The organism is Photobacterium rosenbergii, from assembly GCF_033022775.1.
Lineage (GTDB): Bacteria > Pseudomonadota > Gammaproteobacteria > Enterobacterales > Vibrionaceae > Photobacterium > Photobacterium rosenbergii_A.
This window is the reverse complement of the sequence record NZ_JAWJZI010000004.1, coordinates 288,358-403,700: the sequence shown is the minus strand read 5'-3', so window position 1 is coordinate 403,700 and position 115,343 is coordinate 288,358. Positions and strand designations below refer to the sequence as shown.

At 49.8% G+C, this 115,343-nt stretch carries 107 protein-coding genes and 1 riboswitch (2 of these 108 only partly in view); of the genes, 57 read left to right on the top strand and 50 right to left on the bottom strand.

Features of this window, described 5'->3' with window-relative positions:
• Positions 1 to 324 carry the 3' end of an AraC family transcriptional regulator gene (locus tag R2X38_RS12710; protein ID WP_317522616.1) on the top strand. Its footprint begins 675 nt before the window's first position, so only the last 324 of its 999 coding nucleotides appear in the window; the start codon falls outside the window, past its left edge; its stop codon occupies positions 322 to 324.
• Positions 325 to 373: 49 nt separating this feature from the next.
• On the opposite strand, the gene R2X38_RS12705 is transcribed toward R2X38_RS12710, so the two are convergent.
• Together R2X38_RS12705 and R2X38_RS12700 are read right to left on the bottom strand one after the other, a co-directional pair.
• Positions 374 to 1,264 (bottom strand): LysR family transcriptional regulator, encoded by an 891-nt coding sequence (locus R2X38_RS12705; RefSeq protein WP_317522615.1) that lies wholly within the window; start codon positions 1,262 to 1,264, stop codon positions 374 to 376.
• 150 nt (positions 1,265 to 1,414) lie between these two features.
• Positions 1,415 to 2,719, bottom strand: a complete 1,305-nt coding sequence (locus R2X38_RS12700) for a serine hydrolase (RefSeq protein ID WP_317522614.1) — start codon at positions 2,717 to 2,719, stop codon at positions 1,415 to 1,417.
• A gap of 269 nt (positions 2,720 to 2,988) precedes the next feature.
• On the opposite strand from R2X38_RS12700, the gene R2X38_RS12695 reads away from it, so the two are divergent.
• The 4 genes from R2X38_RS12695 (at position 2,989) to R2X38_RS12680 (ending at position 5,000) form a co-directional block, all read left to right on the top strand.
• The gene (locus tag R2X38_RS12695) at positions 2,989 to 3,969 is read left to right on the top strand and encodes a zinc-binding dehydrogenase (RefSeq protein ID WP_317522613.1); all 981 of its coding nucleotides are present in this window, start codon (positions 2,989 to 2,991) and stop codon (positions 3,967 to 3,969) included.
• Between the two features lie 155 nt (positions 3,970 to 4,124).
• Entirely contained in the window at positions 4,125 to 4,370 is a 246-nt protein-coding gene (locus R2X38_RS12690) for a hypothetical protein (protein ID WP_317522612.1), read from the top strand.
• A 17-nt stretch (positions 4,371 to 4,387) separates the two neighbouring features.
• Positions 4,388 to 4,768, top strand: a complete 381-nt coding sequence (locus R2X38_RS12685) for an HPF/RaiA family ribosome-associated protein (RefSeq protein ID WP_317522611.1) — start codon at positions 4,388 to 4,390, stop codon at positions 4,766 to 4,768.
• Positions 4,769 to 4,856: 88 nt separating this feature from the next.
• Positions 4,857 to 5,000, top strand: a complete 144-nt coding sequence (locus R2X38_RS12680; RefSeq protein WP_317522610.1) for a hypothetical protein — start codon at positions 4,857 to 4,859, stop codon at positions 4,998 to 5,000.
• On the opposite strand, the gene R2X38_RS12675 is transcribed toward R2X38_RS12680, so the two are convergent.
• Complete coding sequence (locus R2X38_RS12675; RefSeq protein ID WP_317522609.1) at positions 4,997 to 5,527, bottom strand: dihydrofolate reductase family protein; 531 nt, start codon at positions 5,525 to 5,527, stop codon at positions 4,997 to 4,999. The two genes, R2X38_RS12680 and R2X38_RS12675, sit on opposite strands and share 4 nt — an antisense overlap.
• A gap of 109 nt (positions 5,528 to 5,636) precedes the next feature.
• Between R2X38_RS12675 and R2X38_RS12670 the strand changes: the two genes are divergently transcribed.
• Entirely contained in the window at positions 5,637 to 6,203 is a 567-nt protein-coding gene (locus tag R2X38_RS12670; protein ID WP_317522608.1) for a TetR/AcrR family transcriptional regulator, read from the top strand.
• Between the two features lie 90 nt (positions 6,204 to 6,293).
• Here R2X38_RS12670 and R2X38_RS12665 read toward each other — a convergent pair whose 3' ends face one another.
• Both R2X38_RS12665 and R2X38_RS12660 read right to left on the bottom strand, forming a co-directional pair.
• Complete coding sequence (locus R2X38_RS12665; RefSeq protein ID WP_317522607.1) at positions 6,294 to 7,391, bottom strand: ElyC/SanA/YdcF family protein; 1,098 nt, start codon at positions 7,389 to 7,391, stop codon at positions 6,294 to 6,296.
• Between the two features lie 150 nt (positions 7,392 to 7,541).
• Positions 7,542 to 8,027: a hypothetical protein gene (locus R2X38_RS12660; RefSeq protein WP_317522606.1), complete on the bottom strand. Its 486-nt coding sequence runs from the start codon at positions 8,025 to 8,027 to the stop codon at positions 7,542 to 7,544.
• 400 nt (positions 8,028 to 8,427) lie between these two features.
• On the opposite strand from R2X38_RS12660, the gene R2X38_RS12655 reads away from it, so the two are divergent.
• Positions 8,428 to 9,987 (top strand): cytochrome-c peroxidase, encoded by a 1,560-nt coding sequence (locus R2X38_RS12655; protein ID WP_317522605.1) that lies wholly within the window; start codon positions 8,428 to 8,430, stop codon positions 9,985 to 9,987.
• A gap of 90 nt (positions 9,988 to 10,077) precedes the next feature.
• Here R2X38_RS12655 and def read toward each other — a convergent pair whose 3' ends face one another.
• The 5 genes from def to R2X38_RS12630 all read right to left on the bottom strand — a co-directional run bounded on the left by def (position 10,078) and on the right by R2X38_RS12630 (position 17,327).
• The gene (gene def, locus R2X38_RS12650) at positions 10,078 to 10,602 is read right to left on the bottom strand and encodes a peptide deformylase (protein ID WP_317522604.1); all 525 of its coding nucleotides are present in this window, start codon (positions 10,600 to 10,602) and stop codon (positions 10,078 to 10,080) included.
• 173 nt (positions 10,603 to 10,775) lie between these two features.
• Complete coding sequence (locus R2X38_RS12645; RefSeq protein ID WP_317522603.1) at positions 10,776 to 11,402, bottom strand: fructose PTS transporter subunit IIA; 627 nt, start codon at positions 11,400 to 11,402, stop codon at positions 10,776 to 10,778.
• Positions 11,403 to 11,413: 11 nt separating this feature from the next.
• Positions 11,414 to 13,129: an alpha-amylase family glycosyl hydrolase gene (locus R2X38_RS12640; RefSeq protein WP_317522602.1), complete on the bottom strand. Its 1,716-nt coding sequence runs from the start codon at positions 13,127 to 13,129 to the stop codon at positions 11,414 to 11,416.
• Positions 13,129 to 15,813: a glycoside hydrolase family 38 C-terminal domain-containing protein gene (locus tag R2X38_RS12635; protein ID WP_317522601.1), complete on the bottom strand. Its 2,685-nt coding sequence runs from the start codon at positions 15,811 to 15,813 to the stop codon at positions 13,129 to 13,131. The genes R2X38_RS12640 and R2X38_RS12635 overlap by 1 nt, the downstream gene beginning before the upstream one ends.
• 104 nt (positions 15,814 to 15,917) lie before the next feature.
• Positions 15,918 to 17,327: a PTS fructose transporter subunit IIBC gene (locus tag R2X38_RS12630; protein WP_317522600.1), complete on the bottom strand. Its 1,410-nt coding sequence runs from the start codon at positions 17,325 to 17,327 to the stop codon at positions 15,918 to 15,920.
• Between the two features lie 178 nt (positions 17,328 to 17,505).
• Between R2X38_RS12630 and R2X38_RS12625 the strand changes: the two genes are divergently transcribed.
• Positions 17,506 to 18,150 (top strand): MurR/RpiR family transcriptional regulator, encoded by a 645-nt coding sequence (locus tag R2X38_RS12625; RefSeq protein ID WP_317522599.1) that lies wholly within the window; start codon positions 17,506 to 17,508, stop codon positions 18,148 to 18,150.
• A gap of 173 nt (positions 18,151 to 18,323) precedes the next feature.
• Here the strand turns inward: R2X38_RS12625 and R2X38_RS12620 are convergent, their stop codons facing one another.
• Both R2X38_RS12620 and R2X38_RS12615 read right to left on the bottom strand, forming a co-directional pair.
• Positions 18,324 to 19,895 (bottom strand): DHA2 family efflux MFS transporter permease subunit, encoded by a 1,572-nt coding sequence (locus R2X38_RS12620; RefSeq protein WP_317522598.1) that lies wholly within the window; start codon positions 19,893 to 19,895, stop codon positions 18,324 to 18,326.
• A 3-nt stretch (positions 19,896 to 19,898) separates the two neighbouring features.
• Positions 19,899 to 20,885: an HlyD family secretion protein gene (locus R2X38_RS12615; RefSeq protein WP_317522803.1), complete on the bottom strand. Its 987-nt coding sequence runs from the start codon at positions 20,883 to 20,885 to the stop codon at positions 19,899 to 19,901.
• 251 nt (positions 20,886 to 21,136) lie between these two features.
• On the opposite strand from R2X38_RS12615, the gene R2X38_RS12610 reads away from it, so the two are divergent.
• Positions 21,137 to 22,072 (top strand): LysR family transcriptional regulator, encoded by a 936-nt coding sequence (locus R2X38_RS12610; RefSeq protein WP_317522597.1) that lies wholly within the window; start codon positions 21,137 to 21,139, stop codon positions 22,070 to 22,072.
• A gap of 7 nt (positions 22,073 to 22,079) precedes the next feature.
• Here R2X38_RS12610 and R2X38_RS12605 read toward each other — a convergent pair whose 3' ends face one another.
• From R2X38_RS12605 to R2X38_RS12590, 4 genes are all read right to left on the bottom strand, one after another.
• A complete protein-coding gene (locus tag R2X38_RS12605) occupies positions 22,080 to 22,535 on the bottom strand; it encodes a glycine zipper family protein (protein WP_317522596.1) in 456 nt (151 codons plus the stop codon).
• A 158-nt stretch (positions 22,536 to 22,693) separates the two neighbouring features.
• The gene (locus tag R2X38_RS12600; RefSeq protein ID WP_317522595.1) at positions 22,694 to 23,680 is read right to left on the bottom strand and encodes a DUF3187 family protein; all 987 of its coding nucleotides are present in this window, start codon (positions 23,678 to 23,680) and stop codon (positions 22,694 to 22,696) included.
• 171 nt (positions 23,681 to 23,851) lie between these two features.
• Positions 23,852 to 25,015: a glutathionylspermidine synthase family protein gene (locus tag R2X38_RS12595; RefSeq protein ID WP_317522594.1), complete on the bottom strand. Its 1,164-nt coding sequence runs from the start codon at positions 25,013 to 25,015 to the stop codon at positions 23,852 to 23,854.
• Between the two features lie 553 nt (positions 25,016 to 25,568).
• Complete coding sequence (locus R2X38_RS12590) at positions 25,569 to 27,596, bottom strand: DUF885 domain-containing protein (protein WP_317522593.1); 2,028 nt, start codon at positions 27,594 to 27,596, stop codon at positions 25,569 to 25,571.
• Between the two features lie 786 nt (positions 27,597 to 28,382).
• Between R2X38_RS12590 and R2X38_RS12585 the strand changes: the two genes are divergently transcribed.
• The gene (locus R2X38_RS12585; RefSeq protein ID WP_411185185.1) at positions 28,383 to 29,453 is read left to right on the top strand and encodes an AI-2E family transporter; all 1,071 of its coding nucleotides are present in this window, start codon (positions 28,383 to 28,385) and stop codon (positions 29,451 to 29,453) included.
• An 89-nt stretch (positions 29,454 to 29,542) separates the two neighbouring features.
• Here the strand turns inward: R2X38_RS12585 and R2X38_RS12580 are convergent, their stop codons facing one another.
• Positions 29,543 to 30,283 (bottom strand): helix-turn-helix domain-containing protein, encoded by a 741-nt coding sequence (locus R2X38_RS12580; protein ID WP_317522590.1) that lies wholly within the window; start codon positions 30,281 to 30,283, stop codon positions 29,543 to 29,545.
• Between the two features lie 169 nt (positions 30,284 to 30,452).
• Between R2X38_RS12580 and R2X38_RS12575 the strand changes: the two genes are divergently transcribed.
• The 4 genes from R2X38_RS12575 to R2X38_RS12560 are packed head-to-tail and all read left to right on the top strand — an operon-like array spanning position 30,453 to position 35,908.
• Positions 30,453 to 31,529: an efflux RND transporter periplasmic adaptor subunit gene (locus R2X38_RS12575; RefSeq protein WP_317522589.1), complete on the top strand. Its 1,077-nt coding sequence runs from the start codon at positions 30,453 to 30,455 to the stop codon at positions 31,527 to 31,529.
• Between the two features lie 4 nt (positions 31,530 to 31,533).
• Positions 31,534 to 32,607, top strand: coding sequence for an efflux RND transporter periplasmic adaptor subunit (locus R2X38_RS12570; protein WP_317522802.1), 1,074 nt, complete (start codon positions 31,534 to 31,536; stop codon positions 32,605 to 32,607).
• 8 nt (positions 32,608 to 32,615) lie between these two features.
• Positions 32,616 to 32,852 carry a hypothetical protein gene (locus tag R2X38_RS12565; protein WP_317522588.1) on the top strand — a complete coding sequence of 79 codons (237 nt, stop codon included), beginning with the start codon at positions 32,616 to 32,618 and terminating at the stop codon, positions 32,850 to 32,852.
• The gene (locus R2X38_RS12560) at positions 32,849 to 35,908 is read left to right on the top strand and encodes an efflux RND transporter permease subunit (RefSeq protein WP_317522587.1); all 3,060 of its coding nucleotides are present in this window, start codon (positions 32,849 to 32,851) and stop codon (positions 35,906 to 35,908) included. The genes R2X38_RS12565 and R2X38_RS12560 overlap by 4 nt, the downstream gene beginning before the upstream one ends.
• Positions 35,909 to 35,988: 80 nt before the next feature.
• On the opposite strand, the gene R2X38_RS12555 is transcribed toward R2X38_RS12560, so the two are convergent.
• The 3 genes from R2X38_RS12555 to R2X38_RS12545 are packed head-to-tail and all read right to left on the bottom strand — an operon-like array spanning position 35,989 to position 37,914.
• Positions 35,989 to 36,663 (bottom strand): ChrR family anti-sigma-E factor, encoded by a 675-nt coding sequence (locus R2X38_RS12555; RefSeq protein ID WP_317522586.1) that lies wholly within the window; start codon positions 36,661 to 36,663, stop codon positions 35,989 to 35,991.
• Positions 36,656 to 37,270 carry a sigma-70 family RNA polymerase sigma factor gene (locus R2X38_RS12550; protein WP_317522585.1) on the bottom strand — a complete coding sequence of 205 codons (615 nt, stop codon included), beginning with the start codon at positions 37,268 to 37,270 and terminating at the stop codon, positions 36,656 to 36,658. The genes R2X38_RS12555 and R2X38_RS12550 overlap by 8 nt, the downstream gene beginning before the upstream one ends.
• Positions 37,271 to 37,317: 47 nt before the next feature.
• A complete protein-coding gene (locus tag R2X38_RS12545; RefSeq protein WP_317522584.1) occupies positions 37,318 to 37,914 on the bottom strand; it encodes a hypothetical protein in 597 nt (198 codons plus the stop codon).
• A gap of 180 nt (positions 37,915 to 38,094) precedes the next feature.
• Here R2X38_RS12545 and R2X38_RS12540 point away from each other — a divergent pair, with 180 nt between their 5' ends.
• Positions 38,095 to 39,504, top strand: coding sequence for a DUF4397 domain-containing protein (locus tag R2X38_RS12540; RefSeq protein ID WP_317522583.1), 1,410 nt, complete (start codon positions 38,095 to 38,097; stop codon positions 39,502 to 39,504).
• Between the two features lie 75 nt (positions 39,505 to 39,579).
• On the opposite strand, the gene R2X38_RS12535 is transcribed toward R2X38_RS12540, so the two are convergent.
• Positions 39,580 to 41,046, bottom strand: coding sequence for a sodium:solute symporter family transporter (locus R2X38_RS12535; RefSeq protein ID WP_317522582.1), 1,467 nt, complete (start codon positions 41,044 to 41,046; stop codon positions 39,580 to 39,582).
• 251 nt (positions 41,047 to 41,297) lie between these two features.
• On the opposite strand from R2X38_RS12535, the gene R2X38_RS12530 reads away from it, so the two are divergent.
• Complete coding sequence (locus tag R2X38_RS12530) at positions 41,298 to 42,293, top strand: LacI family DNA-binding transcriptional regulator (RefSeq protein ID WP_317522581.1); 996 nt, start codon at positions 41,298 to 41,300, stop codon at positions 42,291 to 42,293.
• 22 nt (positions 42,294 to 42,315) lie between these two features.
• Here R2X38_RS12530 and R2X38_RS12525 read toward each other — a convergent pair whose 3' ends face one another.
• Entirely contained in the window at positions 42,316 to 42,612 is a 297-nt protein-coding gene (locus tag R2X38_RS12525) for a DUF6482 family protein (protein ID WP_317522580.1), read from the bottom strand.
• A gap of 277 nt (positions 42,613 to 42,889) precedes the next feature.
• Between R2X38_RS12525 and R2X38_RS12520 the strand changes: the two genes are divergently transcribed.
• Positions 42,890 to 43,411 carry a tetratricopeptide repeat protein gene (locus R2X38_RS12520; RefSeq protein WP_317522579.1) on the top strand — a complete coding sequence of 174 codons (522 nt, stop codon included), beginning with the start codon at positions 42,890 to 42,892 and terminating at the stop codon, positions 43,409 to 43,411.
• Between the two features lie 9 nt (positions 43,412 to 43,420).
• Here R2X38_RS12520 and R2X38_RS12515 read toward each other — a convergent pair whose 3' ends face one another.
• Positions 43,421 to 44,029, bottom strand: a complete 609-nt coding sequence (locus R2X38_RS12515; RefSeq protein ID WP_317522578.1) for a TetR/AcrR family transcriptional regulator — start codon at positions 44,027 to 44,029, stop codon at positions 43,421 to 43,423.
• 120 nt (positions 44,030 to 44,149) lie between these two features.
• On the opposite strand from R2X38_RS12515, the gene R2X38_RS12510 reads away from it, so the two are divergent.
• Positions 44,150 to 45,331 carry an MBL fold metallo-hydrolase gene (locus R2X38_RS12510; protein ID WP_317522577.1) on the top strand — a complete coding sequence of 394 codons (1,182 nt, stop codon included), beginning with the start codon at positions 44,150 to 44,152 and terminating at the stop codon, positions 45,329 to 45,331.
• 59 nt (positions 45,332 to 45,390) lie between these two features.
• Here R2X38_RS12510 and R2X38_RS12505 read toward each other — a convergent pair whose 3' ends face one another.
• From R2X38_RS12505 to uxaC, 4 genes are all read right to left on the bottom strand, one after another.
• On the bottom strand, positions 45,391 to 46,797 hold the full coding sequence (locus R2X38_RS12505; RefSeq protein ID WP_317522576.1) for a hemolysin family protein: 1,407 nt from the start codon (positions 46,795 to 46,797) through the stop codon (positions 45,391 to 45,393).
• A gap of 210 nt (positions 46,798 to 47,007) precedes the next feature.
• On the bottom strand, positions 47,008 to 48,501 hold the full coding sequence (locus R2X38_RS12500) for an altronate dehydratase family protein (RefSeq protein ID WP_317522575.1): 1,494 nt from the start codon (positions 48,499 to 48,501) through the stop codon (positions 47,008 to 47,010).
• Entirely contained in the window at positions 48,501 to 49,958 is a 1,458-nt protein-coding gene (locus R2X38_RS12495; protein WP_317522574.1) for a tagaturonate reductase, read from the bottom strand. The genes R2X38_RS12500 and R2X38_RS12495 overlap by 1 nt, the downstream gene beginning before the upstream one ends.
• Positions 49,958 to 51,388: a glucuronate isomerase gene (gene uxaC / locus R2X38_RS12490; RefSeq protein WP_317522572.1), complete on the bottom strand. Its 1,431-nt coding sequence runs from the start codon at positions 51,386 to 51,388 to the stop codon at positions 49,958 to 49,960. Before uxaC ends, R2X38_RS12495 begins: the two co-directional genes overlap by 1 nt.
• A gap of 206 nt (positions 51,389 to 51,594) precedes the next feature.
• Here uxaC and R2X38_RS12485 point away from each other — a divergent pair, with 206 nt between their 5' ends.
• Entirely contained in the window at positions 51,595 to 53,181 is a 1,587-nt protein-coding gene (locus tag R2X38_RS12485; RefSeq protein WP_317522571.1) for a hypothetical protein, read from the top strand.
• A gap of 61 nt (positions 53,182 to 53,242) precedes the next feature.
• On the opposite strand, the gene R2X38_RS12480 is transcribed toward R2X38_RS12485, so the two are convergent.
• A complete protein-coding gene (locus tag R2X38_RS12480; RefSeq protein WP_317522570.1) occupies positions 53,243 to 55,042 on the bottom strand; it encodes a glycoside hydrolase family 2 protein in 1,800 nt (599 codons plus the stop codon).
• A gap of 386 nt (positions 55,043 to 55,428) precedes the next feature.
• Here R2X38_RS12480 and R2X38_RS12475 point away from each other — a divergent pair, with 386 nt between their 5' ends.
• The 12 genes from R2X38_RS12475 (at position 55,429) to R2X38_RS12420 (ending at position 66,266) form a co-directional block, all read left to right on the top strand.
• A complete protein-coding gene (locus R2X38_RS12475) occupies positions 55,429 to 56,559 on the top strand; it encodes a hypothetical protein (protein WP_317522569.1) in 1,131 nt (376 codons plus the stop codon).
• Positions 56,560 to 56,647: 88 nt separating this feature from the next.
• Positions 56,648 to 57,616, top strand: a complete 969-nt coding sequence (locus R2X38_RS12470) for a TRAP transporter substrate-binding protein (protein ID WP_317522568.1) — start codon at positions 56,648 to 56,650, stop codon at positions 57,614 to 57,616.
• 54 nt (positions 57,617 to 57,670) lie between these two features.
• Entirely contained in the window at positions 57,671 to 58,168 is a 498-nt protein-coding gene (locus tag R2X38_RS12465) for a TRAP transporter small permease (protein WP_317522567.1), read from the top strand.
• Positions 58,168 to 59,475 carry a TRAP transporter large permease gene (locus tag R2X38_RS12460; RefSeq protein ID WP_317522801.1) on the top strand — a complete coding sequence of 436 codons (1,308 nt, stop codon included), beginning with the start codon at positions 58,168 to 58,170 and terminating at the stop codon, positions 59,473 to 59,475. The genes R2X38_RS12465 and R2X38_RS12460 overlap by 1 nt, the downstream gene beginning before the upstream one ends.
• 39 nt (positions 59,476 to 59,514) lie before the next feature.
• Entirely contained in the window at positions 59,515 to 60,471 is a 957-nt protein-coding gene (locus R2X38_RS12455) for a sugar kinase (RefSeq protein WP_317522566.1), read from the top strand.
• A gap of 64 nt (positions 60,472 to 60,535) precedes the next feature.
• Positions 60,536 to 61,159, top strand: coding sequence for a bifunctional 4-hydroxy-2-oxoglutarate aldolase/2-dehydro-3-deoxy-phosphogluconate aldolase (locus R2X38_RS12450; protein WP_317522565.1), 624 nt, complete (start codon positions 60,536 to 60,538; stop codon positions 61,157 to 61,159).
• Positions 61,160 to 61,220: 61 nt separating this feature from the next.
• Positions 61,221 to 62,855 (top strand): dihydroxyacetone kinase subunit DhaK, encoded by a 1,635-nt coding sequence (locus R2X38_RS12445; RefSeq protein ID WP_317522564.1) that lies wholly within the window; start codon positions 61,221 to 61,223, stop codon positions 62,853 to 62,855.
• Between the two features lie 30 nt (positions 62,856 to 62,885).
• The gene (locus R2X38_RS12440) at positions 62,886 to 63,971 is read left to right on the top strand and encodes a glycerol dehydrogenase (protein WP_317522563.1); all 1,086 of its coding nucleotides are present in this window, start codon (positions 62,886 to 62,888) and stop codon (positions 63,969 to 63,971) included.
• A gap of 75 nt (positions 63,972 to 64,046) precedes the next feature.
• Complete coding sequence (locus R2X38_RS12435; RefSeq protein ID WP_317522562.1) at positions 64,047 to 64,730, top strand: DeoR family transcriptional regulator; 684 nt, start codon at positions 64,047 to 64,049, stop codon at positions 64,728 to 64,730.
• A 53-nt stretch (positions 64,731 to 64,783) separates the two neighbouring features.
• On the top strand, positions 64,784 to 65,014 hold the full coding sequence (locus R2X38_RS12430; RefSeq protein ID WP_317522561.1) for a hypothetical protein: 231 nt from the start codon (positions 64,784 to 64,786) through the stop codon (positions 65,012 to 65,014).
• 189 nt (positions 65,015 to 65,203) lie between these two features.
• Positions 65,204 to 65,680 carry a GNAT family N-acetyltransferase gene (locus R2X38_RS12425; RefSeq protein WP_317522560.1) on the top strand — a complete coding sequence of 159 codons (477 nt, stop codon included), beginning with the start codon at positions 65,204 to 65,206 and terminating at the stop codon, positions 65,678 to 65,680.
• A 112-nt stretch (positions 65,681 to 65,792) separates the two neighbouring features.
• Positions 65,793 to 66,266: an arsenate reductase ArsC gene (locus tag R2X38_RS12420; RefSeq protein WP_317522559.1), complete on the top strand. Its 474-nt coding sequence runs from the start codon at positions 65,793 to 65,795 to the stop codon at positions 66,264 to 66,266.
• A 19-nt stretch (positions 66,267 to 66,285) separates the two neighbouring features.
• Here the strand turns inward: R2X38_RS12420 and R2X38_RS12415 are convergent, their stop codons facing one another.
• The 3 genes from R2X38_RS12415 to R2X38_RS12405 all read right to left on the bottom strand — a co-directional run bounded on the left by R2X38_RS12415 (position 66,286) and on the right by R2X38_RS12405 (position 67,857).
• Entirely contained in the window at positions 66,286 to 66,936 is a 651-nt protein-coding gene (locus R2X38_RS12415; RefSeq protein WP_317522558.1) for a cupin domain-containing protein, read from the bottom strand.
• 192 nt (positions 66,937 to 67,128) lie between these two features.
• The gene (locus tag R2X38_RS12410) at positions 67,129 to 67,347 is read right to left on the bottom strand and encodes a hypothetical protein (RefSeq protein ID WP_317522557.1); all 219 of its coding nucleotides are present in this window, start codon (positions 67,345 to 67,347) and stop codon (positions 67,129 to 67,131) included.
• 189 nt (positions 67,348 to 67,536) lie between these two features.
• On the bottom strand, positions 67,537 to 67,857 hold the full coding sequence (locus tag R2X38_RS12405) for a hypothetical protein (RefSeq protein WP_317522555.1): 321 nt from the start codon (positions 67,855 to 67,857) through the stop codon (positions 67,537 to 67,539).
• Between the two features lie 419 nt (positions 67,858 to 68,276).
• Between R2X38_RS12405 and R2X38_RS12400 the strand changes: the two genes are divergently transcribed.
• The 3 genes from R2X38_RS12400 to R2X38_RS12390 all read left to right on the top strand — a co-directional run bounded on the left by R2X38_RS12400 (position 68,277) and on the right by R2X38_RS12390 (position 71,830).
• Positions 68,277 to 68,486, top strand: coding sequence for a cold-shock protein (locus R2X38_RS12400; protein WP_107298781.1), 210 nt, complete (start codon positions 68,277 to 68,279; stop codon positions 68,484 to 68,486).
• A gap of 439 nt (positions 68,487 to 68,925) precedes the next feature.
• Positions 68,926 to 69,103, top strand: a riboswitch (Lysine riboswitch).
• 123 nt (positions 69,104 to 69,226) lie between these two features.
• Positions 69,227 to 70,720, top strand: a complete 1,494-nt coding sequence (locus R2X38_RS12395) for a Na+/H+ antiporter NhaC family protein (RefSeq protein WP_317522553.1) — start codon at positions 69,227 to 69,229, stop codon at positions 70,718 to 70,720.
• A gap of 45 nt (positions 70,721 to 70,765) precedes the next feature.
• Complete coding sequence (locus R2X38_RS12390) at positions 70,766 to 71,830, top strand: saccharopine dehydrogenase (protein ID WP_317522552.1); 1,065 nt, start codon at positions 70,766 to 70,768, stop codon at positions 71,828 to 71,830.
• Between the two features lie 546 nt (positions 71,831 to 72,376).
• Here R2X38_RS12390 and R2X38_RS12385 read toward each other — a convergent pair.
• From R2X38_RS12385 to R2X38_RS12365, 5 genes are all read right to left on the bottom strand, one after another.
• The gene (locus R2X38_RS12385; RefSeq protein ID WP_317522550.1) at positions 72,377 to 73,747 is read right to left on the bottom strand and encodes an L-serine ammonia-lyase; all 1,371 of its coding nucleotides are present in this window, start codon (positions 73,745 to 73,747) and stop codon (positions 72,377 to 72,379) included.
• Positions 73,748 to 73,857: 110 nt separating this feature from the next.
• Complete coding sequence (locus tag R2X38_RS12380) at positions 73,858 to 74,871, bottom strand: LacI family DNA-binding transcriptional regulator (RefSeq protein ID WP_317522548.1); 1,014 nt, start codon at positions 74,869 to 74,871, stop codon at positions 73,858 to 73,860.
• Positions 74,872 to 75,023: 152 nt separating this feature from the next.
• Positions 75,024 to 76,136, bottom strand: a complete 1,113-nt coding sequence (locus R2X38_RS12375; protein ID WP_411185183.1) for a porin — start codon at positions 76,134 to 76,136, stop codon at positions 75,024 to 75,026.
• Positions 76,137 to 76,230: 94 nt separating this feature from the next.
• A complete protein-coding gene (locus R2X38_RS12370) occupies positions 76,231 to 77,253 on the bottom strand; it encodes a nuclear transport factor 2 family protein (RefSeq protein WP_317522546.1) in 1,023 nt (340 codons plus the stop codon).
• A 1-nt stretch (position 77,254) separates the two neighbouring features.
• Entirely contained in the window at positions 77,255 to 78,535 is a 1,281-nt protein-coding gene (locus tag R2X38_RS12365; protein WP_317522799.1) for an MFS transporter, read from the bottom strand.
• Positions 78,536 to 78,889: 354 nt separating this feature from the next.
• On the opposite strand from R2X38_RS12365, the gene R2X38_RS12360 reads away from it, so the two are divergent.
• Positions 78,890 to 80,437 (top strand): sodium:solute symporter family transporter, encoded by a 1,548-nt coding sequence (locus R2X38_RS12360; protein WP_317522544.1) that lies wholly within the window; start codon positions 78,890 to 78,892, stop codon positions 80,435 to 80,437.
• A 90-nt stretch (positions 80,438 to 80,527) separates the two neighbouring features.
• Here R2X38_RS12360 and R2X38_RS12355 read toward each other — a convergent pair whose 3' ends face one another.
• The 5 genes from R2X38_RS12355 to R2X38_RS12335 all read right to left on the bottom strand — a co-directional run bounded on the left by R2X38_RS12355 (position 80,528) and on the right by R2X38_RS12335 (position 84,483).
• On the bottom strand, positions 80,528 to 80,884 hold the full coding sequence (locus tag R2X38_RS12355) for a hypothetical protein (RefSeq protein WP_317522543.1): 357 nt from the start codon (positions 80,882 to 80,884) through the stop codon (positions 80,528 to 80,530).
• Positions 80,885 to 81,141: 257 nt separating this feature from the next.
• The gene (locus R2X38_RS12350) at positions 81,142 to 81,759 is read right to left on the bottom strand and encodes an Hsp20/alpha crystallin family protein (RefSeq protein ID WP_317522541.1); all 618 of its coding nucleotides are present in this window, start codon (positions 81,757 to 81,759) and stop codon (positions 81,142 to 81,144) included.
• A gap of 75 nt (positions 81,760 to 81,834) precedes the next feature.
• A complete protein-coding gene (locus R2X38_RS12345) occupies positions 81,835 to 82,314 on the bottom strand; it encodes an Hsp20 family protein (RefSeq protein ID WP_317522540.1) in 480 nt (159 codons plus the stop codon).
• 247 nt (positions 82,315 to 82,561) lie between these two features.
• The gene (groL, locus tag R2X38_RS12340; protein ID WP_317522539.1) at positions 82,562 to 84,160 is read right to left on the bottom strand and encodes a chaperonin GroEL; all 1,599 of its coding nucleotides are present in this window, start codon (positions 84,158 to 84,160) and stop codon (positions 82,562 to 82,564) included.
• Between the two features lie 32 nt (positions 84,161 to 84,192).
• Positions 84,193 to 84,483: a co-chaperone GroES gene (locus tag R2X38_RS12335; RefSeq protein WP_317522538.1), complete on the bottom strand. Its 291-nt coding sequence runs from the start codon at positions 84,481 to 84,483 to the stop codon at positions 84,193 to 84,195.
• Between the two features lie 316 nt (positions 84,484 to 84,799).
• On the opposite strand from R2X38_RS12335, the gene R2X38_RS12330 reads away from it, so the two are divergent.
• A complete protein-coding gene (locus R2X38_RS12330; RefSeq protein WP_317522798.1) occupies positions 84,800 to 85,396 on the top strand; it encodes an HD domain-containing protein in 597 nt (198 codons plus the stop codon).
• Positions 85,397 to 85,494: 98 nt separating this feature from the next.
• Here the strand turns inward: R2X38_RS12330 and R2X38_RS12325 are convergent, their stop codons facing one another.
• Complete coding sequence (locus tag R2X38_RS12325) at positions 85,495 to 86,841, bottom strand: magnesium transporter (RefSeq protein WP_317522537.1); 1,347 nt, start codon at positions 86,839 to 86,841, stop codon at positions 85,495 to 85,497.
• Between the two features lie 209 nt (positions 86,842 to 87,050).
• On the opposite strand from R2X38_RS12325, the gene R2X38_RS12320 reads away from it, so the two are divergent.
• The 3 genes from R2X38_RS12320 to R2X38_RS12310 all read left to right on the top strand — a co-directional run bounded on the left by R2X38_RS12320 (position 87,051) and on the right by R2X38_RS12310 (position 89,754).
• Complete coding sequence (locus R2X38_RS12320; protein ID WP_281028166.1) at positions 87,051 to 87,251, top strand: MbcA/ParS/Xre antitoxin family protein; 201 nt, start codon at positions 87,051 to 87,053, stop codon at positions 87,249 to 87,251.
• A 354-nt stretch (positions 87,252 to 87,605) separates the two neighbouring features.
• The gene (locus R2X38_RS12315) at positions 87,606 to 88,802 is read left to right on the top strand and encodes a hypothetical protein (RefSeq protein WP_317522535.1); all 1,197 of its coding nucleotides are present in this window, start codon (positions 87,606 to 87,608) and stop codon (positions 88,800 to 88,802) included.
• A 121-nt stretch (positions 88,803 to 88,923) separates the two neighbouring features.
• Positions 88,924 to 89,754 carry a hypothetical protein gene (locus tag R2X38_RS12310; protein WP_317522534.1) on the top strand — a complete coding sequence of 277 codons (831 nt, stop codon included), beginning with the start codon at positions 88,924 to 88,926 and terminating at the stop codon, positions 89,752 to 89,754.
• On the opposite strand, the gene R2X38_RS12305 is transcribed toward R2X38_RS12310, so the two are convergent.
• The 3 genes from R2X38_RS12305 to ptsP form a co-directional block, all read right to left on the bottom strand.
• Positions 89,743 to 90,240, bottom strand: a complete 498-nt coding sequence (locus R2X38_RS12305; RefSeq protein WP_317522533.1) for a heme-degrading domain-containing protein — start codon at positions 90,238 to 90,240, stop codon at positions 89,743 to 89,745. The genes R2X38_RS12310 and R2X38_RS12305 overlap by 12 nt on opposite strands.
• A 25-nt stretch (positions 90,241 to 90,265) precedes the next feature.
• Entirely contained in the window at positions 90,266 to 91,297 is a 1,032-nt protein-coding gene (locus R2X38_RS12300) for an oxidoreductase (protein WP_317522532.1), read from the bottom strand.
• Between the two features lie 64 nt (positions 91,298 to 91,361).
• Positions 91,362 to 93,872 (bottom strand): phosphoenolpyruvate--protein phosphotransferase, encoded by a 2,511-nt coding sequence (gene ptsP / locus R2X38_RS12295; protein ID WP_317522531.1) that lies wholly within the window; start codon positions 93,870 to 93,872, stop codon positions 91,362 to 91,364.
• 436 nt (positions 93,873 to 94,308) lie between these two features.
• Between ptsP and R2X38_RS12290 the strand changes: the two genes are divergently transcribed.
• The 7 genes from R2X38_RS12290 to R2X38_RS12260 all read left to right on the top strand — a co-directional run bounded on the left by R2X38_RS12290 (position 94,309) and on the right by R2X38_RS12260 (position 101,143).
• Positions 94,309 to 95,382, top strand: coding sequence for a PTS fructose transporter subunit EIIC (locus R2X38_RS12290; protein ID WP_317522530.1), 1,074 nt, complete (start codon positions 94,309 to 94,311; stop codon positions 95,380 to 95,382).
• An 88-nt stretch (positions 95,383 to 95,470) separates the two neighbouring features.
• Entirely contained in the window at positions 95,471 to 95,794 is a 324-nt protein-coding gene (locus tag R2X38_RS12285) for a PTS fructose-like transporter subunit IIB (protein WP_317522529.1), read from the top strand.
• A 147-nt stretch (positions 95,795 to 95,941) separates the two neighbouring features.
• The gene (locus tag R2X38_RS12280) at positions 95,942 to 98,242 is read left to right on the top strand and encodes a formate C-acetyltransferase (protein ID WP_317522528.1); all 2,301 of its coding nucleotides are present in this window, start codon (positions 95,942 to 95,944) and stop codon (positions 98,240 to 98,242) included.
• Positions 98,232 to 99,092: a [formate-C-acetyltransferase]-activating enzyme gene (locus R2X38_RS12275; protein WP_317522527.1), complete on the top strand. Its 861-nt coding sequence runs from the start codon at positions 98,232 to 98,234 to the stop codon at positions 99,090 to 99,092. The genes R2X38_RS12280 and R2X38_RS12275 overlap by 11 nt, the downstream gene beginning before the upstream one ends.
• Before the next feature lie 2 nt (positions 99,093 to 99,094).
• Positions 99,095 to 99,955, top strand: coding sequence for an SDR family oxidoreductase (locus R2X38_RS12270; protein WP_317522526.1), 861 nt, complete (start codon positions 99,095 to 99,097; stop codon positions 99,953 to 99,955).
• A gap of 55 nt (positions 99,956 to 100,010) precedes the next feature.
• Positions 100,011 to 100,688 carry a transaldolase family protein gene (locus tag R2X38_RS12265; protein ID WP_317522525.1) on the top strand — a complete coding sequence of 226 codons (678 nt, stop codon included), beginning with the start codon at positions 100,011 to 100,013 and terminating at the stop codon, positions 100,686 to 100,688.
• A gap of 119 nt (positions 100,689 to 100,807) precedes the next feature.
• Positions 100,808 to 101,143 (top strand): PTS fructose transporter subunit IIB, encoded by a 336-nt coding sequence (locus tag R2X38_RS12260; RefSeq protein ID WP_317522797.1) that lies wholly within the window; start codon positions 100,808 to 100,810, stop codon positions 101,141 to 101,143.
• Here R2X38_RS12260 and R2X38_RS12255 read toward each other — a convergent pair.
• Positions 101,140 to 102,003: an AraC family transcriptional regulator gene (locus tag R2X38_RS12255; RefSeq protein ID WP_317522524.1), complete on the bottom strand. Its 864-nt coding sequence runs from the start codon at positions 102,001 to 102,003 to the stop codon at positions 101,140 to 101,142. The genes R2X38_RS12260 and R2X38_RS12255 overlap by 4 nt on opposite strands.
• A gap of 284 nt (positions 102,004 to 102,287) precedes the next feature.
• On the opposite strand from R2X38_RS12255, the gene R2X38_RS12250 reads away from it, so the two are divergent.
• Both R2X38_RS12250 and R2X38_RS12245 read left to right on the top strand, forming a co-directional pair.
• Positions 102,288 to 103,376, top strand: a complete 1,089-nt coding sequence (locus R2X38_RS12250; protein WP_317522523.1) for a glycerol dehydrogenase — start codon at positions 102,288 to 102,290, stop codon at positions 103,374 to 103,376.
• Between the two features lie 38 nt (positions 103,377 to 103,414).
• Positions 103,415 to 104,074: an HAD-IA family hydrolase gene (locus R2X38_RS12245; protein ID WP_317522522.1), complete on the top strand. Its 660-nt coding sequence runs from the start codon at positions 103,415 to 103,417 to the stop codon at positions 104,072 to 104,074.
• Positions 104,075 to 104,152: 78 nt separating this feature from the next.
• On the opposite strand, the gene R2X38_RS12240 is transcribed toward R2X38_RS12245, so the two are convergent.
• From R2X38_RS12240 to R2X38_RS12230, 3 genes are all read right to left on the bottom strand, one after another.
• Positions 104,153 to 104,620: a DoxX family protein gene (locus R2X38_RS12240; protein ID WP_317522521.1), complete on the bottom strand. Its 468-nt coding sequence runs from the start codon at positions 104,618 to 104,620 to the stop codon at positions 104,153 to 104,155.
• Between the two features lie 173 nt (positions 104,621 to 104,793).
• Positions 104,794 to 105,360, bottom strand: coding sequence for a porin family protein (locus R2X38_RS12235; protein WP_317522520.1), 567 nt, complete (start codon positions 105,358 to 105,360; stop codon positions 104,794 to 104,796).
• Positions 105,361 to 105,844: 484 nt separating this feature from the next.
• Positions 105,845 to 106,732 (bottom strand): LysR family transcriptional regulator, encoded by an 888-nt coding sequence (locus R2X38_RS12230; RefSeq protein ID WP_317522519.1) that lies wholly within the window; start codon positions 106,730 to 106,732, stop codon positions 105,845 to 105,847.
• A gap of 217 nt (positions 106,733 to 106,949) precedes the next feature.
• Between R2X38_RS12230 and R2X38_RS12225 the strand changes: the two genes are divergently transcribed.
• The 5 genes from R2X38_RS12225 to R2X38_RS12205 all read left to right on the top strand — a co-directional run bounded on the left by R2X38_RS12225 (position 106,950) and on the right by R2X38_RS12205 (position 111,356).
• Complete coding sequence (locus R2X38_RS12225; protein ID WP_317522518.1) at positions 106,950 to 108,047, top strand: alcohol dehydrogenase family protein; 1,098 nt, start codon at positions 106,950 to 106,952, stop codon at positions 108,045 to 108,047.
• A 396-nt stretch (positions 108,048 to 108,443) separates the two neighbouring features.
• Entirely contained in the window at positions 108,444 to 108,857 is a 414-nt protein-coding gene (locus tag R2X38_RS12220; protein WP_317522517.1) for a DUF2799 domain-containing protein, read from the top strand.
• A gap of 240 nt (positions 108,858 to 109,097) precedes the next feature.
• Positions 109,098 to 109,445, top strand: coding sequence for a YidH family protein (locus tag R2X38_RS12215; RefSeq protein ID WP_317522516.1), 348 nt, complete (start codon positions 109,098 to 109,100; stop codon positions 109,443 to 109,445).
• Positions 109,446 to 109,458: 13 nt separating this feature from the next.
• Positions 109,459 to 109,830, top strand: coding sequence for a DUF202 domain-containing protein (locus R2X38_RS12210; RefSeq protein WP_317522515.1), 372 nt, complete (start codon positions 109,459 to 109,461; stop codon positions 109,828 to 109,830).
• Positions 109,831 to 110,186: 356 nt separating this feature from the next.
• Complete coding sequence (locus tag R2X38_RS12205) at positions 110,187 to 111,356, top strand: MerR family transcriptional regulator (RefSeq protein WP_317522514.1); 1,170 nt, start codon at positions 110,187 to 110,189, stop codon at positions 111,354 to 111,356.
• A gap of 479 nt (positions 111,357 to 111,835) precedes the next feature.
• Here R2X38_RS12205 and R2X38_RS12200 read toward each other — a convergent pair whose 3' ends face one another.
• Complete coding sequence (locus tag R2X38_RS12200; protein WP_317522513.1) at positions 111,836 to 112,723, bottom strand: LysR family transcriptional regulator; 888 nt, start codon at positions 112,721 to 112,723, stop codon at positions 111,836 to 111,838.
• 158 nt (positions 112,724 to 112,881) lie between these two features.
• Between R2X38_RS12200 and R2X38_RS12195 the strand changes: the two genes are divergently transcribed.
• The 4 genes in view from R2X38_RS12195 to R2X38_RS12180 are tightly spaced (at most 43 nt apart) and all read left to right on the top strand, a layout consistent with a single transcriptional unit that may run on beyond the window.
• Positions 112,882 to 113,676 (top strand): putative hydro-lyase, encoded by a 795-nt coding sequence (locus R2X38_RS12195; RefSeq protein WP_317522512.1) that lies wholly within the window; start codon positions 112,882 to 112,884, stop codon positions 113,674 to 113,676.
• Positions 113,677 to 113,719: 43 nt separating this feature from the next.
• Complete coding sequence (locus R2X38_RS12190) at positions 113,720 to 114,454, top strand: 5-oxoprolinase subunit PxpA (RefSeq protein WP_317522511.1); 735 nt, start codon at positions 113,720 to 113,722, stop codon at positions 114,452 to 114,454.
• A complete protein-coding gene (gene pxpB, locus R2X38_RS12185; RefSeq protein ID WP_317522510.1) occupies positions 114,451 to 115,167 on the top strand; it encodes a 5-oxoprolinase subunit PxpB in 717 nt (238 codons plus the stop codon). Before R2X38_RS12190 ends, pxpB begins: the two co-directional genes overlap by 4 nt.
• Positions 115,164 to 115,343: the start of a biotin-dependent carboxyltransferase family protein gene (locus tag R2X38_RS12180; RefSeq protein WP_317522509.1), read on the top strand. Its footprint extends 786 nt past the window's final position; only the first 180 of its 966 coding nucleotides appear in the window; the start codon lies at positions 115,164 to 115,166; its stop codon lies off the right edge, out of view. Before pxpB ends, R2X38_RS12180 begins: the two co-directional genes overlap by 4 nt.

Sequence of the window (115,343 nt, the reverse complement as noted above, 5' to 3'; positions counted from 1 at the left end):
GGTGCGAGCACCGCTGAACGGGTGAAAAGCGCGTTGCTGGAGCTTATCCCGAGTGGTTTGGTGTCGGTCGACAACGTGGCAAGCGAATTGGCAATGAGCAAACGCACTTTACAGCGTAAGCTAACGGCCGAAGGGGAAAATTACCAGTCTATCCTGAGCGACACCCGCAGGGAGCTGGCTCAGTTCTACCTCACCAAATCACGCACTAGCTTAGCTGAAATTTCTTACTTACTTGGCTTTCAAGAAACGACTTCATTCTATCGGGCGTTTGCCAGCTGGACCGGGCAGAGCCCCGAAGTGTACCGTGAGAGTAAACGCGAATAGGATTGCTCTTCTCTGAACACATACATTTCTTAGGCGATTTCCTGTTGTGTTAATCCATATATTGCTTGGCATAGCTGCTGAACCATACAATGAACTGGCCTATCGTGGGATCACTTTCTAGCTGGGTTGGGTAATACAGGGTCAGCCCGTGGCGGTGGGCATTGACGATATCGGTCAGTGCCAACTCGACCAGCTCGCCACTTTCTACATACTCCTCGGCAAAGATCCGCGACAGTACCGCCCATCCCTGGTGTTTCAGCAGCGCAATCAGCACATCGTTATTGCTGATGATGTGCTGGTGCGGCGAGATCTTCATCATGTCTATTCCTGCCCGTAAGTGGTTCTCGCTGATGTATTGCTTGTTGAGTTGGAGATCTTTGAGCGAGACATCCGTTTTGGCTGCCAGCGGGTGATCTTTGCCGACATAAATCGACAGCGGCAGCATGCCGAGGTTTCGGTACCATATCTGTTTTTCCGGGATGATCTTGTTGCGGTGGGGCATGATGGCGAGGTGGGCTTCGCCCGATACCAAATCATTAAGGGTTTCATCGCGGTTGCGGTGGAGCCAGTTGAGCTGGAGCTGCGGGAAATGCTGCGCGGCCTGCTGTTCTATCTGGATCACCATGCTCGAGGGTAGCAGTACGTCATGGTAGATGTTGAGCGTGGTCAGGCTGTGATCAAAGGCGGCCAGCGCGGTCAGGGTAAATTCCTGTGCCTGGCGGGCGAGGATCTCAGCCCTTGGGTATAACCGGTGGGCTAAATCTGTCGGCCTGGCGCTGCGGCCGAGAATAGTGAACAGCGGTAGCCCGAGATTATCTTCAAGGCTGAGCACATGCTCCCTGATGGTAGTCCGGTCTTTGTCCAACGCCCTGGCGGCGGCACTGTATGAGCCGTGTTGATAAACAGCAGTGAAGGCAGAGATTTGTTCAAGGGTGAACATGGCGGATTCCGGCAGTGGTTATTGTTATAGAAGCTAAATCTAGAGCAAATGCTTTTCAAGTGGTTAGCTAAGATAATGGGAAATCAAAAAGACCGCCTACCACGGTCGGATGATGGTAGGCGGAAAAATGAGGGCAGGTAGCTAATAGCTTTATAGTTGCTCGGCTAGCTGGTGGGTAATATCTAGTTTCAGCTTATAAGTATCCCTCGCAGCATTGGAGGCGCTTGGTGCGCTGGAAAAGGTTGCGACCACAACGTTTTTATCCTGGTTCACATAAAGGGTTTGGCCGAAGACGCCACGGGCGGTAGCAATGCCTTTCTCCTCGTCATGGATCCACCAGAAGTTTTTGTAACCTGTTAGCTTGTCATCGAAAGTGACGTGTTCGGTATCCTTGTACTGACTATTGCTAACATGCTGGCGTTCTTCCTTACTAAGGGTAAAGGTGTCTTTGACCCATTTTTCCGGGAACAGCTGCTCGCCGTTGTATTGGCCATTGTTCACCATTGCTAGGCCAAGGCGGGCAAAGTCACGCAAAGTGGTATTGAAGCCACCGGTAGCGACAGGCGTATAAGCGATATCGGTCATAAAGAAGGCGTCATGCTCGGTACCTAGCTTGCCCCAGATATTGTCCGCAACGAACTTCTGTAGTGGTTGGCCACTTTGGCGTTCGATGATCCAGCCGATAACATCGACATTCGGTGAGTGGTACTCAAACTTGTGGCGAGGTGACAGATCCGGGTTTTGCCCGATATTTGGCAAGAAGGCTTGTATCCCCCTCGGGGTATCGTCCTTAGCCGGGTCGAGCGCCATCAGATCATAGGCCGGAATAAAGCCAAGACGACGGAAGTATTCGGTGCTGGTTGCACCCGGCTCCATGTTGACGTAATCCTCGCTGTAATCCAGTGCGGTGATCATATTCAGCACGTCGCGAACAGTGCGCTCTGAGAAAGCGCTGTCTTTTAGTTCGGGGATGTAAGAAGGAATTTTCTTAGTGATATCTAGTTTGCCTTGTTCGACCAAGATCCCGGCAGCCATACCGATCAATGACTTGGTACTGGACGCCCACAGGTGGTGGTCGCGTGGCCCAAATTCACCAAAGTAACGCTCGTAGACAATCTGTCCGTCTTTAATCACCACATACCCGTCGGTGTGATCTGCTTCTAGCGCTTCTAGCAGGGTGATCTTTTTACCTTGATATTCAAAACTGGCCTGCTCAAGGGACTGGTCCATTTTGTAAGGGATAGAGACCGTCTCGCCATCTCGCGGCACCATGACCGACGGATGGATGCCGACATTGCGAAATGCCCACTGGTTGAAGGTTGGCAGTGTCCAGTTGCTGGCACTGACTTGGGTTTCGCCCGAAGCAGGGAAACCTTCCATTACGGCGGCGTGGGCGGCACCTAACCCGGCAATCAGGCTGGCTGTCATTAAACTGGTCAGTAGGCGCTTTTTCATCGGGATCACCTTTCACTCTTTCACTATTGGTCCGTTGAACGTGCTGGTTAGCCGTTCATGTTGTGGGAGTGATATTACTGACTGTCATTGATAAGTAATGTCGGTTATGAGGGGGTTATTCCATCAAGTTGGTGTAAGCTGTTGATATATAATTTAGTGAAATAAAAAGATTAAGATTATTTTGTTGAAACTGTTCTGGTACATTGCAAGCAAAAACACTCTGCGCTAAAGCTATTAGCAATGAAAACAGCAGTAGACAAAGGATGATGATGAAAGCACTAACCTACCATGCCGGTGATGATCAATTTGTAATGGCAGAGCTACCCCAGCCACAGGCAACGGGCTTTGACGTTGTGGTGAAAGTTATCGCTGCCGGCTTGAACCCGGTCGACTCAAAAATACACCTTTGGCAATCAGCCGCAACTGGCATGAATGACAATTGGGTACCCGGGCTGGATGTATCCGGAGAAATCGTTGCCGTTGGTGAAGAGGTTACTCAGTGGCAGGCCGGTGATAAAGTGCTGTATCACGGTGATATGTTCCGCCCACATGGCGCCTTTGCTGAGTATGCGGTGCAAGACTCCCGTACTTTGGTTGCCCACCCAGAGGTGTCTGCTGAGGTGGCCGCTGCCAGCCCATGTGCCGGGTGGACAGCGTACCGAGCCTTGGTCGATAAGCTGAATGCTCAGGAGCAAGATGCCATTTTGATTTTGGGCGGAGCGGGTGGTGTCGGTGGCTTTGCCATCCAGCTAGCCAAATCCATGGGGATCGACACGATTATCACTACTGCTTCACAGGCCAAGCACAACTATGTTCATTCACTGGGCGCGACCCATGTTATTGATTACCGCAGCCAAGATATAATCGAGCAGGTAATGGCAATCACTGATGGTGCCGGTGTACCTATCGCCTTGGATTGTGTTGGCGGTGATAACGATATCATTGCTGCAAGCTGTTTGGGCTATGAAGGGGAGATGGTCGAATTGGTCTCGACGGTTCGCCCTGAGGCATACCCGGATGCCTTTATGAAAGGGTTGAGCTTTCACCAGCTGAGCCTGGGTTCTGGCCACCGTAATGGCGAGAAAGCACAGCGTGACCTAGTCCGTGCCGGAGAAGCCTTTTCGGCCTTGCTGGAAGAGGGTGAGGTGTTGGTGCCCCAGCTGAAAACCATCACACTTGATCAAGTCGGGGATGAGCTTAAAGCGATTCGCGAACAGCGCACAATGGGCAAAGTGGTGGTTAAGATGTAACCCCGTGAAAGGCAATTAGAAAATAAATAAGAAAAAGCAGCCATTTAGGCTGCTTTTTCTCTTTTATATTTAACGGCAAAATAAACAAGTTGCTTAATAACGTTATTTTTCTTTGCTTTATGGCTCCATCCTAAATAATAAAGTTCCCACCAAAAATGAAACGTATGATGCCAAACTTAGCTATATACCCGGCAATTCACAGTGATACATTGAAGTTAAGCCAAATAAGCAGAGAGAAAAATATGCCGGGAAATAATAAATTTAGACAAAGAATTAAAACGACAATTTACCTTACTTCTAATCGAAATTATTTTTTTGAAAAAGATATAAAATCACCATATTCAATAACCTCCATGCGATATAAAGGAATGGAAGTTAAAATAACTAACAAAGAAAAATAAGCCTTGGGGAAAAGACTATGCATATTACCAACAACAATATTGCCATTACCGAGTCAATGAAAGCATCAATTGTTTACCAATCAGGTAAGCTGATGAACAAGTTCCAGCTTGCCAATGATCTCAAAGTACATGTGGCCCTGGACCGCAAAACCAAAGAAATTACGGTTGAGGCATCGAGCCCAGACTTCTTCAGTAAACAGAAAGGGGTCAACTTCCAGCTAGCCTGCAATCGTTGTTTCAAGGGGTTAGCACACCAAGCTGAAAAACAGAAAACACAGTTCATAGCCGCTCGCCATCAAGCAGACTTGCCAGCGGATGCTAGGGTTGAATTAAGCCAGGAAGAGCTAGAAAAAGATTTTAACTACGGGATGTTAGCCGCTGAACATGTTGTTTACTAATATTCTATTCAATCAACTAATTAATCAATTAATCAATTAATAAAGCCGACTATTGTGATAGCCGGCTTTATTGAAAAGGTATACAAATATGACTGACAAAGAAATAAACCAACTTGCCGATAAAATAACAAGCTGCGTATATATAAATAACAAGGTGACAATACCCGCTTTAACAGTCGGTGAGCTTAAACATTTACTCCACGCTTTGAAAATTAAAAAGGTAGAGTATTAAGCCCTCATATAATGATTTTTAACAATAGTATCAAGCAGTACCTCACTGTGTTTTAGTACAAAATTCACAGGTGATGCTGTTTCGCCAAATAAAGGTGTTCCACCGCCTAGAATTACCGGGATAGTGGTGATAATCATTTCATCAATCAACCCCTCAGCCATAAAGCTCTGCACTGTTTTTCCGCCATCGATATACAGCTCGTTGAATCCTTTACTCTGGAGCTCGGCAAGGATGCCTGTCAGTTCGCCGCTGACCAAAAATGCTTTGTCCTGATAGCCCTCAGGAATGGAAGCCAGGCTGTTGCTGATAACAAACACCGGCTTGCTGTATGGCCATTCGCAGTCAAAGCCACATACCGTCTCGAAGGTATTGCGTCCCATCACCAACGCATCGACCTGGTTCATAAAATCACCGAAACCCAAATCGTTGCCCTCAGGGTTGGGGATGCTGTGTAGCCAATCCAGGTTGCCGTCCTTATCGGCGATGTAGCCATCGAGGCTGGTAGCGATGTAGACAATATTTGCCATGGTGATCTCCTAGCATGGGTTGCAAATAGATACGGCTTTGTAGGCCGCTAAGGTTTAGGTTATAATATTCTACATTGTAGAATAATGCGAAGTGTAAAGAGATCAGAGAATGACTGTCAAGGCGAAAAAACGCGGAAGGCCGGCTGCGGCGTCGGTGGCGCTGAGCAAAGTGCGGATCATCGAGTGCGCTAACACATTGATGGCAAAAGAGGGAAAGATCCCTAGTATTCGTAAGCTGGCTGCTAGCCTAGACGTTGATCCTATGGCGATTTATTACTATTTCACCAACAAGCAGGCGCTTCTCGAAGCGGTGACGGTTTCGCTGGTGGAGAAGATCTATAGCCCTGATCCCAATGGAGATTGGCAACAAGAGTTGACCAAGCTATGTCAAAGTTACCTTAATCTGCTGGCGCAATATCCGGGGCTGCTGGAAACTTTGCTCGGGATGACCTCACACGGCCCGGCGGCGGTATTCACCGAGCGTTTTGATTTGGCGGTAGCGGGTCTATCGCTGGATGATGAACTGCGCAACAATGCCTTGTCTATGTTGGCGGATTACCTGCATGGGTATGCCTTGGCAATGAGCTGCCAGGCAGGCGAAGAACTTAAGGTCGATATGCTGTCAGGTCCATTGGGTTTTTATATGCAGGCGTTGCAGCAGATGGTTAAACCTTGATCATGTTTCCGCATTTTCTGCTTTATCAATTAACAACAAGGCAGCCAATAGGCTGCCTTGGTTGGATAGTTGCTTTTATTTATGCCTGGCTTAACGCTGCTCAAGCGGGTAAGAGCGGTAGCTCCACATACCGTAGGTACGAAGTGCGTCGCGGTAGATACCCAGCAGTTCACCCTCAGAAGGAACTTTTAGCTCTTCCAGTGGCTTGTCAGCCGCCGAAACGGTGTCGAAAGTAATGTCTGTCGGACCAGTTTGCCAGGAGGCGATCTCGAACAATGATTGACCGCGGCGAACGTGGCTTGCCGAGCTGATAATCGTCGCGTGGTCGATATCGTGGCGGGCAAGGGCGTAGCTACTGTATAGTGCGTTTTCTACCGTACTGCGGGCATAGTTGTCTTCGATGATGCGGTTGCGGGCAATGCCTTTTTCAACCAACCAGTCGGCCATCAGCTTGCCTTCAGTTTGGTGGTTACGTGGTACACCGCCAGTTAGCACAATCATTGAATTTGGCTGGGCTTTGGCCATTGCCAAGGTCATTTCAAGGCGTTGGACCAGAATGTCATGCATGCTGCCGTCTGGGTTCAGGGCATAGCCAAGGGTCACGATTGCCGTATTACCCTCGTAGGTTTTGTCCTGTTGCTCTTTCAATGGTGTAGCCACAATGCGGTTTACGGTATCGAAGATACGCTGGATATCGGCTGCACGCCCGGCATTGAGGGTTTTGAGCGTGTTCATATGCTCAAGGGATGCTTCGGTATTGCCTTTGAATTGCTGCCACACCGCGAGATAGGCATGGGCATCGACATCCTGTGGCGCGACGGTCAGAACTTGCTCGAATAGCTCAATCGCGCGTTCAACGTTCTTGTTGTAGATCTGGGCATTGGCAGCAGAGATCAGCAAATCGGTACGGTATGGTTCTAGCTGGTAGGCTTCAAGCAGGCGATTTGTCACAATCTCCATGTTGCTTGGCATTTTGGCGGTAAAGCCAGCATGGGAAATTCGGGCTGGCGATTTGAATGCAGTAACGGCATCGGCAAGTAGCTGGTCAACAACCTGGCGCTTGGTAATAAATTGGCTATATTCGGTACTGGCTTGGATACTGTGCTGTGGGGCTGGATCAGCCAGGATAGACGTCGAGGAAAGGCTTAGCAGGCCACTCAGGGCAAGGACAATAAGATTCTTTTTCATTGTTTTTGTTTAATATGCATCACAAGGTGGGCAGCAATATATTGCATTCCTGGTATTAAAATTGTGATCCGGTAATAATTATCCCTACTCCTGTGCGCGTGATATCACAAAGTGATGTCTTGCTTCCATAGTTGCATGATGAATTGGATGTTATTCATTGGCTTTATGAATGCCTGAAAGCTTTCGAGCCAATACTGCGACAGCTTGGTATATCTCATCCGCACACCCGGCATGGTTTCGCAAATCGACTTCCCTTTCTTCGAATTGGTTATTCTTACGGCAATGAAAATAAATTTCATTCAAAATACCGATATCATATTTATTCACAATATGAACGCGCTCTCGGATGAGGCGCGGAAATTGACTGATGGTGATATCTACGAATTTATCATCTATTTCCAGCCAAACATGACTAAGAATATCCGGGTAGTCTGCTAGGTTATTACGACACCAGATCACCTTCGGGTTATAGCCTTGCTCTCTCAAATACATTGCCAGCATGTTGTTGGCTAAATCACAGGAACCATAAGGGAAGGCATTGAGCTCTTGCCAACGGGGAAGGTGACAGTATCGATGTGACTGGGTTTCAATCACTGAAACGAGGGCGTTTCTGAAAGTATGTACATGATATATCAAGTTAATTATCCACTTTTTGCTATATCTAATTTAAGCATAGTCGAAAAAAACACATTTCTTATAAATGAATAAAGTATATTGATTTCAAAAAAGAGTATTCATTTATAATAATAATCACATGAACATAAACTAATTGCTTACCACTTATTAGGTGTATATTAAAAATGGAATGAATTCTGAGTTTTAAGTATTGAGATAGTCATTTCTATGACCTTTATATTGTTGTTGAGAAATGCTTTAACTTCCCCGTTGCTTATGTTTACTTGTATTAGATTTAACCATGAACGAATTGGAAAGAGAAAGGATCACTTTTCTCCTTCATTTTTTATTAATTCATAACGGATGGTTGTTTAGTGCAAATCAATTAATCAAATTATAAAAAGAAGTGGGAGCATTTTTGATGAGTAAGAATACGACTAGGTTAACCAATACGGTGGGAGCAAAGCTCTCCATTCCTCTCGTTATCGGTATTATGGGGGCAAGTGCATTTTCGAGTCAGGTATTAGCTGACGATATGACATACCTTGAAGAGTTTGGTAAAAGGTTGTTTTTCGAGAATATTTCTCTCAACAACAATATGTCTTGCTCGACCTGTCATGAAGGTTCGGCCGGCGGAACTAACAATAACTCTCACATCAACAATACCGAAGTGGCAGTAAGGGGCTCGGATGGAGTCAGTGTGGGGGCCTTGAAGCCGCCAACAAACCAGTATCTACAGTTCTTGGATTATGAACAGGCTTGGAGCAGAAAAGGGGTGCAAAACTTTGATCCAGCCTGTCCGGGGGCAGGACCAGCACCTGATGCGCCATGTGGTGGTGCATTCTGGAACGGCCGTGCCAAAGGAGATGTTATTGAAGAGGAAGGCATCGATGTTTTTGCTGGGTTGAGCAGTGAATATAAAGCGATGTACCAGAAATATCTCGGCCCGTTGGCCGATCAGGCCCATGCCAGCCCATTCATAAACCCAGTTGAGCAGCAAGAACCCACTAAAAGATCGACCTGTATCCAGGTGCGGGACGATACCGAATGGGGGGAACAGCTGTATAAATTTGCCTGGGGCAAAGATCTTAAATGTGGTAAGAGAAACGTTGATAAAGTTTTCGCCCAGTTTGCCGTCGCTATTGCGGCTTGGCAGATGTCGAGTGATAACAACCGTTTTGATTCAAAGCGCGATATTGCACTGAAAAATGATGCCGATGGTCATTTCCCACTGGATGGGTTCACCGATCAAGAAAACTTAGGCCATGATTTATTTTATGGAATTAAGGGGCCAGGAACACCGGGTGACCCTCGACAGGGACCGGGTATCTTTGGCGGTGCTCGCTGTGCGGCTTGCCACCAGAGCGGGAATGATCAGGGTGAGGGCAAGTTTGAACGTTACACCAACGATAGGTACTTTAATATTGGCGTGCCTCGCAACCATAATATTCCCAATGATCCAGAACCCGATGCAGGCCTGACATTTACTACCGGCAATCCGTTTAATGAGGGGCAGCATAAAGTGCCAACTCTTCGTAACGTGGATAAGCGCCCACACGATGGATTTGTCAAAGCGTATACCCACAATGGTTGGTTTAAATCTCTGGAGCAGTTGGTACATTTCTATAATACCGCGACGGTAAAAGCTAGCTGCGAAGATGATAAAAATATCTTCAATGCCACTGTAGAAGAAGCTATAGCGAATGATTGTTGGCCAAAACCAGAGCATAGTTTGACTTTCCAGTTTGCGCAGTTCGGTGTTGGGAACCTGCTTTTAACCGAGGATGAAGAGTTGGCGGTTGTTGCTTACCTGAAAACGCTCAGTGATCAGACACACCCAACCAAGCCGAGCCGTTACAAGCTGCACATCAAGGATCCAAAACGTATGCAGCACAGCACCTTGGGGGGCGGTTCCCATTTCCCACAGGAGCCAGAGCCTAAAGACCCATTTGCTGGTAAGTTCTCATTCGGTAGGTTCTAATGTAACGCAGTAAAAACAGTCTATTAGAAACAAAAAACACCCAAGTGCCTTATCACTTGGGTGTTTTTATGTTCGATGAAAGCTGGCTATTTATGTTTGGCCGATTAACTTGAGGTACTCGGCCTCGGTGTAGTAATCGGCTCTCTCGGCCCTATCTAGGAACACCAAGCCGTTGAGATGGTCCAGCTCGTGCTGGAAGATGCGGGCTATAAAACCTTCCATCTGGGTTTTGACTTCTTTGCCTTCAAGCGTGTCGTATCGTACCTCGATGTGAGAGTGGCGGTTGACCAACGCGCGGATCCCTGGAATGCTCAGGCAGCCTTCCCAGTCTTTTTCCATGCTCTCGCTAGCCCAAGTAATTTCCGGGTTGAGCATCAAGGTCGGCTCCATCATCGGTGCATCGGGATAGCGTGGGTTGGGTCGGGATGCCACGATGAATGCGCGGATAGACTCGCTGACCTGCGGCGCGGCGATACCCACGCCATTATTCTCCAGCATTTTTAGTTGAAGCGCATTGAAGAAAGGGGCGAACTCCTGATATTGGGCGGCCGAAAGTGGTGTGGCGTGCTCGCGTAAAATGGGGTTACCAAGCTGGGCGATGGTGAGCGTTTCCATGGTGCTAGTCCTTTTCACGGTTTCTTGGTAAAGCTTATAGGGCGATAGGAAAAGCGGCAATAGGCGAGAGGGCTGCGCTGATAATTTGATTGTAATGATTTGAAAGATTACAGGCTCTATGAAGAGCCTGTTTATAGGTTGGAGCTTTGGTTGGGAGAGTGGGCTGAACGAACTTACATCATCGCAAACAGCAGGAATACTATGGCGCAGCCAACCAACAAGACCAGCGGGTAGGCTTTGCTGTTGTGCGGCTCATCCTGCGGCTGCTCTTGCATTGCTGCAGCAGCGATCGGCTCGGCATCTGCGGTGTTGGATGCATCTTCAGCGTCTGTTTCAGCTTCTTTTTCATCCGCGCCAAATAGCGCCATCACCTCAGCTTGGGTGCGTGCGGCCAATAGCTGATCGCGGAAATCGTCATCAACCAGCGACGAGGTCAGGGTGGTCAGCACTTGCATATGGGTAGAGCCAGCTTCTGCAAGCGGAATAGCCAGCAGGAAAATCATATTGACCGGCTCGTCGCCATCAAGCCCCTGCCATTGCAGTTCGTCTTTGACAAAGGCGCAGGCAAAGACCGGCTCGGTAACCGCTTCGGATTTACCATGCGGCACCGCGAGGTATTCACCAAGGGCGGTCGGGCCTTCTTCTTCACGCTTTAGCACCGCATCAAGGAATATCTGGCGGTCAGTCAGCTTGCCGGCCTGATCGATTTTATCGGTCAGGGTTTCGATGGCGGTAATGCGGTCATCGAAAACCGCATCGAGCATGATCAAATCAGGTGAGGTTAATTGGGCCAATTTCATGGTCTTGCTCCTTATTGTTCATGCTGCTGATTGGTGTTGGGTACTAACCAGATAAATTGGTACGGTGCCAGTGTTGGCTGAGCAGTGAAGGCTTCGCCGCTGATCAAATCGGTCCCGCCCTGTGCCAAGTTCACTTGCTGGGGTTGGCTGGTTAGGTTGAGAACATAAGTAACGCGCTCTTCGCCTTCACCACGGATCAAACCGAACAAGCCTTTGCCCAGATCCAGCACGGTTTGCTTGGACAGCGGTGAAAACGCGGCATGCTGCTGGCGCAGGTTTAGCAGCGTGATCATTTCACCGTATACCTGCTGGCGCAATGAGCCATGGGTATTGAGCTCGCCTTCCAGCTCGCCGAGGCTGAACTTTTCACGGTTGATTCGGCGGTTGATGCCGGACGTTTCCATGCCCGCTATGTCATTCTCGCTACCCAGGAAGCTGTGGTAGTAGATAGCCGGAACGCCGATAAACGACAGCAACAGTGATTGTGCGGCAAGGAACTTGCGTGCTTTGTCATAGTCGGTGTCGCTTGGCTCGGTGATCGCACTGAGGTAGTTGATATTGAGCTCGTACGGCGACTGGGTTCCATCGCCATTGTGCTTGTAGTTGACTCTGCCGCCTTTGCGTTCGACTTCACTGCACATGAACTGGCGGTCGGCATCGGTCAGGATCCCTTCGGTTGGGCGAACTCCGATCCCATCGTGGCTGGCAAGGAAGTTGAAGTAGGTGGTCTGGCGGCCGGCACTGAGGTTCTCCATTGCTTCGCGGGTCAGCCCTTCAGCCCACTGGGTCAATACCGAGCTGTCCTCGGACAAGAAGGCGTGCAGGGTCAGCGGCGGTAGAGGGAACTGATAGACCATATGGGCTTCATCACCGTCACCGAAATAGGCCACGTTCTCCGGATGAGGCACATTGGTCTCGGTGATCAGCAAGGTACCGCTGGCAGCAATATCCAGTACCAAGCGCCATAGCTTGATAATGTCATGGGCCTGCGGCAGGTGGATACAACTGGTACCTAGTACCTTCCAGATAAAGCCAATCGCATCGAGGCGGATAGAGCGGCCGCCGTTGGCCGCATACATCAACAGGATATCGATGCTCTCTAGCAAGATTTGCGGGTTGGCGAAGTTGATATCGATCTGGTCATCCGAGAAGGTGGTCCAGACATGGGTGGTCTCGCCATTGGCCTTGGTAAACGACGTTAGTAGCGGCAAAGCACGCGGGCGAGTGACACTGCTGTAATCCAGGCTTGGGTCTGATTCGACGAAATAGTCCTGATAGCGCTCATCGCCAGCCAGGTAGCCCTGGAACCAGTCACTGCTCTTGGAGATATGGTTGATCACACAGTCGTACATCAGGTTGAAATTCTCAGCCAGGGCATTGAGCTCACCCCAATCGCCAAGGTTCGGATCAACCTTGCGGTAGTCAACCACACTGAAACCGTCGTCCGAGGTATACGGGAACATCGGCAGGATATGAATATTGCTGATCGCACCCTTGAGGTACTTATCGGCAAAGGCTTTCATGGTCGCCAATGTCGGCTTGCCTTGCTCACTGATGCTGTCGCCATAAGTGATCAGGTAGCTGGTGGTCTGGTCGACCCATGCTGGGTAGGCAGGGGCTTTACCCTGCCATTTGTCGATTAGCGCAAGAATATCTTCAGTGATCTGCGGCGCTTGCTCTTGGCCATAAATATCGGCCACTTTCTGGGTAATGGTTTGGGCAAACATTAGCAATGTTCCTTTTCAGAGGTTGAAGCGACCGTGCAGATCAGGCGCAGGTCGATGGTATTGTTCGGGGCAACAACTGGCTCGGCATCCGCAATCAGTTGTTCACGGTAGTTGACGATAGCGACTTCGGCAAAGCTGTCGAATTGCGACATATCCAAGGTGATGGCTTGCTCTGTTGGGTTGAACAGGCGCAGGACTAGCGCTTTGTTATCGTAGAAAGAGTGCGACACGCTCGACAGCTCAAGTTCCTCTTTAACACTGAGCAAGCTGAACTTTTTGGCCATTGGCTTGGCGTCAAAACGGACTTGGAAGCGCTCGAGACGGTTTTCAAAGCTGTTTAGGCGTTGGCTCTGGTAGCTAAACGGCTGGTTCAAGTATTCGGTCTCCAGCTCGCGGATCACTTGCTGTGAGGCACATTTTGTCATGGCGATAGCGAAACTGAAGCGCATGGATTGCTGCAACTGGGCATCTGGCGTGTATACCACGGTGTTGTTGATCCCCGATGCACGCCCCGGACGCCATAGCAGATCATCTTTGCCTAGGTAGCCAACTGCCTTGAACAAGGTCAGGGCAATCTGGTCGTGCTGGCTGGTGTGAGCCGCTTTGAGGATTTGGTATTCCTTGATCCCGCGACCGTTGATGATAAGGGCCTTGCTAGGCTCAGCTGCATCGCTGGCGATGGCAACAGCACCCTCGGTGGTTTCGATATCTACCGGGCACTCGCGATAGCGCTCGCGCCAGTTTTCCTCTGCGCCGAACAGCACGGGTGTAATTGGGCGCTCAATCGTAGCAAACGGCAGGGTACTGACAGAGCTCGCTGCATTGATATCACTATTGATTAAGACACGCACCCGGTGGTCTTTGACGTGGTTGACGGTATCAATGTCGACCTGCAGGTTGCGTTCGCCATGATGCAAGGTGAACGTTAGCTTGAATACGATTTCGCTGTTGGCATCCCCCTGGCGGCGGTCTTCCAAATCTTGCGGTACCAAGATCCGGCTTTGCAGGGTCATTTGCTGCATCAGCTCTCCGCGCTGGCTGCCAAGCAGTGACAGCGGCTGGGAGTACAGCGGGGTATCGCCTGCCAGCGGTGAGAAATCATAGGAATCACCATCATCCGCTTGGTTTTCAAACTGAACGAGGTTGGTGATGGTGCGACCACTGTGCTTGTCGGTTAGCACCAGTTCGCCGTTCTCCAAAGCAAGGTGCAGGCGGTCGTTTTCGATCTGGGTTGAGGTATCGATGTTGGCTTTGCCCATCGCACTTGCCTCGCAAACCTGTAGGGTCTGGTAACCGAGCGCCGGGATAGCGTTGAGCTTGGCCTTGAGCTCGAAACGGTAATACGGCGGGACAGGGACTTCTTTCTCGCCGTCCTTGGTAACCTCGATAACCTTGCCGCCATCGAGCGTGTCGCGCTTGACCAGCTCAATAGTGACCGCTTGGCCGTTGTGTTCCAGCGTAATATCGCCAAAGGTACTGAACACTACGATATCGGTAATACCGGAATACGGTTTGATTCGGTTGTTGAAAACCATTATCTCGCCGTCGTCGCACACCTGGCTGGCGATGTCCTTGACGATCAGGTTGTACAGGCCGTGGCAGATCTCCTCAGCTTGCTTGAGGCGGTGCATAATATCGGCGTTGGTGGCATCGCTGTTGCAGCCGCCCATGCTGTCGTGGGCATGGCATTCGATGATTTTTTTCCAGGCGATATCAATGAGTTCGGTGTGGACGGTAATACCGTGTGCTTTGGCAATCGCGGTGACCAGCTCGAGCTTTTTCAGCAGGAACTGCTCGATGTCGAAGTTGAGCTTCTTGATGTCGTAGCGCACCGAACCAATCGTTTTATGGATGCGGGTATAGCGCGGGATCTTGAACTCGCCCCTGTAGGTGTCGAAATCGCTGCTGTTATGGCGCAGGTAATCGACATAGTCTTCCATCGACGAAATCACATAGGTGTCACCGGCAGAGCTGCGCTCGGTGGCCTTGGCTAGGATGTCCGGCAAGTTAGGATCGATATTAACCTGATCGCCACCGGATGGGATCAGCACTTCGTCAAGGCCTGCAAGAGCTTTTATTTTCTCGACCATAGGGAAGATTTTGTTGTCGAGGTGGGCAGGTTCGGCCACGATATTTTTCGCCGCGCCGTAGCCGTGTACCAGGTTGTAGGCAAGGATGTTGTCGCCGCCCGGTGACTGCCAGAAAAAGTTGGAACGCTCGACCTGGTGGTCGTAGTCGATGCCGCGCCAGAAGATGATATTGTCAATTCCGCAGCCTTTGAACAGGGTTGGCATCTGGGCATTGTGGCCGAAGGTATCCGGCAGGTAGCCGACCGTCATGCTGTGGCCTAGCTGCTCGGCGACATGCATGCCGTATTTGAGGTTGCGGATAATAGATTCGCCAGCAACGTTGAAAGTATCAGTTTGGGTGTACCAAGGGCCGATAAACAGGCGCTTGTCGCTGACCTGTTTCGCCATGCGCTCGCGCATGTGCGGCATCACTTTTAGGTAGTCTTCAACAATGGCTGATTGTCCATCAAGGTGGTAGCAGCTATAGCTCGACTGGCTTTCCAGTGTCTCGATCACCTTGGTGAAGTTGTAGGTTGCAAGAACATCGCTGTCCTGCTGGGTGAAGTACCACTCACGGTCCCAGTGGGTGTGGGGAATAACATGCACTTTAGCCATGCTGACTTCTCTTCTTTGGTTTAATTCGGTATGACAGGGGCAGTGTTTACCGCCCCTATCTTTGTTGTTTAGGTTTGAATCCGTTTGGGCTAACAAGCTTGTGGCTAGTGGCTGCCTTTAGGCTGCGGCTTGGTACAAAGCAGCAGGGCGATAGCGATAAAGCTTGAGCCAGCAATGACCGAGATGGTGTAGCTCACAGGATCCGATGAGAGGAACCAGCCCCATACTGCCGGCAGTGGTAGGCTCTGCCATACGTTGAGTACAACGGCCAGCTGGGTACCGATGATTGAGCCGAGGATCATAATCGGGATCATTTTCGGGTTTTTCAGAATGAACGGGATAGCCCCTTCCGAGATACCGATAAGGCCGAGCATCAGCGAGGTTTTACCGACCGTTTGCTCTTCGCGGCTGAATACGCGGGGGCGGAACTTGCCGTCAAGCAGGGCAGCGATACCGACACCGATAGGCGGAATAACGATACCCAGTTCACGGGCAATCAGGTCGAAGTTCTCACCCATGCCGTTAAGGCCAAGGGCAACCGAGCCTGCGGCTTTGTTGATTGGGCCACCAAGGTCAAAGGCGGTACCGGCAGCAATGACCATCGAGTAAATACCACGGCCTGCATCACCAGCTTCAGTAAACAGTTTGACCATCGCCATGTTGACGGCACCAAAGAACGGGTTGATCGCGTATTCCATAGTCAACACCATGACAACACCACTGATCAGCGGTACCAGCAGCATGGTTTTCAAGGTGGTAAGCTCAGATTTCACCTTGATGGTGTCGTTGAGGTAGCGAACCAGATAACCAATCAGGAAGCCGATGGCGATAGCACCGAAGAAGCCTGATGGTGCCCATACCTCGATGCCGAAGAAGCGTTTGTAGACCTCGTCGCTCATTACCCCGCCGATAAAGGCCGGTACCAGTGCGGGCTTGCCGGCAATGGAATAGGCGAGGTAGGCAGCGAAGATTGGGTACATGAATTTGATGGTCATGAAACCAAGGCGGTCTAGGGTTTCGACCGGGGTACCGGAGATATCAACGAATTCACCGGTGATCTTGGCGACCGCCATCAGCAGGCCACCAAGCACAACCACTGGTAGCATGTAGCTGATACCTGTCATGATGTGGCCGATAAACACTTGGTAGGCAGAGCGTTTTTCCTGAACCGGTAGAACAGCCCCAGAAGTGGACTTGTCTTTCTCCCGTTTCATGGCTTCTGGCAGCAGGACATCGACATGCTTGATCAATTCCTGAGTGCGTACTTGCAGCGGGTTGGCATTGTCAAAGCGATCCATGTCCATGATAGGTACGTCGACAGCCAGGACAACAGCATCAGCGCTGGCAATGTCGTGGGCGGTCAGTTTGTTTTTGACCCCGTCACTGCCCTGCGTTTCTACTTTGACTTCATAGCCTTGCTTTTCAGCCCAGCTCTGAATTTTCTTTGCCGCCATAAACGTATGGGCGATACCTGTAGGGCAAGCCGTTACTGCGACCAGTTTTTTCTTCGCCATGGTTTCATATCCATTGTTCTAAACTGCAGACAGTATAAAAAGCGGCGATCGGCAAGCGTTATGGTTTCTTGGTACAAGGTGCGTATGACGATACTTTTGAGAGCTTACTCACGGATTTTCATCCGCTGTTCGCGATTAAATACGCCCATCCAATGACGACGTGACGACAATTATTACAATGAATACCTTCCGTGGGACCGAACGCATTATCTATGAGTTTATTATTAGCCACGCTAAGCAATTGGGCGAGATTTCGGCCAAGGAGATAGCAGCTAAGGCGTTGACCACCACGACTTCGGTCAACCGGGTGTGCAAGAAAATGGGCTATGCCAGCTATACAGAGCTCCGCTACAAGCTAGCGGCAGACTTGGCTGGCCAGCGTTCGTCAGCGGAAGACGAAGGGCAAGATCAGGCAGTCATTGCCAAGCTGGCATCTGGCCTCAAAGCCACCAATGTGGTCTACCTCTACTCCCGTGGTGCATCGATTGTCAGTGTGAATTACCTGTCCCGTTTTTTGTCGCTGGCCAATATTCCCCACTTGGTGATCACCGATATTCACCAGCTCACCATGGCTAACGCGGGTATTTTGGTACTGATCAGCAAATCGGGGGAAACCAACGCGGTGGTGGACATGGCCCACAATGCCAAACGCAAAGGAATGAAGGTATTCTCGATTAGCCTGCGCGGCTCAACTTTGAGCCAAATTAGCCATCTCAATGTGAATCTGGAAGAGCAGATCGATGGGATATCGCTGTACAGCCGGGAGAGCCAGCTGCACATATTGGAAGTGGTCGATAAGTTGGGTGAGCAGCTGCTGACGTAGATAGGTGTAAAACTGTTAGTCCACCTGCTGTTTTGTCAACCAACCGGAAATAATTTCAAAAACGTGCGAGTACATCCATGTAACTCCAACCCGCCGTCCATGGCGGGTAGGTTTTGAAATCATTCCCGATAGGTTGCCTGACCATCCGATCGCTTTCAAAGCTTGGGTTCTTCTTAATCATCCATACACATGATCAGCACAGCGGCGAAAGCAAGGAAGGCGGTCATCATTAGGAACACATCGTTGTAGGCCATGATGGCGGCATCACGCTGCATGGTTGACAGCAGAGTCGCTTGGGCCTGCTGCATCGCGGTACCAGCATCACTACCTGCCTTGATAAAGAAATCACTCTGCTGCAACAACTGCTGCCAGCCATTGGTGCTGACACTCGGAAGTGATTCTTTGATGTGCCCGAGGTGTTCCCGGGTTTTGTTATCCAGCAGAGTAGCAATAATCGCGATACTGAATGCCCCACCGAGGTTGCGCATGACATTGGTCAGGGTCGATGCATCTGGTGTGTCGGCTTTGCTGATGTGCTTCATCGCCACCAGGGACAACGGCACCATGATAAACGGACTGCCGATAGCACGCAGCACCATGGAGAGGATCAGCTGCTGGCCGCCGAAATCCACCGTCATGTGGGTGTTGACGTAGCAGCTCAGGCCAAACATGGTAAAGCCGAATGTTACCAAGTACTTGGGTTTGATGAACTGGACCAGCTTTGGCACGATGGGAAACAGCAGCAGCTGGGGGAAGCCCATCCACATCAGTACTTCACCGATTTCCATCGCGTTGTAGCGCTGGATTTGGGTTAAGTAGAGCGGCAACACATAAATCGAACCGAGCAGCGCCATCCCAAGGATCAAATACGCTAGACATGACATCGCAAACTGTTTCTCTCGCAGCAGCCGCAGGTTTACCAGTGGCTTGTCGTGCTGTAGTTCGTTGATGACAAAGTACACCAGGCTCACGCCCGAGATGATCGCCAGCGTGACAATAAAGCTCGAGCTGAACCACTCTTCGCGGTTGCCTTCTTCCAATACCACTTCCAAACAGCCAAGCCCTAGCGCCATGGTGACTATCCCGAACCAGTCGGCTTTGAGCAAGGTGCCTAGGTTGAGCGGCTCGTCATCCAAGCCATAGCGGATCATAGAAATGACCAAGATCGCCGGTGGGATGTTGATATAGAAAATGTAGTGCCATGATAGGTTCTCGGTCAGCCAGCCACCGAAAGTCGGCCCGATGGACGGGGCAAATGTGGCTGTGACACCGAACAGCGCCATCCCTACCGCACGCTTCTGGATTGGTAGAAGCTGTATCACCAACGAGAACGCCAACGGGATCAAGGCACCGCCGCTGAAACCCTGCATAGCACGAAAGACGATCATCGAGCTCATGTTCCATGACAGCGAACACAAGAAGGACGACAGGGTGAAAATTGCCGTGGTCCAGGTTAGGTAACGCCGTTTTCCCAGCGCTTTCGACAGCCATCCGCTGAGCGGGATGGCGATCATCTCGGCCACCAGATAAGAAGTGGAGATCCACGAACTCTCATCCAGCGTGGCTGATAGCGCCCCCTGGATATCTTTGAGTGAAGAGTTGGTGATCTGGATATCCAGGATTGCCATGAACGCGCCAATCAGGCCGCCGAACAGGGCGATCCAGTGGCGGCGAGGCACATGAAGCGTCCCGCTTTCAACAGCATGAACCTGTTGCTGTTGAGCTGTTGTGATATCGGCCCCCATGACTTAGCCCCGTGTATCAACCGTTGCCACGACCGACAAGCCGGGGATCAAGCGGCCTTTCAACCCTTGAGGGTCGGGAATGGTAATTTTCACCGGTACGCGCTGGACAATCTTGGTGAAGTTGCCGGTGGCATTTTCTGGTGGCAATAGTGCGAACTTCGCACCGGTTGCCGGCGAGAAGCTATCGACGACACCTTGCAGCGGTTGGTCCGGGAAAGCATCCAGTTCAACGGTGACAGTTTGGCCTTTGTGGATCCCGCTGAGCTGGGTTTCCTTGAAGTTGGCTTCGATCCATACATTGGAGGTGGGCACCAAGCTCATCAGCGGCATACCCGGCTGAACGTATAGGCCAACCCGCAGGCTACGTTTACCCACGATGCCGTCAACGGGTGCATAGATATTGGTATAGGTAAGATTAAGCTCGGCCTGCTCCAATTGCGCTTGCGCTTCGGTTACTGCGGCCTCGGCCTGCTTGATTTGGCTGGCAATAACCACGAGCTGATCTTTGGCGCCTTGGTAGCTGGCATTGGCTTCTTCGAGCTGGGCGGCAGTCACCTTCTGGTGCGAGGTCATGCTGTCGAGCTCGTCCTGTGACGAGTAATTGCGTTTGAGTAGGCTGCGTGTACGCGCAACTTGCTGCTTGGCTCGCTCGAACTCGGCTTTCGCTGACGCAATTTGGCTTTCTACCTGACGGATCTGGGTCTTTTGCAGCTGCTCCTGAGCATGGAGGTTGTCGATAGCCGCCTGGCTAACAGCTAAATTCGCCTTGGCTTGATCCAATGCCGCTTCGAAGTCACGGTCATCGATTTTGGCCAATAGATCGCCGGCTTTGACCTGCTGGTTATCAGAGACGAAAGACTTGGTGATATAGCCACCGACCTTGGGGCTGATGTTGGTGATATCGCCTTGCAGGTAGGCATTGTCGGTGGATTCGAAATATTGGCCGTAGCCATACCAATAGCCTGCGCCGACGGCACCGAGCGAAAGCATGATCAAGGTAGCGATCAATGGTGCTTTTTTCTTGTTGCGTTTTGGAAGTGCTGTAGGTGTGGTTTGTGGCTGGTTAGCATTGGCTGCTGCAGGCGCTTGGGGATGATCGGCCATTTTATCCTCTGTGTCTTATAAGAATTGGCGTTCGGAAAGTGTTTCAAATTGTAAATGATCTCGATTGGTTGATAAGATAAGAAAAAAGGGAAACACTGTTGCACAAATCTTACTAATGGTTGAAAGGCGGGGTTGTGATGGACTTGAATTCTGTAGCGATTTTCTCACAAGTTGTTGATTGTGGTAGTTTTACTCAGGCCGCAGATGCTCTTGATATGACCAAGTCGACGGTTAGCCGAAAAGTTGCCGAGCTGGAAGAGCACCTAGGTGTGCGTTTGATCACGCGGTCGACCCGCAGTTTGATCCTGACACCTGAAGGAGAAGCTTTTTACCAGTCGTGTGTACAGATGCTTGAAATCATGGGACAGGCTGAGCTTGAGGTCAGCGCAAACCAAGATCTGATCCGCGGCCGGCTATATGTGGTGATGCCGGTGGAGTTGGGGCATCAGGTGATGGGGGGTTTTCTCAATGCCTTTTTGAAACAGTACCCGCATGTGTCGCTGCATGTTGAAATGACCAACCGTGAAGTCGATATCATTGGTGAGGGGATCGATCTCTATGCTCAAGTGGGCGAGTTGGATGATTCCAGCCTAGTGTCGAGAAAACTCACTGAATCTCGTCGGGTTTTGGCGGCTAGCCCAGAATATCTCGAACAATATGGCATGATCACCGCTCCGGAAGAGCTCAAGCCGCCGCATCATCAAATCAAGATCCATAACAAGGCTGTGAAATTACCCAACTGGCACCTGATGCACGAAGGGGGAGAAGTCAGTATCGATTTGCCCTACCGCTTGAAGGTCAATACCATCACCGCTTCCCTTTCGGCTTGTCTGGATGGACTAGGTATTGCTGTACTGCCTGAGTTTATCTGCCGTGAACATTTTGCGTCGGGAAAACTGTTTCAGTTGTTACCGCAGTGGGATATGCCGTTGGTGCCGGTCAGTTTGGTTTATCCGCAGCGAAAGTTGATGCCCAAGCGGCTGCGGGTGCTGGTGGACTTTTTGGTCGAGCAGTTTGAACTGCGGGTGAAAACACAATCTGCAAATTCAGCCACAAGCACAGCCAGCCAATAGCACTGAGTTAGTTTGAAGCGAGTTGCTGTTCGCTAGTTGCATCTGCGTCAGCTTCCAGTTCGACACTGGCTAAATCATCGACTTCGGCATCAAGGATCTGGTAGCCCTTGAGCTCCATGCAGCGGCGCAATACCAAAGACTGGGTTTGGGTCGCTTTGACCGAACCGATAGCAGCACCGGTTCCAGCGCCAAGCGCCAAACCCCAAACCATACTCTCGCCCATACCGACATCATCGGACAGCAAGCCACCAAGTGCACCTGCTGCGGTACCGATCATCGCCATATTGGTGGCACTGGTGCGCACTGCTTCACTTTTGTCGACTTCTTGGGTTTTCTCGCGGCATTCAGCCAAGTCTTGTTCGTACTCGAGCTGGGTTTTGTCATGGGAGCCGACAACTGGCGCAGCATTGTATGAGCAGGCAGAAAGTAAAGCGGTACACATCAGTAGGGCTACATTTTTCACAGGTCTGTTTTCGCTGGCCGAAGAGAGATGGCCGCTATGGTAGGGCGAAACGCTATGTTCTTCAATACAGTGTTTTTTATTTTTTGTTTCCTAATGCTAACAGAGCAATATTTAGGCACTTGGACGGAAATATTTACAATGTAAATTGAGGCTATCCGTTACATCCTGTGGCGGTAACCGACTGTAAAGGCGATGTCGGTACTGTTGTCCATATTAAAGACATTTTCGATCATCGATAGCTCTATCGCACCACTTTGGGTGTGATAACGATACCCCAGCAAGAATTCAGTAGACGGCTCGCTCAAATCCGATGTCGCGTCACTGGCCCCTTCATACACATGTATTTCGGTAAGAAAGCGGTGCTTGGGGCTGATCTGGTATTGGTAACTAACACCGGTGGCAAAGGTGAATTTATTGTATTTGATTTGGGCCAGCACCGCGTCATTATGGCGATAGGAAACGCCGAGCAAAGTATAAACACTGTGTTTGCCGGTTCGGTAGCTGTAGTTGAGCTGCAATGCCTGCTCGAAGTTGCTGGTTTTGAAAGGCCCGCTACCCGCATAGTTAAAATACAGCGTTCCTCCCAAAGACAAACCATGGTGCTTGTTCTCTAAAATCTGGTAACTGGAATAGAGAGAGAAAGCATTGCTGATGGTGTCCCCTTCGAAGTCGTGGATCTCCACACCGTACTGCGGTACCGAGATATCAAAGGAGTGGTCATCAACTTCATCACGGCCATTTTGGCCGATGCCGAACCAGTCGTGGAAGGCCTTGGTTAAGGTATCTAACCGATTATTGGCGGCAAAGCGCCAAGTGTAATCAAGCTCCAACGTCCATTGATTATTTAGCTGCCAATAGCCGCCGATGGAGAGAGCATTCTGGTAATAGTCGGCGCTGTAATCATCGGTGTGCGCCCAGACACTGGCTATGGTACCGGTGGTATAGAGTTCAACAGTATCTGGTGCATGGCTAAAGCCAGTTCTGACTAACGGTGTAAGGGCATTGGATTGAAGAGGCGATTGGGCATAGGTTTTCAGCGGGCCATAATCGGCGAAGCGAGGATCATCGTTGGCATAGGCGTGGCCTGCGAATAGTGGCAGTGATAGAGCAATAAGCGCTGAGTAATGCTTATAGTTTTTATCCATAGGGGAGCCGATGCAGATGTAATCTTGTCCTTTGCCCCGTTGTTATACTCAATTTTGCTGTCGCTGCGCTAAATAGGTAACAAAGCAATGCAAAGATTTTCAAGATGTTGAATGTTCATTATAGCTCTCCGAAAGGGGGACGCTGGTTTAAATGTGATACGCCCCTTCAAGCTACAAAATGATATGCGGCAAGTAGCGCGACATATCCTGGGTGATCCGTGAGCGGTCTTCGCGGATGGATATTCCGCCGGCATGATCGTCGACCAGCCAGCTGCCGATCAAGGTGTAGGCGTTGTTGAATTTAGGCAGCGGATGGTAGGCCTGGTAGATCACCCCCTCATCGCCATAAGGCCCATCGACGCGCTGGGTCTGTTTGCCGTTTTCGACGATAGTGATATTGGCCCCCTCGCGGGCAAATATTGGCTTGATGACATAGTCCTTGAGCTCGCCAAGCCCTGGATCATCGGCAAAATAGGCCGGTAGCAGATTAGGGTGTCCCTTGAATTTGTGCCATAGCATGGGAAGCAATGCCTTGTTGCTCAATACCGATTTCCACATTGGCTCCAGCCAGTTGATGGGATTGGCTGGTAGGTATTTGGCGTATTCTTCGCGCAGCATGAACTCCCACGGATAGAGCTTGAACATCCAGCGGATGGGCTTATCGGTCATATCGGTAAATTCTTTCTTGCCGTTGATACCGATATCCTCAACAAAAACAAACGATGTCGACAGGCCTGCTTCCTTGGCACAGTCCTCCATGTATTGCACTGTACCCCTATCCTCGACGGTATCTTTGCAGCAGGAGAAGTGAAGGGTCTGGCCCGGTTGCTGGCGTGAAAGCGTTTTGAAGCGCTCAATCAGCAGCTCTTGTAAAAGGTTGAACTGATCAGCATCGCGGCGGATCGCGCCGCTGTTGACCATATCTTCCAGCCATAGCCACTGCCAAAAGCCGGTCTCATACAGCGAGGTTGGGGTATCTGCATTGTTCTCGTACAGTTTGGCAAAGCCGGTACCGTCGTAGGCAAAATCGAGCCTGGAATAGAGTGAGGGCTCTTTACTGCGCCATGAGTCCAGGATGGGTTGCCACATCGCCTCTGGGATCTGGAATCGTTGTAGCCAATATTCATCCGCGACGACCTCATCAACCACCTCGAGGCACATCTGGTGGATTTCCTCGGTGGGATCTTCCAAATCCCGCTCAATCTGCTGCAGGGTAAACTGGTAATAGCCGGTTTCGTCCCAGTAGGGCTCGCCATACATAGTGTGAAAACCGAAGCCATATTCCTTGGCAAGCTCTCGCCAGTGAGGGCGTTCTTTGCTGTTGATCCTTAACATGTGCTTTCCTAGATGTTCCCGATGTGAATGCTTTGAAGTGAAAACTTCAAAGTAAATGGCTCGAAGAGACGTTGCTGCCCAGTATGGCATGGGATCAAGCGAAAATAAGTCAGTTGTAATGAAAATTTAGAGATGGGACAACATCGCCTTGGCAGGGAAATAAATCAGCCAATGAATGAGTAAAATATAAACAAAATTGAGTTTTATGGTTTTTACTTACCACCATTTGCATCTTGTTACACACGCTTATTCCTGTACATATTTCATGCGCGCTAGATTGATATATGTCACATTTTTGTGTGTCCTGCGGGGTATAGTAGCCCCGTTAAATTCAGGTTGCATGCTTCGTACCTGTAAGGTTTAACATCACTACAAATAATCGTTCGGGTAAGTTACTGGTAAATAGTTATTGTTCACCGTTCCTTGAGTAAGCCACTTGGCCAGCCAACCTTTTGCTTTAACTTGGTGCTTACCCATTTTTTCCTTTTCTCTTTTGCTTCCTCTGTTGATTTGCTGCCCGCCCGCAAGCGGACAGGCAACATTCCCCTATGATTTATTGTTGAGTTTTGATCCAGTTTTCAATACTGGTTTCAACCACTTCCATAGGCTGATCGCCGTATTTCAGTAGCTGATCATGGAAGGCGGCCCACTCGAACTGCCCGCCTAGCTCGCTCTGTGCTTTATCGAGCATCTCTTTGATCACCAAGTAACCGGATTTGTATGATACGGCTTGACCGACATAGGCCGCGTAGCGGTAGCTTTCCGATTCGATGTCACCGTTACCCAGGGCGGAGTTAGCATCCATATATTCTTGAGCTTGCTCTATGCTCCAGCCCTTGGCGTGGATACCAGTATCGACCGCAAGGCGCATGTTGCGAAGCTGGGCTTCGTTGAGGCTGCCGAAATACTGCAGGGCATTACACTCCTCAGCATCTTTATAAATACCGCCCTGGAAAGTGGTGTAATCCAGGTCAGGCTTGCACATCCCGGTGGCGTTGACGAACGTTGGTTTGCCGTCGTCGTTAAGCTCACCATAAATACCCATCTCTAGGCCCAGCCATTCGGTATAAAGTGCCCAGCCTTCAGCATAGGCGGTATACCAGACGCCCTTGATGTAGTCAGGTTTATCCGCTGGTGGGTATTCGATGGAATAGGCATTCTGGAAGTGGTGACCCGGTGCGGCTTCATGTAGCAGCAAGGTGGAAACATTCCATTTCTGCAGGCTGTAATCTGGGTGGGTGTTGAGGTTGAATTCGTTGTTACCGTATGAAGCGACACCGTCATAAAGCTCGCGTGCCGCTGGGACAGGGACGATGGTGTAGTCGGTTTTGATAGGCTTGAAGTACTTGGCAACGACGTCATTGGCGTCACGCTTGAAGATGTTGTAATCGACTAGAGCGGCTTCACAGGCACTCTGAGAAGAAGCAGCCTTACACAGTTCGGCGTAGTCGGTGCCGGAGACATTCTCGCCATCGCGGCCATAGAAGAACTGTTCGCTGTTGAGGTAATCGAAGAACGTATTGAGGTTGATGTTGCCGCTATCATCGGCCAGGACAAAGGTCTTCTCTGTGATGCTATCATCGTTTTCGCGCCATTTGGCTTTCACCGAGTTGCCTCTTTTTTCCACGATTACTTTGGCCACTCTCAGCATTTCTGCTTTGGCATCGGCAACCAGGTCTTCGCCAAGTTGGCTCAATTCCATCGCGGGCTTGCCAGTGGTACTGTTGCGGTCCAGTTGCCACTGGTACCAAGCTTGGCCATTGGGCAGATCGCCCCAACCAATGTTGGTATCAGTATCTAAGCCTGTACCCCGAGCATCGTTAATATAATCAGTCTTAAGGAAGGCGATTAAACTGCTTACTGCATTGGCAGCATCATCTGTTGCCTTTTCATATTCGGCAATAAAACTGTCGTCGTATTGGTCGCTGTGGCTCTCAATGTCGCTTAGGCCTAAGCGAAGAAGCCCATAAGGGTCGCTATCTACGGCCAGGGCTTTTTCGGTACTTTCAACTAAACGGTTGGTTAGTACTACAGGTAGACGAGCCTTGTCGACGATTCCCATGGCATATTGTGAATGCAGGTTATTGGTCCAGGCGGTGAACTCTCGGATAACCTGAAGGTGTTTTTGGTAATCTTCTGGCGTTTTTTGTACTGCGCCTGCAGTGGTGGCGTTCCAATCAATGTAGTTGTAGAAGTGGGTAATTGGGATATCAAAATTACCGAAGCGGGGGTTGGGCAGCGAAGCTCCGCGGATAGCAATATTGCGGTCGAATTGGAAGGTGTCGTAGTAAATCTTATCTTCGTCTGTTAATGCGCTGCGGTCGAGATTCTCTAATTTGTCCAGGTACATGCGGTCCACCGCTTGGCGTGAACTGGCCATTTGGTCGGTGACTTGGCCGAACTGGGTACTATCCAGGGTATTGATAGCATCTTGGTAGCCGTCAAAGACAGCTCGCATCTGCCGGGCGGGATCTTCTGTTTGTTTTGGTTGTTCAATATAGGTGGTTTCGTCGTTACAGCCGGCAAGTGCTGTTAGAGCCATTATGGCAAGGGCTACAGGGCGCAATTTGGTCGTGTTCATTATATTCCCTCATAGAATTTGATCGTATCTTGTTTTGTTGTCATCCCGTGGGATGCTAAGAGGGTAAAGGCTTTGGCTGTGAGGTTGTTGAGAGCCCGATCACGGCGGCACCGCCTGCTTTATTATGCGCATTTTGCATAATAAAAAAGTGTGGTTAAGTGGTGACGTTCTATTCCTTTGGCTATGAATTTTACTGTGCAACCTACCATTGGCCTGCATAGTTGCGCGTTTGGGTGAATGTTAATCATTGAATATAGCCAAGTGATTTTTTGCTGTATTTGGGCGCAAGGTCATGGTTTGCCATCAAATTGAGACATGCGTGTCGAAATATATTCACAGATTGTGTTGTGGTGGTTAACCAGCCATTTGTTGTGAGCTCTTTTCAGTTATTATCAGCCATAAGCTTGCCACAGCTTATAGCGAAAAGTAGTGGAAATGGGAAAGAAAAGGTCTCTTCAATTCGTTGGTTAGTGATGGTAGGAGGGAAAGAGACCTTTGTACCAATGGCGGACGCTAATTTCACGTAATGGGTACTAACATCCCGAAGGAATGCAAGAGAAAGAGTATGCGATTTATTTAGAGTAAAAAATCTAAATGATGAATAAGTGAACAATTATCTTTGCGGGCAAAATTGTGCGCCTGTCGTAAAATGGTAAGTCTATCGACATCGCAATGGTTACTATTTAGCCAAGTCAGGGCGAGAGCCTATCAGTAAATTAAACGCCACTTGTGAGGTAGATTGTGAATGCTCAACAATTCCTAGTAACACTCCCGGGCAAAAGCTCGATGGATACGTTCATCAAAGCGATGTTATTGCTGCTGGTGGTGTACTTCTGCTACCAGATATTACAGCCATTTTTATTGCCCATAGTGTGGGGGGCCATTATTGCCATCGCCCTGATGCCGCTGGTCAAAGGGTTGATGAAGCGGTTTTCACTCTCCCAGGGGAAGGGGAGTATGTTGGTTACCCTTGTGGCACTTGCGGCCTTGCTCGTACCAACAGTCTGGTTTTCCGGCGCGGTTTTCAGTACCACCCAGGAAGTGGCAACGTCGGTTACAGAAGGCACCTTGGTGATCCCTCACCCTGAGGCATCGGTAGCGGAGATCCCGGTTGTCGGTGAGCCGCTGCACAAGGCCTGGAGCCTATCTGCGACTAACCTGGAAAGTGCACTGGAAACGTATGCTCCACAGGTTAAAGCGTTTGTTTCTAGTGGCTTATCTGCAGTAGGCAGCCTAGGTGGCAGTGTTGTTCAGTTCATTATTTCAATTTTGATTTCCGGTGTGGTGATGAGCAATGCCGGACGCTGTAAAGCCATGGCCAACAAAGTTGTCTCACGTCTACTGGGTGATAAAGGTGAAGAGTATGTCGGTCTTTCTATCGCTACTGTGCGTAGCGTGGTGCAGGGTGTCATCGGTGTTGCAGTTATCCAGGCGGTATTGGCTGGATTGGGTATGGGCATTGCAGGCGTACCGGCAACAGGCTTGTGGATGTTAGCGGTTCTGATTCTGGCGATTATCCAGCTGCCACCAATCTTGGTACTGGGTCCGGTAATGGCTTACTTGTTCGCAGTAGAAACAACAACGGTTGCGGTACTGTTTACTGTATGGGGTATTCTGGTGAGTGCGAGTGATGCAGTACTGAAACCAATGTTGATGGGGCGCGGTGTAGATATTCCGATGTTGGTTATTTTGCTGGGTGCACTGGGCGGTATGATGATGTCAGGTATTATCGGGTTGTTCGTTGGTGCGGTGGTTCTGGGTCTAGGATACAAACTACTGATGACTTGGCTAGAGCAAGCTGACAGTACCGAACAAGAAGTTACCCAAGCGGCGCTGCCGGTAGTGGCAACCGCTTAAGTACCCAACCATTAACTGATAAACAAAAGGTCAATACCTCGGGTATTGACCTTTTTTGTTTGTCTATCTTTCTTCAAACAGCGAAGCACCTACTCTGATTCATCTTCATCCTTTGCTTCAGTATCGCAGCCCCATTCGCAAGGAAGCTCGATGAGAATGTCAGTCAGCTGCTTTGGCTGGAGCATTTGTTCGGGGGTGATGTTGAGTTGGTTGGCCATGGTTTGGTTGAACAGCTGCCAGTGGTTTAACAAACATTGCTCTTCGCTGGCGCCTTCCCAGGTTTCAAGCACAAAAGGCTTCATACTGGCAGCGCCATGGGCATACATCATCATTTGCCATTTCATTTCCCATACCTTGACGGGTGTGGTTGGAAAATCCTTGTTGCAGCACTCGACCACTTCGTTCACCAGCATTTCAAGCTCGCCATTGCTATCGAAGAAGTAATCCATCAGCACGTCCCCTTGCCTGACCCCATCAGCAATCAGCTGGATAGGCATCGGGTGGGCAAGTTGTTGGGCCAGCAACATGGTGACAAAGCGATAGAGAATAACATTGCTCGGCAGTTCGGAAGGGATCGCTTCCAGCAGCTTGTACATGTAACTCAAGAAATAGACATGCAGGTTGTCGCTGATACTGTGCCAGATCTTCTCTTTGCTGCCGAAATGGTGACGGATCAAACTGTGTGATACCCCAGCGCGCTCACTGATATTCCTCAGTGATACCCTTTCGTACCCCAATTCGCAGAACATTTCTGCGGCGGTTTTGATGATCAGCAGCTTGGTTTCTTCGGCGGCCTGTGCGCTGCGACGGCCCTGTTTTCTCTCGGTCATCGTTCTATCTGTTTCATAGCCCACGCCATTTTTACCAAAAAAACGCGGGGGCGTCATCTGTGTGGTCACAAAATACTTTTATTGTCCACCTGTAAAATATACTTGATCTCCACCAAGATCAACTTATACTGCACAGGTGTGTAATATAAATAATTAGAGAGAAACGCCTGTGAAAGGAACATCCATTTCGTTCACCCCGTTTGTCAGGGTGGCAACAATAGTGTTGCTGGGAAGCATCCTAGCCGGATGTAACCAAGCTAACTCAGAGATAACCCAGGAGGTCGTCAAGCCTGTGAAATTGCTGGAAATTCCAATGCCAACGAATCAGGCCAGCCATGCCTTTCCCGGAAAGCTAGAAGCGACACAGCGCGCCCAGCTGTCTTTCCAGGTGCCTGGTGAAATTGAAAAATTGACAGTCAGGGTTGGCCAGCGCGTCGAGCAAGGTCAGGTATTGGCCGTGCTGGATGATCAGGACTACCGCTTGGCTTTCGATGCCAAATTGGCAGAGTTTGAATTGGCGCAGAGTCAGTTCCAGCGTGCCAAACAGTTATATGGCAAAAAGTTGATCAGTACCGATCAGTTTGACCAGCGAGAGACGGCCTACAAGGCAGCCGCCGCTAACTTGGAGCAGGCTAAGACAGACGTTGAGCATACTTTGATAAAAGCCCCTTTCAACGGTGTCGTTTCTCTGAAATTTGTTAACCAGAACCAGTTCGTGGGTGCCAACCAGCCAGTGATGAACATCCAGAATGTGGATGAGATGGATGTGAGCTTTAACCTACCGGTGCCTTTTGTAAAACAAAGTAGCCTATCGGCGATCCGCCAGACAGCGGTGTGGGTTGAGATGGATAACAACCCCGCCCAGCAGATCCTGGCAGAGTTCAAAGAGCTATCGACCAAGCCCGATGCCGATACCAATAGCTATACCGCCAAGGTGACCCTTTCCCGCCCGGAAGCGATGAACTTGCTCTCCGGTATGGTTGGCCAGGTGCACTTTGCCAAGCCAGAGTTGGCGACCGCCTTGCGTTTACCTGAGGGGGCTTGGGTCGAGAAACAAAATGGCCTAGGCACATTGTGGCAGTTTGACCCTGCAACCGGTGTTGTCGATGCCTTGCAAGTCGCGCTCAACGATGAGGGCGAAGTAATATCAGGTTTGGCTCCGGGGATCATGGTGGTGATAGCCGGTGCGACTGATTTGTTACCGGGCCAACAAGTACGTGCCTGGGAACGTGAGGGTGGTATCTAAGATGTTGAAGAAGATGTCTTTCGCCGTCCTTTCCATGATGGTATTGGCCGGTTGTCAGGAGCCGCCGCAACAACAAATGACTGCTCCGCTAGCGGTATCATCCCTGACCGTTGATCAGCCGGTTACCAGTCAGTACCGCACCTTCAAGGGGCAGGTGGAAGCTGCCGAAAATACCCCGTTGGCGTTTCGTGTCGAAGGTGAGCTGCGGCGCGTATTGGTCAAATCTGGCCAGCAGGTCAAGAAAGGTGATCTCCTTGCTGAGCTGGATGCGGACAAGTTCGAGCAGCAGCACAATGACGCTCACGTGCAGTACCAACTGGCAACCAAGCAGCTGAAGCGTGGCCGCGAGTTGTTTGAGCGCAAGATGATTTCCAAGGCTGAGCTCGATGAGCTATCAGCTAATCACAAGTTGGCAAAAGTGAACTTCAATTCGGCAGAGCGTCGCTTGGGTTATACCCGCTTGGTAGCGCCGTTCAATGGTGTGGTCGCGGATGTACCGAAAGAGTCGTTCGAAGCGGTATCGCCGGGCGAAGCGGTCGTCAACCTGTACCAGGACGACTTGCTGTATATCAATATCGCAGTGTCCGATAACGTGCTGGCAATGTTGAATCCGCAGCAGGCGAACCGTGGTTATCAGCCGATGGCTCGTTTTGGCACGGAGCCTGAAACTTACCCGGTGAACTACCTCGAGCACACCAGTGAGCTAGAGCCTCAGAGTCAAACCTACCGTATGTGGTTTGAAATGCCGCAGCGCGATCCGGCTATATTGCCGGGAACCAGTGTGTCCCTGCGTGTCGATATGGCCGAGGCGGGCCTGAGTACCCTGCAAGGTTACCAGTTGCCAATGACAGCCCTTGAGGCAGGGCGTGAAGCGGGCCAGTTCTTTGTCTGGAAGCTCGACGGCAATCAGGTTCAAAAAGTGGAAGTTGGGATTGGTCAGCTGAATAACCACGGTGCCATCGTGAGCAGCGGTGTCAGCGAGGGTGAGCAGTTGGTGACATCCAGCCTGCGTAAATTGCGCGAGGGGATGGAAGTTAACCTGCTTTCCAAATCAACAGCAGAGGCGCAAGCCCAGTGAAATTTGACATGCCTACCATACGCCAATCCCTTATTCGTTGGGTGATTTGGTTTGTGATCACATTAGCCGGACTCGCTTTTTTTACCGAGCTGGGTCAGCTAATGGCTGGGAAGCTGATTGAACAAGGCATGCAGTATTTAGAGTTATCAATTCAGACCAAGCCCGTTGTAACAACAGCGATCGGGCTTGGTGGAGAAGATTGGGGATTGACTATGGCAGTAGCCACCATGGGAGCAGTACAGTGAATATTGCTGAGTATTCAATAAAAAATAAAGTCATTAGCTGGCTGTTCTTGATTATTTTGGCGGTTGGGGGCGTCACCTCGTTCCTTGATTTGGGCAGGCTGGAAGACCCGGCCTTCACCATCAAAGATGCCATGATTGTTGCCACCTATCCGGGCGCAACCACCACTGAAGTAGAAGAAGAGCTGACTTACCCGCTGGAGAAAGCGGTGCGTCAGTTGCCGTATATCGACAAAGTGACCTCGACATCGTCGGCTGGGATGACCCAGATCATGGTCAGTATGGAGATGATCTACGGGCCGGACGAGCTGCCGCAGATCTGGGATGAAATGCGCCGCAAGGTCAATGACTTGCGCCCGGCACTGCCATCCGGTGTCGGGTCGCTGCAGATCATCGATGATTTCGGTGATGTGTATGGTGTGATGATCATGCTGACCGGCGAGGGCTATTCCTATATCGAGCTCAAGCAGTATGCCGATTACCTGATCCGCGAATTGGAGTTGGTTGATGGTGTCGGCAAGGTGAGCCTGGCCGGCGATCAGCAAGAGCAGATCTTCGTCGAGATTTCCGTTGAGCGCATGGCGGCACTCAACCTGGACATGAACACGGTAGTTGGCTTGCTGAACCAGCAAAACAGCGTGACGGCCTCGGGCGAGATGATGATTAATGGCCAGAACCTGATCATTCGCCCTAACGGTGAAATGAACAGTGTCGAGTCTTTGGAAAACTTGGTTATCCATGGCCGCGATACCGGTAATCTGATCCGATTGAAAGATGTTGCAACCATCTCCCGCGGTGTGCAGGAAAAACCTGGTAATATAGTAACTTACAATGGTCAACCAGCGATTAACCTAGGTCTTTCTTTTGCCTCTGGCGTCAACGTCGTAGAAGTGGGCAAACAGCTTGATGCCCGTTTGGCTGAGCTGGAAAACATCAAGCCAGCTGGCGTTGAGTTGAACTACTTCTACAACCAGGCACAGGAAGTGGACAAGTCGGTACAGGACTTTGTGGTTAGCCTGGGTCAGGCGGTCGCGATTGTTATTGTGGTATTGCTGTTTGCTATGGGACTGCGCAGTGGTGTGATCATCGGTTTGGTACTGCTGCTGACGGTATTCGGTACCTTTATCATGATGAAGCTCAATGATGTTGAGCTGCACCGTATTTCCCTTGGCGCCCTGATCATTGCACTAGGCATGCTGGTGGATAATGCCATCGTGGTGGTCGAAGGGATTTTGGTGGGCTTGAAGAAAGGCCGTACCAAGGTACAGGCGGCGGCAGATATTGCCAAGCAGACCCAATGGCCGCTGCTCGGCGCAACGGTGATTGCCATCACGGCGTTTGCCCCGATAGGTTTGTCGTCGGATGCCACCGGTGAATTCATGGGCTCGTTGTTCTGGGTGCTGTGTTACTCCTTGTTCCTAAGCTGGATCACCGCGCTGACGCTGACGCCTTTCTTGGCCGATCTGCTGCTTAAAGAGGAAGATAAAAACCAGCAGGATGATGAAGACCCATACAAAGGGGCATTGTTTACCATCTTTGGCGCGCTGCTGAAATTTGCTCTGCGTTTCCGCTGGCTGACCATGGTCAGCATGCTTGCCTTGCTGGTGAGTGCGGTTATCGCCTTTGGTCAGGTGAAGCAGTCGTTCTTCCCGCCGTCGAATACACCGATGTTCTACGTGGATATGTGGATGCCGGAAGGTACGGATATCCGCGAGACTATGCTTCAGACTGAGCAGGTTGAGCAGTACATCCGCAGCCAGGATGATGTCGATTTCGTCACAACCTCTGTAGGGCAGGGTATGCAGCGTTTTATGCTGACTTACCAGCCAGAAAAAAGCTACGAGTCTTATGCCCAGCTGCAGGTACGTACTACCAGTCGCGACAACATGTTTGACTTGCTGCACAAGTTGGATGCAGGGCTGCCAGCCAAATTTGATCAGCCGACGTTCCAGTTCAAGCTGATGGAATTTGGCCCGTCACCGGCATCGAAGATCGAGGCACGTATTATCGGCCCTGATCCACAGACGCTGCGTGATATTGCGCTGCGGGTTGAAGATGTCTTGCTGCAAGACCCGGGTGCTCGTAACGTTCGTCACGACTGGCGTGAGCGTACCAAGGAGCTCGTGCCGCAGTTCAACGAGACCAAGGCGCGCCGTCTGGGTATTTCGAAAGAAGATCTGTCCAATACCCTACAGATGGCCTACGGCGGTAATACTATTGGCTTGCTGCGTGACGGTACCCATATGCTGCCGATCATCACCCGCTTGCCGGAGTCCGAGCGTGTTGATTACAACACTTTGCAGAACCTCCAGCTTTGGAGCCCGGTTCAGCAGGCTTACGTGCCGATTGAGCAGGTGATTGATGGCGTTGATCTGGGCTGGTCTGAGCCGCTTATCCAGCGCCGTGACCGAAAGCGTACCCTGACGGTACTGGCAGACCACGATGTGCTGGGTGATGAAACGGCAGCGACCCTGTTTAACCGTGTCCGCCCGCAGGTTGAAGCTCTGCCGTTACCTGTTGGTTACAGCATTGAATGGGGTGGTGAGTACGAGTCATCGAAAGATGCGCAGGAAGCCATGATGGGCTCGATGCCGATGGGTTACCTGTTCATGTTCGTGATCACCATCTTCCTGTTCAACTCAGTGAAGAAGCCGTTGGTGATTTGGGCCACGGTGCCGCTGTCGATTATCGGTGTGGCATTTGGTCTGTTGGCTACCAACATTCCATTTAGTTTCACGGCCTTGCTTGGCCTGTTGAGCCTGAGCGGGATGATTTTGAAAAACGGTATCGTATTGCTAGATCAAATCAACATAGAGCTGGAATCTGGCAAGCAACCTTATGATGCGATTGTTGACAGTGCTATCAGCCGTGTTCGCCCGGTGAGTATGGCGGCACTGACCACGATTCTGGGGATGATCCCGCTGGTGTTCGATGCCTTCTTCAACTCGTTGGCAATCACCATTATGGCGGGACTGGGCTTTGCCACGGTACTGACACTGATAGTCGTACCTGTGCTGTTTGCCCTGTTCTACAACGTCAAGCAGCCAGCTAAAGCTTAACTAATCAGTCGCTGAGAAAGTAAAAACCCGTTGTGTATTATGCACAACGGGTTTTTTTCATTGTTTGCTTTAGGGACAACTTAACGCCTGAAGAACAGCTGACTGAACGGGTTGAGCAAAGTCGCCAGCCCTGAAGTGAAGTGCAGGGGCGCGTTTAACAAGGTAAGGCATAAGCAATCCTGTCCTTCACGGGTTCTTGGTAGATGCGTATGTTCATCAGTCTGCACGATGAAATCACCTGGTTTGTAGGTACCGCTTTCATCGTAGAACTCACCGGCCAACACCAAGGTAATTTCCTGCCCCTGATGAGTATGTTCAGGCAGTGAGCTGTCCGAATCCATGTAAATGAAATTCATCTTGCTGTCACCACTGACCTCGACCTGTGCGCGTTTGATGTTACCCGGCAAGCGAGACCAAGGACCGATTTTGTCGTTGTGGCGTTGCAGCACTGATGGAAGCGGGTAGGTTTTATCTTCCATCGTCAACTCGCAGTCAGTTACCTCTTCAATAATAGTTTCGGCCGGCTCATGAGCCATAATTTCGAGCATCATTGCACTGAGTGACGGTGTTAGTGTTGCGGATTCACTACTTTCTAGAATACGTGCCTGTTTGGCCTCGATAGCCGCAATTTTCTGCCGACAGTGGGGACAAAACTCAAGATGAGCACTGATCAAAATGCTTGACGCAGAATCAAGCTCACCATTGGCGTAGCGGCTAAGGAGGTCATGATTAGGATGGAAGTGAATATTAGCCATCTAGGGCCTCCTTCATTTTTTGTAGGGCAAGGCGTAATCGACTTTTGACGGTGCCGAGCGGAACGTCGAGTGCATCGGCAACATCTTGATGGGATGCACCTTGCATACAAACCATACGGACGATTTCAGCTTGAGCAGGAGGCAAATTATTTATCGCTGCTTCGAGCTCTTTGCTCACGATTGAGTGAAATTCTGTAGGCAATTTATCTGCATCTTGCTCTTCGTGCAGAATGGGCCATAAATCATCTCCTTGCACCCAGTCCTGCTGGTGCTTGGACTTCCTTAGCAAATCGAATTTTACATTCCTTGCTACAGAATATATCCAAGTTAAAGCGGCGCCTTTGGTTTCGTCGTACAGGTGGGCTTTGAGCCATATTTTGAGCATGGTTTCCTGAACAATTTCCATTGCCATGGATTCGTCACGCAATTGCTTGCGGGAAAAATTAAGCAATTTCGGTGCAACAAACGTGAAAAGTTTTTCGTAACTATGACGACAGCGGGAAAGGGCAATATTGTTGAGTAGCAGAGCTACATCGATAACCGGTGCTTCTTCGTTGATCATAGGCCCCTTGCTGATCCCGGAGTGCATTACTACATGTGTTTTCATGTTAACCCTATCTGCAAGCTTAAGTCCGTTTGCAATAAACGCCAAAATTATTTGATGCGATCACTTTGGCGGATAATTTTTTTCAGATATCTGAGACATAGCTTTGAGGTTGGGTATTTGAGCAGGCGTTGTTTTTTGTCCAGCGATATCGGCAAGATTTCCAGCCATCGCCAACATATCCAATTAGTATTGAAGTGATTCGCTGTTGATGGAGCCGCAGAACCAAACCACTTGTTGGGGTATTCATTTGTACACTGCATCAGGCGCAGGACAAGTAAATCGTCTGCCGGAAGGTAGCTGTCTTGCCATAGTGGATAAACTTGGCCTTCTAGTTGCTGATGGAGTGTGCCGGTGGATGTGACCTTTCCCCAATGCTGGATAGTCAGCTTAAGCTGAATTTGGCTTCCGCTGAGCCAGTCGACATCTTCAATGGCGGCAAACATCACTATGTCGCCGCTTTTACTCGCAACTTTGCCGAGATCATCCTGCATTACTAACCATAAGCCGCCAGCTCGCAGGCCGTCAGTAACGACATGGGTGAAGACATATCCTGCTCCATTGATGTTACCGATTCCCATCGGCATGAAGTGGTCTCGGCATGCCAAATAAGGTAAGCGTTTAAATTCGTTACTGATTAGCGACACTATGTATCCTCCCTTTTTGATTAGTTACGTGGTTAATTCCGGTTTGGATGAATGTTTTATTTCTGTTGGGAAGGATAAATCTCAAAATTGAGATTTTTTTTGTGAAGTGATTTTTTTTTGATCGGATGAAAGTAAGGCAAGCGTATCTAACGCCACAGACAGTCATGAAGGAATGCTCTGATGAAAGCCAAGTCACTAACCCTTGCCATTATTTCTGCACTAGCACTTGCTGGTTGTCCACTTACTGACGACGATGACGACAACACAAAAACAACGTCCAAGTTGCGCGTCACTCATGCAAGTAGCGATGCCCCTCTTGTTGCTATCAATTTAAATGGTGAAACTGTTGAAGGCCTTGAGATGGTCGACTATCAAGTTGCCAGTGGTCTACTAACTATTGATAGTGGCACCTATGAAGTTGCTGTGGAAGCTTTGCTAACAGGGGAAGATACCCTTGAAGTGATTAACGAAAATCTCGATTTTGCGCCTGACATGCAGTACGACGTGTTTGCTTTGGGACAGACGGCGAACATTGCCCCTGTTGTGCTTAGTCGTGAGGATGTTGCTCCTGAAGGAGGTGATGTACGCTTGGATGTACTGCACGCCCACCCGGACGTGCCGCCAGTCGATATTTACCTTACTACCGATGAAGAAATTACTGATGCCGCCCCGGCAGTGTCCGGACTGGGATTCGCCATCGACAGTGACATTTTGCCTGTGACTATCGATTCAGGTACCTACCGTATTCGTGTCACCGTAGCAGGTTCGAAAGATGTTGCTTTTGACAGTGGCGAACTGGATTTGGCCGGTGGTAGTGACCTGATGGTCACTGCGGTACCAAATGTCGATGGTGGGGCGGTATCACCGGTCAATTTGCTAGTGGCAGACGGTGAAGGCGTGGCCGTGCTTCGCAATACTGGCGAGAAAGCCACTGTTCGGGTCGTCCATGCCGTGGGGGATGCGCCTGCGGTTGATGTACTTGCCTCTGATGCGCCTGTTGATGGGCTGACAGGCATCGAATTCAAAGAATTCCGCAGCTTAGATGTCGATGCAGGTAGTTATGATCTGAAAGTCGCCGCCTCTTCAGACAATTCCCTGGTTGTTATCGACGCACCGGGAGTGGAGTTTGCCGCAGGCAGTGAAACCAGTATCTATGCTATGGGGACATTGGGCGATGTCACCAACGAGACCATTGAGCCGGTAGTGATCGAAGAAGATCTTCGCTCGGTTGCCACCTATGCCAAAGTGCGTGTTGTCCATGCCAATACAGTGGCCGGTACCGTCGATGTCCATGCTGCTACCGATGGAATGTTCAGCGAGTCAACCGTGGTACTTGAAGGGGTAGAGTTTACCCAGTCAGCGGTACTCAATGTTCCTGCTGGGACCTACATGCTAGCGGTAACCGCGACAGGCGATTTGAACCCGTTGATCACCGGTGAAGCCACTGTTGAAGATGGCGGGGTCTATACAGTCGTCGCCCTGGAAGACCTGACATTAGGCATTAACGTCGATAGTGATAATTCTGCTGATGCAGGTGATGCAGGTGATGTCGCTATGGAAACCGAACCTGAGGCAGAAACCGAGTCATAGCGATGATATGTAAAATTTGAAAAAGCCATCCTCGGGATGGCTTTTTTGTTAGGCCGTACAGAGTTGTTGTTCTTATTAACTAGCGGTAGAGGCGACAGTCAGTTGCTTTTTTTTCATGATGCTATCCGCAATTAGCAGCATGGCAACGGGCACCAACAGACCAACGGCCTGGTTCATTACACCCATGTTGGCGGCGAACCAGTCCATTTTGGCAAGCACAAACTGGAGCATAAAACCTGCACCGGCGGTGACCACCACAGTCAGGTAGGCGTGCATTTTAGTGACCTTGCCGACAAACAGTGCCCACAGTGTTGGCATAACCATTGGCCCAACAAACAGGCTGGTGATGCTGACTATCAGCTTTTCGGCACCGCCCAAGTATGGAATGGAAATACTGATCCCGATAACCAGCATCCCCAGCATGATGGTTACGATGCGGCCGACCTTCATCATTTGCTCATCATTGGCTTGCGGGTTGATGCGCTTGCCGTAGAACTCGGTGGTGAGGGCGCCGGAGAACACGTTGAGCTCAGACGAGGCCATACTTGCCGTTGCAGCTAGCATTGAAGATACCACCAGACCCAGCATGCCTACAGGCAGAACGGCCTGCGCCGACAAGATGTAAGCCTGTTCTGGATTAGCATCCGGATTAATGGTGCTGTAGATGATCGGTGGCAGCATCCACAGTACCGGCGTGATGATGTACAGTGCGCCGAACAAGTAAGAAGCTTTGCGGGCATCTCTTGGCGATTCGACACACAGGTGACGCTGGACGAATGCCCACTCACCACCGACCTTGAACACATGTACCAAGATCCAGCCGAAGATGAATATCTGGGTGTAGCTGCTGTTGAAGAACGACAGGTGGCCTTCTGGCAGGTTAGCGATGATGTTTTCGGTACCACCACCTAGGCTGTAAATCATAGGCAAGATCAGGCAGACCGATAGCATCAACACCAAAAACTGGGTGAAATCGGTCAGCAATACAGCCCACAGGCCGCCAAGGAAGGTATAGAGGATGATCACCGTACCGACGATGATGATCAGCCAGTTGACGCTGAAGAAGCCATTGTCATCGGCAAAGAAGTTGTCCGGCGAGACGGGGATCAGCGAGCTCACAATCACAGCCACCGAATACAGGGCGACCGACACCCCGATGATGCGGGTGACAATGCCCAGCCAAGTGTACATGTGCAGCACGCCTTGGCCGTATTTCTGACCGACAAATTCAGCCGCCGAGGTGGCACCGGATTCTTTCCATTTACCGGCAAAGAAATACCCGGCAATCAGGGCGGCGACACCCATACTCATACACACGGTGATGGCAACCACACCAAGGCGATAGGCCACACCGCCCCAGACCACGAAGGTACCAGCAGAGAACATGGTCATATAAGCCGAGATGCCGGACATCCACCAAGGGGATTTCCCCCCGGCAGAAAACATTTCGGCGCTGTTGGTCATCCGCTTGGACGACCAGTAGCCGATCCCGACCATACCGGCCAGGAAGGCTATGAGGACTATTACGTCTAAGATGCTCATCGTTTCATTCCTATATCGTTATTAGAATACTTTAACTTCGAAGATTCGGGCACAAGGATCGCCATGGCTTTCGAGGAATTTGTTAAAGTTGCCAAGCGTCGCTGTGTGCGCTGGCTCATGTTTCGGTATAATGCAAACAGCATTGACGTTCATGCGCTGAATAGTAGGCTGGACGTCGTTAAGCAAGCATTCTTTGAGGCATACAACTGAGGCTCGAGATCAACATTTGGGCTGAAGTGGTGGAGTAGTAAATGGCAGCGACATTAAAAGATATTGCCAAGGTGGCAGGTGTTTCGGCAGTAACGGTGTCGTATGTACTGAATAATAAAAACCGGGTGAGTGAAGCGACCAAAGCCAAGGTGATGGAAGCGGCGAAAACGCTCAACTATGTGCCTAACCGTGCCGCAAAAATGCTGGCCAGCAAGTCAACCAAACACATTTGTTTGGTCATCTCCGGCCCTGACTATGAGTACCTGACCAACCCGTATATCTATAAATTGGTCAACGGTATTGGCTCGTCATTGAATCAGCATGGTTATGAGCTGACGTTGCGAATGGCCAAGGCAGACAATGAGTTGGCGTTTATCCTGGGCGAGCTGAATTCCAATCTCTATGACGGCGTGTTGATCTGGGGTACTCGCATGCCAGATGATCAGTTTCTTTCATTGTTCGATCACCGTGTACCAATTGTTTCGATTGCGCGGGACTTGCAGGATGAAGCCGTCAATGCCGTACTGGTGGAGCACTACCAGTCAGCCTACAGAATGACCCAATACCTGATCGATAGCGGCTATCGCAAAATCATGTTCCTTGGTAAGTTGGATGTGATTAAAGCGGCGCGGGATCGCTTTGAGGGTTACCGTCAGGCACTGCTTGATAATGGTATCGAGTATGATGAAAGCTGGGCTTACAAGGCGGATTACTATCAAGAAGATGCCTACCAAATCGTGTCAGATATGGAAGAGATTCGTTTTGATGCGGTATTTGCTGCATCGGATCTAATGGCTATTGGCGCGATGAAAGCTTTGCTAGAAAAAGGGTTGTCGATTCCAAAGGATATCGCCGTTGCTGGTTTTGATAACATTCCCAACAGCGATATGTTGCCGGTTGGGTTGACCACGGTTGATACACCGATATTCCAGCTAGGCTCCCAAGCGGCGACCATGCTGGTCAACCTGATAGAAGAGCTGGATACCGAGCGTAGGATTGAGCTCGGCACTGAACTCATGATCCGCCAGTCAGCATAACTAATCAGATCAAAAAGGGCAGTTAGAAGGTAATGTCGTAACGGACTTTACTGCCAGTATTATCGCTGCTGCCTATCATTTCATCGTAGGGGGTTACCATTTCAAACACCGCGTGGTGGATCCCCAACTTGCTCAGTTTCTTTTTCGCTTCTTGCAGTGATGGGCAAGTTACAGAATGATGTTCTTCGTCCTTCAAGTGGTAAAAATTCCCCCTTTCGTCCTCTCCGCCAATTAAATAGCAGGTTGAATCTGCAGTGTTGAGGATGGTTGGCGTGAACTGTCCCCGTTTCATCAATGAAAGTAACGCTTCCTGGGTCATATCTACACTCCTGTTCAAGAACAAGCAGACTGCGTATTTCTTGTGATAAACGCCAAAAGGCGAGCAAGCGATCAACTTGCTTAATGATAATGTACACAGCAACTGTGAACCTTGGATGTCAGAATCTGCTCTGGTGCATATTTGCACAGTGATAGTGAAGAGGTGGGATAAATCAATGCTAATTTACTGATTTACAAGGTCACAGAACTGGCATCACTTTTTCATAAAAACAATATAAATTGTGATTAAGATCGATATTCAACACAAGGAGATGGATATGCAGCGTAAAATCAGGAATGTGATGTGTGCTCTTGTCGTGTCAGGTGTTGGGGCTTTCATCATTTCGGCGCCAGTATTTGCGGAGATAACACCAGAACAGCTTAAACGGTTGCAACTGACGGCTGGATTGGGTGACAGCCAGTCACAACTTGCTTTGGCCGAGGCCTATGCATTGGGATACGGAGGGTTGGTTGTCAGCGAGGAAGCAGCGTTAAAATGGCTGACCCAAGCCGCGCATCAGGGTAATGCCATGGCCCAGTATAATCTGGGTGATATGTATTACTTTGGTTTTGGTGTCGAGAAAAATGTAATGGCGGCGTTTGAGTGGTACCTAGCGGCAACGGCAAAAAGGCACCCCCATGCGCATTATATGATTGCCCTATTGCAGGCCAAAGGAGAGCTAGGCCAAGTCGACGAGTCGCAAATTCGTTATTGGCTCAACGAAGGAGCCTCTTACGGTGACCCTAGCGCTTCATATGTATTGAACCATGTGGGTGTTGATAAGCTCAGCCAATTTTAGCCTGACGTTTTAGCGCACCACGTATGCGGCGGTGAATTGCTTCACTGCCGACTCGATAGTTGCCTGCTGAATCTCTGGGCTGGGTGCTGGCATATGGGCCATGATTTGCGGCCAGAAAATCGTTGCTTTGAGGCTGGCGATAAATTGTTCCGAGGCTATCTCTGGATGGGCAACCTCAAGCTTGCCTGCTGCAATGCCGTCTTGGATCCATTGGCTTAAGCCATGGCAGCCATCAAGGGGTTGAAACTTCTCGACCATTAAAGCGGCTAACTCTTTCGAGCGGATACATTCGCTCATGACCACCCGGGCAACCGCCATGAAACAAGGGCTGCAAAGTAGCTCCACTTCTTTTTGGGCGATGTGAGTCAGCTGATCTTGGATACTGAGATCTGGATTGAACGGAATCGAGCTGATCACTGTTACGTTGGAAACCAGCCGCTCGACAATCACCTCGAACAAGCTTTCTTTGGTTGGGTAGTACTTGTAAAGCGTCCGCTTGGAGACTTCGGCTTTCTTCGAAATCGCTTCCATACTGGCCTGATCTAGCCCTTTATCTGAAAAAATGTCCAGAGCGGCACAGATAATATTTTCCTGTTTTATTTCAGCGACTTTACCCATAAAAATTATCCAAATGCGTGATGAGGTAGAATCAAAAAGTAAACGGCAGTGTTTACTTTTTAAATTTAATGGCTATGATTGGAAGTATACACCATCGTTTACTTTTGAGGCTAGCGACAAATGAAAACTACACTAAAAGCATCTCTGGTTGCAGTAATGGGTGCCCTTGGCCTGGTGGCCTACAACAGTGGTAATGCTGCAGATACAGATGGCAGTTATGTGCGCAGTCAGGAAATTCGTGAAGCACGAATTGCCAGCTCGCCTCAGTTCAAAGATGGTAAGGCCATTACCAACATGCCAAGTGTCCAAAGTGAAGAGGGTATGTTGACTGTGATGTGGAAGTTTTTCACACAGCGCGATCAGTACAAGCCCCAGCAACGTTTGCAGTTCCAAGCGGTAGATACACCACAGCTGGAAACCCCTAGCGAGGCGTTGCGTGTGACTTGGCTTGGCCACTCATCGTTATTCTTGGAGGCCGACGGCGTACGTATGCTGGTGGACCCGGTATTCGATTATGCGTCACCATCGGCGTTTGCCAGAATGTTCTCGCGTAATGTCGATGCACCGGTTAGCCGTGAAGACCTGCCGCTGCCGGACGTGATCCTGATTTCCCACGACCACTATGATCATTTGGAAGAGGCAACAGCTCGTTTCTATGCTGATAAGAACGTACGGTTCTTTGTCCCGCTGGGAGTAGGCCGCCACTTGGAAAAGTGGGGCGTGAAGCCGGGTAATATCGAAGAGTTTGACTGGTGGGAAAGTGTCGCTGTGGGTACTGTCAGAATTACTTCGGCACCAGCCAACCATAATTCAGGCCGCGGCCTGTTTGATAGCAATACCACGCTGTGGTCATCATGGGCGATCCAGGCTGAAGCGGGTAGCGTGTTCTACAGTGGTGATTCGGCCTACGGTGAACACTTCAAGCAAATCGGCGAGCGTTTGGGCCCGTTTGATATGACCTTTATCGAGGTAGCGGCGAATGTAAAAGACGGCAAGGGTTATCCGGTAGAAGGCTGGGGCCATATGCAGGCCGCCCATACCATGCAGGCGCATCTGGATGTGGGAGGTGACAAGCTGGTCCCGGTCCATTGGTCGACGTATGAATTGTTCCTGCACAAATGGGATGAACCGGTTAATGATTTGATTGCCGAGGCTGATATTCACGGTGTGGAATTGGTGACACCTTTGGTTGGCCAGAGCTTGGACATGTCTCAGCCGTTTCAGACCACGTATTGGTGGCAGGGCAGTGAGCAGTGGCAGGAGGCTTCGGAGATGACCCAGCTGGCTTACCGGACTGAATGATCGTTCGTAATAATCGCCCTGTCCTAGGTTAAAGACAGGGCGGTGTAATACATCGCTTGCTAGGATTCTTTTTTTACCTGTTCCTGTGTGCTCCCTCCTTCGGTATCTGGCAGGCTTTCCTCCCCGTCGTTAGCGTGATCATCCATTTCGGTATCGGTTTTTATTGGTGCTGTACGCGTCACGGTGATCTTGTCGGCGCGGTTGCCATCGACTTGGGTCACTTCAAAGTGCCAGCCATCCCAATCCACGCTGTCACCTACAGAAGGCAGTCCGCTCAGACTCCACATCAGCATGCCACTCAAGGTATGGTAGCCGTGCTGGGTTTCATCGGGCAGGGCATCGAGTTCTAGTAAGTCCTTCATCACCAAAATCGGGATCAGGCCATCCATCGACCAACTGCCATCTTCATTTTCGACTGACCAGATATCCTCTGGTGCTCGGGTTTTGAACTCACCGGCCAAGGCTTCGAGAATATCTTTGGGCGTCACGATCCCCTGAACGTCACCGTATTCATCGACCACAAACACCATCACATCCCCCGAATGGCGGAAGTGCTCCAGCAACTGGTTGCCTGTCCAGTTTTCGGGGATGAAAACTGGCGGCAGCAAGTAATGCTCCATCGGGCTGCGCGGCCTGGCGATGTGGTACTGCAACAACTGTTTAGTGGTGATGACCCCTTTGGGGTTATCCATGCTGCCTTGGATCACCGGGAAGTGCTGGTGGCTGGATGCGACCAAGTAATTGAGGTTGCTTTCGTTGGGCTTGTCGAGATCTAGCACCACGATTTCACTTCGCGGTGTCATCAGTGAGGTTACCTTGCGATCGTCAAAATGAAAAACATTCTTGACCATGGCATGTTCTTGCTTCTCGATGACACCACTTTGCGAGCCTTCGGCCAGCACCGCCTTGATATCCTCTTCGGTCAGGGTATCACCTTGGTTGTCTGCGCTGTGTTTTCCGAGCAGCCGTAAGGTCAGCTCTGTGGATGTTGCCAGCAAGAACACAAACGGCCTGGAAAGGCTCGCCAATACTGTCAGCGGGCGAGCCATCAAACGGGCTATGCCTTCTGGGTTGAGTTGGGCGAGGCGCTTGGGAACCAGTTCACCAACCACAATGGAAAGGTAGGTAATACCGACAACGACGATTGTTGTTGCCGCCACGGAGCTGGTTTTTGCGGCAAGACCGAGCTGCTGCAGGTAGTCAGCCAACGGCCCTGCGAGGGCGGCCTCACCGAAAACCCCGTTGAGGATGCCGATGGCGGTAATACCAATCTGTACCGTCGAGAGAAAACGGGTGGGCTCTTCGCCTAATTTAATGGCGCTGGCTGCGCCTTTGTCGCCAGTGCCTGCCAGTTTTTGCAGGCGGCTTTTTCGTGCCGTGACCAGTGCGATTTCAGACATGGCAAAGACGCCATTGAGTAAAATAAGACCGGACAGAATAAGCACGTCCATGAGGTTCTCCTTCATGTTTGAGGCTCCTGCCTCTAAGCATATGTGTTGTTTTAAAAAAAAGGGGGGAAGTGGTTAACAGGATTGAAAATAGCGAGTCAGCGGCGGGATGAACATGGAGAAATATTGATGGACAGAATGAAAGGTTTTGCTGGAAGAAAAAAGCCTGCGTTACCTTTCTGAAACGGGAAAGGGATGCAGGCCAAAGGACTAAAAACTCAGATCAGGTTAAAGCGTCACCCCGTTTTTCCAGATTGCCAGTTCACGGACCAGGTTCCGTTCGTTGCATGTTTGCTCGCCATTGATAATGCTCACCAATTTTTCGATGAGGGCATCGCGTAATTGACTCATGCTGGTATCGGTCGAGACCAGCTGACCAGCATCAAAGTCAATCCAGTGCGGTTTTCGCTGGGCCAGTTCGCTGTTGGTGGCAATTTTCATCGTCGGCACAAAGCCGCCATATGGCGTCCCGCGGCCGGTGGTAAACAACACCACATGGCAACCGGCGGCAGCCAGTGCGCTGGTGGCAATGGCGTCATTGCCCGGTGCGTTGAGCAAGTTCAGCCCCGGTGTCGTGAGACGCTCGGCATAGTCGATCACATCAACTACCCGGCTGGTACCTGCTTTCTGGGTGCAGCCGAGCGATTTGTCCTCAAGGGTGGTGATCCCGCCGGCCTTGTTGCCCGGTGACGGGTTTTCGTAGACCGGCAGATCGTGGCGCAGGTAGTAGTCCTTGAAGTTGTTGACCATGGTGACGATTTGGCTGAAGACCTGCTCATCTTTCGCGCGGCCCATCAGCAAGGTTTCTGCGCCGAACATCTCCGGCACTTCGGTCAGCACGGTGGTGCTGCCCTGCGGGATCAAATAGTCCGACAGCTGACCGAGCAACGGGTTGGCGGTGATGCCTGACAGGCCGTCACTGCCTCCGCACTCCAGGCCGAGCTTGACCTCGGCCAGGCGACCCGGTGTACGTTGGTCGTGGCGCATGACTTGGTATAGCTCGCCGAGGATCTCGCTACCCGCCTCGATTTCGTCTTCGACCTGCTGGCTGACCAAAAAGCGAATGCGGTGTTCATCAAACTCCCCCAGCCCCTCTATGAACTGATCGACCTGGTTGTTTTCGCAGCCCAGGCCGACGATCAACACGCCGCCGGCATTGGGGTGCTTGGCCATGCTCTGCAGCAGGCGTTTGGTCGTGGTATGGTCATCGCCGAGCTGCGAGCAGCCGAACTGGTGCGGGAAAACAAACACACCGTCGATATCCGAGGTATCCTGCTCGGCCATAAAGCGGTTGACCATCTGCTGGGCCATGCCGTTGACACAGCCTACCGTCGGGATCACCCATAGCTCGTTGCGGATACCGATCTCGCCGTTGGCGCGGCGGTATATTGCAACTTCGACATCGGGCTCCGCCGCCTTCTCATCGACACTGACCGGCTGGTAATGGTAACCCGTCTTGTCGTTGAGGTTGGTTTTGGCATTGTGGCTGTGAACCCAGCCGCCGCGGGCCACCGCCTGGGTGGCATGGCCGAACGGTTCGCCGTATTTGATCAGCTTGTCGTTGAGGGCGATATCGGTGATCGCCATTTTGTGGCCCTTGGCAATATCCTCACCGACGATAACGGTTTCACCGCTGTCCAGGGGGAGGGATTGCCCTTCAGCCAGCGGCTCAAGGGCAATGATCACATTGTCTGCTGGGTGAATTTGAATCCAAGACTTCATTATGCCTCCAGAGCCTTCTTCACGACGTTGCGCATGCCCTGCTGCACCATTTCGCTCAGGTGCTCGGTCACGGTGGTGATCAGTGTCTCGTGCTTGGTCAGATCGGTGCCCCAGTGGACTTCGCTGCCCAGCACGCTCTCGGCCAGCTGGCGCGTGGTGATCTTGCCGGCCTCCACGCCCTGCCAAAGTTCGGCAAAGCTGTCTAGCCAGTGCTGGTCATCGCTCAGGGCAATGGTTTCATCGCCACGGCGGCCGCAGTAGAACAGCAGCTGTGCCGCCAGCGAGAGCGCCATCAGCTCAGGGCACTTGCCTCCGTTAGCCAGGTGCGCTTCCAGCTGCGGCAGCAGACGAGTGCGGAACTTGGTCATGCTGTTGAGCGAGATGGAGATCAGCTGGTGCTTGATATACGGGTTCTGGAAGCGTTGGATAACACTCGCGGCAAAGGCCTCCAGTTCGTCCTGTGGCAGATCGAGGACCGGGATCACCTCGTCGGCAAGCAGGCGGCGGACGAAGGCGTTGATATCCGCATCTTCCATAGCCTCGCCGACCGTATCGATACCGCACAGGTAAGCCACCGGCACCATGGCCGTGTGGGCACCGTTGAGGATTGCCACCTTGCGTTCTTTGTACGGCTTGATGTCGTCCACGATCTTGATGTTCAGGCTAGCCTGCGACAGGCGCAGCGCTTCCGCCAGTTTTTGCGGGCCCTGGATCACGAACAGGTAAAAGTACTCAGCCGTAACCATGAACTGATCCTGGTAGCCGACTTTCTCCTGCAGCGCCGCATGTTCATCGCGCGGGTGGCCGGTGACGATGCGGTCTACCAGGGTCGAGCAGAATGTATTGGCGTTTTCCAGCCATTGAGAGAACGCTTCCTCCAGCTGCCACTGGGCAGCGTAGGCCAATACGTACTCTTTGAGTTTGTCGCCGTTGTAGTCGATCAGCTCGCAGGGAATGATAAACAGGCCTTTGTCCTCGGCCCCGGCAAAATGGCGGAAACGGGCGTACAGCCACTGGGTCAGTTTGGCCGGGAAGCTGCTTGCCGGTGCATCGTCCAACTTGTCTGCGGCGTTGAAGCTGATCCCCGCCTCGGTGGTGTTGGAGAACACGAACTGCAGATCAGGATTGTCCGCCAGTGCCATATAGCGGTCGAAATCCTGGTAGATGGCAATTTCTTCGTTGACCGAGCGGATGAGGCGCGTTTGCTCCACAGCCTCACCCTGCTCGTTGATCCCGCGGATCACCGTGGTATACAGGCCATCCTGCTCATTGAGCAGCGGCGGGAAGTCGGTATCGATAGGGCGGACGATGGCAATGCCAGCGCCCAGATCGGTCTGCTCGTTGAGCAGATCAAGCTGCCAGTCGACGAAGGCGCGCATGAAATTGCCTTCACCGAACTGCAGGACTTTGGTTGGGAACGTCGGGCCTTGGAAATCCGTACGGTTTAGTGTCGCCATTATACGCGATCCTCTTGGTTGGAAAGGTTCAAGTTGAAGTACTGGTTGGCATTGTTGAAGCAGATATCTTCAACCATCTTTGTCAGCAGGGCCATGTCATGTGGCGCCTCGCCATCGGCAACCCATTGGCCGATGAGGCGGCACAGCAGGCGGCGGAAGTATTCGTGGCGGGTGTAGGACAGGAAGCTGCGGCTGTCGGTCAGCATGCCGACAAAGCGGCTCAGCAGACCGAGCTGGGACAACTGCTCCATCTGGCGCAGCATGCCGTCTTTCTGGTCGTTGAACCACCAGCCGGAGCCGAACTGGATCTTGCCGGCAATGCCCCCGCCCTGGAAGTTGCCGCACATCGTCGCCAGTACCTCGTTGTCGCGCGGGTTCAGGCAGTACAGGATGGTTTTCGGCAGCGCGTCATCGCGATCCAGGGCGTTGAGCAGTTTCGCCAGCGGCGCAGCGACCAGGCCATCGTTGATCGAGTCGAAGCCGGTGTCAGGGCCCAGCAGGTTCAGCATGCGTACGTTGTTGTTGCGCAGTGCACCGATATGGTACTGCTGCACCCAGCCGCGGCGTGCATACTCTCGGCCGAGGTAAATGAGTACGGCGGTTTTGACCTGCGCCGCTTCTTTGTCACTGACCTGCTGGCCCCCCAGGCGCTTGGCAAGGATGGCATTGAGTTCCTGCTCGGTGGCGTCTTCATAGACCACCGTGTCCAAGGCATGGTCGGAAATGGTGCAGCCGTGGGCGGCGAAGTAGTCCAGACGCTGGAACAGGGCATCGCAGAGCTGCTGGAAGGTGGTGATTTCGATGTCGGTCAGCTCGCCGAGCTTGGCCAGGTATGCGGCATAATCGTCGGCATGGACGTTGAACGCCTTGTCCGGACGCCAGCTTGGCAGCATCTTGACATCGAAATCCTGGTCGTCGGCGACGGTTTTATGGGCAACTAGGTCATCGATGGGATCGTCGGTGGTGCCGACCATTTTGACGTTCATTTTCTGCATGATGCTTCGTGCCGAGAATTCCGGCGTTGCTAGCATTTCATTGCACTGGTGCCAAATGGTATCCGCCGTCTCACCGTTCAGCACGGTGCCGGTGATGCCAAACGGGCGACGAAGCTCCAGGTGTGTCCAGTGGAACAGCGGGTTACCGATGGTTTGCGGTACGGTATTGGCCCAGGCGATGAATTTATCATAGTCGCTCGCCTCGCCGGTGCACAAACGCTCATCCACACCGTTGGTCCGCATCGCACGCCACTTGTAGTGGTCGCCGCGCAACCAGATATCGGTCAGGTTGGCAAAACGCACATCGTCAGCAACCTGGTGCGGTGGCAGGTGGCAGTGGTAGTCGATGATCGGCTGATGCGCCGCGACCGTGTGGTACAGCTCTCTGGCAATGTCGGTTGTCAGCAAAAAATCGTCGTTCAAAAATTGTGACATGGTTTCACCTAGTGTCTCAGTTATGTTCTGGTTAATTCATCAAGTGTGGCTGAGCGCCATTTGGCTCAGCCGCTATGTGCCTGGTTGCGTTTGGCGCGTCAAATAAATATGACCGCATCCGCAAAATAGCAGGCTGTAATTGTTTCTCATCAAGTGCTTCTATACTTTTATGGGCACTTTTGACCCCTTTTGTTGCGGAGTGATCCTTGCGTACCCGTATCCCCCTCCGTCTGCTGGAGCTCAATTCCCCGATGATGTGGCAGTGGCCTCATATCGAGGAGATTGTTGCCTTGATGCAGCGCCAGCATTTCAACGGTTTGATTTTCCACCAGGAAAACCTCTGGTCATTGCTCGCCCATCCCTCAGCCCACTGCCGTTTCGAGCGCGAGAACCTGGAGCGGGGGCGCATTGACTCCCTGCTGTTCCTCAAGCGGGTGATCCGCTATTGCAAGCAGCACGGTATAGGCGTCTGGCTGCAAGGGGCAGCCAACCCCACTGACGGGCTGCTGTTGCAAAAACACCCTGAATACCCGCTCATCGATACTCAAGAGTCCGATGAGCTGTTCTGGACCCAATTTCTCTCCCAGGTGATGACGGAAATCTTCACCGAGCTGGCCGATATTCGCGGCATCATTGTCAACCTCGCCCCACCGGACGTGGACCGTGCCAGCCTGGACGCTTTACTCGGTGTCCTTAACCGGATCACCCGGAGCCACGGCAAGCGCTTGGTGGTGCGTGACTACATGGAAAGCAAATGGCAGCGCTGGCATTTCAACAACGCTATCAGCGCCATGCCGCCCGATGTCAGGGTATCGCTAAAGGCCACCCAGTCAGGCTACCGGCCTGGTCTGCCCAACAACCCGTCGATTGCCGAAATGCCCGGCCGCCTCAAATGGGTGGAGTACGACATGTGGGGCGTCGAGTTCGGTTGGACGCTTTTGCCTTGCTACCTGCTAGAGGAAATCCAAGGCCGGTTGTGCTGGGCCAATGCGGTCGGTGGCGATGAGCTCGAAGCCATCAGCTGCAAGCTGAGCTGGGAGTGGGTATCGAACAGCTCCCTCGTCAACTCCATCAACAGTGTCAACCTGCAGGGGCTGGCCATGTACGGTAACGAGCTCGAACTCTCGGAAAGGGATGCCTTCCATATCTGGCTCAGCGAGGTGCTGCAGCGGCCGGTGAAAGATGACGAGTCTCAGCGGCTGCAGGCACTGTTCAGCCAGTCCTTTGAGTGGATCCGCAAGACACCTTATATGCTTGGCCATCTGCTGCAGACCCACAGTCAAATTCCGGAGTCCTATGAGCAGGCGCTGCAGCTGCTTTTTTCCGAGCAGTACAACATGGATCCGCGCTATGTCGGCCAAAGCCTGTTCAGCAGCGATGATCCGCAAACCGGGCTCGAAGAGCTTCACTTGATCAAATTGGAAAAAGAGCGTGCCAAATTCTTGGCCCAACAGGTTCGCAACCAAGCCCATGAGCTGACCCAGTCCATAGCGATGCCCGACCAGTTTCGCGATCTGGTACTCAGGGTCTATGAGCGGGTTCCTTGGTATACCGAGATGTTCACCCGGGTTTGCCAAGGAGTCGCGGCAAGGTATTTTATCCAGCGTTACCACCGTCATCCGGAAGCGCACAGATTGCTTAATCACGAAATTGAGCAAATGCGCCAGCTCGCGGTAGATATCGACAACTGGTTGGACGAAGGGCGGCATCGCCACCCTCACTACCTCAGCCTGTTGTTTGATCCCCAGCGGCTGCTAGCGTTAGCCGAGGATCTGTCTCGAGTCGATGACTGAGACGGGTTATTTCACTGTTGCGATTGACCGCGGGCTAGCAGGCGGTCAATTGCGAAAGGTACTATTTTTCTTCTTGGGCCAGCTTGGCGTAGAAGTCGCGCAGGACAAAGAAGGCCGCTTTGCGGGTCTGCTTGTCAGAACCGATCAGGCCTTTGCAGTTATAGCCATGCTGATATGGGTTCTGGCGACGTTCGGCGCGGAAGTCGTACAGGATCCACGGGGTGAAGCCCTTGATGTAATCAAGGTTTGGCAGGAACTCTGTCTGCTGGCGGTAGACATTGGCCATGTACTCCTCGCTGAATGCGCCTTTTTTCGGTGCATTTGCGCCTAGCATGCCTTCGGCGCCGGTTTCGCTGATCACAACGGGCTTGGTCGGGGCTGAATTTTCGCCAAGTACAAGCAGATCATTGAAGTCTTCCTCGTACCAACCGTAGTACTCGTTGAGACCGATAATATCGAGGTGGTCGGCCAGGCGATCTTCAATCTTCATCTTGGCGTGGTTGACAAGGCAAGCGGCCGAAACCAAGCGCGTAGGATCGGTGCTTCTGGTTGCCTCTACGAGATCTGTCATGAACTCCAGACGCTCGTCGGTATCGGCGTTCTCGTTGCCGACAGACCAGATGATGGTCGAGGCGCGGTTGCGGCCACGCTTGATAAGCTCAAGCATCTGGTTCTTGCCGTCGCGGCGGGTTTGGTCACTATGGAAGGCAATTGACCAGTAAACCGGGATCTCCTCCCACAGCATGATGCCTACTTCGTCGGCAATTTGTGCGGCCAGCTCGTGGTGAGGGTAGTGGGCCAGGCGCATGTAGTTGCAGTTCAGCTCTTTCGCGTGTTCGAAACGGCGGCGGATATCGTATTCGTTGGTGATGCGGCCCAGCTTTTCGTCGTCTTCGTGGCAGTTGATGCCGCGGAGGTAGATGGACTTGCCGTTGAGTAAAATGGTGGTGCCGTCAACGCGGATTTCACGGAAGCCAACGCGATCGGTGACGACATCACCGTCATTGGCAGACACCTTGACGTTGTAGAGCTTCGGCGTCTCTGGGGACCACAGCTCAGGCGAGGCTGGAATATCGATTGACGCGAAACCACCTTCGACAGACAACGTCTGCTGGATACCTAACTCTTCGATGGTCAGCTCGACGCTTGCTGTCTCGCCGACCGTGGTGACTTCGGCGTGGATGGTGTTGTACTGACCGTTCGGTACCAGATAGATGAACAGATCTTTAATGTAGTTCTTCGGCGTGCGGACTAGCTCGATTTCGCGGTGGATGCCGCCGTAGTTGAACCAGTCGTTGTTGCGCATAGGGATACGGTCTTCGGTGCGCGCGTTGTTGACACAAATCATCACCAAGTTACGGCCGGTCTTCAGCCTGCCGGTAAAGTCGGCGAAGAACGGGGTGGAACCACCGTAGTGGTTACCGACATATTCATGGTTGAGGAAAATCTTACAGTCGTAGTTGGCAGCACCGATGCGCAGGAAGATGTTCTCGCCTTCTTGCTCTGGCTGGTAATCCAGCTCGCGGGTGTACCAAGCACTGCCTTCAAAGTAGAAGTATTTTTCACGTTCCATCTGCCAGCACGAAGGAACAGTCATCTCTTCGCCACTGTGGGGGTCGTAATCGTAAGGGTTGGTGCAGGTCTCGTGGTCAAACGGTTCGATTTGGAACCATTTTTGGCGCAAACCGGTATCGTGAAGATCCAGCGTGAAACGCCACTTTCCGCCCAGGCTTTCAGTTTTGCGGCCACCCATGAAGATCATGCCTTCATGATTGAGGTTCTGGAGGTTGTAAGGCTTGTCGTAGGCCTCGTTGTGCAAACATTCAACAGCGTTTTCTGCGATATCAGACTTTTCTAGCATCGTTGGACTTCACTTCAGTCAAATTTAATCGGATGTACCCGCGGTGCACGGTATTGCGCGGGGGGTACTGAATTGCTATTTAAGCTACCCGAGGACAGGGAGGCTGAAGAAGAGCAAAAAGTGAGAAGGGGCCGAGACAGAATACCCATTCGATGAAAAATGCCATACCCATCACAAAATGGGCTGGCTTCAGTGTGATCTGAATCACTCGGCTTCCGCGGCGGAGGCGATCAATGTCACATTAATTCTTTTTCCGCGTGACGGCAGTCACGAATAACCGGGGGTAGTGTTATGGACCTCACACTCTCCCAGACAGCCGATGGGGCAAAATCCGGCGCTCTGATAATTTTTTCTTCATCGTGAAGCATGCTTCGAAAAATGACGAATTGAAGAATCGAGAAACCACCATGAGCTTTACCGACCAACTGTTGAAAGACCGTATCCTGACGGCAAAAGAGAAATCCATTCACTGGCTGCGCAGTATGCAGGCTGAAGGAATGCCCGAGGGCGTTGCCCGTGTGAGCGAACTGCACGACGCTGAACGTTACCCGCAAATGCTGCTGTCTGGTACCTATGATTCCATTATGGCCAGAACATTGCTCAATGATCCGATTGAAAATACAGCGCCGGTGGCTGACTGGATCTTGTCCTGCCAGCATCCGGACGGTTACTTTACTTTGCCTGGCCTGCAGTGGGATCAGTGCCACAAGCGCGAGCAGTTAGCCGACACCCAGGAGTACATGCGCTTCCATGCGACCAACTATTCTATGGGGGCGCTCGATGCTCTTGGTCATTTGGACAAGTTCGAGATGCCGTTCCTGGCCCCTTTCCTGGACGAAGCCAATATGTGGGCATGGCTGGGCCAGCGTGATATGCGCGACCCGTGGCTGGAAGGCAACAATATCGTCAATATCGGTTCGTTCCTGCTGGTTGAAATGGCACGTGATCCGCAAGGGCCTGCGCGTGACCGCCTAAACGATATTATCGAATGGCACAACCGTCAGTCGGAACCATATTCCGGCTTCTGGGGACCTGGTCAGCAGTTTAGCCAGGAAGCCCTGTTGTTCGCACTGTGCGGGGCAACCCACAACCTGCATATTTTCTACGATATGGATGCCCATATCCCGCATTTCAACCAATCCATTTCTCGCTGCCTTGAACAACCGATTGCCGTTCGCAGTGGCTGTATTGATGTCGATATCGTCGACATTCTGGTGCACGGTGTACAGCGTCACCCTGAGCGCCGTGAAGAAGCTGAACACTGGTTGCGTGAGCTGCTGGTGAAACTGCTCGACTTCCAAAATGACGACGGTGGCTTCCCGGATACCCTGCTGGGGGAGCGCGGCTTTGATGGCTGGGTGAAAGGCTACAAAGAGCCCCAGGGCCACAGCAACACCTTCGCGACCTGGTTCCGCTGGATCACGATTGCGATGATCGCTGAAATCCTATGGCCGCAGTGGCAGCCATGGCAGTTCCGTAAAACCATCGGGATTGGCTACTTTAAAGCCATGAAATGATGGAAAGCAAAACCAATAACTTCCGACAGACTAAGATAAACGGGTAACCCTACTTACCCAGTTGAAGTAGAAGAGATAAGGATAAATGATGAAAAAGACACTGACCCTCTGCGCCCTCGCCCTAGCACTGACCACGACGGCGGCCTCGGCAAAAACGCTCCGCATGGGATATAACCACCCGGACGATCACCCGACAGGGATGGCGATGGTCAAGTTTGGCGAGTTGGTTGAAGAGTACACCGATGGCAAATACAAGGTTCGCGCGTATGCCAACGGCCAGCTGGGTGACGAGCGCCGCATGCTAGAGCAGCTTCAGACCCGCATGCTGGATATTTCGAAAACGGCGACGACCTTGATGACCACCTATGCGCCGGAATACTCGGTATTGACCATGCCTTACATGTTCAAGGGCCCTGAGCACTTCCAGACCGTGCTGAACGGTGAGATCGGTGAAGATCTTCTGATGAAGGCCGAAGCCCGCAACCTGATCGGGATGACCTTCCTGTACGACGAGCCGCGCAGCTACTACACGGTGCGCAAGGCGGTACAGGCACCGGGCGATCTTAATGGCATGAAAATCCGTGTGATGAACTCGTCAGATGCGATTGAGGTGGCACAGACGATGGGCGCGACCCCGACGCCTATTTCTTGGTCAGAAGTGTACACTGCGCTGCAGCAGGGGGTAGTAGATGGGGCGGAAGGTGGTCCATCGGCACTGACTTTGGCACGCCATGGTGATGTGGCGAAATACTTCTCCAACAGCCAGCATGTGTTGTACCCGGGCATGATTGTGATTGGCAAGCATGTATGGCAAAGCCTGAATGATGAGGAAAAAGCGGAATTCAAACGTGCGGCCAATGATGCTGCAAGCTATCAGATGGATCTGTTCCTGCAGCTGGAAACCGATGCGCTGGCCGAGATGCAAGAAATGGGTGTGACCATCACCGAACCAGACATGGATGCCTTCTTCGAAAAAGCCCAACCTTACCTTGAAAAGTACACTCAGCAGCCTGAGCTGAAAGAGCTGGCTGACAAGATCCAAGCTGTAAAGTCGTAAATCCAAATGTAGCAGGCACCGAATAGTGCCTGCTTTCCCTCCTATAGGTTTGTTATGCAACGTTTATTTAATATTACTGAGCAGTTATTGAGCTACCTGCTGTGCGCATTGCTCATGCTGTTGACGGTATCCGTTATCTGGCAGGTTATTGGTCGCTATGTTCTCGCCAGCCCGGCAACCTGGCCTGATGAAATCGCGCGTTTTTCATTGATTTGGGTAGCGATGCTGGGTGGCGCTTTTGTCTACGGCAAGAAGAAGCACCTCGCAGTGACCATTCTGCCTGAAAAGCTGGCAGGAACTGTGAAGGGGTATGCGCTGGAAATATTCCACCATTGCTTGGTGATTGTCTTCGGACTGATTGCCCTGGTCGGTGGATACCGTATGGCGATGAACAACTTTGAGTTCGGGCAGGTGTCGCCTGTTCTTAAGATCAACATGGGCTATGTCTATTCTGCAGTACCCGCTGCAGGCCTAATGCTTATCCTTTTCGCCATCTATTTCATTGTTCAGAACGTGCAATTGATCAAACAAACTAATACGGAGAGTGCATGATGGATGCCGCTGTACTATCTGCTGTTGTATTGTTCGGCAGCTTTTTCTTTATGCTGTTCCTTGGTTTCCCTGTCGCGTTCGGGATTGGCCTGGCTTCGGTGTTTGCGCTGGTGTCATACGCGGATTGGGAACTCGCGCTTAATGCGGCGGCACAAGGCTTGGCGACCGGTGTCGATGGCTTTACCTTCCTGGCCATTCCGCTGTTTGTGATTGCCGGCGGTATCATGAACCGGGGCTCTATCGCCCTACGTTTAATCAACCTGACCAAGGTGATCGCGGCTCCGCTGCCGGGCGCCCTGGCACACGCCAACATCATTGCCAATACCTTGTTCGGGGCGCTGGCCGGTATTGCTTCGGCCGCCGCGATGGCGGTGGGGGGCACTATCAATCCCCATGCCAAAAAAGAAGGCTACCACAGCAACTTCATGGCAGCCGTCAATGCTGCCTCTGCACCATCTGGCCTGGTTATCCCGCCTTCAGCCAGTTTGATCCTGTTCTCGCTATACTCGGGCGGAACTTCAATTGCCGCACTGTTCGTGGCCGGTTACCTACCGGGCCTGCTGTGGTGTATGTCGGTGATGATCCCTGCGCTGTACTTCACTATTAAGCATAAATACCCTACTGAGCGCATGCCTGCGTTTAAACGTGTTATGAAGGCAGTTTGGCAGGCGGCCCCGCCGCTGCTACTGATCCTGGCGATTATTGGCGGTATCGTCGGTGGCTTTTTTACCGCGACTGAAGCGGCGGGTATGGCCGTGTTGTTCTCGTTCCTTCTCTCTTTCATTTACCGTGAACTGAGCCTGAAAGACTTGCCGGGCATCTTTATCGAAGCCATTATTCCTTCTGCGATCTGTATTTTCTTGGTCGCGGCCTCTGGCATCATGGGGTGGGCGCTGAGCTTTGCCTCGATCCCGAGCATGATCAGCGATTTCATATTGTCGGTCTCGGACAACAAGATCGTACTGCTGATCCTGATCAACCTGATGCTGCTGCTTATCGGTACCTTCCTTGACTTGACGCCAGCGGTGATCATCTTCACTCCGATCCTGATGCCTGTATTCAACATGCTGGGCCTAGATCCTGTCCATGTCGGTATCATGATGGTCTTTAACTTGAGTATTGGCTTGATCACGCCGCCGGTCGGCACCTTGCTGTTCGTGTCGTGCTCCATTGCCGATATCCCGTTCCAGAAGATTATCCGACCGATTTTGCCGATTATCGGTATGTTGATCGTGTCGCTGATGCTGATCACTTTCTTCCCTGAGATCACGCTGTTTGTTCCACGCCTGTTCGGTTTGGTCCAGTAATGGACCAATTGGCAAGTATATGATTAAAGGAAAGAAACCATGTTTAAAGTAGCCGTAATTGGCGAGTGCATGATTGAAATCAACGGCGAAATGTTTGGTCAATCGCATCAAGCATTCGGGGGAGATACGCTAAACACGGCCATCTATCTTGCACGCGCCTGTGATGAGGTGGAAGTGAGCTATGTGACCGCTCTTGGCAATGACGCGCTCAGTGACGGCATGTTGGCCAAATGGCAGGAGGAAGGCATCAATACCCAATGGGTGCTGCGTGACAGCAAGCGCCAGCCTGGCCTCTATATGATCCAGTTGGATGCCCAAGGGGAGAGGAGCTTTCTTTACTGGAGAAGCCAGTCTGCCGCCCGCTACCTACTTGAGCATCCGGAGTTCGACCAGTTGGCGCAAGAGCTGGAACAAGTCGACATGGTCTACTTGAGTGGCATCAGCTTGGCTATTCTTCCCGAGCAAGACCGCATCCGGTTGCTGGATTTGCTGGAAAAGCTACACATCAAAGGGGTTGAGCTTGCTTTTGACAGTAATTTCCGCCCGGCACTGTGGCAAGACCTGTCCTTGGCGCGATACTGCTACCGAAGGATCTATGGCATGACCTCGGTTGCGATGGTGACTGATGAGGATGAAGGTATGCTTTGGGGGGATAGTTGCAGCGAGGAGACGTTATCTCGGTTGGGAGAAATGGGGGTTAAAAAAGTCGTGCTCAAGCAAGGCGGTAAAGGTGCTCTATACCAGAACTTGACCAACAACAGTGCATCGACGCTGATCCCTACGATTCCGGTAGATAACATTGTAGATACCACATCAGCAGGTGATTCGTTTAATGCCGGATTTTTATCCGGGTATTTAAAAAATAAGTCGACCATTGACTGTGTAACCCAAGGACATTTATTGGCAGGTAAAGTTATTCAATATAAAGGCGCGATTATTCCCCGTGAAGTGACATCTCCGGTAATAGCGATATTTAATAATTTACACGCACTCTAGGACCTCAATATTCGAGGCTGATAATTAATTGGCCTCGGACAAATTCATTTAATTGGATAATAAAATGACTATTTCAGAGCAACTGAAGTTGCTAAAAGTGATCCCTGTGATCGCGATTGACAACGCGCGAGATATTATTCCCCTAGGTAAAGCACTGGTTGAAAATGGCCTGCCAGCAGCTGAAATTACTTTTCGCTCCGATGCCGCGGTAGAAGCCATTCGTTTATTTCGGGAGACACAACCGGAGATGCTCATTGGGGCGGGGACCGTCTTGAACCGCGAGCAGGCCATTGCTGCGAAGGAAGCGGGCGCGACATTTGTCGTTTCGCCTGGCTTTAACCCGTCGACAGTGCGGGCCTGCCAGGAGCTCGGCATTGATATTGTGCCGGGGGTGAATAACCCAAGTGCGGTCGAGGCGGCGCTGGAAATGGGGCTCACGACCCTAAAATTCTTCCCGGCTGAAGCGTCCGGAGGCACGGCGATGGTGAAATCGCTGCTGGCTCCTTACACCGATATTGAGTTGATGCCAACGGGGGGCATTAACACGGCTAATATCCAGGATTACCTATCCATCCCTCGGGTTATCGCCTGCGGTGGCACTTGGATGGTGGATAAAAAACTTATCGAAGCCGGTAATTGGGATGAAATTGCTCGATTAACCCGGGAAGCCGTTGAGATGGTTAAATAAAGTATTTCATCAAAAATAATCTTCAATTTAATTGTAAATTCATTTCTATATTGGAAATAACATGTCTGATTTAATTTTGAATACTAAAGACTCTTTTGTGATGGACTCTATTGAGGGGACATTATATTCGGCGAAAAAAGACAACCTGACTTTATTAGATTTTGATAATGATATTAAAATCGTTGCCCGCCAAGACTGGAATAAAGAGAAAGTCGCGATTATCTGCGGCGGTGGCTCAGGACACGAGCCTGCACACGCCGGTTTTGTTGGCAAGGGGATGCTGACCGCTGCCGTGTGCGGTGATCTGTTTGCCGCACCAAGTGTTGACGCGGTACTGAATGCTATTTTGCATGTGTCGGGCGAGGCAGGCTGTCTAGTGATCATCAAAAATTACACCGGCGACCGCTTGAACTTCGGCCTGGCAGTAGAAAAAGCCAAAGAGATGGGCCACAAGGTGGAGATGGTTGTGGTCGGTGACGATATTTCGATCCCGGGTAACCCTCAGCCGCGTGGGATTGCGGGCACGCTGTTTGTCCAAAAAGTGGCCGGCTACGTTGCCGAGCAGGGTGGCTCGCTTGAAGCCGTCACGCAAGCGGCCAAAACAGCCAGCCAGAATAGCGCATCGATTGGCGTTGCGCTGACCAGCTGCTCACTGCCGGGTGAGAGCAACGACCGTATCGCGCAAGGCAAAGCGGAGCTGGGGCTGGGTATCCATGGCGAGGCCGGTATCGAGACCATTGAGCTGCCAAGTGCTAGGGATCTGGTGACCACCATGGTCAACAAGCTGCTTGAAGCGAAACCAGCTCCGGAGCATGCTGTTTTGCTTAACAACCTGGGCGGTCTGTCACCGATTGAGTTGAACATCGTCGCCAAGGAGCTGATGGAGTCAGAGCTTGGCAAGCGCACTAAGCTGATCATTGGTGGCGCTTCTATGATGACGGCGATCGATATGAAGGGTTTCTCCATTTCAGCCATTGGTCTTGACGCCCAAACGGAAGCGGCACTATTGGCGCCTGTGGATGTCGAGGCTTGGCCGGGAGCGGTTCGCCGTCGCGGACTGCCGGTCACCAAGTGCGCCAACCAAATTGAGAAAGCCACGTTTGCGCCCTCGCATGATGAGCAAACGGCGTCAGTACTGCGCCAAGTCTGCAGTGTGATCGTTGAGATCGAAGCCGAGCTCAACCGCCTCGATGCCATTGTTGGCGACGGTGACACGGGTTCAACATTTGCTGCCGGTGCGCGCAAGATCCTTGCCCAGCTCGAAGCGGAAAACCTACCGCTGCAAGATAAAGCGAAGCTGCTTAGCACCATCGCCGATTGCCTCACTTCTGTGATGGGGGGGTCTTCAGGTGTCCTGCTGTCTATCCTGTTTACGGCGGCTGGCCGCGATTTCGAGAGCAATGGCTCCTTGCCGCATGCGTTGCAGGCGGGTCTTAAGAAAATGATGGCTTACGGCGGCGCAAAACCGGGTGACCGCACCATGATTGATGCCCTTCACCCGGCATTTGAAGCGTGGGCGAACGAAGGGTTTGCCGCTGCCATCATCGCTGCGCAAGCCGGCGCGGAGTCTACGGTCGCCATGACCAATGCCAAGGCTGGGCGTTCTTCCTACCTCAACAGCGATAGTTTGTCGGGCACGAAAGATCCGGGCGCATTCGCGGTAGAGGCGGTCTTTACACAATTTCAAAACCAATAACCAACCACAGTGAACATAGAGGAATCGACGATGGACAATATTATTATCTCGCCAAGCAAGTATATCCAGGGCGAGGGCGCGCTGGATAACATTGGTAAGTATGTATCTGTGTTTGGCGGCAAACCACTGGCGATTGCCGATGACTTCGTGATGGGCCTGGTGCGCGACCGTGTTGACAGTAGCATCGCAGGCGAAGGCTTGCAGGTGTCTTTCGACAAATTCAACGGCGAGTGCTCCCGCCCTGAGATTGACCGTTTGATTGAGGTGTGCAAGACGGGCGGTAACGATGTTATTGTCGGTATCGGCGGCGGGAAAACACTGGATACGGCGAAGTCGGTGGCTTACTACAGCAAGCTGCCGGTTGTGATTGTGCCGACCATTGCCTCAACGGATGCGCCAACGAGTGCACTGGCGGTTATCTACACCCCTGAAGGTGAGTTCAGCGAGTACCTGCTGTTTCCATCAAACCCGAACATGGTGATCATGGATACGGGGATTATTGCCGCGGCACCGGTACGAACCTTGGTGGCGGGGATGGGCGATGCGCTGTCCACTTACTTCGAGGCCCGCGCAAACGGCCTGTCGGGCAAGGCAACCATGGCCGGCGGGGCACCCACCCGCTCTGCGCAAGCCTTGGCCAAGCTGTGCTATGACACCCTGATCGCGGATGGCGAGAAGGCAAAAGCCGCCGTGGAAAGCGGCGTCTCTACCAAAGCGGTGGAGAACATCATCGAGGCGAATACGTACCTGTCGGGAATTGGTTTTGAAAGCTCAGGTCTTGCCGCTGCCCACGCAATCCACAACGGCCTGACGAAACTGGAAGAGTGCCACCACTTGCTCCACGGTGAGAAAGTCGCCTTTGGTACCCTGACCCAGCTCGTCCTGGAAAATGCGTCAACACAAGAGTTTGAGCAGGTTCTGGGTTTCTGCCGGGCGGTTGGCCTGCCAACCAACCTGCACGAGATGGGCGTCGAAGAAGTGGATGACGAAAAGCTAATGGCCGTCGCTGAGGCATCATGTGCCGAAGGTGAGACTATTCACAATATGCCATTTCCTGTGACGGCTAAATCTGTTTTTGCCGCCATCAAGACAGCGCATCGCTTAGGCCTTAAGTAATAGACACTGTGCCCCCTCGATACCTCTGGGCCAGAGGGGGCCTTTTTGTGTAAGTTGTTGCGGTTATCATCATCAATGTTGAAACATAAAATCACCTCAAGCGAACGCCGAGCAACGATTGTGGCGTTGTTACGCGAACATGGGCATGTGAAGACAGATCATTTAGCTGGGCATTTCCGGGTAAGCTTGCAGACAATTCGGCGAGATTTAAATTACCTGGCAGCGAAACATGAAATAAGGCGTGACCATGGGGGCGCTAAGTTAATAGCGTTCGATTCAGGATTGAACCCCAATGTGCTTCAAGTATTTGACGAAATAATATCGACCATGGATGACTTCTCAAAGGTCTTCATCGACTCTAATGTTTTTATAAAAGAGCTGACTACGGTTTTAAGAAAAAGGAGCAACTTATATATATCTACAACCAGTGTGGATGTTATATACCGGCTGAGAGATAGCCATCACCTACAACTGTTTTATTTGGGTGGCAGAGTGGATAATAAAGCCAGTCAAGATAATGAATTTATGTGCTTTCAATCAGAGGTTAAAGATGGCTATGACTTCTCAATCATTGACGTTGATGCGGTCGATGATACTGGTGCTGTCTTGGTTAACAAGCCCTGTTCTTTATATCTTAAAAAGAAAGCGATGCTGATTTCCAAAAAGTCGTTCTTGCTGAATACGTCAGAAATTGCGGGGAACTTTCCGGCGTTGCAGGTAGGTCGTATTAGCGATAACAGTGAAGTTTATAGTTTTTAGCGGTATGTGGTTTCACGGTTGTTGTTTCAGGACTATAAAATAATGGGGTTGTGATGAGTAAAAGTAAGCTGAATGATGATTTGATCCATGCGAAAGCAAACTATTGGATACTCAATGTAATTTGTGGCGTGTTGTTTTATTTTATCCTGAACGGAATAACTAATGGTATTGGCTTTTTGGCATTGTTGACCCTTTTACTCTTGTTTATCGGCTGTGCGTTTTCTGTGTTTAAAATAAATGCTCATATCAAGGTTCTGATCCGCAAGATTGAATTCGAAATTTAGCCCAGTACTGTTTTTCTTGCTAACTAAACAGGTTGCCGACCCAGCCTTATATTTCACATCCCCTCTCTGTAACCGCCGGTTACCACCTAGCCATAGCGGCATTGGATAACGCTTTGCGTGTTTGATAAAGCCAAGTAAGATAACGCGAATATTAGACTGAGTTAACGGGTTTCATTGATGCAAGCAGACATGACATTTTCTACGGAGCGCTTGGTGGCCTCGGCTCTGGACCGCGCCATGCCGGGTATCCAGGCTGAAATTATGGCCATGTTCACCGAGCCGGTCAGCCGCCATCTGCCGCCTGCCTGCCAGAACTTCCGCACTGCCTGGGATGTCGACAATTGGCTGGAGGGCATGGCACAGACAGGCTCTGTTCTGCGGCTAACTGAGCAGCAGCAAGCGATAGGGTACCTGTTTGTCTTTCCCGAGCCGGATAACGGCTACCGCCTGGGTTATGTACTGGCCGAGGCCCAGTGGGGCAAGGGGCTTGCCACCGAGGCAATGCAAGGGTTGGTGGCCTATTTGACCGATCACCAGCACGGTGCCCATTTTATCGCCGGTGTTGAACCCGATAATATTGGCTCGGTCAATGTGCTTAAGAAGCTGGGTTTCCACTACAGCTATTGCGAGCAAGGCGTCGACTATTACACCCTGCAAAACAGATAACCGTTCGGGGGGCGTCTCGACTTTGCGTTTAGCGCCCAGTGCAAAAAAAGTGTCACACTTCGCCAGGACCGACTCTCTACACTGAATACTGTATAGATGTATCGGGGGGCCGGTGAAAATTTTATTTGTCTGTAAGCACAACTCTTGCCGCAGTATTCTGGCCGAGGCTATCGGCAAGCGCTTTCTCCCACCGAGGTTCGAGGTGGCCAGTGGCGGCAGCGATCCAACCGGGGAGCTGCATCCGTTTGTTCAGCAATATCTCAATGATATGGGGCTGGACGCCAAGGACTACCGCAGCAAATCGTGGGAGGAGTTCGTCCATTTCCACCCGGATATCGTGATATCGGTCTGTGATATCCAGCATGGTGAGCAAGGCCCCAATTGGTTGGCTGACGGGGTGAGGGTGTACTGGGATCTCAATAACCCGCTGGATGTTGTCGACGACGAAGTGCAATTCGAAGAGCAGTGCCACCTCGCCTCGGTGTCACTGAAAAAGCGTATCGACAAGTTGGCAACCTGCTATTTCGAGAAGATGACCCACCAGGAAATACATGATGAGTTGGAGCGTATCGGGGCGATGGGGTAGTGGCTCGTTTCTCGAAAGCTTAACTCGTTAAGTGTCCCGTCTTCACCCAAATGACCGTCTCCTGCTCGACAAAGGGAAAATGCTCGCTCAGGTGCGGGCTGCGCAGCCAAGTCCCTGCTGGATAGCTGCCGAACTCATCGTTGAACTCGCCGCAAAGCACGAATATTTCCTCACCGCCCCAGTGGCGATGGGGCTGGAATCGCTCGCCAGCCGGCCATTTCACCAAAGCGGTATGCTGATGGCCGAACTCATGCAGCGGCATAACCTGGAGGCCACCGCTCCCCGGTTGCCAGGGTGTTTGGTTAGTATCTATGCGGACCTGCTGACTGTCCTCCGACATGAACTGGTTGAGTTTGACGAAGATAGTACATCCCTCTTTGCTAAATGGCGCATGTTGGCTACCCGGCGGGTTACGGATATAGGTGCCGGGGCCAAAGTCGCCGGTCTCATCAGAGAAAACACCTTCGAGCACAAAAATCTCCTCGCCCATCGGGTGAGGGTGCGGGGTAAATGACGAGCCTGCGGCATAGCGGACGACACTGGTGGTGTGGCCCGACTCCTTGGCCTCCCTTTCCAGTGGCTTGCGCCACACCCCGTTCGCCGGGCTGGCCTGCCACTCTATCTGCTCGGTCTTGATCACCACGCGCTGCTTAAAATCCATGTTGAGCATGCTTCGCCCCTTCCATTATTGGTCCGATGTTTGCCTGCGGTATCTTTGGTAGGCCTGAATATTCGTCAGTTTGCTATAAGTATCAACATCAGCCATTGAACGGTCAATGAAAGCTAGCCAGAAATGAAAAAAGCGCCTGTATGATAGGCGCTTATGCTGATATTTGAGCTTGCTAAATTGATACGAGAGGAACTATAGCTCAAATTCTGGTTCTTTTTTCTTCACGGCATCGTGGCTACCGACATAGAGAAGCTCTTGCTGACCAATACCCCGCATGAAAAATGAAAGGCACATTGGGCATTGCAGCTTTTCTTGGCCTGCAGTAACCAGTGATTTTTCGTGCCACCTACGTCTTACCCGGTTTAGTCCCGAGGTGTTATTACATTCTGGGCATCGAATAGGTACTTTCATAACATCGTCCTCCTGACCGCTCTGTCTGGTTGTAAATTAACCAGAACTGGCCAGAACAAAACTTGATATGCATCAGGTTTATCAATTGATATCGTGGCGTTGCAATGAAGTTTTGTATATTTGAGAGCGATGCCTCAGTGGGAATTAATATGACGTAACCCGTTGTTACAAAAAGACATATTTTGGTGTCTAAGCGCCACCCAAAATAGCCTGACGTTTAGCCATTAGCTCTTTAGCCATGGATTGGGCAGTAATGCGCATCCCTTTTTGCTCCAACCCGATCAGTAGCTGCATTCTCAGGCTTTCGGCACGCTCTTCCAGTGCCTGACGCTCACCTTCTGACTTCTCGGCTGCTTTTTCATAACAGCCAATAATGGATTTGAACAGGTGGGACTCGAAGCTGGTTCTGTCTTCCGGCTGAATCGTGCGTGATTCCTTCACTTCACCATTGGCCTTGCGGCGGTTGTAGTCTTGGATCTGGTTTTCAGCGATCAGGTCGAACACACTCATTTCATTACTTTCTCTATGGATATTTCGCCCCATCATAGCTGCAGTGATTGAATAGATGCTGAAAAATGCCTTGGGGAAGTGTTTCGAAATGTGTTTTGGCCAAGCTTACGATGGCCCCAGCGGCTTGGCCAGTGAGAATTGAGGGCCTTGATTGCTGAACGTATTGTTAATATCTCTGAAATTTTATTAAGATTTGTCAAAAATTCACTGCATATTTTCCATTCAGCTGTTATGATGCACGTGCTCAATTTGAGAAGAGTTATTTAATGCAACATCAAGTACAAGTTAAACCATTTGATACATCTACGTTTTCGTACTGTATCTAACTGTTTCCCTTATATTTATCGTAACATTAATAATTCAATTACTTCCGATCGCCGTTGTTGGCGGTTAAAATGAATTTACATAAGGGACAGCACATGTCTAAGTCTACTGGTATCGTTAAGTGGTTTAACGAAGAAAAAGGTTTCGGTTTCATCACTCAAGAGAACGGCGGTGCAGACGTATTCGTACACTTCCGCGCTATCGCTTCTGAAGGTTTCAAGACTCTTTCTGAAGGTCAGAAAGTTTCTTTCGACATCGAGCAAGGCCAGAAAGGTCCTCAAGCTGCGAACGTAGTTACTCTATAAGTTTTCGAACTTTAGAGAAGAAAATGCTGGCCTAGGCCGGCATTTTTTGTATCTGCTATATCTGATCCCCAGCTCCTCCCTCAACATACCTTTAACCACTTTTTTATTTAGGTACCGCTGGGTAAATATGCAGGCTCACCCTCTATTTTAGCACCAGTACCTTGTATTGTTCTCAGGCCCTCTCAGGCCCTCTCAGGCCAACCCCGACAATGTGAAGACTAACCCAGATAATAACTGATGTGAAATTTCACTGTTGAAAGCAAAAAATAGCCTTTGTGGTTATTGTTGCTGCAAGTGTAGTAGCCAGTAGTGCAATGTTTTGTTAATTGAGTGTTTAATAAAATATATTGTGTGATTTTGATCACAATATGGCGTCAAGTTGATTTGGATTGTGCGTTTTTGTGTTTTATTCAATACAAAGCGGGTGGTTATTCATTGCCTGCGACGTAGAGGCGCATTGCCTAAGAGTAGTTTAGTGAAGGTCGACAGCCGGTGAAGCTAAACGAAAGGAGTCAATGCCGAAGTGGTTTTGGTCGTCAGCCAAGCTGCTGGGGTTGTTCTTAATAGGAGCAGCACTGTCATCTCGGGCCCAGCCCGGATGGAGAGCTACAGCAATTTTTGTTTTCGAACAGGTAAGTTCGCTTACCGATTTCGTACAGCCTTTGTCGCTCGCGTACTCCTTGCGCCCCTCCTCTGCGTATTCACATTTTTTTATGTTGTTTATTAGGAGAAGTCTACGAATGGCTGATTACGGATTATTGTCCATCGTACCCGCGGTGCTGGCGCTGATACTCGCCTTTACCACTCGGCATGTTGTTTTGGCTCTGGGCGTTGCAGTGATCAGCGGCATGTTGATCTTAACCAAGGGTCACCCTGTCGATACTGCGTTGATGTTCTTGTCTGACGGACCGTTCACACAGCTTGCATCGGGCAGCAACGCACAGATCATTATTGTTATTACCATTATTTCCGGCTTTATCTACTTGGTCGAGCAAAGCGGTGGTATGGCAGCGTTTTCGACCATGGCAACCCGCTATGTATCATCACCATTGAAAGCTCAGCTTGCGACCTGGGCAACCGGGATCGGGGTGTTTTTTACCGACTCGGGCAACTCGCTGATCCTTGGTCCGATGTTCTCGCCAATCTACAACAAGCTCAAGCTGAGCAAGGAGAAACTGGCCTTTATCATTGATTCGACCTCGTCACCGATTTGTGTGCTGATCCCGATTATTAGCTGGGGTGTTTACTCGCAGGGCCTGATCGAGAACGCGTTTGATAACATGGGCCAGCCGGTCGATGGTTTTGCGACTTTCCTTCAGGTGATCCCTTACCAGCTCTATGCCTTGCTGGCACTGTTCAGTGTGCCTGTCTACGCGGTGTTGAAAAAAGACTGGGGGCCAATGGCCGAAGTTGAGCGGCAAGCGCGCCAGCAGGCTGAGGTGAGCGTGCAATCTGCGGATGACCAGCAGGTGAAATCAGGCCGTATCTCACTGATTGTATTGCCACTGGCGGTACTGTTTGGCTCGCTAATCGCGCTGTTCACCTACAATTACCACTTGCATGGCACCATCAATGGCCCGGTGATCCGTGCATCGCTTGGCACCAGCTATCTGATTGCCTCGGTAACGGCGATTGCCTACTACGCCTACACCAAAACTATGACCGCCTCGACAGCCTTCAACACTTTTGTGTCGGGAATGCAGCGGATCATGCTAATTTTGGTTATCTTGCTATTGGCATGGACCTTGGGTGATATCTGTAAATCACTGGGGACTGGGGACTATATTAGCCAGGTGATGAATGACCGCTTGCCGGTGTTTATGCTGCCTGCATTGATTTTCATTATCGGCAGTTTTATCTCGGTGGCAACAGGTTCGTCCTGGGGCACCTTCGCCATCCTGATCCCGATTGCGGTACCGGTTGCCAGTGCACTGGGTGCCGACCCGCTGATTTGTATTGGTGCCGCGCTAAGTGGCGGCATGCTGGGGGATCACTCATCACCGATTTCCGACACGACAATTCTTAGCTCGATGTCGACCGGATGTGATCATGTTTCCCATGTCCGTACTCAGTTCCCGTACGCTATTTTGACTGGCGTGACCGCCAGCATCGGCTTCATGGTTGCCGAAATCACTCGTAGCCCGTACACCATCGTACTGGCCGCCGTATTGCAAGTTGCACTGATAGTTTTGATGGTGCGCCGTCAGGCCGCAGCCACCCCAGTTACCGCTTAAATAGCGATTGCTATTACGAGCTACCGTTTAAAAAAAGGATTGAAAATGAACACACTATTTTGGCTAAGAGATGAAGTAAAAGTGGGTGAGCACCGCACGGCATTGACACCTACCGGAGCCAAAGCACTGATTGATGCGGGTGCCCAAGTGATTGTCGAGCGCAGCGATACCCGTATTTTCCCAGACCAAGCCTATGTTGATTTGGGCTGTGAGCTAGCGGCAGGCCATAGCTGGACTGACGCACCGGATCACGCTTATATCTTGGGTTTGAAAGAGCTGGCTGAAGATGACTTCCCGCTCAAGCACCAGCACATTTACTTTGCCCATGCGTTCAAGGGGCAGGATGAAGCGGTGCAGATCTTATCCCGCTTCAATGCCGGTGGCGGCCAAATTCTTGACCTAGAGTTCCTGCAAGACGAAATGGGCAAGCGCGTATGTGCCTTTGGTTACTGGGCAGGCTACGTTGGCGCAGCGATTGGTCTATCGGGTTATATCCACCATTTACACTGTAAAGACGTGTTCGGCTCGGTGGGCAGCTACCCTGATCGCGACCATTACCTAGCGGTACTGCGCGAGCAGGTTGCGACACTATCAGAGATGCCTAAGGTATTGGTTATCGGTCAGTTTGGCCGCTGTGGCCGTGGCGCGCTGGACTTGTTTGCCGAGCTGGGTATCGATGCCGACGGCTGGGATATTGAAGAAACCAAAGCTGGCGGCCCGTTCACCGCAATCAATGACTACGACATCTTGGTTAACTGTGCTTACCTAGCAGAAGGCACGCCTCCGTTCATCACCAAGGAAAGCCTAGGTGAGAACCCACGCCTGAGCATGGTCAGCGATGTCAGCTGCGATCCGAACAACCCGGATAACCCAATCCGCATCTACAACCAGTGTACCAAGCTGTCTAAACCTATCATCGAGTCGGATGTTAGCGGGGTGTATGTCCAGGCGGTTGATCACCTACCAACAGTACTGCCAAAAGAAAGCAGCGAAGATTTCGCCGGGCAACTACTGCCACATCTTCTGACTCTGTGCAAAGGTGAAGATCCAAACGGCGTTTGGGCAAGGGCACGTGACTTCTATACGACAGCGCAGAACATTGCAAAGTAAACGCGGGGCGACTCGCCTAGGCTGATAAGTGAATAGGGGATCTACAATTTGTTAGATCCCTTTTTATTTTATGGAGGGTAAGGAAATTGCACACCATAAGTTCAGTCGCAAAGCTGTGTTGCGTAACCCACTATTGGACGTGCGATATAAAGTTGTTCAAAGCGCTGTTCACCGATAATAGGAAGAACCTTTTTTCGCCAGATGGACATAATTGAATCCGTTCAAAGTGCGTTATGTGATGAAGCAGCGGAGTTGGTTATCACGTTGTTGTCTAAAGACATAAACGAGTATCACGGAACAAAGCAGTAAAATACTGGAACAGGCGATGTCGTTACTTCAAGTATGTCAAGACTGACTGCTCCATAATCTTGAGTGGATAGATTTAGAGGAGCAGGTCAGTTTAAGGTGATGAGAACATTGTGGGTTCGGCAAGATAATAGGCTAGGATTGTTACCAAACAGCAAGTACGTTAGCTAGTTTTCGTCGTGGACCAATATCACTGCCATGAGCCCTGACAAGGGCCGATCTTTGGAATTAGTTTATAAATCATTCACAAGGAGGCGCTAAATGAATCAAGGCCAGACCGCCAAGTGAAGTTTCTCGATACTTCTTGTTCATGTCCTTTCCTGTTTGGTACATGGTTTCTATCACTTTATCCAAAGAGATTAGGCACTTGCTGGTACGCTTAAGTGCCATTCGTGATGCATTGATAGCTTTGATTGCACCCATAGCGTTACGCTCAATACATGGTACTTGAACAAGGCCACCAATTGGGTCACAAGTCATGCCCAGCGAGTGCTCCATAGCGATTTCTGCCGCGACACATATTTGCTCGTTACTCCCGCCACGTAATGCTGTTAAACCTGCTGCCGCCATAGAAGAAGAAACCCCAACCTCGCCTTGGCAGCCAACTTCTGCGCCCGAAATAGATGCATTGGTCTTGTACAAAATACCTATTGCACCAGAAACAGCAAAAAAATCTTTCAATTGCTTGGTATCTAGCTCTTTAATAAATTGATGGTAATACATTAATACTGCGGGAATAACGCCAGCGGCTCCGTTAGTAGGAGACGTAACAACCTGGCCTCCCGCTGCATTTTCTTCGCTCACTGCAAAGGCAAACAGATTAACCCAATCCATGATCTCCATAGGATCGTTATCAATGGCTGCATTGGCTTGTAGTTTTTTCAGTAAACTCGGGGCCCGGCGTGTCACATCTAGACCACCATCTAGAATTCCCTCGGTTTCAAAACCACGCTCTATACAGTCCGTCATCACTTGCCAAATCATATCAACACGCTGCTCTATTGCTCTCATGTCTTGAAAGACAAGCTCATTTTTTAGCACCATTGAGCCAAGGCTTAAACCATTCTTCTCTGCTTGGACAAGCATTTCATCAGCATCTCTAAATGGGAACTCTACTTGGACAGGTGAAGTATTACTGCCATCCAATAATTCATCGGCTGTCGCGATAAACCCGCCGCCAATAGAGTAGTAGGTTTCAACAACCACTTGTTTACCAGCGCCGTCGAAAGCTGAGATAGTCATACCGTTTTCATGTAGAGGTAAGTTTTCTTGATGGAATAACATGTCTGTTTCATAGTTAAAGGCGACCTCATGGTGACCATTTACGAGCAAAACATGGTTTTCTATCGCTTTTCGCATTGCTGTATTGGCTGACGTAATTTTAATTGTATCTGGCTTATTCCCAAGTAGTCCTAATAGAGTCGCTCGGTCAGTGTGATGGCCAATACCGGTCAATGAAAGTGAGCCATATAGGTCAACCTGAATACGTACCACTTTATGGAGGTCGGCTTCAATCAGTTGGATAAAATGGTGACCCGCAACCATTGGGCCATTAGTATGTGAGCTGGAAGGACCCACCCCTACTTTGTAAATATCAAATATAGATAACATAAACTTACCAACTTTTATTATTTTAGCTGAATTTTGGGTGTAGCAAATTACTACCTGCCGTTAATACAGGCAGTAATTTAACTTGTCGTTAGTAATAAGTGACGCGGCTTTTAAGTAGCTTCTCTCAAGGTCTCTCGTTCAATAAGCTTGGCTGAGACATTAATATTGAAAACTCTATCTGTTTGACCATTAATCTGTTGCTCGAGCAGCGCAACAGCTTCATTGGAAAGACGCTTAATGTTCTGTCTGAAAGAGGTGAGCTTATAGCCTGACCATGATGACTGTTCTAAATCATCGTAACCAATGACTTGAATATCTTCGGGCACTCTATAGCCAAACTCAAACCGAACTACATCCATAAAGGCATAGGCTATTACATCCGTCGCGCAAAGCACTGAGTCAGGCACGCCTTTCTGCTTTACTCGCTTACGTATGAGAGACTTACACGCTTCGTAATCAAAGTGGGTAACCAAGCTTTCCGGCCTATGTCCTAGCTCATTTTCAACTTCTGTTGCAAAGCCATTAAAACGATCGTCGTTAGTTTTCGACGGTAAATGACCGGTAATATAAAGAAAATCTTGGCCATTTCTCTTGAGCATTTCACTCGCTGCCAGTTCTCCAGCGCCAAAATTGTCGCTAGCGGCATAGCTGCAATCGGAGTCAACATCAACACGCATAACCTGTACAACAGGTAGCCCAAGCAAATTACATTCGTAATATAAGTTGGTCTTATGGTGTGCAGACGCGGTGATTATTCCGTCGACCTTATACTGCAACAAATTTGTAATTGAGTAGTTCTCTTCTTCATTTAGCTCGCCAGGAATTAGGAGGGCTGAATACCCTTTATGTTTGCATGCTTGTACTAAATGGTTGAGCAACTCTAAATAAATAGGATAGTTAGCGCTGGGTAACAATATTCCAATTAGGTTGGCCCGGCTATTGTTTAAAGTACGTGCATAAGCATTAGGGCGATAGTTAAGCTGTTCTATCGCATCCATCACTTTCTGCTTTGTCTCTTCTTTAGTGTAGCCTTTACCACTGAGTACTCGTGATACCGTAGCCTGTGATACCCCAGCTAATCGAGCAACATCGTTAGAGGTTGGGTTTTTGCTCTTTTTTGACACAAACAACTCCAAAAATTCATTGATTTGATGATGAACAAACGATTTGTAGTTGTCCCATCAGCGAAAACTTGAGTAAATTATGCATGTTGCCACTCTGCGATGGCAACTTAAAAAGCGTTGACTCTTGCCTCATCACGATGTCACTGTATATATCAGAAGTAGTAACGCAGACCAGCAGCGAACTGATTCTCAGCATTATCAAATTGATGATCAGACGTTAGTTGATCACTGCCCATATCAATTTGATATTCTGCCCAAAGTAAGAAGGTGTTACGCGTAAAGTGATACTCTAACCCTGGTGCCAATAGATGACGAGTGTAGTCGACGTCAGCATCACGGCTTTCAAAGTAGTTGTAATTCAATGTTGGTCGTAGTCCATTGTCAAAGTGGTAGTAAGCGTAGAGCTCACCACCCCACGTACCGAACATCGCGTTGGTGGCGGACGAAGTTTCAACCGCTTCCCAATTTTCACCAATATGTGCTGTGGCACCAAGATACCAGTGTCCATCTGAATAATTCGCCCCCAATAACAAGATGCGCATCATATCGCCGTTTTCTATACCATCAACATTGAGGTTAAGGTCATTCACTTTGTTTTGTTGGTAAGCTAAACCGATGGACACATTTTGAATCCCGCTATAACGGAGTGAACCACCTAGGCCATTTTCTAACGTTGCTGTCGCCCGGTTGCTTTCAGACCCAGATAAACCGACATCATTCCTTGCCGTCTGAAGGGTAATACCGTAATGCCAGCTATCACCAATGCTATTGCGATACACCAGCGAGTTTTCTGCACGGCCAGTGCCCGAAGCAATACCCCAGTCTTCTAAATTATAAAGACCTGAAGCACGTGTACCGAACACTCGTCCCATATCGGTAAACCATGCAACATCATAGAAGGCAGACCACTGTTTTGTACCCACAGAGAGGTTACCGTACTTATCATGTTTTAAGCCAACATAGAGCAAGCGGTCGTAAATATTATCGCCATTAGCACCTGAGTTATAACCCCATTCGGCGTGACCAAAACCCGTCCAACCATTATCTAGAACCTTTTCCCCTTTTAAACCCAGACGAGAGCTGCCACTGTCAACGGTTGTTGGCGTGTCCCCCCCTTTATCACGATATCGGGCTTCAAAACGACCATTGATAGTTAACGAATCTCCAGCCTCATTGATCATCGTTTGCGCTGAGATAGCAGGAAGGGAAAAGAGCGTCGCAAGTGCAGTCGCACAGACAGTAGGCAATTTTTTCACGGTTCTTATTTACCTTTAGATGTTCTTGGGAAAACAAAATCTGAAATTATTTAGAAGTTGCCGCATCCTTGCGGCAGGTTGGGAGCATCTTTGCAACTATGAGTTATAGTTTTGGATTGGTAATTTCTGTTGTGCGCTCCAAAACGTCAAGGCCTTGTTGTTTCAGCCAGTAAGGGATATCAATTAGCACCCAGTTCTCAGATAGTTTGTCATCTTTACGGTAATACACATCTACGACTTGCATGTCTGCTTTTACCTCACCACCAGGTAGTCCTAGGAAACCACCGATAGGTTTGTTCGATAGGTTAGGCCAACCGAAGAAGCAAGAGAAACTACCCTCTGCGAAACGACATACGTGACCATTGAACACTTTGTCTTTTAGGCCGCTACGGAATGGCATTTGGTGACCTTTCTGGTAGCGAGGGATGGTGTATTGTGCACCGATACCACAAGGACCGTACCAGATCATGTCTTCTTGCCAGCGCAGGCGCAGGCACTCACGAAGCGTTTCCATGTCTGCAAATGGTGCTGTCTTGTTCAGGCGGTCGATGTCATCCACCATAAGATTCATCACTTCTTGTGTTTTTGCGCTCTCTTCCGCAGGTGCATCTTCAAATAACAGGCCGTCGTGGTTGCGCGGACCAGGGTATACAAAATGGCTTCCTGTCATCGGTGGTAGTGGGTAACAACCCGCTTGGTTCATGAAACCAATCAAATCAAGGAACAGACCTGTCTTTGTAATCTTGCCGTTTTCGATACAACTGAACTCTGCGTAGCGTAGGTGCTGAATCTTGCCTGTGTGCTTAATACCAAGCCAATCAGTATCGAATAGGCCCATAAAATGACCCATGCTCATGACCCAGATTTCATCATTGAACTCGTTCTGACCACCGATGAAGATGTCTTGACGACGTTGCATGCGGGTGAGTGACTGCTTTAACGGCTCCCAGACTTTTGCTGCGACTTCCGCTTTGCCTGAGCGCTCACGGAATGGGTAGCTGCCTAGGAATTCATAGTCATCTGACATGAATTCGTCCATCACTAATTGGACCTCAGACACCTGGCACTTTTCTAGCGCGTCAAAGTACTCTCTTACTAATTTTTTTGCAGGTTGAAAACGTGACATATTATTTTTCCGTTGCTAGTTGGTCTGATTTGTTTTTGGCGAAAACGCCATGTTTTACTGTTTCTGGTAGGCTTAGCCATACAAATGCTGCGACAAACCACACGATTGGTGATCCCCACATTGCAGTTTCAAGTGAAGTCTGGCTTTGAATAAATACAAGAACCATAGGTGCCCACATACCTATGATACGGCCGCCATGGAACAATGCCGCTCCGTAGCCACGTAGGTGGCTTGGGAACAACTCGATAAAATAACCACCCCAGATAAGGCTTGAAGACAAACCAAAGTTGTAAAGAAGGCCTAGAATTGCCAGCAGGTTTAAGCCCATAATTTCGACATTCGAAGGGGCTACAAAAAATGCGGCAGACATAACACCCGCGAGGATGAAACCAAATGCGTTGACTTTACGTCCCCACTTATCTGAGATTGCGCCCCAAACCCAGCCACCGACTAAGTTACCAAATGAGGCAATTGAAAAGATGAGGCCCACAGTTGCCGCATCGAACATGCGCACTTCTTTAAGGTAAGTGGTTACAAACCCACTAAAGAATTGATAACCATAGAAATTCAATCCTGCCAATAGTAGGCAGCAGATAGTAAAGCGGCGGTAGTTCACAGAGAACATTTCACCCCAGCTACCTTTCTTCTCTTCACCGGTTTCGGTCTTTTCTATATTTTCTGCGCCAAAGGCGATATAACGTTTTTCACTTGGGATAAACAACGCCATTAAGCCAGCAATAATGATCGGTGGTAGGCCTCCTGCAACCATCAAACCTTGCCAAGGTGCATCAATGCTCGATAGGTAAGCCGCATAACCACCCATAAAGATCAACGCCACTGAGAACATGCTTGATAGAAAGGCGGTCATCTTGCCGCGAATGCTGCTTGGGAACATGCCCGTCATAACGGTGAATGCGATAGTGGCATAGGCACCCAATGAAAAACCGATGACTAAACGAGCAATGGACCAAGTCATGTAGTCAGTCAATGCGATGTTTACCAATGTTGCGGCACCGTTTAACAATGCAACAAAAATGAGCCCGCGCTTACCCGCAATTTTTGCAGCAACGATTGCGCCCAGTAGTGCTCCCACCGATTGCCAAGTGTAGAACTGTGCAGTATGCGCCAGTGTAATCGAGTCGTATGAGTCGACAATAAATGGTCGAACATAATCAATAATTACAAAGTTGTAGGCATAGAAGAAGTGTCCTGCCAAAAGTACGATATAAGCCAGTATTCGATGCTGAATCGATACCTCGCTCATGTGTTTTAGATTCATGATGTCATCCCAAAGTTTCAATGTTTGTGGCGCTCATTCTCGTGAAAATTCTAATCACGCTCCTCGCCCGTTCGTTATTTATTATTCATAAACCAAGGTCGGCGAAACTTGATCGATATCAATATTTGGGTATACGTATACATTCAAATAAGTACATATGAAATAAAATTATTTTTATAATCAAATAAAATTTATATAAAAAACAATGTTATAAAAATACAGGGGTAAGTGCATGTGTATACGTATACATAAAAATATTCACAAATTCACGTTTGTTTTTTTGATAACGATCACGAGCTGAACCACCACTTGTGATGTAAAATCCTCAACCTAAATTGAACTGGATCAGAGATCACCATGGGTACAACCACACTTACTATTGTCTTGGGGTATATGACTCTAACTTTTCTAATTGGTTATTTAGTAAGTAGAAAAATTGGCGAAAAAGGGAGTGTCTCCACGGGTGAACGAAACTTCAGTGCTTGGGTCGCGGGGGTTTCAATTCTTGCAACTTATGTCAGTGCGATGACTTTTATCGGAGTACCAGGGTGGGTATATCAAAGTGGAATGGAAGCGCTCATAATCCATATCAATTACCCAATTGTTATCTTTTTCGTTTGTTCATTTTTCATCCCTGTGTTTTATAAGATGAAAATTCACTCAATATACGAATATCTAGAGATCCGCTTTGGCTATAAAGCAAGAGCGATCAACGTGGCCGCTTTCTTATTTATCCAAACCATTTCTGCCGCGTTAGCTCTCTACGCGATTGCACTATTGGTTTCACGTATATTACCGCTTGATATTTATGAGTGCATTGTGGTGATTTCAATATTTACCGCCGCATACACATACTTGGGTGGGATCGCTGCGGTTATGTGGACGGATGTCTTGCAAACCTGTGTACTTGTTTTAGGCTTTATTTTAGTTTTCTATTTTCTTAGCCAAAGCGTGACTATGGATGAAATTTTAGCCAATAAAGAGGTTGTGGTTGATAGGTTACAGGTTCTAGATACGAGTCTAGACTTTACCAATGAAACAACGCTTTATGCTGGTTTATTTGCCGTTGCGTTTTTACACCTAAGTGTCTACGGATCGAATCAATTAATTATTCAAAGGACGTTAGCAACAAAAGATTTAGCGTCAGCACGCAAGTCGATGCTGTATGTAGGATACGGAATGTTTTTTGTTTACTTTCTATTCTCAATCATGGGGGTACTGCTGTATATATTCTATGATGGCCAGGAATTTGTGAATGCAAACAGTATCGTACTTCATTTTGTTTTCAACAATACCAATGAGATTGTACAAGGTGTTGTCATTACATCTCTTATCGCTGCCGCTATGTCTACGCTAGATTCAACTTACAATTCGATGTCTACCATCCTAACTTACGATATATACAAGCGATTTATCCAAAGAGATCGAGCAGAGCGTCACTATAACCTAATTGCAAAACGGTTTTCGCTATTCTGCGCTGTTGTATTGATAGGCCCTGCGATGTTGAGTGTCTCAAATGAGTCGGTAACAAAATTGATTGCCAGTTTTACCTCGCTGTTTGTTGGTGTACGCCTTGGTTCATTTTTACTCGGTCTGTTTTACAAAAAAGCGAATGAAACAGGCGTACTGTTCGGAACGATCACTAGTCTTGTATCGCTCGCGGTCTGCTACTATTCGGGGCTCGCATGGCCTTGGCAAGCCCCAATTGGAACGTTGGTCTTTATCGCAACTGGCGTTTTGACAAGCCGCTATTTAGGGACTCAAAGTGAACAAAACATTAGATTTATAGAAACCCAAGAGCAGTTATTTGAACGTCCAACACAGGGGCAATACGGCTTGCTTGTATTTACTCTGTTGACTTTAGTGGCATGTTACTATTTACCTCGTGTTGTGAGTTTTCTTTAACTGTAATAAATGACTAAAGTAGGTAGTTTAGAGCTGAAAAATATAGAGTTATTTGAACTTAAGGTTTAGCCCTGTTTATAATAAGTAAAATTAAGCGATATTAAACTTTGCCCATAAAGTTCTTATGTAAAGTCTAAGCTCTTCAGAGGCTAGTGCAGTTACCTGAACCGTACAATGCAGATCATCATTATCGCCGGAAATTAAAATCCATTCTTCATCTTTTACTGATTCTAATCTATGCCCTAATAAAGCAGTCAATGAATCCGAAGAATTTGTAATATGGGCTACTGCACCATATTGACCAAAATCAACATCTTGCAAATTATCATGTCGAACATCAACATAAAAGTCACAACTATTGAATAGACGAATGAAACCTTCAACATTTGTACTCGTCTCACAGATCAGCAAGACATTATTTAAAGACTTACTTATGTTTCTAGCCATGTTACCCCCTTCCAGTTTTTATTGAAGGACTATAAATTGTAGCCTTCCCCCTCTAAACACATTCATTGGTACACTATCTCTGCCAGTCATAAATGTTTCAAGAGAGCGGATATCGTTAACCTTTTTCCTGTTTACTGTGAAGATAAAAAATAATAAAAGAAAAAGAGTGATATGAATCAGTCTTATTAACATAATGGCATTTACCTTGGTAACAATAAACTCTAAGAGGAGGCAGCCTTAGCCGCCTCCAGTTGTATTTATGATGAGATGGAAATGCGTTTTACCTTATCCTGAGGTAGTGCTTTTCTCGGAATCTTAATAATCAATAAACCATTTTTCATATTCGCGGATATAGCTTCTTTGTCAGCATCATCAGGCAAGGATAAGGTACGTTGAAAAGTCCCCACGTTTCGCTCCACGCGATAGTATTGCTTACCCTTGGTTTCCTTTTCCTCCTGCTTTTGGCCTTTCACCACAAGCGTATTGGTATTCAGCTCTATCTGAATGTCGTCTTCTGAAAGACCAGGTAATTCAACGGAAATTTCATATTCTTTTTCACTTCCCGACACATCCAGCTTTGCACGAATGGTATCTAATGAGTGCCCACCAACCAAGCTCTGTCCAAACAGTAAGTTGGGGCGAGTTAGTCGCGATGTGCCCGGCATTCCAAATGAGTGCCACACATCATCAAACAAACGGTCCATCTCCTGATGTAGCTGTAACAACGAACCTACAGCACTTTGCTGAGGTGATGTGATAGTGGTAGTTCCTTGGCTAACATCAGAAGAAGCTTCACTTTTTGAAACTGGGATCTGATTAGTTGAGCTCTCTTCATGTTTAAACCAATTCCAGGGTTTTAGCTTTTCAATGTTCATGAAATCCCCCATGTTCAGGTTAATATTAATTAACAGTAAAAGTGAGGGTGCTGCTATTCGCACCCTCCATGCTAATTAGGCAACTTCACCTTCTTTGGTTCGCTTTTCTTCAGCTTTATGTTCTAATACTTTTCCATTGTTGTTAATGGCAATGGATTTAGGCTTCATCGCTTCAGGAATTTCTTTTACCAAAGTAATGGTCAACAAACCGTTAAAAAGGTCGGCATCGATAACTTCAACATAGTCAGCTAAATTAAATTTACGTTCGAATGTACGATTAGCTATACCCTGATAGAGATATTTCCGCTCTTCGTCAGAGTTTTTATGACCACGCACAGTCAACACGCCCTTTTCTACCTGTATATCGAGCTCTTCCTGAACAAATCCGGCTACAGCCAGACTAATGGCATAGCGGTTGTCACTCAGAACTTCGATATTGTATGGGGGGTAACCGTTCACAGCATTTTCACTGGTTAACGCATGGTCAATTAGTGATGCTAGACGGTCAAAACCAATACTATTGCGATATAGTGGAGATAGGTCAATTGAGTTCATAATATATCCTCCATAAGAAGCAACATAAAATAAAAACAATTTGTGAAAAAATGGTTTCTAATCAGACAACCATTTCACTCTTTTTATAGTATTGAAGAACACAAAGATCAACTGAATTAATATAAAATATTTTTATTAAATGATTGTTGAAATATTCCCTTTTTATATATTCATTCTAAAACTCTATGGCCAAATACTAGGTTGATATAAGCGGGCAATCAATTACCCGCTTATGCCTTTATAAGAGTTAGTCGGTGAACTCCTTATCTTTAACGTGCTCTGAAATCATTGCTTCAGTCGTTATCATTAAGCCAGCAATAGATGCAGCAAACTGAAGCGCAGAGCGGGTCACTTTGGTTGGGTCGAGAATACCCATATCAATCATATTTCCGTACTCACCCGTTGCAGCATTAAAGCCATAGTAGGCATCGCCAGTTCTTACGGCATTTGCTACCACAGAGGCCTCACCGCCAGCATTGGTCACAATTTGACGAAGCGGCTCTTCCATAGCCCGTAAGGCAACACGGATCCCCACATTTTGGTCGTCATTGTCACCTTTAAGGTCTCCTAATTCATAGCCTATCTTAGCCAGAGCAACACCACCGCCTGCGACGATACCTTCTTCTACGGCAGCACGGGTTGCGTGCAGTGCATCATCAACTCGATCTTTCTTCTCTTTCATCTCAACTTCTGTCGCTGCACCGATTTTTATCACGGCCACGCCGCCAGCAAGTTTGGCGATACGCTGTTGAAGTTTCTCTTTGTCGTATTGAGATGTTGTGGTTTCAATCTGCTTCTCTATGGAGGCAACACGATCTTTTATGACATTTTCTTCAGCAACACCACCCACGATGGTGGTTGCGTCCTTAGTAATCGTGACTTTCTTCGCACTACCCAGCTGCTCCAATGTAACTTTTTCAAGTTCAAGACCAAGCTCTTCAGAAATGAGCGTCCCATCTGTCAGTACCGCGATGTCTTCCATCATTGCTTTTCGGTTATCACCAAAGCCGGGCGCTTTCACTGCCGACGCTCGAACAATTCCACGCATATTATTCACCACCAGTGTGGCGAGCGCTTCTCCCTCGATATCTTCGGCAATGATAAGTAGTGATCGAGATTGCTGCGCAACACTTTCAAGTACAGGAAGTAGTTCTCTGATATTACTGACTTTTTTATCTACCAGAAGAATATAGGGGTTATCTAGCTCTACCGTGCCAGCCTCCTGGTTAGTAATAAAATAAGGGGACAGATAACCTCGGTCGAATTGCATACCCTCGACAACAGCAAGTTCGTTGATAAGGCCTTGACCTTCCTCTACCGTAATAACACCATTGCGACCGACTTTATCCATTGCTTCAGCTATGATTTCACCGATGGCTCTATCACTATTAGCAGAAATGCTACCTACCTGAGTGATGGATCCTTTGTCGCTGCATGGCTGAGATATCTCTCGTAACTTCTCTACCGCGGCCTCCGTGGCTCTATCAATACCACGTTTGAGATCCATTGGATTCATTCCCGCGGCGACCGCTTTCAATCCTTCGTTAATTAATGATTGAGCCAATACGGTTGCCGTTGTGGTACCGTCACCAGCCTCATCGTTGGCCTTTGATGCAACCTGTTTTACCATTTGTGCACCCATGTTCTCGAACTTATCTTCTAGCTCGATCTCTTTTGCCACGGATACACCATCTTTGGTGATAGCAGGGGCACCAAAAGATTTGTCCAAGACTACATTCCGCCCTTTAGGGCCAAGAGTGACCTTAACCGCATCGGCCAGTAAATTCACACCTTTAAGCATCTTTTGACGCGATTCATCAGCAAATAAAACATCTTTTGCAGTCATGATTATCTCCCCAAAAAATAAATAAAAATCAATTACTCAACGATTGCTAACACATCAGATTCAGAGAGGATTAAGTACTCCGAACCATCGATTTTCTCAGATTTAACGCCATAACCGTCATTGAAAATGACTGTGTCGTTCACTTTTATATCCATAGCTGCACGTTCACCATTCTCCAGTCGCTGGCCCAAGCCGACGGCAATAACTTTCCCCCGGTTGGATTTCTTGACGGATTGGGATGTAAGTACAATTCCTCCTTCAGACTTGCTTTCTGCTTCTAGTCTTTCGACAATCAGCCTGTCATTTAAAGGACGAATATTCATGAGGTTAGCCTCCTATAGTTACAAAAAATAAAAGACATATAAGTGATGCAGAAAGCGCTACCTTGTGCTCTCTATCAGAAAAATAGGGTCGATGAAAACAAGTTCAAGGGGGGAACAAAAAATTTTTTCACTTCCTTAACTGCTAGCTCTTGCTTTCAACAGAGTTTGGTCTGTTCTAGGCACATTAATGAAGCAAATTAAGGACTTTTATCGTGAACAAAAGGTTAGCCGTTGCGATGTGCCTGAATTGGAAAGTACTATTGACGCGGTTTATGGCGATTGAATTAATGAGTTTTTAAAGGCGGGCGACAGTTTGATGAAGCAAAGTGACATGTTGGGTATGTTGGATTTCCTGCGCCAGGCCGAACAATTGAAGGACACGCTGAGAAGCGCCCACACCACCCAGGGCCGCAAAGAGAGCACGGCTGAGCATACCTGGCGGCTGTGTTTAATGGCGATGCTGTTCGAGCAGGAAATGCCAGAAATCGACCATGCCAAGCTGATGCAAATGTGCGTGATCCATGACTTGGGCGAAGCCATTTCCGGTGACATTGCTGCGGTCGACCAAGACCCTAACATCGACAAATCCTATCAGGAAAGGTTGGACTTGCAGACCTTGATAGCCCCTCTGAATCAACCGATGCAGCAGCATATCCTGTCATTGTGGGATGAGTATGAGCAGGCCGAGACACTAGAAGCCAAAGTGGCCAAAGGGTTGGATAAGCTGGAAACCCTGATCCAGCATAACCAAGGCTTGAACCCCGATGGTTTCGATTATGAATTCAATCTTCATTACGGCAAGAAATACACGGATCAGCATCCTTTGCTGGCGGCGATACGCGAGATTGTTGACCAGGACACGGCGAGCAAGGTTCAGCCTGGTACTGAGCTAGAGAATGAAGTTAAGAAATGAGTTAAGTAAGAGCGAAGGATAGCTAGACGTATGGATTAATCCGAGTGCCACCCGAAATGGCGGCACTCGAAATGATGGAATTCGGAATAGTGACAAGCTTACAACAGTAATAGCTTGGCGGTGCCGAGGAAGGCGAAGAAGCCTACCACATCGGTCACCGTGGTGAGGATCACCGATCCTGCCAGCGCAGGATCAAGCTTGAGCTTGTCGAGCACTACTGGGATTAAGACCCCGAACAGGGCGGCGGTGATGATATTGACCACGATACCGACCGCAATAATCGCGCCGATAATCGGAGACTGGAACCAAAGCCCCGCCATCAAGCCGATCAATACCGCCCACAACACTCCGTTGAGAAAACCTATTCCCAGCTCATTGCGCAGCAAAGAACGACGGTTACCGGCGGTGACCTGGTTGAGGGCCATACCGCGGATCATCAGGGTCAGGGTCTGGCTACCGGCAATACCGCCCATCGAAGCGACGATTGGCATCAAGATAGCCAGTGCAACCACCTGGGCAATGACATCCTCGAACAAGCTGATGGTCATCGACGCCAGCACGGCAGTGATAAGGTTGATACCCAGCCAGACCGCACGTTTTTTGGCACTTTTGGCAATCGGGGCGAAAAGGTCATCTTCTTCGCTCATACCGGCATTGGCCATTAGGGTACTTTCGTAGTTCTCCCGCATTAGCTCTAGCGCCAGGTGGGTATCAATTTCGCCAATTAATGCAAAGTTCTCGTCAACAATCGGCAGGCTGAACTGCTGGCTGTGCTCTACAGCCTCTACGGCCTCGGCCAGTGAAGCGTCATCTTCCAAGATCAGGGTGTCGGTATCGGCAAGGCTGCTCAATTTAGTCAGCGGCTCGGCTTCGATCAGCTGTTGGTAGTTTACGGTACCGACAAATTTGGTATCGCGGGTGACCACGAAAATCGATGCCGGGTACTGGTATCCGTAACGCTCCAGGAGCACCTTGGCCCGTTTGGCTGAAATCCCCTGCGGCAGCGAAAGGACTTTGGGGTTGGCGTAACGGCCGATCTGGTCATCATCGTATTGGTTGGCACGGTCAAACAGCTCGATGTCTTCTTTGCTGAGTTTCCCTATGGCCCGCTCGATGATCTCTTCCGGCAGCGAGTCGGCCCATTCGATCAGGGAGAGGTTATCAAGCTGACCGAGTACCAAATCCAGTTCGGTATCACTGAGTGACTGGATCACCCACTCACGGGTGTCAGCACGCATGGCGGTGAGTACATCAACGTGATCATTGAGGGGTAACTGGCGCCATAGCTCCATACGCTGATCAAGGGGCAATGCCTCGAACAAGGTGGCGAAGGCGCCGGCTTCCAGTTGTTGTATCTCGGCTTCATTGAATATTTGACGTTGTTCGTCGGTATCTGCGGCAGAGATGCGCTCAATGAGCAGGCTTAGATCAACGGTGTTGCTCATGCAGGTTTCCTTGTTGCAAACGCAAGCAGCCAGCGGTTGGTTGGGCTTGTTGTTTTTGTCGTTATCTTGATGGGCTATGTACCCAAGTGGCTTGGGTATAGAGTATGGCTTTCACTTTTGTCGGTCAATTGTGATATCGCTAACTGATGCTGTTATGAAATCAGGCTAGGTTATTGATAATGAGTTTGTGGTTGGTTAGGAGATGGAAAATGGATAAACAGCACATTCCTGAAGCGCTCTACGATGATGCCCTAGAATACTTTGGTGACCGGGCAAAAGCGGATGATTGGCTACAGACGGAAAATATTGCACTGGGTTTGGTGAGTCCGGCTTACTTATGTCGCACGGAGGAGGGGATTCGGCAAGTGACGGAGCTTTTGAACCGCCTGAAAGAAACCGGTCATATCTAGCGCCTGGAGAGATGGCGCAAAATCGTGAAAGGCTGGATGATTGAGGTCAGCCTTCATGAGAAAAGCTAATAGCATACTCAGTACAATTATCTCGATATACCTTGTAATAGCGTGTAATAGATAAAAACTTATCTCGAGTTATATTTTTCTAAGCAAGTTGCAGGATAGAAAACGATCTAGTGTGATCCTATGTACAAAAATGATTTTTTCTATCAGTGTAAACAAATGCAATATTAAACTTGCAGAGCTACATGTTCGATAACGGTGATTTTAATTGATAATTAAGTCGTTTAGAAATTTAAAATTGCTTGAGTTTTAATTTGAAGTCATAACACTTTTTACGAGGGATATATTATGTCACAGACAGAGACGTTAGATAAAAGTGTAGGTTCATCTGTTAACTCCGCAATGGATACATTAACGGCGCAGTGGTATAACGCCATGGTGACTGGCTTAGGATTAGACCCGAACCAGTTTCAGTTGTATCAAGGTCCAAATTCTATGATGAGTACATCCCAGGATATGTGGAATGTGTTCAATGCCGTACCGCCAAAATCAATTAACAACTTTTATAACCCCAGCCAAACTAATAACTTTTCATCCGCTTATAACTTGATCCTCGAGGCACTTGTTCCTGCCTCTAACTCGAGTTTCCAGAACTGCATGGGGGATTATTATGGCAAATGGAATAGCTATTTTGAGAGTCATGATCCCGCAGAATGGACTGCTCAAGGCGTTTCAGATCTGTTTAACTCATGGGCGATGAGAAATGCTCCGGGGAAAGCAGGTTGCGTAACCGGCCTGACCAATATTTACATCAATCCAATTAATATCGCGGTTAATAAGTTTGCATCGGCAGGTGGGAAATATGCCTGGAATAAAACTGCGGACCAATTAAAATCGGCTTTATCCGGTGGGGCATCGAAGAGCTTTACGCTTGATTCTAAAACAACAAGCAGCGATGTTAAGCATACTTGGGCAGGTGGCAATACCTCCGTATTTTTTGATATTTTTTCATTTGGTGGCGGCGGTAAGTATGACAAGCTTACGACTAAAACAACCTCTGCCGGTGTAAAGATTGATGCAGACTTTCAGAAGGTGACGACATTTACAGCCGGGCCATTGGCAGTTAATGATCCGAACGATCCAATATTGGCAGAGTTTAAAGCATGGTATGAAAGTGCCGCGCTGGCAAAGGCCTACACCACCAAAGATAATACGGTTTGGAACAACCAAAGTTCGACCACGTGGGATAAAGCCTTCGGTCCTGATGGCTTCCTCCAGCGGCTTACCTCTTCGCTCGTTGTGGCAGACGGTGTAACGATTACTATGACGTCCAACGCCAGTTATGACACCTCTGAGCGCACGGAAATTGAAGCGGCGGCAAAAGCAGGTATCTGGCCATTCTTCAGCGTATCTGGCCAAGGGGGAACAACGACCGAGGTGAAGTTTAACGATCAAGGTAATTTCACCATTACCACAAAGATTGCTTTGGGTAACCCTCAGGTTCTGGGTGTTCTGCAATCTCCTATGTCAGGTATTTTTGCGTAGGATAGATGTGCACCATAATATCATCAATGATTAAAGGCTTCTTTTGTGAAGCCTTTATATTTTTAGAATATAGATATGAAGTAAAAAATGGTATGAATTACTTCTGAAAAGGTGCCTAACTATGGATAAAACAAAGCTGGTTATTTTTATCTCGGCTCTGTGGTTACCAATATACGCATCGGCTAGAGCGGGTATCAATGAAAACGATTTACAGAGAATAGGGGTGGAGTACTGGCGTAGTCAATTGGCTGAAATAGTATCCGTAACTCCGAGCAAAATTAAAATAACTCAAGGTTTTATGGCGTTAGGTTATGACTCATATCATCTTTGGAGTGTGTTTGATGCCATGGCAAATTATGAAAGCGAGCTTTATTACAATCCCGCTCAATTTAACAGTTTTGCTTCGGACTATGGTGATAAGTTATATAACTTACCCGTTGAATCCGTCAGCAGTGAACGGTGTGATCTTGACAAGGCGGTTATTCGCTATGACAAGAGTGATGGAATTTACGCATGGAGTAAAACACTAGAACAACTAAATGACGATCTGCTTAATAGTCAGGCCTTGAAATATAGCTCCAGCAAGGCCTTTGATAATGAAAGCAATTCCAACGAGCAGGCCGCTTATACGGTTAAAGTCGACGTGGACTATGAGCAGTTCATCGTGTTTTATGCTGAGCCCTACAGCATTGATATCCACAATACAGAATTACAGGACTATACCCCTTGGTATAGTCCTTGTGTTTTACCATATGCACTTAGTCAAAAACAGGATGAAAAAGAATCAAGGTTAAACCAAACGACTGCCCTTGTTGTCGCCAATAAGGGCAAGAAATGCGTCTATATTCTCAATCATGCGCAGAACCACCATGATTGCAGCACGCTCTCTGTTCCCTCCATTATCGCCGTGATCACAGTTCCCCTAGTGGATTTGTATTCACTAGCTCTCTGACTGCAATTTTAATCTCTTATCGGGCTGCTGGGAGAGAAGCGTTTGAAGACTCTCGACCACCAAAACATGATCTTCATACTGGGGCAACCCCGAAACCGTCACACTACCGACGACACCCACGTTCTTAATGACTAACGGGAAACTGCCACCAAACGGCGCGAACTGTTTGGCATCAACTAATGAAGCCTGTTCGATAGTTTTTCCCTTGGCTTTATAGTACTGGCCCATATACCAAGAGCTGTGCCGGTAGCGATCCACCACATTGCGCTTGCGGGCTATCCACTGCTGGTTATCAGGGCTGGTACCCGCCATGGCATAGCTAAACAGGCAGTGGCCGTTGAAGGTGATATCAATGGCAACGGCGGCCTCCCTAAGCTCTGCATTGTGTTTTATCAAGGAGCCAAGCAGCCAGGCTGTTTGGTGGCTGAAATGTTCGAATTGCAGTTCTTTTTCCTGGGCTAGCAGTACATTCAAATCAGTAATCATATTGCGTTTCCGCCTCTTCCTCTTTCTAAAGTCTCACGCTGCATTGCTGTTCTGAACTGGCTATCGCAGCCTCAATGACACGAATAACATCCAATGCTTGCTCGGCAGTCACTGGCAGCGGGTGGCCTTCCCGGATAGCTAGGGCGAGTTGCTGATAGAACTGTTCATACCCACCACGCTGTGTTTCGATAATGGCGTTATGCCCGTGTTTATCGGTATAGCGGCCAAAATTATCTGGGGTGTCTTCTCCCCATCCACGGTTACCGGGGCCGGCTTTGTCTCGCAGCATGTCTTCCTGGGGATCCATGCCATATTTGATGAATGCCGAATCATGGCCGAAGACCTGGAATCTTGGTCCTTCGGTGGTGCTCAGGCAATTGGCATGCAAAATCGCCTCGCACTGTGGGTAGTGGAGGATTAGGTGGAAGTGGTCTGTAGCCTGTGCTCCGGGGCGCTGGTTCTTCACAATGGCTGTTACTTTCTCTGGCAAGCCGAACAAGTACAGTGCTTGGTCGATAAGATGGGCACCGAGATCGTACAGGATGCCAGCCCCAGGGGTGTCTTGCTCGCGCCAGCGCACTTTGACTTCAGGCCGGTAACGGTTGTAGCTGGAGTAAAAAGTATGGATACCGTCGAGTTTGCCATCTGCTAATAGTTTTTCGATGGTTTTGAAGTCGCCATCAAAACGCCGGCTTTGGTAGACCGACAGTGTCTTTCCTGCTTGTTGCGCGACTTCTATTAGCGCTTTGCCTTCATCGGCGGTAATACAGAACGGTTTTTCAATAACAACATGCTTACCGGCTTGCAGGGCTAACTTGGCTTGCGGGACGTGAAGGTGGTTGGGGGTGGAGATGATCACCAGTTCAATATCGGGATTTTCCAACATGGTCTCGATCTGGCTGTAAACAGTGACATTAGGAAGCTGGGCGATCACCTTTTGCTTATCGCTTGATACCACTGCAGTGAGTTCAAGTTCATCGCAATATTCAATGATCGGGGCCTGAAAGCACTGGCCAGATATACCGAAGCCAACGATGGCCGTTTTGATAGGCTGCATGGTTCTTTCCTTGAGAAAACAGGCAGCATTGCTCGGGCAATGCTGCCGTAGGAGGGGAGGACGGTTAGTTCAGTTCAAGTTCTTGCTTTAACAGCGCTTCAACCTGATCACAGCTCTGTGCTGTCATTAACTGTTCCCTGAAGTCTGCGTGCATGATTTTTCTGGCCAGTTTGGAGAAAATCTTCATATGCTGGTCACCGGCAGCATGCTTGTTGAGGGTGAGCATAATGATGAACTGGGCTTCTTCGTCCCCCCACTGGATAGGGTTCGCCAGGCGGCACACACTGATCGCCGACTGTTCGATATGCTCACTCTTGGTGTGCGGGATAGCAAAGCCAAAGCCAAGTCCGGTCGAGAACACATCTTCACGGGCCCACAGGTCGTCGGCCAGTTTGTTGGGGTAGCGGCAGCGCCCGGTTAGGTAGAGGTTATCTGCCAGGGTCTTGATCACTTCCTCTTTGCTGCGCAGGTCGCGGTCAAGGCTGATGCAATCGCCCGATACCATAGGCGCTTCGGTCTGTGTCATGCGGAACTGTGCTAGTACATGCTCCACTTCCTGGATGGTGCGGCACTGCATGGCCTTGTTGAGCAGCTGGCGACATTCCCTACTGTCCAGTTTAGCGATGCGCTCCTTGGTGGCAGCAATGCTCGGTGAGCTCATGCTGATCTCGTCAAGGCCTAGGCCAACGAGCAATGGCAGTACCGAGCCTTTTGCCCCTAGCTCGCCACATAGGCCAATCCATTTGCCGTGGCGGTGAACTTCCCGCACCACATGATCAAGGGTGCGCAAAAAGGCTGGGTTGAGGCTATTGTAGCTTGCGGCGACCTTAGCATTATCACGGTCAACGGCCATTAGGTACTGGGTTAGGTCGTTCGAACCGATAGAGAAGAAATCTATTTCTTCACAGCATTGGTCAATAATAAAGGCGACTGACGGGACTTCCAGCATAATACCCAGCGGCACTTTTTCGGCAAACGGCCGGTTTTCCTTGCGAAGCTCCTGACGTACTTCTGCCAAGATATCTTTCACCCATAGGATTTCTTCCAGCGATGAAATCATCGGGATCATGATCTTCAGGTTGCCATGGGCCGAGGCCCGGAGGATGGCACGCAGCTGGGTTTTGAACATCTCGATAAATTCAGGGTAGATACGCACCGCCCGGTAGCCAAGGAACGGGTTGTTCTCTGTCGGAATATTCAAGTAATCAACCGGTTTGTCACCGCCAATATCAATAGTACGGACGATTATCGATTTGCCGTCCGCCGCTTCGCAAGCCTGGCAGAAAATGTTGTAAAGCTCGTCTTCATCCGGCGCTGAAGTGCGGTCCATGTAAAGCATTTCTGTTCGGAACAGGCCAACAGCTTCGGCACCGTTGGAAAAGGCTTGTTTGGCTTCTACCGAGTGGGCGATGTTGGCTGCGACTTCCAGGACTTTGCCGTCTGCGGTCTGGGCCGCAACATCCCTGAACTGTGCCTGGCGTGTGGCTACAATTTCCCGGACTTTATGCTCCTGGGTGTAGTAGCGCTCGACCGGCTCGCTGATCTCGGTGACCACGAGGCCTAGGGTGCCATCAACAACCACTTCACTGTCCAAAAATGCACTTAGCTTGGAGCCTTCAACACCGACAATGGTTGGGATGGCAAAAGAGCGGGCCAGGATCACAGTATGGGATGTGCTGCCGCCGTGCGAGAGAATAAGCCCCTTTAATAATGACTTATCTAATTCGAGGAACTGGCTTGGCGTCAGGTCGTCCGCTAGGCAGACCGTCGGTTCGGTGAGGGTATTTTGGCTACCGAAGCGCTCGTTACCATAAATGCTCTGCAGCAGTTGGTAGCAGACATCACGGATATCCAGCTCGCGTTCGCGCATGTAGGCGCTGGATGAGTTTTTCATCAGTTCGCCGAAATGCTTGGCCGTTGCGATGATGGCATCGGCACAGCTGCGCCCTTCAACAAGGTTCTCTTGCAAGGTCTGCTGGAATTCGTTGTCACGGGCAATCGATAGGTGCGCCTTGATAACTTCGCCCTCGGTATGCTGGGCTGAGGCGAGGAAGATATTGAGTGATTTGATCACTGCCTCAATACCAGTATCGAGCAGATTTTGTTCCTCAACCAAGGCTCTTGGCTCTGGCAGGTCTGCCAGGGCATCAAAGTTCACGGCACCAACGGCTGTAAGCCTGCCTTTGCCAAACCCTTCGCTGACACTACGGCCACGGATATGGGCAGTTTTTAGGTTGGAGAAATTGCGAGGTAACGGAGCAAGGCTTTGATCTTCCTCTTGATCTGATACTGCTAGTGGTTCGTCGCAATGCGGGAATTCATTGTTGATGAACTGCTTTAGTTGCTCAAGGGCAGACTCTTCGTCCATCCCGTCGATAGTGATCAGACATTCATCACCCAGCAGGGTATCTGTCCCGATCAGAGAGAGGACACTTTTGGCATTGCCGCTCATCCCCGTCCGCTGGTTCTGCCAGGTAATGTTCGAATCAAACTGGTTACATACGGCTTCAACATGGCTAGCCGGTCTTGCGTGAACCCCGTTGGGTAGTTCACATGAGAAAGAGAAAGATTTCATTTCACGTAGTCCTTTTGCATCTAGGCAATGCCTTTCGTTATGTATTCACAATATCAAAGTGGGGAAGGTGTACCATGGGACAAAACTGCGAAAAGCTGGATTTTTGTTAGATAAAAAATCAAATGTGATGGTGGTCAAATTTGAAGGTGTTTTTGTGATGACGAGCAAGTTTGGTACATGGGTTAAAGCATGGATGTAAATATAAACTTATGTTTTTGTTGCTTTTTAATTTTTTTGTTTCGTTTTTTGGTATTTCGAGAGTTGGATCAAGTTTTGATTTAAATCTAACAAATATCCAGTAAATAGAACTTTTGTCCTCTAACTTGATAGCACTATTGCTCACTATAGTAGTACCAAAGCACAGCTGGCTTAGATTTATTCCCTGTACGTGAAACAGTTTTTAAAAATGACAAGTTAATGACTCAAGGAGAGGTCGATGAAAGACTTAATCTCAATATTGAAGGACACAAGGCAGCACCTTATGACGGGTGTATCGCACATGATCCCATTTGTGGTTGCAGGTGGTATTTTGCTGGCGATGTCGGTGATGCTCTACGGTAAGGGGGCGGTGCCAGAAGAGGGAACCTGGTTGAATGACCTGTTCTTTATCGGTGTTGCTGGTTTCCAGTTGATGGTGCCTATCCTAGCGGCTTACATCGGTTACTCGATTGCTGACCGCTCTGCACTTGCACCTTCTGCCATCGCGGCATTCATTGGTGCCAACATGTACAACACCGGGTTCTTCGGCGCTATCTTTGCAGGCTTGCTGGGCGGTATTGTGGTGTTCTACCTCAAGAAAATTAAGGTACCTGCATTTGCCCGCTCTGTGATGCCCATTTTCGTTATTCCAATCATTGGTACATTCATCACAGCCGGTGCCATCGTGTGGGGGATCGGTGAGCCGATCGGTGCTGCTACTGAGGCGTTGACTGAGTTCCTTAAAGGGATGCAGAACGAAAGTATCGTCTTGCTGGCCGTTATCATGGGCTTGATGATCTCCTTCGATATGGGCGGTCCGGTCAACAAGGTTGCCTATGCCTTCGTCATCTTGTGTGTCGGCGAGGGGATCTACAACGTGGCGGGTATCTCTTCTGTTGCTGTTGCGGTGCCATCTATCGGTATGGGCCTGGCGACTTTCATCAACAAAAAACTCTACGACGACAGCGAAAAAGAAGCCGGCCGCGCCTCTATCTTGATGGGCACTATGGGGATTACAGAGGGTGCTATTCCGTTTGCCGCGGCTGACCCACTTCGTGTCCTGCCATCAATCATGATTGGTACCGCCGCAGGTGCCTCGACCGCTGCAGTGCTGGGTGTCGAAAGCTACGCCGCTTGGGGTGGCCTGATTGTCCTACCTGTTGTTGATGGCCGCTTTAGTTTCGTCATTGCTCTGCTGGTTGGCTCGCTGGTAACCGCATTCCTCGTCAACTTCCTCAAGGCACGTCGCCCAGTGGTGGAAGAAAACACCCAGGAAGAAGACGACCTCGACCTTGATATTGAAATTGGCTAAGACCCCAAACGCATAAACAGGTGGGTGCCTCGCCCACCTGTCACCAAACAACTGAATTGATTGTTCACAAATTTAAGGAAACAAGATTATGACTTCTATCGTAGCAGTAACCGCATGTCCATCAGGTGTAGCCCATACATACATGGCAGCAGAAGCCATCGAGTCGGCAGCAAAGGCGAAAGGCTGGACGTGTACGGTTGAAACCCAAGGTTCGATTGGTATTGAAAACGAGCTGAGCCCGGGCGTGATTGCCGATGCCGATATTGTGATTCTGACCAAGGACATCGATATCAAAAATTCTGAACGCTTCGAAGGTAAAACCATTGTACGTATCGGTGTCAGCGATGCTGTTAAGCGTGCTGCAGCGGTGATGGACAAGATTGAAAAACATCTTGCGGCAACCGTGGCTTAACCCCAGGTCTGGAGGGGAAAGCTCCCCTCCGCCTAATTGGATAGCTAAGCCTCCTACAGGACGAAAGGCGGCTTAGCTATACAAATGACAACACGATAAACAGCAACATTGCTCAACACCTCAACTGGTATTCTCAGGAGCCAATACATGAGTACCCCACGAATAGAACGCTTGAAAACCGCCTTGTTTGCCGCCCAACGTGAAATTTCCCTAGAGCGTGCGCTGCTCTATACCGAAAGTCACAAGCAAACGGAAGGTGAATCCACCCTGATCCGCCGTGCAAAAGCAACCGCCTATGTTTTGGACAACGTGGCGATTTCGATCCGGGAAGATGAGTTGATTGCCGGTAACAGGACCATCGAGCCTCGTGCGGGTATTGCTTCCCCTGAGATGGATCCGTACTGGATCGACAAAGAGCTCGATATTTTTGAATCTCGTCCACAGGACAAATTCTTTATCTCCGAACAGGACAAGGCTATCTACCGCGAGCAGCTATTGCCGTATTGGTCTGAGCGCTCGATGAAGGATTTTATCAATGCGCAGATCCCAAGCGATGTCAAAGCGGCGGTGGGGCAGAAGATTTTCAGCGTCAACCAAACCGACAAAGGCCAGGGCCACATCATTATTGATTTCGACCGTTTGCTGGGCAAGGGCTTGGGTGCTTTGGTGGACGAACTCAATGGACTGAGCCTGGGACAGCCCGACAATGATTTCTTCAAATCTGTGGTGATACTGCTTGAGGCGTCTATCCGCCATATCCACCGTTACGCAGACTTGGCTGAGCAGATGGCAGAGGGATCGGTGGATGCAGCCCGCCAAGCGGAGCTTCGGGCCATTGCTCGCATATCACGCAAGGTGGCGACCGAGAAGCCGGCGGGATTTTATGAGGCCTGCCAGCTATTTTGGTATATGAATATCATCTTGCAGTATGAGTCCAATGCCAGCTCACTGTCGCTTGGTCGCTTTGACCAATACATGCTGCCGTTCTACCAGCAATCTATCGCACAAGGTGAATCGCCGGCTTTCCTACGTGAACTGCTTGAGAGTCTGTGGATCAAGACCAACGACATCGTTTTGCTGCGCTCTTCCAGCAGCGCCAAGTTCTTTGCCGGGTTCCCGACCGGGTACACCATCTTACTGGGTGGCCTCAATGAAGTGGGTCGCAGTGCGGTGAATGTCTTATCAACGCTGTGTTTGGATGCTTACCAAAGTGTGCAGTTACCCCAGCCGAACCTAGGTGTTCGGGTCAATGAATTTATGGATCGCGGATTTTTGATGAAAACGGCCGAGACCATTCGTCTTGGTACCGGGATCCCGCAAATCTTCAATGATGAAGTTGTTGTGCCAGCCTTCTTGAACCGTGGCGTATCACTCGAGGACGCCCGTGATTATTCCGTGGTTGGCTGTGTTGAGCTATCTATTCCTGGTAAGACCTACGGCCTGCATGACATTGCCATGTTCAACTTGCTCAAAGTGATGGAGCTGGCGATGCAGCGCAATGCGGATAACCCGGATGTGAGTTTCGATACCCTGCTGCAAGAGATCCGCAGCGATATCCGCCATTACGTCAAACTGATGGTCGAGGGTTCTAATATCTGTGATGTTGGCCACCGCGACTGGGCACCCGTGCCACTGCTGTCTTCGTTCATCAGCGACTGTATTGAAAATGGCAAGGACATCACTTATGGCGGCGGTCGCTATAACTTCTCCGGCGTACAGGGGATTGGGATTGCCAATCTGTCGGATTCACTGCATGCCCTAAAACGCTATGTTTTTGAAGAGCAACGCTGCACCTTCAAGGAATTCATTACCACGCTGGACAGCAACTTTGCAGTCCCGGGCGGGGAGAAAGTCCGCGCGCGCTTGATGAACAAGTACGAAAAATACGGTAATGACATTGATGAGGTGGATTCACTCGGGGCCGACTTGCTACGCCTGTTCTGTAAAGAAGTAGAGCAATACCAAAACCCTCGGGGCGGGCAGTTTACCCCTGGCTCCTATACCGTATCCGCCCACGTGCCGCTTGGTGCTGTGGTTGGGGCTACGGCTGACGGACGCCTGTCCGGGGAGCAGTTGGCTGATGGCGGTTTATCCCCAATGCTCGGGAAAGATCAACTTGGCCCGACAGCGGTACTCAAGTCGGTGAGCAAGTTGGATAACTACCTGTTGTCCAACGGTAGCCTGCTCAACGTGAAATTTACCCCGGCGACCCTCGAAGGGCAGCAGGGGTTGAGCAAGCTGTCTGATTTTATCCGTGCTTTTATGAAGCTGAAACTGCAGCACATCCAATTCAATGTCCTTAATGCTGACACCCTTAAAAAAGCCCAAGAAAAGCCAGAAGATTATTCCGGGCTGGTGGTACGGGTGGCTGGTTACAGTGCCTTCTTTGTCGAGCTCTCGAAAGAGATCCAAGACGATATTATCCGAAGAACTGCCCATGAGCTGTGATGTGCAAGAACAGGTAGAGCAAAGCCAGCATACCGCCCGGATCTTCAATATCCAGCGCTACTCGCTGCATGATGGTTCGGGGATCCGAACCGTGGTGTTCTTCAAAGGCTGCCCCTTAAGTTGCCCATGGTGTGCCAACCCGGAATCACGCTCGCACCAAACGACCTATATGCGGCGAATGGCGAAATGCCTGGAATGCGAAGAATGCGAAATGGATGTGGACGAGTGCCCAAGCGGGGCGTGGGAACTGGTCGGGACAGACATGACACTGGATGAGGTGCTGGCCCAGGTTGCCAAAGATGATGTGTTCTTCGATACCTCACAAGGCGGGATCACATTGTCGGGAGGAGAGGTCCTCAACCAGCCCCACTTTGCTATTGAGCTTCTGACCCGGCTCAAGCAGCTGGGATACCGGACCGCGGTGGAAACATCCGGTCATGGCAGCACGACCCAGTTGTTACGGATAGGTCAGCTATGCGAGGAGGTGCTGTTTGATTTCAAAATCATGGACAAGGAGAGGGCCAAACAAGTGGTTGGCCTGAACCTGGACAAGGTGCTGGAGAACTTTACCCGCTTGGTCGGACAAGGTGTACATGTTGTCCCGCGGCTGCCACTCATTCCGGGTTATACCTTGGATCTGCTGAATATCGACAGAGTCATTCGGTTCTTGAAACCGTTCGACGTCGAAGAGATACACCTGTTGCCATTTCACCAATATGGCGCGAACAAATACCAAACTCTGGGAATGGAGTACCTGATGAAGGACGTTGCCGTTCCCACTCAATCTGAAGTGGAAGCCATCCGCAGCCATGTAGAGGCGCACGGCTACCGAGTGGTTATTGGAGGCTAATCATGAAAAAGAAAATATTAATTACCGGCGCCAAGGGGTTCTTTGGCACCCGATTTATCCAGCGCTACCAGCACGAGTTCGATATCTTGGGGTTGGATGTCGAGCAGCTTGATATTACCGACAAACCTGAGGTTGATAGCACTTTTGCCCAGTTTAAACCTGATTACGTTATCCATGCTGCAGCCATTGCCGTGACCGATTTCTGTAATAAGCACCCTGATGTCGCCCACAAGGTGAATGTCGGTGGGGCGATCAATGTTGCTAACGCCTGCAAAGCGCAGGGTGCCAAGCTGGTCTTTATTTCCACCGAACAGATCTTCAACGGTAACCCGGAAGCTGGCCCTTATACCGAGCAAGATACGCCGGTGCCAGATACTGTCTACGGCCAGAACAAGCTAGAAGCCGAGCACGAGCTGAAATCGATTCTGGATGAGATGTGGGTGTTACGTTTTACCTGGCTGTTTGGCCTGCCGGAGCGTCATACCAGTATTAACCCCAACGTGCTTTGGAATGCGATGCAGGCGCTGACCAATGGCGAGGTGATGCAGGAGCGACGCAATGAATTTCGCGGCTTAACCTATGTACATGAGCTGATTGAGCAGTTCCCCAAAATCTTCACCATTCCTTATGGCACCTACCATACCGGGGCGCACAACCCGGCCAGCCGTTACGACATTGCTGAGCATATCCTTAGCGAACTTGGCCAGACAGCCCGCTTGGCTGAGCTACTCGAGGCCAATGATGCCCCTAAGACCCGGGATGTCAGGCTAGATACCAGCAAGCTTGCCGCGCAGGGCGTTACGTTTACCGAGAGCAAATTGGCGATTTCCAAGTGCCTCAGAGAATTTCACTTTATTAAATAATGAGACAGCACCTGAACCATGGCGAATAGGTCAGGTGCTGAATAGGAGTTTTACCATGATTTATATGCTAGATACTGCAGACATTAACGCTATCAAAAAAGCGGTCGACTTGTACCCGTTGGCAGGGGTAACAACCAACCCTTCAATCATCGCCAAGGAGAACCGCCCGCTCAAAGCGATATTGCTAGACATCCGTGAGGTGATTGGCCAAGAGCGTATGCTACATGCCCAGGTGATGGGCAAAGATGCCGAGACTATGCTCAAAGAAGCACAGGCTTTGCGGGCGATAGACCCAGACATTATCGTCAAGGTTCCGGTAACCCCGCAGGGGATCAAAGCAATGAAGTTGATCCATGCCGAAGGGATCCGGATCACGGCTACTGCTATCTTGACGCCACAGCAAGCGCTTATGGCGGCAGTGGCAGGCGCAGAGTTTTTGGCACCATACGTCAACCGGCTAGACAATATCTGTGGCGACGGTGTGGCCGTGGCTGCTGAAATGGCGCAGCTAATTGAAAACTATAACCTAGATGCCAAAGTGCTGGGCGCCTCTTTCAAAAATGTCCAGCAGGTACACCAGTTAGCCCTTTCAGGTATCCAGTCGGTGACTATTGCCCCAGAGGTATTTGATTTGCTTCTTGTCCATCCGTTAACAGACTCTGGCGTTGCCGGTTTTGTTTCTGATTGGGAAGGTGTCTACGGCGAAGGAACCAACGTACTGGATATCCTTTAATGTGACCTAGAGCACGCCCACAACATATTCAGTCAGGATAAAACTGACCAAGATTAATAATGGCTAAGCTTATTGAGATTACACTCACTATGCTTGGTCATTTTTTTGATGTAGGGAATATGGAAATTGTTGGGGTTACCGCTTGCATCAGCGGAGTAGCGCACACCTATATGGCAGCAGAAGCGCTTGAGAAAATTTGCAAGAAAGCCGGATATAAAGTCACGGTGGAAACCCAGGGGGCCCTGGGTAGTGAAAACCAGCTGGACGAGGCTCAGATACAGTCGGCAGATGTGGCTGTTATCATCTCGGATATCAATATCGAAGGGGCTGAACGGTTCGAGCATTGCCGGGTTGTCCGTTGCTCTATTTCCCACTTTCTGCGAAGCACTGACGCGGTGATGCAGGCGATCACCAAAGTCCGCCAGGCCCCCCGTGGCGCTGAGATAAAAATCTAGCCATCAACATGCGCACTGAGGTATTGCGTGCGGTACTCGGAGGGAGAGCGTTCGGTCTGAGCCCTGAATACCCGGCAAAAATAATTGCTGTCCTTGAACCCACAACGGTGCGCCACCTCTTTGACCTTCATATCGTATTTCACCAGTAGGAATTTCGCCCGTTCCAGCCGAATATGGTTTAGGTATTCGTTGAACTTAATGTGCCCTTCTTTTTGGAATAATTGCGAGAGGTAGTTGGGAGAGACATAAAAATGTTCTGCGACTGATTCTCGGGTAAGTGGCTCGTGATAATGCTGTTCGAGGTAATCACGGACTGATTCAAACAACGCATGGCTTTTTGAGGGTGTTTCAAGGGGCTGCTCAATTAAATCGACAATATGGCTGAACAATGAACTTATCAATAATTTCATTGTGGCTTGCGATTCAATTTGTTTAGTCAGTTCATCCAAGGCATTGAGGATAAAGGTACCCACCCTCGGCCCGCGGCGAAGCACCGTTTCTTTGATGGCGGAGTCATATTTTTCCCCGTCCCAGCTCAATAAGCTCAGGCCAAAACTTTGTTTGCCAACCATCACTGTCAGGGTCACAACCGGCTTGTTCCAGCTCGGTTGATTCCAGCTTTCGGCAGGTAGGTAAATCACATCCCCCTGATGGAATACGTGTCTTTGTTCAACACCGGTTTGGCTGCCTAGCTCCATCTCTATCTCGCCGGCAAGCACCATTTCGATGCGGGGAAAATGAACCTGGTATGCCAGTTGGGGCGGCTCGGGCAGGGTGCCGGCATAATAGACATTTCCCAGTGACATACTTTCATCTTTGTAGTGATTAAGCGCCTGAAGTAAGTAAGGTTTGTCTAGCATAATAGCCACTGGGGTAAGTGCGAATACGGGTTATTTTACGCGATTAAGCCGCATCAAATCCATATATACCCATACCTAATCTTGAGTTTGTGAGTCAGGCATGAATCGTATCTCCTACTTGCGGTGTTCACATATTTTTTTACTGCATACATACGTCCAGTTTAAATAACACCTGTGCTATTTCAGCATTAATTTTCGGTTGTTATGTTGTTTCTCAGAGACCCGTTTTTTATTCCAGCAAGTGCGCTTGCTGCAACAAGTTTATTTCGAAATTAGGAGGCAACATGCTGACAACCACCATTTTCCCTGGGCGCTATGTGCAAGGCAAAGATGCCCGTCAACAGTTGGGTGCAGAGCTAGCGCGTTTTGGCCAAAAAGGCTTGGTGATCTGCGATCCATTTGTACACGACACGCTGATGGGGGAGTTTGAACCTTACCTTGATGGTGTTCAGGTTGAGATCGTGAAGTTCACCGGTGAATGCTGTGATGAGGAGATTGCCCGTTTGGTCAGTTTGCTCCGGGGCTTCGGTGGGGAATTTGTGGTAGGCCTAGGCGGAGGGAAAACCATCGATACCGCCAAGGCGACTGCTTTTGAGGCCAAAGTGCCTGTGGCGGTGGTGCCAACCCTTGCGGCCAGTGATGCCCCATGTAGTGCCCTTTCTGTTATTTATACTCAGGAAGGTGAGTTCAAACGCTATCTGCTGCTGCCGCAAAACCCCAACTTGGTACTTGTCGATACCCAGATAATTGCAAAAGCCCCGGTTCGCCTATTGGTGGCAGGTATGGGGGATGCGTTGGCGACGTGGTTTGAGGCTGAGTCGTGCCAGCAGAGCTTTGCGGCGAACATGACAGGTAACTTAGGTTCGGTGTCGGCCTACGCCCTGGCACGCTTGTGCTACGACACCTTATTGCAATATGGCGCGATGGCCAAGGTTGCCAACGAGCAAAACGTTGTAACGCCAGCGCTTGAGCGCGTAGTGGAAGCGAATACCCTGCTCAGTGGCCTAGGTTTTGAAAGTGGTGGCCTTGCTGCGTCGCATGCTATCCATAATGGTTTGACGGTGCTGGAGCCGACCCACGGTTTCTTGCATGGTGAGAAAGTTGCATTTGGCGTATTGGCATCCCTGTTCTTGACAGACAAGCCAGTGGAGACGATTGCAACGGTTTATACGTTCTGTGAAAGCGTAGGCCTGCCAACAACGTTGAGCCAGATCGGTTTGGCTGATGTCACCGATGCGGAGTTGATGGCCGTTGCTGAGGCCGCTTGTGCTGAGGGCGAGACCATCCATAACGAACCGCGCCCAGTCAATGCTGAAAGTGTCTTTGCGGCCATGAAGGCAGCAGATGCGGAAGGTTGCCGTCGCCTAGCTTAACGGCCTGTTTGCTATTAATTGATATGAGGAGAAGAGCCTTGGCTAATGTTCCGTTCAAAGGCTTGTTGTTTGATTTAGATGGCACCTTGGTGGATTCTATTCCTGCCGTGACCCGGGCATGGTCACAGTGGGCGCAAATCAAAGGTCTAGACCCCGAACATGTCTTGTCTGTGATTCATGGTCGTCCGGCGATGGAGTCGATATCCGAACTGCTGGAGGATGCCTCGCAGGCTGAAGTTGTGCGGGAGTTCCAATGGCTGGAAGACTACGAGTCGACAGATACCAAAGGCACTAAGGCACTTCCTGGTTCAGTGGCCCTGCTTAATGCGCTAAATGAAAAGCAGGTTCCCTGGGCGATTGTGACCTCCGGCACCTTGCCGGTGGCCAATGCCCGGATCAAAGCGGCTGGGTTGCCCTTGCCCAAAGTGTTGGTGACACCGGAGAAGCTCACCAATGGCAAGCCCCATCCCGAACCGTATTTGACGGGAGCAAAAGAGCTTGGGTTGAGTGCTGATCAGTGTATTTGCTTTGAAGATACTCAGGCTGGCTTACTGTCTGGAAAATCGGCCAATGCGGTGGCTATTGGGATCCTCAGCCATGCAAGCAAAGCAGAACTGCCTGCTGCTGACTATCATATACGCTCAATGGCGGAGCTGGAGTTAGATATCAGCCCAACCAAAATGATGCTTCATTGTTGAGTGATATCTGAGGCAAGCTTGAGTTAGCAAAATAACCCCACAGGCAAACAAGCCTGTGGGGTTATTACTTTTTATCGCTTACGCCAATGCTGGTGCTTGTTCTGTCTGGTATCGAGATAGTAACCAGTTATCGACACCCAAGCGGCCCGCCCCTGAAACCAGCAGCGAGACCGACATCGCCAGCAGGGCCAAGCCAAACTCGTATCCGCCATTGGACATGAACAGACCGTTATCCAAGTGCACGGTAACAATGGCAACCAGCATGGTAACGGCCAGTACCAGCGCCGTTGGCCGGGTGAGAAGGCCTAGCAGGATGAATAAACCGCCGAAGAATTCCGCGCCGCCTGCCATCAATGCCATTAGAAATCCTGGCTCCAGGCCGATTGATGCCATCCACTTGCCTGTCCCTTCAAGACCGTAGCCGCCGAACCAGCCAAATAGTTTCTGGGCGCCGTGAGCTATAAAAATGATCCCTGCCGGTACTCGCAGGGCTAGAGGGGCGAAGCTGGCTGGCGATGATAGTGTTTTGTTGATTAATGTGTTCATGATGCTGTCCTCGAATCTGTCGGCAAACCCTAGTGTCGGGTAACTGTACTGTGTTGTTGGGTACAGAATAGGCAGCTTCGGTTGAGAACAACATCAGGCTAACTTGAGCTTATCGTTCAAAAAATTCGAATGAACTAACTGGTAAAGTCTTAACTTCAAGCAATATGTTGTTGTTAAAACTTAAAATTTATTCCCAGTAAGTAGTGGTTGCTACTAAAATTATGCGGCAGCTCTATGCGCTGGTACTCCACACTAATGCCAAAATGCTGGCCGAGGGCGAGTTCGGTGCCTAGGGCAATATACGGAGAGAACCCACGTTCGGTTCTGGTATGCCAGTTATCCTTGCTCTTGCGGGTATCGGGATTGCGGGTATCAAGGTCGACTGCAGCGTAGTTAATGCCGCCACGGGCATAGACGTTGGTAAAGCGTGTTAGCGGATATTCCGCTTTAATTCCCAATAACCCGCCGTTATAGCTTGAAATGGACTGGGTTAGGCCAAGCGAGCCGATGTAGCTCAGGCCGCCGCTGTTGGCAAAGTAGCCGGTGTCGAGCGAGAAGTAACGGTTGAAGTGGTAGTTGTAGCCAAGCTCGAAAGTGAAGCCGGCATCACCGTCAGTGTGGCTATTGTTAGACATGCCTCCCCCACCCAAACGCAACCCCATTTCGTGGGTAATCGGTTGGCTGCTGGCGTAGCTGCTGAGCGGGCAGAGTAGAAGAAGGGCTGGGATCAGGTTTTTCATAAAATACACCGTTTTATTATTTTGCAGCGGATATTATCGATTGGATAATGTCAGCTCAATAACCCAGTACAAAGCCATACATTGTCGTTAGAGGCATAGATGTCAGAGGCATGGCTGTGATTCTATCTATCTGTTTTTTTTATAGGTAGCAATCATCTGTAATGGGAGCGGTGAATAGGTTTGGCTTGCATTGATATCCGACCAGTCTCAATTATGGGAGATGAACTAAAATTAATGTAGTCGTGCCAGTTTTGGTTAAGGAAACTGTGGCTATGATGAATGCAGATACAATGTTTACCTGTATCTACTTGCTAGAATTTGACTCGCTAATTGTGTCTTGTTTTGGACACTCGCAAATTTCGCTCAGCCTCGGCTGGGCATTTTTATTTCTGCCTTTCCACTTTTTACTAGGTTGCTGCGGCTGAGCTTTATCTCTGCTCTACTTATTGCTGATTGCCTTACGGGTAAAGCCTTGGACGAGCAATCAGGTCGATACTGATTGGAGTTGCTGGTGGGCATGGAGAAAGCAGGTAGAAATGGTTTCTACCGTATGCGCGTTCTGCCCTTGGGCATAGATAAGATTGAAGGTCAGGCGCTCGTTTAGGGTAAAGGTGTCGTGGAAAGGCTCTGACGGTAACACCTGCTGGGTCTGGCCGAATTTGTGCAGTGACTCTGGCAACAATGCGATGGCCAGGCCGTTATATACGGCTTCGGCAATATTATCGAGAACTGGGCTAGTAAAGACGATTTCATAACGGATGTCGGCATTTTCTAGTGTCGCAAGTGTCAGATCGCGGATCAGGCAATCGCCGTCGAAGAGGGCTATAGGCACGGGTTGATCTGGGCTTAATGCAAGCTTGGGCGACTTCACCCAGTTGATCGACTCACTCCACAGCGGCATGCCATCTCTGATCCCTGGCTCCCCGGCAACAATGGCAATATCGACGGTACCAGCTTGGCGCTTTTTCCTCAGGTGCCGGCTTCTGTCACAGACCACTTTAGCAGCCAAATTGGGCATTTTCGCTTTCAATAGCGGCATAAAGTGGCGGGTAAAGTCGGCGGCATAGTCGGTGGGGATCCCGAAGGTTAGTTGGCCTGAGATATCTTTGCCGCTCAGAGCGGCAAGGGTGTTGCTGCTGAGGGCCAGCATCTGCTGGCTGCGGCTGAGCAGGACTTTCCCGGCATCGGTCAGGGCAACGCCCCGATGGCTGCGGACGAGCAGTTCGCACCCCGTTAGCTCCTGCAGGCGCTTCATCTGCATGCTGACAGCACCGCTGGAGCGGTACACCCGCTCAGCGGCAAGCTTAATCTCGCCGGTTTCTGCGACAGCAACAAAGGTTCTCAACAACTCTAGATCTAGCAGCGTGTCCATTTCAATGTCTTCTCTGTGGAGAGTAAAGGTAGGCCACTTTGTAGCAGGGAAACGGCCTGAGAAACATTATAGATTTAGAGTTACTAAATCTATAGGTTAATTTTATTCGTTTGGTTAAATCGACTAGCCCTATTATTGTTTGAATCAAATATTTCTTGGGCCAAATATTCTTTGGATCAAAGCCAAAGGCGTTCTGAACGATGTGGGAGAAACTGTAATGACAACTTCATTGCCAAAGACGATGAAAGGCGTGGTGCTAACCGGGCATGGTGGCTTAGATAAACTGGAACTGCGTAACGATTTAGCGTTACCTGAGCTGGCCGAGAACGAAGTGCTGATCAAGGTCGGTGCCTGCGCGGTGAATAACACCGATATCAATACCCGGATTGGCTGGTACTCCAAGCAAGTGACGGCTGACACCAATGCCGGTGGTTCTGGCGGTTTTGACACTATCGATGATCAGGATGCCAGTTGGTCAGGGATCCCGCTTACCTTTCCTCGCATCCAGGGCGCAGATGTTGCCGGCCATATTGTGGCGGTAGGCGATCAGGTTGACCCGTCCCGTATCGGTGAAAGGGTGATGGTCCGTGCCATGCAGCAGCACCCGCACACAGATGAATCTTTCCGTTGCATCACTTTCGGCTCTGAGTGCGATGGCGGTTTTGCCCAGTACACCAAGGCATTGGCTGGTGAAGCATTTACTGTCAACAGCACCATGACTGACGTCGAACTGGCTTCATTTCCTTGTGCTTTCTCAACGGCGGAAAACATGGTTGATCGTGCCAACGTTAAAGCCGGTGATGTGGTGTTGGTGACCGGTGCCTCTGGTGGTGTTGGGGCAGCAGCCGTGCAACTTTCTAAGCGCCGTGGTGCCAGTGTTATTGCAGTGTGCGGTGCTGACAAGCATCAGCAAGTACTTGAGATGGGCGCTGACCGCACCATTGCCCGTGGCGATAGCTTGATAGAGTCGCTTGGCACTATGGCTGTTGATGTGGTGCTTGATCTGGTCGCTGGCGAGCAATGGCCGGAGCTGCCGGAGGTGCTGCGTCGTGGCGGCCGCTATGCGGTAGCTGGCGCAATCGGTGGTCCACTGACCGAGCTAGACGTGCGAACTTTGTACCTCAAAGATCTGAGCTTCTTTGGCTGTACTTACCAGCAGCGCCATGTGTTTGAAAACTTGGTGAGCTACATTGAAGCCGGTGAAATCAAGCCAGTCGTTTCCAACACTTATCCATTGGAGCAAATCCACCAGACACAGGAAGACTTCCTCGCCAAGAAGTTTGTCGGCAAGTTGGTGCTGGTACCAGAGCATTAATCAAGGGCTTGCCATTAAGTAATATTTAAAATGTATCTTTATGATGTGTGGTGGTATAACATGCATTTGAAAGTTTTGTTTTTGAGTGACTTGTCACCCGCATCATAAGGAAGTTACAAAATGAGCGAAAAAATGACGTTTGCGATTATCTTTTCAGCAGCTATTTCTCTATCGATGGTCGCGCCACTGCTTATCCTCGCCTAATACAGCTTAATTGCCGCTGCTGGCATTTGTTAGCAGCGGCCGTTCTATTGGCCTCACTGCTTAAAGCCGTCATTATTATTGATTCATTGCCAAATCTTTCATCGATATCAAAAGCCTATCACCCTGTGCCATAATTACCCTCTGCGGAATTTCGGTTATATTTAAGACAATTTCTAGTTTGGATATTCATAGATGAACAACCACAAACGGATGCGTGCCTTATTGGGCGTTTCAATGGTGCTGGTTTTGAGTGCCTGCAGTGCCAATAACTATGTTGAGGCATACGCCGCAGCAAATGATTGGCAATCTTTAGGCGAGCAAGATGCGCGCAAAGGCCACCGGGTGAGGGATCTCTCTTCGTTGGTAAGTGGGGATTTGTTTGCCGCGCAGCAAAAATATTCTGTTGGCTATGAAATGGGCCGTGCCGAATACTGCGATGTCAATAAGGCATGGAACTTGGGTAATTCAGGTCAAAGCTATTTCGGTATTTGTGATGGCATGCCCGATGGCAATGAATTCAGAAGGCAATATCAGTTTGGCTACGATGAATTCGTATTGGAGATGGAGCGAGAGAGCTCAACAGATGGATTTGGTTTTGGGTATTAACCCAATGTAACCGCTGATCAAGGCCTATTACTTTTAAAAGCCTTTAACAGACATAGCAAGAATGTTTGTTGAAGGTTTTTTTGTGCCTTTTGTTTGGGCTTAAGTTAAGACAAGTCAATGAAAGCAGCTAAAGCGTAACTGTATGCGCTTCTAGTATAAAAACTATTTGCCCACACCACTGATTTTATGAAAAATACTGCTCAGCAGTTCAGGCATCAAATGCATCAGGGGAGGGGATAGATGAAGTGGAGCAAAGATGGGGAAGAGCCGGATTACCGCTTTACCTTAGCCAACGAGCGGACATTCCTTGCTTGGATTCGCACGGCGTTGGCGTTTCTCGCGGCAGCGATAGCACTTGATCAGCTCACTCCGGATTTTGCCAACCCTGAAGTCAGGTTATTCCTCTCCGTATCCTTTGCCTTGGTATCGGCGTACCTTTCTATTCTTGCCTACCGCCGTTGGCGACGTAATGAGATGGCGATGCGCCGCAGCAAGCCCTTGCCCTATACCCGCCACCTCAAGGTGATGAGTGTGATCATGATGGGGCTGGTGATGACCATCGTTGTATTGATCATGAAGTTGGTTTAATGGCTAAAAACAGATGACTGATAAACAGATGGCCGACCATTTTGACCCGGTTTCTCCAGAGCCGAACGAGCGTAATCGCGATATCGGGCTCCAACCGGAGCGCACGTTCTTGTCGTGGTCGAGGACAATCTTGGTGCTGTTTCTCCACACCGCCGTGCTGGTGAAAATCGGTTGGAGTAAAGAAGCCCCAGTACTCTTTGTGACCGCTGGGGTGTTGGCAGTGATATCGTTCGCTTTGCTGATTCTGGTTGAACTGCGGCGTGTGGATTACCGTTATTCCCTTCCCTTGCTCAACCTGCGCAGTATCGGCATGAATCTGTTTTTTTCCACTGCTGTCGCGCTCTCAGCAATCAGCTATGTGCTGGTCATGTTGGGCGTGGTTTAATCCATAGCGTTAGATCAGCTGTTTCAGCTTAGCCAGCCCATAGGCTTCACGCTGTTGGCATCAGTGATGGTATTGTCAATAATCATCGCTTCGAATTCCTTCAAGCTAACTAGATCCCGCTATAGCCACTTTGGCGTTGTACTTTTCTTCCCGGACCGTCATCCATTTATTCTGGTAAACGACTTACTATCGAGTGTGGTGATTTCTTTCATGGCAGCCAAACTATCCTTTTGTCGCAGAATAAATAACTTATACCCAAGTTACCTCAAGGTACATAACGGTTTTATAATTTGAACTATTGACCTGTCTACAGCTTCATAGTTTAAGGTGGCGACTTTATTGCATAGGGCTTGGTCATGTATCGGATTTCAGAATTAGCAGAGCAAGTGGGGCTGTCGCGCTCTACCTTGCTGTATTACGAGAAGCTCGGCTTGATTGCCGGTAAGCGGCTCGGCAACGGTTACCGCAGCTATAGCGAACAGGATCTCCAACGCTTAAAACTGTTGCAACAGTTACAGGCTGGTGGGTTGACGCTTAAGGAGTGCCAGGCCTGCCTTGAGGCCAAGGTTGACCGAGAACTACTGCTAAACCGCATGCACCAGCTTGATGAAGAGATTGCCCATAAACAACAGTCTCGGGATCTGCTGGCTGCGATGCTGGGTGAGTCGGAATTGACGGCTTGGCACCAGTCACTTGAGCAGACGGCCCCTGATGCACATTTGGATTGGTTAATGAAACAGGGCTTTGATGAGAAGCAAGCCTTGAGACTGAAGTGGTTATCAAAAGACATGAATACACACGAACAATACATGGCAGATTTCAATACGATCTTTGAAAGCTTGGACCGTTGGGGGCCGGGTTTAGAGGCCGAGACCATCAAAGCCTTCAACCTGCTGCCATCCGTCCCCCAATCAATATTGGAGATCGGTTGCGGTCAGGGCATTGCAACCACGGTGTTGGCGCATCAGTCCGATGCGATGATCACTGCGGTCGACAATCATGAAGACGCCCTTAGCAGGCTGCAAGAACGCGCTGCTGAAGCGGGTGTTGAAGATAAAGTCGTTACCCAGTGCACCAGCATGACCGACCTGCAATTTAGCGATAATCACTTCGATGTGATCTGGGCCGAGGGCTGCGCCTATATTATGGGGGTCAACAACGCCCTCAAACAGTGGCGGCGTTTATTGAAAGACGAAGGTGTGTTGGTACTGAGCGATTTGGTGTGGCATAGCGACAACCCAAGCTCTGAAAGGCTGGCATTCTGGAATAAAGAATACCCGGACATGACCACAGTTGAAGAACGCATCAAACAGGCGCAGGCTGCGGGCTACCAAGTGCTTGAGAGCTTTACCCTGAGCGACGAGGCATGGCAGGCGTATTTCTTGCCGCTCCAGCAGCGGGTTAATGAGCTCAAAGAGAGCATGGCAGGGTCACAGGCGATTAAAGATCTCCAGACCGAATTGGATATCTATCACCAGGGCTTCGAGCAGTTCGGCTATCAGGTGTTTATCTTGCAGAAAAGATAACGAGTCGGCTTTCCGTAGAGTTGCAACTCAAAGTATAAAGCCCCAGCTGTTTTATGTTGAGGCTTTTATGTATTCATTGTCTCGTTCTAAAATAGCTTGATGGGTATTGACCATCAAGATTTAGTCGCTGCAACCAGATTCGATTAGCTCTCGTTGCCAAAGTTGCAGTGGATGAAGCAAGCGGCTCCAGAGATCAGAGTAGCGAGTGAAAAAATAACAAATCCCATACGTTTCTCCCTTCAGGCTCATAAGTCAAATAACTTCAAAACATGACTTATCAGTACCACGGGTGATGGGGTGGGAACATCATTTTTAATAGATTTATCATCAATCATTCGTCCTTGCTCACAGAACACGATATTTTACACTAATTTTAGTAGCGATATCTGTCTCTTAGTGGCGGTTTGTTTTGACTATGGGCGGGTAGGTGAAATAAACCTACACCTGTTAATACTTTGATGACCCACTGGTGCGTCACGTCATTGCCCAAGCTTGTTTACCATCTCAAACGCTACCTTCACCGCCTCTTCTATCAACAAACTATCCGGGGTCGTGATATACGAAACGGTAAAGGTGAGAGGGTTGGGGGTCCAATCGGAATCAATAATTGTCAGACGACCGTCTTCGAGCTGCTCCTTTATGACCTCTTTGGGCAAGGTCGCAACCCCGACCCCGCTTTCGACCAGTTTCACACTAGCAGACAGAGCACTAACCGAATAGTACTGGACCTGATGGATTTTTTGCTCGGTAAAGTGGCGGTGTATTTCGTAGTAGGGCACGGTATTTCTGGCGTAGGTAATGATTGGCCAGCGAGTAAAGGCGTGGGTTGAGCTCGTTGCATCTAACCCAAGCTCTGGGCTGGCGACCCAATAAAGTGGATACTCGCAAATTACATGGTTGATGACGGCAGGCTCGGAGACAGGGCCAAGTAGAATAGCAATATCGATATTATGAGCTAACAACTCTTTATTGAGGTTCACCGTCGCATCAACAATCAGTTCGACTTCGACATCCGGGTATTTTTCATTAATCGAAGCGAGAAACTGAGGTAACCAAGTGTGCACCACCGTTTCTGATACACCGATTCGCAGTAGGCCAGAGAGCGCACTGGTTGCATCGGCTTTGTAGCAAAGTTGGGCGGTACTGTTGAGGATATTTTCCGCTAGGGGCAATAACTCCCGCCCTTTGGCAGTAAGGCTAACTGTCCCTTTATCACGATTGAACAGTGTGGTGTTTAGGCTATGTTCGAGGTTGCTGATACGGGTGGAAATAGCAGGTTGAGTTGTGCACAGGTGCTCGGCTGCTAGACGAAAGCTACCTAGGTTAGCTATCCATACAAAGGTTTCCAGCTGTTTTAGATTCAGCATGAGATCAGCCCCTCATTCCTTTTGGGTATTTGAAGATTGACTTATATAGCCACATAAATTTTATTTATCAATATACCTAAAAATTCACGAATAGACATTATCGAAATAAGCCGTATCTTTACTTGGTGTTAACAATTCAATTACCAAGGAGCGGTTACATGTCTGAGTCAGTATCACAACTTCCTCTCGCTGAGTTGCGCCAGCGTATTCGTGAGAATACGTACACCGGCTCGACAAGTGGCCTTGCTCAGGGGTACCTGCAAGCCAACCTTGTGATCTTGCCTGTCGATTGGGCCAATGAGTTTTTGCTGTTTTGCCAGCGAAATCCTGTCGCTTGCCCATTGATCGGGATGACTGAGCCGGGGGAGAAGCACCTGGCTGAGATCGGGTTGGATATAGATATCAGCAGAGATGTCCCTGAGTACCATGTGTTCTACGAGGGAAAATTTGAGCATGCTTGCTCGGATTTGGCTGATCGCTGGCGTGATGATTTGGTGACTTTTGTCTTGGGTTGTTCGTTCTCGTTTGAGGAGGCAATGCTGCAAACCGGGTTGCGGGTTCGCAACATCGACCAGCAGTGCAATGTTTCGATGTACGACACCACTATCCCTTGCCAGCCTGCTGGTCGCTTCCATGGCAACATGGTGGTATCGATGCGTCCATTTATCCCTGCCGATGCGATTCGCGCCATTCAGGTCACGACCCGTTTCCCTAAGGCGCATGGTGCCCCGGTTCATTTTGGCGATCCGGCTGCGATTGGCATCGAAGATATCCACACCCCCAATTATGGTGATGCGGTTGAAATTAAACCGCAGGAAGTCCCGGTATTCTGGGCGTGCGGCGTAACTCCCCAAAACGTCATGCGTAATAGCAAGCCACCGTTTTGTATCACTCACGCGCCGGGCAAGATGCTGATCACAGACAGACTAAATAATGAGTTCGCCTTCCTGTAAGCCAGATAAGGAGCGAGGCAAGAAGCCAGACAAGGAGATAGTAATGAAAATTAACTGTGATATGGGTGAAAGCTTTGGTCTTTGGCAGCTTGGCAACGACGAGCAGGTGATGCCGTATCTGGATATGGCCAATATCGCTTGCGGCATGCATGCTTCAGATCCGGTTGTGATGAAGAAAACGGTCCAGCTAGCCAAACAGCATGGAGTGACGATTGGGGCGCACCCCGGTTATCCCGACTTACAAGGCTTTGGTCGAAGGCATATGGCAATGAGCCAAGATGAGCTAATTGCTTTCTTTATCTACCAGCTTGGCGCACTGCAGGCGATCTGCCAAAGTGAATCGACAGCGCTAGGCTATGTCAAACCCCATGGCGCACTCTATAACGCCATGATGAAAGACGATGCGGTTTTTCAGGCGTTGCTATCAGGGGTGAAACAATTTAATTCCCAGTTACCTCTGGTTGTAATGGCTGTACCGGATCATGCCCGTTATCAAGATCTCGCGGCGACTTATGGCATTCAGCTGTGGTTCGAAGCCTTTGTTGACAGGGCATACGATGATGATGGACGACTAACACCTCGCACGGTTGCGGGCTCTAGCCATACCACGCTTGAGAAGATAGAGCAGCAGGCTATTCAGCTTATTGATGAACAAAGTGTCACCACCCTGTCCGGTAAAAAAGTGGCTATTCATGCCGATACTCTATGTATTCATGGAGATGGGGCATTGTCACTGCCTACTGCTAGGTTGCTTCACCAGAAGGTGAACGGCCTATGAGGATGTTACCTGTCAATGAAAACACGATCATCGTGTATTTTTCAGATACCGTGAGCCCCGCAACGGCTGATAGGGTAGCGGCGGCATTACCTGTGATTCAGTCCCACCTAGGACAGTACGTGGTTGATATTGTCCCTTCCTATACCTCAATCCTGATCAGCTTTGATCTCGTTACCATCGGGCTACGCAATTTTAGCCTACAGCTTCAAAGGGTATTGGCAGAGTGTGACAATAGCATTTCGAACCGCCAGGTGAAGACGATTGAGCTGCCTGTGTATTATGGCCCTGAGGTAGCATTGGATGCAGATGAAATTTGTGCCCATACAGGGCTGACTTTCGACGAAGTGATCCAAATTCATGTTGCAACGACCTATCGCGTTTATGCCATTGGCTTTGCGCCGGGTTTCGCCTATTTGGGGAATACTGATAAGCGGATTGAAATCCCACGTAAACAGACACCAAGACTGAAAGTGCCAACGGGAAGCTTGGCGCTAGCTGATCGCCAGACAGCAATCTACCCTAAGCAGTCACCCGGTGGCTGGCAGGTGATCGGCCGAACGCCGATTAGCCTCATCGATTTCGAGCGGGATAACCTCACGTTATTCGAGATGGGGGCACAGGTCTCTTTCACCCCGATTGATAAGGCGACATTCCTTGATATGGGAGGCGTCCTGCTCCCCGAGGAAATGACCCAGGAAAGGGAGGTTGCATGACCCTTCGAATTTTAACGCCAGGTCCACTTAGCCTGCTGCAAGACCTTGGACGATTCGGCCATCAGTCTATCGGGGTAAGCACCGGTGGTCCCATGGATGAGCACGCTTTCCTGTGGGCTAACCGCTTGCTCGATAACGAGCGTAATGCCGCCCAAATCGAAGTGACCATGGGGCAG

Coding starts and splice junctions, on each gene's coding strand:
- R2X38_RS12705 (WP_317522615.1), bottom strand. CDS start 1,264: ATGTTCACCCTTGAACAAATCTCTGCCTTCACTGCTGTTTATCAACAC.
- R2X38_RS12700 (WP_317522614.1), bottom strand. CDS start 2,719: ATGAAAAAGCGCCTACTGACCAGTTTAATGACAGCCAGCCTGATTGCC.
- R2X38_RS12695 (WP_317522613.1), top strand. CDS start 2,989: ATGAAAGCACTAACCTACCATGCCGGTGATGATCAATTTGTAATGGCA.
- R2X38_RS12690 (WP_317522612.1), top strand. CDS start 4,125: ATGAAACGTATGATGCCAAACTTAGCTATATACCCGGCAATTCACAGT.
- R2X38_RS12685 (WP_317522611.1), top strand. CDS start 4,388: ATGCATATTACCAACAACAATATTGCCATTACCGAGTCAATGAAAGCA.
- R2X38_RS12680 (WP_317522610.1), top strand. CDS start 4,857: ATGACTGACAAAGAAATAAACCAACTTGCCGATAAAATAACAAGCTGC.
- R2X38_RS12675 (WP_317522609.1), bottom strand. CDS start 5,527: ATGGCAAATATTGTCTACATCGCTACCAGCCTCGATGGCTACATCGCC.
- R2X38_RS12670 (WP_317522608.1), top strand. CDS start 5,637: ATGACTGTCAAGGCGAAAAAACGCGGAAGGCCGGCTGCGGCGTCGGTG.
- R2X38_RS12665 (WP_317522607.1), bottom strand. CDS start 7,391: ATGAAAAAGAATCTTATTGTCCTTGCCCTGAGTGGCCTGCTAAGCCTT.
- R2X38_RS12655 (WP_317522605.1), top strand. CDS start 8,428: ATGAGTAAGAATACGACTAGGTTAACCAATACGGTGGGAGCAAAGCTC.
- def (WP_317522604.1), bottom strand. CDS start 10,602: ATGGAAACGCTCACCATCGCCCAGCTTGGTAACCCCATTTTACGCGAG.
- R2X38_RS12645 (WP_317522603.1), bottom strand. CDS start 11,402: ATGAAATTGGCCCAATTAACCTCACCTGATTTGATCATGCTCGATGCG.
- R2X38_RS12640 (WP_317522602.1), bottom strand. CDS start 13,129: ATGTTTGCCCAAACCATTACCCAGAAAGTGGCCGATATTTATGGCCAA.
- R2X38_RS12635 (WP_317522601.1), bottom strand. CDS start 15,813: ATGGCTAAAGTGCATGTTATTCCCCACACCCACTGGGACCGTGAGTGG.
- R2X38_RS12630 (WP_317522600.1), bottom strand. CDS start 17,327: ATGGCGAAGAAAAAACTGGTCGCAGTAACGGCTTGCCCTACAGGTATC.
- R2X38_RS12625 (WP_317522599.1), top strand. CDS start 17,506: ATGAATACCTTCCGTGGGACCGAACGCATTATCTATGAGTTTATTATT.
- R2X38_RS12620 (WP_317522598.1), bottom strand. CDS start 19,895: ATGGGGGCCGATATCACAACAGCTCAACAGCAACAGGTTCATGCTGTT.
- R2X38_RS12615 (WP_317522803.1), bottom strand. CDS start 20,885: ATGCTTTCGCTCGGTGCCGTCGGCGCAGGCTATTGGTATGGCTACGGC.
- R2X38_RS12610 (WP_317522597.1), top strand. CDS start 21,137: ATGGACTTGAATTCTGTAGCGATTTTCTCACAAGTTGTTGATTGTGGT.
- R2X38_RS12600 (WP_317522595.1), bottom strand. CDS start 23,680: ATGGATAAAAACTATAAGCATTACTCAGCGCTTATTGCTCTATCACTG.
- R2X38_RS12595 (WP_317522594.1), bottom strand. CDS start 25,015: ATGTTAAGGATCAACAGCAAAGAACGCCCTCACTGGCGAGAGCTTGCC.
- R2X38_RS12590 (WP_317522593.1), bottom strand. CDS start 27,596: ATGAACACGACCAAATTGCGCCCTGTAGCCCTTGCCATAATGGCTCTA.
- R2X38_RS12585 (WP_411185185.1), top strand. CDS start 28,383: ATGGATACGTTCATCAAAGCGATGTTATTGCTGCTGGTGGTGTACTTC.
- R2X38_RS12580 (WP_317522590.1), bottom strand. CDS start 30,283: ATGACCGAGAGAAAACAGGGCCGTCGCAGCGCACAGGCCGCCGAAGAA.
- R2X38_RS12565 (WP_317522588.1), top strand. CDS start 32,616: ATGCCTACCATACGCCAATCCCTTATTCGTTGGGTGATTTGGTTTGTG.
- R2X38_RS12555 (WP_317522586.1), bottom strand. CDS start 36,663: ATGGCTAATATTCACTTCCATCCTAATCATGACCTCCTTAGCCGCTAC.
- R2X38_RS12550 (WP_317522585.1), bottom strand. CDS start 37,270: ATGAAAACACATGTAGTAATGCACTCCGGGATCAGCAAGGGGCCTATG.
- R2X38_RS12540 (WP_317522583.1), top strand. CDS start 38,095: ATGAAAGCCAAGTCACTAACCCTTGCCATTATTTCTGCACTAGCACTT.
- R2X38_RS12535 (WP_317522582.1), bottom strand. CDS start 41,046: ATGAGCATCTTAGACGTAATAGTCCTCATAGCCTTCCTGGCCGGTATG.
- R2X38_RS12530 (WP_317522581.1), top strand. CDS start 41,298: ATGGCAGCGACATTAAAAGATATTGCCAAGGTGGCAGGTGTTTCGGCA.
- R2X38_RS12525 (WP_317522580.1), bottom strand. CDS start 42,612: ATGACCCAGGAAGCGTTACTTTCATTGATGAAACGGGGACAGTTCACG.
- R2X38_RS12520 (WP_317522579.1), top strand. CDS start 42,890: ATGCAGCGTAAAATCAGGAATGTGATGTGTGCTCTTGTCGTGTCAGGT.
- R2X38_RS12515 (WP_317522578.1), bottom strand. CDS start 44,029: ATGGGTAAAGTCGCTGAAATAAAACAGGAAAATATTATCTGTGCCGCT.
- R2X38_RS12510 (WP_317522577.1), top strand. CDS start 44,150: ATGAAAACTACACTAAAAGCATCTCTGGTTGCAGTAATGGGTGCCCTT.
- R2X38_RS12505 (WP_317522576.1), bottom strand. CDS start 46,797: ATGAAGGAGAACCTCATGGACGTGCTTATTCTGTCCGGTCTTATTTTA.
- R2X38_RS12500 (WP_317522575.1), bottom strand. CDS start 48,501: ATGAAGTCTTGGATTCAAATTCACCCAGCAGACAATGTGATCATTGCC.
- R2X38_RS12495 (WP_317522574.1), bottom strand. CDS start 49,958: ATGGCGACACTAAACCGTACGGATTTCCAAGGCCCGACGTTCCCAACC.
- uxaC (WP_317522572.1), bottom strand. CDS start 51,388: ATGTCACAATTTTTGAACGACGATTTTTTGCTGACAACCGACATTGCC.
- R2X38_RS12480 (WP_317522570.1), bottom strand. CDS start 55,042: ATGCTAGAAAAGTCTGATATCGCAGAAAACGCTGTTGAATGTTTGCAC.
- R2X38_RS12470 (WP_317522568.1), top strand. CDS start 56,648: ATGAAAAAGACACTGACCCTCTGCGCCCTCGCCCTAGCACTGACCACG.
- R2X38_RS12465 (WP_317522567.1), top strand. CDS start 57,671: ATGCAACGTTTATTTAATATTACTGAGCAGTTATTGAGCTACCTGCTG.
- R2X38_RS12460 (WP_317522801.1), top strand. CDS start 58,168: ATGGATGCCGCTGTACTATCTGCTGTTGTATTGTTCGGCAGCTTTTTC.
- R2X38_RS12455 (WP_317522566.1), top strand. CDS start 59,515: ATGTTTAAAGTAGCCGTAATTGGCGAGTGCATGATTGAAATCAACGGC.
- R2X38_RS12450 (WP_317522565.1), top strand. CDS start 60,536: ATGACTATTTCAGAGCAACTGAAGTTGCTAAAAGTGATCCCTGTGATC.
- R2X38_RS12445 (WP_317522564.1), top strand. CDS start 61,221: ATGTCTGATTTAATTTTGAATACTAAAGACTCTTTTGTGATGGACTCT.
- R2X38_RS12440 (WP_317522563.1), top strand. CDS start 62,886: ATGGACAATATTATTATCTCGCCAAGCAAGTATATCCAGGGCGAGGGC.
- R2X38_RS12435 (WP_317522562.1), top strand. CDS start 64,047: ATGTTGAAACATAAAATCACCTCAAGCGAACGCCGAGCAACGATTGTG.
- R2X38_RS12430 (WP_317522561.1), top strand. CDS start 64,784: ATGAGTAAAAGTAAGCTGAATGATGATTTGATCCATGCGAAAGCAAAC.
- R2X38_RS12425 (WP_317522560.1), top strand. CDS start 65,204: ATGACATTTTCTACGGAGCGCTTGGTGGCCTCGGCTCTGGACCGCGCC.
- R2X38_RS12415 (WP_317522558.1), bottom strand. CDS start 66,936: ATGCTCAACATGGATTTTAAGCAGCGCGTGGTGATCAAGACCGAGCAG.
- R2X38_RS12410 (WP_317522557.1), bottom strand. CDS start 67,347: ATGAAAGTACCTATTCGATGCCCAGAATGTAATAACACCTCGGGACTA.
- R2X38_RS12405 (WP_317522555.1), bottom strand. CDS start 67,857: ATGAGTGTGTTCGACCTGATCGCTGAAAACCAGATCCAAGACTACAAC.
- R2X38_RS12400 (WP_107298781.1), top strand. CDS start 68,277: ATGTCTAAGTCTACTGGTATCGTTAAGTGGTTTAACGAAGAAAAAGGT.
- R2X38_RS12395 (WP_317522553.1), top strand. CDS start 69,227: ATGGCTGATTACGGATTATTGTCCATCGTACCCGCGGTGCTGGCGCTG.
- R2X38_RS12390 (WP_317522552.1), top strand. CDS start 70,766: ATGAACACACTATTTTGGCTAAGAGATGAAGTAAAAGTGGGTGAGCAC.
- R2X38_RS12385 (WP_317522550.1), bottom strand. CDS start 73,747: ATGTTATCTATATTTGATATTTACAAAGTAGGGGTGGGTCCTTCCAGC.
- R2X38_RS12370 (WP_317522546.1), bottom strand. CDS start 77,253: ATGTCACGTTTTCAACCTGCAAAAAAATTAGTAAGAGAGTACTTTGAC.
- R2X38_RS12360 (WP_317522544.1), top strand. CDS start 78,890: ATGGGTACAACCACACTTACTATTGTCTTGGGGTATATGACTCTAACT.
- R2X38_RS12355 (WP_317522543.1), bottom strand. CDS start 80,884: ATGGCTAGAAACATAAGTAAGTCTTTAAATAATGTCTTGCTGATCTGT.
- R2X38_RS12350 (WP_317522541.1), bottom strand. CDS start 81,759: ATGAACATTGAAAAGCTAAAACCCTGGAATTGGTTTAAACATGAAGAG.
- R2X38_RS12345 (WP_317522540.1), bottom strand. CDS start 82,314: ATGAACTCAATTGACCTATCTCCACTATATCGCAATAGTATTGGTTTT.
- groL (WP_317522539.1), bottom strand. CDS start 84,160: ATGACTGCAAAAGATGTTTTATTTGCTGATGAATCGCGTCAAAAGATG.
- R2X38_RS12335 (WP_317522538.1), bottom strand. CDS start 84,483: ATGAATATTCGTCCTTTAAATGACAGGCTGATTGTCGAAAGACTAGAA.
- R2X38_RS12330 (WP_317522798.1), top strand. CDS start 84,800: ATGAAGCAAAGTGACATGTTGGGTATGTTGGATTTCCTGCGCCAGGCC.
- R2X38_RS12325 (WP_317522537.1), bottom strand. CDS start 86,841: ATGAGCAACACCGTTGATCTAAGCCTGCTCATTGAGCGCATCTCTGCC.
- R2X38_RS12320 (WP_281028166.1), top strand. CDS start 87,051: ATGGATAAACAGCACATTCCTGAAGCGCTCTACGATGATGCCCTAGAA.
- R2X38_RS12315 (WP_317522535.1), top strand. CDS start 87,606: ATGTCACAGACAGAGACGTTAGATAAAAGTGTAGGTTCATCTGTTAAC.
- R2X38_RS12310 (WP_317522534.1), top strand. CDS start 88,924: ATGGATAAAACAAAGCTGGTTATTTTTATCTCGGCTCTGTGGTTACCA.
- R2X38_RS12305 (WP_317522533.1), bottom strand. CDS start 90,240: ATGATTACTGATTTGAATGTACTGCTAGCCCAGGAAAAAGAACTGCAA.
- R2X38_RS12300 (WP_317522532.1), bottom strand. CDS start 91,297: ATGCAGCCTATCAAAACGGCCATCGTTGGCTTCGGTATATCTGGCCAG.
- ptsP (WP_317522531.1), bottom strand. CDS start 93,872: ATGAAATCTTTCTCTTTCTCATGTGAACTACCCAACGGGGTTCACGCA.
- R2X38_RS12290 (WP_317522530.1), top strand. CDS start 94,309: ATGAAAGACTTAATCTCAATATTGAAGGACACAAGGCAGCACCTTATG.
- R2X38_RS12285 (WP_317522529.1), top strand. CDS start 95,471: ATGACTTCTATCGTAGCAGTAACCGCATGTCCATCAGGTGTAGCCCAT.
- R2X38_RS12280 (WP_317522528.1), top strand. CDS start 95,942: ATGAGTACCCCACGAATAGAACGCTTGAAAACCGCCTTGTTTGCCGCC.
- R2X38_RS12275 (WP_317522527.1), top strand. CDS start 98,232: ATGAGCTGTGATGTGCAAGAACAGGTAGAGCAAAGCCAGCATACCGCC.
- R2X38_RS12270 (WP_317522526.1), top strand. CDS start 99,095: ATGAAAAAGAAAATATTAATTACCGGCGCCAAGGGGTTCTTTGGCACC.
- R2X38_RS12265 (WP_317522525.1), top strand. CDS start 100,011: ATGATTTATATGCTAGATACTGCAGACATTAACGCTATCAAAAAAGCG.
- R2X38_RS12260 (WP_317522797.1), top strand. CDS start 100,808: ATGGAAATTGTTGGGGTTACCGCTTGCATCAGCGGAGTAGCGCACACC.
- R2X38_RS12255 (WP_317522524.1), bottom strand. CDS start 102,003: ATGCTAGACAAACCTTACTTACTTCAGGCGCTTAATCACTACAAAGAT.
- R2X38_RS12250 (WP_317522523.1), top strand. CDS start 102,288: ATGCTGACAACCACCATTTTCCCTGGGCGCTATGTGCAAGGCAAAGAT.
- R2X38_RS12240 (WP_317522521.1), bottom strand. CDS start 104,620: ATGAACACATTAATCAACAAAACACTATCATCGCCAGCCAGCTTCGCC.
- R2X38_RS12235 (WP_317522520.1), bottom strand. CDS start 105,360: ATGAAAAACCTGATCCCAGCCCTTCTTCTACTCTGCCCGCTCAGCAGC.
- R2X38_RS12230 (WP_317522519.1), bottom strand. CDS start 106,732: ATGGACACGCTGCTAGATCTAGAGTTGTTGAGAACCTTTGTTGCTGTC.
- R2X38_RS12225 (WP_317522518.1), top strand. CDS start 106,950: ATGACAACTTCATTGCCAAAGACGATGAAAGGCGTGGTGCTAACCGGG.
- R2X38_RS12220 (WP_317522517.1), top strand. CDS start 108,444: ATGAACAACCACAAACGGATGCGTGCCTTATTGGGCGTTTCAATGGTG.
- R2X38_RS12215 (WP_317522516.1), top strand. CDS start 109,098: ATGAAGTGGAGCAAAGATGGGGAAGAGCCGGATTACCGCTTTACCTTA.
- R2X38_RS12210 (WP_317522515.1), top strand. CDS start 109,459: ATGACTGATAAACAGATGGCCGACCATTTTGACCCGGTTTCTCCAGAG.
- R2X38_RS12205 (WP_317522514.1), top strand. CDS start 110,187: ATGTATCGGATTTCAGAATTAGCAGAGCAAGTGGGGCTGTCGCGCTCT.
- R2X38_RS12200 (WP_317522513.1), bottom strand. CDS start 112,723: ATGCTGAATCTAAAACAGCTGGAAACCTTTGTATGGATAGCTAACCTA.
- R2X38_RS12195 (WP_317522512.1), top strand. CDS start 112,882: ATGTCTGAGTCAGTATCACAACTTCCTCTCGCTGAGTTGCGCCAGCGT.
- R2X38_RS12190 (WP_317522511.1), top strand. CDS start 113,720: ATGAAAATTAACTGTGATATGGGTGAAAGCTTTGGTCTTTGGCAGCTT.
- pxpB (WP_317522510.1), top strand. CDS start 114,451: ATGAGGATGTTACCTGTCAATGAAAACACGATCATCGTGTATTTTTCA.